Consider the following 112,870-nt stretch of genomic DNA (forward strand, 5'->3'; position numbering starts at 1 on the left):
ACGTACCGGCGGACCGGGCCGACCGTGGCCTCGACCGCGCCGGAGCCGGTGAGCTGGTGACGGGCCATCCCGGCGGGCGGCTTCTCCGTCAGCAGGGTGGCGCGGCGGGGGACCTCGGCGAGCCGGCCGCACCACAGGGCGGCCTCGACCAGGTCGCCGGCCACGCTCACCCACTCGGCCTCGGCTCCGGCCGGGATCAGCGCGTGGTCGAGGCCGGGGGCCACCTTGACCACGGTGTGCGGCACCCGCTCGGCCAGGCCGGTGACGAAGTCCCACGGCGGCGAGTAGGCGTTCGGGTCGAAGATCCGCCGCCCGGTGCCGGCCCTGCGCCGTGCCGGGTCGCAGAAGACCGCGTCGACCCGGTCCACGTCGAACGCCGTGGCGTCGCCGCACTCCACGGTGAACGCGCCGGCCAGCCCGGCGGCCTCGGCGTTCGCGGCGGCCATCTCGGCGGTCACCGGGTCGGCCTCCACCCCGTACACCCGGATGCCGGCGCGGGCGGCGGCGAGCGCGTCGGACCCGAGGCCGCAGCCCAGGTCGGCGAGAGTGCGCACCCCGGCTGCGCGCAGCCGGTCGGCCCGCCGGTCGGCGACCACCCGGCGGGTGGCCTGCTCCAGCCCGGGGCGGGTGAGGAACATGCCGGCGGCCTCCGGCCCGAATTTGCCGACCGCCCGGCGGCGCAGCTCCGCCTGGGTCAGCGCCGCCGCCGCGAGCCCGGCCGGGATTCCGGCCGAGCGGAGCGCGCCCGCCGCGGCCAGCGGGTCGCCGCCGGCCCGCTCGGTCGCCGCGTCGAGCGCGGCCGACCCCTCGGGGGTACGCAGGGCGGCGAACTGGTCGAGATCCACCCGACCATTGTCCCGGCCCCGGCCGGGCTGTGCGGTTGCGGGCCGGCAAGGGTCCGCCCGGCGGCCGGACGGTGGTGTCAGCGGGCGGGAGCGGCGGCGACGAAGGCCCGCCAGTTTCGCCGGGGTGCAGGTGAGCACCGGCCCGGCCGGGCCCTCGCTGTCCTGGACGGCGACCACCCCGGCCCGGTTGTCGGCGGCCTCCGGGGCCGGTTGTCCGGGACCCTCGGTCTCCCCTTTCGGTGGCCTCCGATGGAGGCCACCGACGGTAGGGAGCCGAACACGGTGTGGCGAGGTGTCGTCGGCGTGTCGCGGTTACGAGTGGCGGAACTGTGGCGACACGACGGGTGGCGCGCTGGCACTCTCCTTGACGGAGTGCTAGCCACGGCCTAACCTGCGATTAGCACTCTCCCATCGAGGGTGCCAGCTTCCGGGCCCGTGCCCGGGCGCTGAACGCCAGGCGGACCGGCACCCGCGACGACGGCCCCGCCCGGTGGCATGTGGCAGATTGACGCTGGTCGGCCCCGTCGGCCAGCAACGAAACCAATACCCCAGGAGGGTATGCCCGTGACTACCGCGACCAAGGTTGCGATCAAGCCGCTCGAGGACCGGATCCTGGTCCAGGCGAACGAGGCTGAGACCACCACGGCGTCGGGCATCGTGATCCCCGACACCGCCAAGGAGAAGCCGCAGGAGGGCACTGTCCTCGCTGTCGGCCCGGGCCGGATCGACGACAAGGGCAACCGGATCCCGGTTGACGTCGCCGTCGGCGACACCGTCATCTACTCGAAGTACGGCGGCACCGAGATCAAGTACGCCGGCGAGGAGTACCTGGTGCTCTCCGCCCGCGACGTTCTCGCGGTCATCGAGAAGTAGGCAACCGATCAGTGTCACTGCCCCGGTCCGGTTCGCCGGGCCGGGGCAGTGACGCCTCGAAGGGACATTAATGGCGAAGATCCTTAGCTTCTCGGATGACGCCCGACACCTGTTGGAACACGGTGTCAACGCCCTCGCGGACGTGGTCAAGGTCACTCTCGGCCCGCGCGGGCGCAACGTCGTCCTGGACAAGAAGTTCGGTGTGCCCACGATCACCAACGATGGCGTGACCATCGCCAAGGAGATCGAGCTCACCAACCCGTACGAGAACCTCGGCGCGCAGTTGGTCAAGGAGGTGGCGACCAAGACCAACGACGTCGCCGGCGACGGGACCACCACCGCGACCGTGCTGGCCCAGGCGATGGTCCGCGAGGGCCTGCGCAACGTGACCGCCGGCACCAACCCGGCCGGCCTCAAGCGCGGCATCGACGTGGCCGCCAACAGGGTCTCCGAGGCCCTGCTCGAACGGGCCGTCGAGGTCGCCAGCAAGGAGTCGATCGCGCACGTGGCGACGATCTCCGCGCAGGACGCCACGATCGGCGAGCTGATCGCCGAGGCGATGGAGCGGGTCGGCCGCGACGGTGTCATCACCGTCGAGGAGGGTTCCACCCTCGCCACCGAGCTGGACGTGACCGAGGGTCTCCAGTTCGACAAGGGCTTCATCTCGCCGAACTTCGTCACCGACGTGGAGGGGCAGGAGGCGGTCCTCGAGGACCCGTACATCCTGATCACCACGCAGAAGATCTCGGCGATCGAGGAGCTGCTGCCGCTGCTGGAGAAGGTCCTCCAGAACAGCAAGCCGCTGCTGATCATCGCCGAGGACGTCGAGGGCCAGGCCCTGTCCACCCTGGTGGTCAACTCGATCCGCAAGACCCTCAAGGTCTGCGCGGTGAAGGCCCCCGGCTTCGGCGACCGCCGCAAGGCGATGCTCCAGGACATGGCGATCCTCACCGGCGCCGAGCTGGTCGCCCCGGAGCTGGGCTACAAGCTGGACCAGGTCGGCCTGGAGGTGCTCGGCACCGCCCGGCGCGTCGTGGTCGACAAGGAGAACACCACCGTCGTCGACGGTGGCGGGCAGTCCAGCGAGGTCGCCGACCGGGTCGCCCAGATCCGCAAGGAGATCGAGGCCTCGGACTCCGAGTGGGACCGGGAGAAGCTGGCGGAGCGGCTGGCGAAGCTCTCCGGCGGCATCGCGGTCATCAAGGTGGGCGCGGCGACCGAGGTCGAGATGAAGGAGCGCAAGCACCGCATCGAGGACGCCATCGCCGCGACCAAGGCCGCCGTCGAGGAGGGCACGGTGCCCGGTGGTGGCGCCGCCCTGACGCAGATCCGCTCGGTGCTCGACGACGACCTCGGCCTGACCGGCGACGAGAAGGTCGGCGTCTCGATCGTGCGCAAGGCGCTGGTCGAGCCGCTGCGCTGGATCGCGCAGAACGCCGGCCACGACGGCTACGTCGTGGTGCAGAAGGTCGCCGACCAGGAGTGGGGCACCGGCCTCAACGCCGCCACCGGCGAGTACGTCGACATGGTGAAGGCCGGCATCATCGACCCGGTGAAGGTGACCCGCAGCGCGGTCTCCAACGCCGCTTCGATCGCCGGCCTGCTGCTCACCACCGAGAGCCTGGTGGTGGAGAAGCCGGAGAAGGCCGAGCCGGCCGCCGGGGGCCACGGCCACTCGCACGGCCACGGCCACCAGCACGGCCCGGGTTTCTGACCGACGCCGTACGACACCGCGCAGGGCACGCCTTCACCCCGACGGCGTGCCCTGCCGCCCTTCCTGCCCCCTGACCGTGGCGGGCGCGCGCCGGGAGGCCCGTCACCCGATGGTGGGCGTGTCGAAGGGCGGCGGCGGGCCGAGGTAAGCGACCTCCGGCGCCAGCAGCACCGCCCACGCGGGCCGGAACGCCGGTGCCCGGCGGTCCAGCTCCGGCTGGAGGTGGCTGCGCCAGGGCCCGTGCCTGTCGTCGGTCAGCCAACCGGGCCACGAGTCGTAGCGCCGTTCGAGGGTGAAGCCGCCGGCGGTCGTCTCCAGCCGTAGGAAGATCCACTGCCCGTGCGCCGGGTCGGCCTCGGCCACCCGGAGCCGGCGGACCAGGTCGCCAGCCTGGCGGAAGGCCGCCCACCCGTCCTCGCCCGGGCGGTTGGCCGGGGGAGCCTCGCCCGGGTGCTGGCTGAGCGCGGTGTCGGTGACCTGCATGAACAGCGAGCAGCGGCCGTCGCCGGCCGGGGCCCGGCCGCGTGCCCAGTCGACGAGCTCGGTCAGCTCGGGGGTGGGTGCCGGGGCCGGGCGGGGCGCCTCCGTGGCCCGCCGCATCGCCGTCCAGACCAGCCGGTCGTGCTGGTCGTCGCTGAACACCCGGACCCGCCGGGGCGGGGGTCCGGCCCCCGCCACCACCGCGGGTGGTCGCCCGCCCGGGGTCAGCCCGGCCCGGGCCGCCATCGCCAGGCCGGCGGGCACGTCGACCGGGCCGGGCCGGAGCCGGCCGAGCAGACCGTCCAGCGCGCCCGCGTCGAGGGCTCGGTCGGCAGCGGCGGCGAGCAGCCGACCGGCGGCCTCCGCCACCTCCGCTTCCTCGGCCCGCTCCGCCGCCTCGTCCGCCGGCTGGTACCCGCCCCACTCGAAGACCACCTCGCCCAGCTCCCGCCGGGCCCGGTCGTCGTCGAGCACCGCCCCGGCGGTGGCCCGCAGCCCGTCGGGCAGCAGCGGCTCCGGGTACGGCACCCGGGACCAGCCGCCGTCGTACCAGTAGGCGTAGCCGAGCTGGTCGGCCTCGGCATGCCGGATCAGCTCCGGCCAGGGCAGCCAGGCGGGGGCCCCGGCGAGCAGGTCGAGCGGCGGGCTGACGCCGACGGTGTCGCTGTACTCGTGGTCGTAGCCGAAGAGCACCGCCCGGCCGCCCTCGACACGCACCAGCCGCGCCCAGTTGCCCCCGTGGTCGTCGTGGTGGGCACCGTCCGCGTCGTACCAGTAGACGTCGTCGTGGCCGAGGGTGGCGAGCGCCGAGGCCAGCGCGCCCCACCGCGCCCAGAGCGTGTCCGGATCCGCGATGTCGATCAGCATCCGAGGATCCTGGCAGAACGGTGGGACATCCGCCTGGCCGGGACGTGACACGACGCCGCGCCCCGGGCGGCCGGGGCGCGGCGTCGGCGTGCGGTGGGCGCGGTCGTCAGGCGACGCTGCGCTGGGTAGACATCGCGGACTTGTGCGGGCGGCCGAGGCGGGACTCCAGGCGGGCCACGTCGACGCGGCTGTGCCGGCGGTCGGCCAGGTCCTCCCAGCCGACCGCGAGCAGCCGCAGCCGCTCCGCCTCGCTGAAGCCGCCCCAGACGCCGTACGGCTCACGGACGGACAGCGCGTGGGCGGCGCACTCGGCGCGTACGGGGCAGGCCCGGCAGACCGCCTTGGCGCCGGACTCGCGGCGCAGGCGGGAGGAGCCGCGCTCCCCGTCCGGGTGGAAGAACTGGGCGCTGTCGCGGCCCCGGCAGGCACCGAGCCGCTGCCAGTCCCAGAGGTCGACGATGGGTCCGGGCAGCCTGCGTACGTTCGACATCAGCACCCCTCCTCCCGCGGCACCGCGGAGACTCTCAGTTGACCGGATGTCCGGGCGGCGGCCGCGCTGGCGCACCGATTTCCGGCTCGGGCTTCCGGTACCCCGGCTCGCGCGGGCTCACACTTCTGTGATCGAAAACCTCGGACATTGCGCGGCTTATGCCCCATCTGTCGGAAAAGTTCGGAGGATTGCTGGGAACACCCACCCGACCACACCCCGCCGTGGTCTGCTTCGGGTCGGAGAGGAGACCACAGTGCGTACTGTTCTCGTGTGCGTTCGGACACCGCTCGCCGCGCAGCAACTGAACTCCGCGGCGGCCCGGCTCGGACTGTCCGCCGCCGTCCGTACCGCCGTCTCTGATCCCGAGGTGATGCTGCGGCTGGCGGAGGGCCCGCCCGACGTGGTGCTCGCCGACACGGCGCTCACCCGGCCGGACAGCGCCGGCTTCGTGCGTCGGGTGCTGGCCCGCGCCCCGCAGGCCGCGGTGCTGCTGCTCGGGGCCGAGGAGTCCGACGCGGCCGCGGCCAGCATCGGCGCCGGGGCCCGGGGGTTGATCCAGGGCACCGACCACGACCTGACCAGCGCGGTGGCCAAGGCCCTGCTGCTGCTCTCCGCGCCGGGCCGGGCGACCCGGCACCGGGTGGCCGACCCGGCCCGGGACGCCGCGGCCGTCGGCGGCCAGAAGCGCCCCACCCCGGCCGGTCGTGCCCCGAACAATCCCGGCCCGGCCTGGCCGGCGTCCCAGGAGGGGCCGGGCGGCGTGCCGTCGATGGTGCCCGTGCAGCGGGGCGACGACGAGCCGGAGCCGACCGGCGGCGAGACCGAGGAGCAGGCGAACCCCCGGCGGGCCGCCCCGGCCCGGGGGAGCCGGGGGGCGGTCGGCCTGACCGAGCGGGAGCTCCAGGTGCTGCTCGGGATGGCCGAGGGCAAGAGCAACGCGGAGATCGGCCGGGAGTTGTTCGTCTCGGAGGACACCGTCAAGACGCACGCCCGCCGGCTGTTCCGCAAGCTCGGCGCCCGCGACCGCGCGCACGCGGTGGCCGCCGGCTTCCGCGCCGGCCTGGTCGCCTGAGCGCGCCGTCGGACCCGCTGCCCGGCCGGGTCCGGTCTCGCAGGTCACGCCCGGTGCGACGCCGTGCTGTCCGGACAAGCGCCGGGAGCCTCTACCCGTACGTCAGCGACGCGCAGGACCCGCGGGGCAGCTCAGTTGCCCGGCTCGGTGTCGTCCTCGGTGCCCTCGGTCAGGGTGTCGTGCACACCGTCGGCGTAGCCGCGCGCGTAGTCCCAGGTGACGTAGTGGTCCGGGTCCGGGTCGTAGGCCGGCTCGTGCACCCGGGGCCGGCCGGAGCTGAGCAGGTGACGCAGGTTGCCCCGGAGCAGGTCCCAGTCGAAGTAGTGCGGCTCCCGGCAGTCCTCGCACTCGATCACCAGCCCGCGCACCCCGACGGGGGCCAGCAGGGCCTGGTAGATCTCCAGGTCGGCGAGGTCCTCGAGCACGTCCTGCCGCTCGACCTCGGTCAGCGGGTCGAGTGCGGCGTCGCCGTCCGGGTCGTGCAGTTCCGCCGCCGGATCGGCCGGGTCGCCGTTGAACGGGTCGATGGGCTCGTCGTGCACCCCCTCACCGTAGCCCCCGCGACCACGTGCCGCCCGCCCCCGTCCGCCTGGTCACCCGGCGTCGGGGCGGACGGGGGCGGCCGTCACGCAGCGTCGACGACCGGGCCGGCTCCGGCGGGGTCGGCCCGGGCCGATGGGTACGATGGCACCGACGCGTCATCACCCGGCGTGCGCCGGATGCCCGCGCGCGCCGCCTCGCTGAAGCCCCGCCCGACCAGCTCAGGAGAGCCTTTCGTGGACAATTCGCCCAGCATCGATCTTCCGGCCGGCGCCGACCGTGGCGAGCTGGGCGGCCACCTGCCGGAGTTGCCCGCCGGCTCGGCCCGCGTGGTCCCGCTCGGCCTCACCTTCGACGACGTGCTGCTCCAGCCCGGCGAGTCGGACGTGGTACCCAGCCGGGTCAACACCCGCACCCGGCTGACCCGCAACGTCGAGCTGGCCATCCCGCTGCTGTCCAGCGCGATGGACACGGTCACCGAGGCGCGGATGGCGATCGCGATGGCCCGCCAGGGCGGCATCGGCGTGCTGCACCGCAACCTCTCCCTGGAGGACCAGGCGCTCCAGGTCGACCTGGTCAAGCGCTCCGAGTCCGGCATGATCACCAACCCCGTGACGGCCAGCCCGCAGGACACCCTGCGCGACGTCGACGCGCTCTGCGGCCGGTACCGGATCTCCGGGGTGCCCGTGGTCGACGGCGACGGCCAGCTCGTCGGCATCGTCACCAACCGGGACATGCGCTTCGTCTCCGAGCCGGCCACCCCGGTCCACGAGATCATGACCCGGACACCGCTGGTCACCGCGCCTGTCGGGGTACGCAAGGACGAAGCGCTGGCACTGCTGCGTCAGCACAAGGTCGAGAAGCTGCCGATCGTCGACGACTCGGGCCGGCTGCGCGGGCTGATCACCGTCAAGGACTTCACCAAGAGCGAGCAGTACCCGAACGCCACCAAGGACGACGCCGGCCGGCTCCGGGTGGCCGCCGCCGTCGGGGTGGGCGAGGACTCGTACAAGCGGGCCCGGGCCCTGGTCGACGCGGGCGTGGACGTGATCATCGTGGACACCGCGCACGGTCACCAGCGGGCGGTGCTGGACATGGTGCGCCAGCTCAAGAAGGACGTCAAGATCGACATCGTCGGCGGAAACGTGGCCACGTACGCCGGGGCGAAGGCCCTGGTCGACGCCGGCGCCGACGGCGTGAAGGTCGGGGTGGGCCCGGGCGCGATCTGCACTACCCGGATCGTCGCCGGGGTGGGCGTCCCGCAGATCACCGCGATCATGGAGGCGGCCCGGGCCGCCCGCCCGGCCGGCGTCCCGGTGATCGGCGACGGCGGCATCCAGTACTCCGGCGACATCGCCAAGGCGCTGGTGGCCGGCGCCGACACGGTGATGCTCGGCAGCCTGCTGGCCGGCTGCGAGGAGAGCCCCGGCGAGTTGATCTTCATCAACGGCAAGCAGTACAAGGCGTACCGGGGGATGGGCTCGCTCGGCGCGATGCAGTCCCGGGGCCAGGCCAAGTCCTACAGCAAGGACCGCTACTTCCAGCAGGACGTGCTCGCCGAGGACAAACTGGTCCCGGAAGGCGTGGAGGGTCAGGTGCCCTACCGGGGCCTGCTCTCCGCCGTCGCCCACCAGCTCACCGGCGGGCTGCGCGCCGCAATGGGGTACGTCGGCGCGGAGAGCATCCCCGAGCTGCACCGGCGCGGCCAGCTCATCCGGATCACCGCGGCCGGGCTCAAGGAGAGCCACCCGCACGACATCCAGATGACCGTCGAGGCACCGAACTACCACTCCCGCTGACCCCATCCCCTCAAGACACCTGGAGCCCCCATGCGTGATGTGGTCGAGATCGGCCAGGGGAAGACCGCGCAGCGCGGTTACCACCTGGACGACATCGCCATCGTGCCGAGCCGCCGCACCCGGGACGTCGACGACGTCTCCACGGCCTGGCAGCTCGACGCGTACCCGTTCGGCATCCCGTGCGTGGGGCACCCCTCCGACGCGACGATGAGCCCGCAGTCGGCCGTGCGGCTCGGCCAGCTCGGCGGGCTCGGCGTGCTCAACGTCGAGGGCCTGTGGACCCGGTACGAGAACCCGACCAAGATCCTGGAGGAGCTGGCCGCGCTGGGCGAGGACGCCCGCGCCACCAAGCGGCTCCAGGAGGTGTACGCCGAGCCGATCCGCCCGGACCTGATCGCCGAGCGGGTCCGCGAGCTGCGGGCCGGCGGCGGCACCGTGGCGGTCCGGGTCTCCCCGCAGCACACCCTGGCGCTGGCCCCGGTGATCCTCGACGCGGGCGTGGACATCCTGGTGATCCAGGGGACCATCGTGTCGGCCGAGCACGTCTCCACCACCGACGAGCCGTTGAACCTCAAGGAGTTCATCGCCGACCTCGACCTCCCGGTCATCGTCGGCGGTTGCACCGACTACAAGACCGCGCTGCACCTCATGCGCACCGGCGCGGCCGGCGTGATCGTCGGCATCGGCGGCGACGACTGGTCGACCACCGAGTCGGTGCTCGGCATCCGGGTGCCGATGGCCACCGCGATCGCCGACGCCGCCGCGGCCCGCCGCGACTACCTGGACGAGACCGGCGGCCGGTACGTGCACCTGATCGCCGACGGCGACATCCAGACCTCCGGCGACATCGCCAAGGCGCTGGGCTGCGGCGCGGACGCGGTGATGCTCGGCGAGCCACTGACGCTGTGCGAGGAGGCCCCGGCCGGCGGCGCGTGGTGGCACTCGGCGGCGAGCCACCCGTCGCTGCCGCGCGGGGCGTTCGAGGTGGCCGGCGAGCCGCTCGGCGAGATGGAGCGACTGCTGTTCGGCCCGGCCGACGAACCGGACGGCCAGCTCAACCTGTTCGGCGGCCTACGCCGGGCGATGGCCAAGTGCGGCTACCGCGACCTCAAGGAATTCCAAAAGGTAGGCCTAGTCCTAGACCGCTGACCCCCCACCCCCGCCCCACCCACCCCAGCCCCACCCGCTCGCACTTTCACGGAAAGAGTGGTCATTCCGCCCGGGATGGCCACTCTTTCCGTGAAAGTGCACGGGGTGGGGGTGCGGTGGGGTGGGGTGGGGGTGAGGGTGTTTTGGAGCAGGGCGAGGTGAGGGGTGTTCCGGACGGGGAGGTGGGCGGGGCGGGGGCTGTGGGCCGGGTGTCTCGCCGTGGCAGCCCTCGTCGGCTGCAGCGGGGCGCCCCCGGATCCCGATCGCCCCCGTCCCGGCCCGGTCGACGTCGGCGACCCGTACGTCCCCGGCCACGGCAACGGCGGCTACGACGTGGCCGCGTACCGGCTGCGGGTCCGCTACGACCCGGCCGACGACCGGCTCACCGGCCACGCCACGGTCACCGCCACGGCAACCACCGCCCTGTCCCGGTTCGACCTGGACCTCGCCGGCCTGACCGTCACCGCGGTCCGCGTCGACGGGACTCCCGCCCGGCACGCCCGGGACGGGCGCGAGCTGGTGGTCACCCCGGCGCGCGGCCTGGCGAGGGGCGCCCGGTTCGCCGTCGACGTGGAGTACGCCGGGGTGCCCACGCCGGTCGAGAGCGAGCTGGGCGTCGGCGGCCTCCTGGCCACCCCGGACGGCGCGGTGGCCCTCGGCCAGCCCGATTCGGCGGCCACCTGGTTCCCGGTCAACGACCACCCGTCCGACAAGGCGACCTACGACGTCGAGGTGACCGTGCCGGACGGGCTCGCCGCGCTGAGCAACGGGGCGCCGGTGGGGCGGCACAGCAGCGGCGGCTGGACCACCTGGCGCTGGGCCGAGCGGGCGCCGATGGCCAGCTACCTGTGCACGCTGGTGATCGGCGACTACCGGGTGACCACGAGCACCCACGCCGGCAAGCCGATGGTCACCGCCGTCGCGGCGGGCCTGCCGGCGGACGGTCCGGCCGCCGCCTCGATCGCCCGCACCGGGGAGATCGCCGACTTCCTGGCCGACCGCTTCGGGCCGTACCCGTTCGACTCGTACGGCGGGATCGCGCTCGCCGACGGGCGGATCTCGTACGCGCTGGAGACCCAGTCCCGCCCGGTCTACGGGCCGGGGTTCTTCCTCGCCGGCGGCCCGAACACCGAGGTGGTCGCACACGAGCTGGCCCACCAGTGGTTCGGCGACAGCGTCTCGCTGGACCGGTGGGGCGACATCTGGCTCAACGAGGGCTTCGCGACGTACGCCGAGTGGCTCTGGACGGAGCACGGCGGCGGCCGGACCGCGCAGCGCGCCTTCGAGCTGCGTCACGCCGCGACCGACTGGTCGCGGCCGTCGGTGGACCCGGGCCGGGCGGACATGTTCGGCGCCGCCGTCTACCAGCGGGGCGCGCTCGCGGTGCACGCGCTGCGGCGTACCGTCGGCGACGAGGTGTTCTTCCGGACCCTGCGCACCTGGACCGCCGAGCGGCGCGGCGGCAACGCCACCACCGCGGACTTCGTCGCCCTCGCCGAGCGGGTCTCCGGCCGACGGCTCGGCGCGTTCTTCGACGCCTGGCTCGTCGGCGGCACCGCTCCCGCCCTGCCCTGATCCCACCCCCCTGCCCTGATCCCACCCGGCGTGACCGCACCGTGGCCGGTGGTCGGTAGGCTGCCGCGGGCGGAGCGGCCGGCCGGGGCCGGACGGTCCGGGGACCTCCGCCGGGAGGGACGACCTGATGACGCTGACCCTGCGGGGCCTGCGCCCCGGCACCGGGCTGCTGCTGGCCGTTGCGCTCGGGCTGGCCGCCTGCTCCTCGACGCCGACCGAGCCGTCCGCGCCGGAGGCCGCCGCGTCGGCGACCTCGGCCCGGCAGTTCAGGCCCGGCGCGGCCGGGGTGGGCGACGACTACTTCCCCCGGTACGGCAACGCCGGGTACGACGTGACCCGGTACACCGTGCGGGTCCGCTACGACCCGGCGAAGGACCGGTTGACCGGCACCACCGTCGTGCAGGCCACGGCCACCGCCGACCTGTCCTCGTTCAACCTGGACCTGGCCGGGCTGACCGTGCGGAAGGTGACCGTGGACGGCGTCCCCGCCCGGCACGCCCGCACCGGCGACGAGCTGGTGGTCACCCCCGCCGTCGGGCTGACCTCCGGCAACGGCTTCACCGCCGAGATCGGCTACGACGGCGAGCCGAAGCTGCTGCGCAACGAGGCCCTCGGCGAGGGCGGGTTCCGGGCCACCTCCGACGGCGCGGTGGCCCTCGGCCAGCCCGAGTCGGCGAGCACCTGGTACCCGGTCAACGACCACCCCTTGGACAAGGCCGCGTACGACTTCGAGATCACCGTGCCGGACGGGCTGACCGCGGTCAGCAACGGGGTGCCGCTGGGGAAGACCACCCGGGCCGGCTGGACCACCTGGAAGTGGGCAGAGCGCTCGCCCATGGCCAGCTACCTGAGCACCCTGGCGATCGGCGAGTTCCGGGTGACCCGCACCGAGCACAAGGGCCGGCCGGTGTTCAGCGCCGTCACCACGAAGCTGCCGAAGGGGGCAGCGGACGCGTCGATCGCCCGCACCGTCGAGGTGGCCGACTACCTGGAGGGCGTCTTCGGGCCGTACCCGTTCGGCGCGTACGGCGGGGTGGTCGTCTCGGAGCCGGGCATCGGGTACGCGCTGGAGACGCAGAGCCGGCCGGTCTACTCGGCCAACTTCTTCCGCGGGGGCGAGAACACCGGGGTGGTCGCGCACGAGCTGGCCCACCAGTGGTTCGGCAACAGTGTGGCGCTGGCCAGGTGGCAGGACATCTGGCTCAACGAGGGGCTCGCCACGTACGCGGAGTGGCTGTGGGAGGAGCACCGCGGCGGGCGGACGGCGCGGCAGTCGTTCGACACGGCGTACCTCGGCGCGTCCGGTCAGGTCTGGCGGACCCCGCCGGGGAAGCCGGGGGCGGCGAACCTGTTCAGCGAGTCGGTGTACCAGCGCGGGGGGATGACCGTGCACGCGCTGCGCGTCGCCGTCGGGGACCGGGCGTTCTTCGCGCTGCTGAAGACCTGGGCGGCGGACAAGCGCGACGGCAACGCCACCACCGCGGAGTTCGTCGCCCTCGCCGAGCAGGTCTCCGGCAAGCAGCTCGACACGCTCTTCGACGCGTGGCTCTACGGAACGGAGCGGCCGGCGCGACCCACGGCCCGCTGACCCGGCCCGCCCGCGCGGCGGGCCGGTGGACCGGTCGCCCCGGCGCCGGTTACTTCTTCACCACCAGCTCGGGGTGGGCGGCCAGGTACTGCTCGGCGCGGCCCGCCTTCAGCTCGGTGAGGAACTTCCGGCCGACCGGCTTGAGCTGCTCGCCGCGGTAGGCGCTGCCCTTGCCCACCCCCTCGCCGGGCAGGCTGACCAGGACGAGGCGGTCGGCGGGCAGCCCGCCGAGGGCGTACGCGAGGTCGACGATCCTCGGCCCGCCCGCGTAGATCAGGGTGTCGCCGAGCGCGCCGACGACCTGTTCGACCCGGTCCGGCTGCCGGGCCAGGCCCTCGCCCTGGATCTTCGTCACCAGCGCCCGGATCAGCTGCTGCTGGTGGCGCTGCCGGGCGTAGTCCCCGCCGTCCAAACCGTAGCGCTGCCGGGAGTAGTCCAGCGCCTGCCAGCCGTTCAGGTGCCGTTCGCCCTTCTCGTAGACCATCTGCGGGCCGACGTAGCCGCCGCCGCCCGGCGCCGGCTCGCGGTGCCGGCCGTCGGGCCGCCGGTGCAGCGAGACGGTGCGCTGGTCGATGTAGACGTCGATGCCGCCGACGGCGTTCACCAGCTTCTCGAAGCCCTGGAAGGTGACCACCGCCCCGGCGTCGAAGCGCAGCCCGGTGTACCCGCTGACGGTGCTGCGCAGCAGCTCGTATCCCTGGGTCGCGCTCGGCTCCTTCGGCTTGCCGGGCACCCGGCTGCCGTAGCTCATCGCGTGGGTGAGCTTGGTCTTTCCACCCTTGTATCCGGCCTTCGGGAAGGCGGGGATGTCGACCAGCAGGTCGCGGGGGAGCGAGAAGACGTACGCCCGGTCCAGCTCCTTCGTCACGTGCGCCACCAGCACGGCGTCGCCGTGCGGCTCCCAGCCGGGCACACTGACCCGGGTGTCAACGCCGACCATGAGCAGGTTCAGCGGCCCGGTCACGTCGGCCCCCGGCGGCGGGGTGGGGCTCGGCGCGGCCTCCGACGGCGTGGGCGCGGCGGTGACCCGACCCGCCCCGCGCTCGGGCTGCCGGTCCGAGATCAGCCGGACGGCCACCGTCGCGCCGCCAACCACCAGGACCAGGACCGCGAGGACCGCCAGACCCACCCGCCACCGCCGGCGTCCGGTTCCCGCCTCTCCGGCCATGTCACACCCCCGTCCGTACAACGCTCCGACCGAGTCGCCGGGTTGCGGCCGCTGAGCGACGGATCGCTGGCGGCGGGGTGCATGATGCCGCGAAAACGGGCCCTGGCGCGATAGCTACCCGTCGGTAATGATGCCTCCATGCGGTACGACGTGCTCGTCATCGGGTCCGGCTTCGGCGGCAGCGTCACCGCGCTCCGGCTGGCCGAGAAGGGTTACTCGGTCGGCGTGCTGGAGGCCGGGCGGCGCTTCGCCGACGACGAGTTCCCGGAGACCTCGTGGCGGCTGCGCCGGTTCCTCTGGGCCCCGCGCCTCGGCTGCTACGGGCTGCAACGGATCACCCTGCTCCGGTCCGCCGGACGTGGAACCGGTGGCGGGGTGCTGGTGCTGTCCGGGGCCGGGGTGGGCGGCGGCTCGCTGGTCTACGCGAACACCCTCTACGAGCCGCTCGACGCGTTCTACGCCGACCCGCAGTGGCGGGACGTCACCGACTGGCGTGCCGAGCTGGCCCGCCACTACGACCAGGCGAAGCGGATGCTCGGCGTCACCACGTACCCGGTACAGACCCGGGCGGACCGGGCGATGCGGGCGGTGGCCGACCGGATGGGTGTCGGCCACACCTACCACTCCACCCCGGTCGGGGTGCACATCGGCCGGCCGGGGGAGCGGGTCACCGACCCGTACTTCGGCGGGGCCGGCCCGGAGCGCACCGGCTGCACGCACTGCGGGGCGTGCATGACCGGCTGCCGGCACGGGGCGAAGAACACCCTGGTCAAGAACTACCTGTGGCTGGCCGAACGGCTCGGCGCGCGGGTGCACCCGCTGACCACGGTCACCGCCGTCCGCCCGGCCGACGGCGGCGGCTACCGGGTGGAGACCGTCCGCACCGGGGCCTGGCTGCGCCGGCGCCGCCAGGTGTTCCACGCCGACCAGGTGGTCCTCGCCGCCGGGTCGCTCGGCACCCAGCGGTTGCTGCACGAGATGAAGGCCACCGGGGCGCTGCCCGCCCTGTCGCCCCGCCTCGGCGAGCTGACCCGGACGAACTCCGAGGCGATCCTCGGCGCGTCGGTGCCCCCCGGGCGGGCCCGCGCCGAGGGGCTGGACTTCACCGAGGGGGTGGCGATCACCAGCTCGTTCCACCCCGACCCGCAGACCCACATCGAGCCGGTCCGCTACGGGCGCGGCTCGAACGCGATGGGGCTGCTCCAGTCGCTGCTGGTCGACGGCGGCCCGCACCGGGTCCGGCGCTGGGTGGCCACCCTGCTGCGCCAGCCCGGGACCGCCGCGCGGATGCTCACCGTCCGCAACTGGTCGGAGCGGACCGTCATCGCGTTGGTCATGCAGTCCGCCGACAACTCGCTGACCACCCGCTGGCGGCGCGGCCTGTTCGGCCGGCGGCTGGCCGCCGTCGCGGGCCACGGCGAGCCCAGCCCGACCTGGATCCCGGCCGGCAACGCCGCCGCCCGGCTGCTGGCCGAGGAGATCGGCGGCACGCCCGGCGGGGCGCTCACCGAGCCGTTCAACATCCCGATGACCGCGCACATCCTCGGCGGGGCGGTGATCGGCGTCACCCCGGCCGACGGGGTGATCGACCCGTACCACCGGGTGCACGGCCATCCCGGGCTGCACGTGGTGGACGGCGCTGCCGTCTCGGCGAATCTCGGGGTGAACCCCTCGCTGACCATCACCGCCCAGGCGGAACGGGCGATGTCCCTCTGGCCCAACAGGGGCGAGGTCGACCCTCGCCCGCCGCTCGGGGAGCCGTACCGGCGCCTCGACCCGGTGCCGCCGGCCCACCCGGCCGTCCCGGCGGACGCCCCGGGCGCCCTGCGGGCGTGAGCGGAAGGACACCTTTCGACGCCCCCGGCAGCGAATGGCTCCCCGGTCGCCGGAACATCCGTGCGGGAAGGGCCGCCCGCGCACCGGAGCGGGTGTGACTGTCGGTAGGCTTCCTGCACATGAGCACGCCTCGTCCCGTCCTCGTGGTGGACTTCGGAGCCCAGTACGCCCAGCTCATCGCGCGCCGGGTGCGTGAGGCGCGGGTCTATTCCGAGATCGTGCCGCACTCGATGCCGGTGGCCGAGATGCTGGCGAAGAATCCGGCCGCGATCATCCTGTCCGGCGGCCCGGCCAGCGTCTACGCCCCCGACGCCCCGCAGATCGACGCCGGGATGTTCGACGCCGGCGTCCCGGTGTTCGGCATCTGCTACGGCTTCCAGGCGATGGCCCAGGCGCTCGGCGGCACCGTGGCGCGCACCGGCAACCGGGAGTACGGCGGCACCCCGCTGCGCCCCCGCCTCCTCGAACCCGGGGTGTTGCTCCGCGACCTGCCGGCCGACCTGCCGGTCTGGATGAGCCACGGCGACTGCGTCACCGAGGCCCCGGCCGGCTTCACGGTCACCGCCGAGTCGGAGGGGGCACCGGTCGCCGCGTTCGAGGACCTGGCCGGCCGCCGGGCCGGGGTGCAGTTCCACCCGGAGGTCGGGCACACCGCGCACGGCCAGGAGATGCTCACCCGGTTCCTGTACGACATCGCCGGCATCGAGCCCACCTGGACCCCCGCGAACATCATCGACGAGCAGGTGGCCCGGATCCGCGCGCAGGTGGGCGACAAGGAGGTCATCTGCGGCCTGTCCGGCGGGGTGGACTCGGCGGTCGCCGCCGCGCTGGTGCACAAGGCCGTCGGTGACCAGCTCACCTGCGTCTTCGTCGACCACGGCCTGCTGCGGGCCGGCGAGGCCGAGCAGGTGGAGAAGGACTACGTCGCCGCCACCGGCATCAAACTCAAGGTGGTCGACGCGCAGGAGAGGTTCCTCGGCGCGCTGGCCGGGGTGATCGACCCGGAGCAGAAGCGGAAGATCATCGGCCGGGAGTTCATCCGGGTCTTCGAGGCCGCCGCCAGGGAGGTCGCCTCGCACGGCGACGTCGAGTTCCTGGTCCAGGGCACCCTCTACCCGGACGTGGTGGAGTCCGGCGGCGGCACCGGCACCGCCAACATCAAGAGCCACCACAACGTCGGCGGTCTCCCGGAGGACCTGAAGTTCGCCCTGGTCGAGCCGCTGCGCACGCTGTTCAAGGACGAGGTCCGGGCGCTCGGCCTGGCGCTGGGCCTGCCCGAGGCGATGATCTGGCGGCACCCGTTCCCGGGTCCCGGCCTGGCCATCCGGATCATCGGCGCGGTCGACCGGGAGCGGCTCGAACTGCTGCGCCAGGCCGACCTGATCGCCCGCGAGGAACTGACCGCCGCCGGCCTGGACCGGGGCGTCTGGCAGTTCCCGGTGGTGCTGCTGGCCGACGTGCGCAGCGTCGGCGTGCAGGGCGACGGGCGCAGCTACGGGCATCCCGTGGTGCTGCGCCCGGTCTCCAGCGAGGACGCGATGACCGCCGACTGGTCCCGGCTGCCCTACGAGGTGGTCGCCAGGATCTCCACCCGGATCACCAACGAGGTGGCCGAGGTGAACCGGGTGGTCCTGGACGTCACAAGCAAGCCGCCGGGCACCATCGAGTGGGAGTGACGCCGGCTCAGCCGGCCGTCGGCGGCACCGGCCCGTCCGGCGCCCCGTCCGCCCCGGGCGCGGTCGCCGGGGCCGGCGGCCAGGTCGGCTGCGGGCCGTACCCCGGGGTGGGCGACGGGCCGGGCGTCGCGGGGCCCGCCGGGTGCGGCCAGGCCGGGGCGCCGGCCGGCTCCTCCGGCATCAGGAACCACATGATCGGGTACGCCAGCGCGGCGAGCCCGCCGGTGAGCACGGTCGCGACGGCGAACGCCACCCGGACGAGGGTGGGGTCGACGGCGAAGTAGCGGCCGACGCCGCTGGCCACCCCGGCCACCATCCGGTCGGTGGTGGGGCGGCGGAGCTGCTTGTACGGGGCCTGGTGCGGGGGTGTCGAGGTCATGCCCCCACGGTCCGCGCCGGGCGGCGTGGCGACCTCGGTGAGGGCCCGGATCGCTACCCTGACCGATCCCTGATGATCCAGTCATTAGTCAGGAATCTGACTCTTTTCGATCCAGGTAACGCCGGCCGAGGAGAATTCCCCCCCGTGACCACCATGCTGGAGCCGCTCCGCAGGATCGCGGCATACGCAGTTTGTGCTGATTCAGTCGGCCGATTGTTGCTGGTCCGCGCATCGAAGCGCTCCGGCACCCCCGGAACGTGGTCCCTCCCCGGCGGGGCGGTCGACCACGGGGAGGACCCGAACCACACCGTCGTCCGGGAGACCGCCGCCGAGACCGGGCTCTCGGTCGCCGTCGCCGGGCTGGACGACGTGCTCGCGGACATGCGGGCCCTGCCCGAGCGGGGCATCACCATCCACACCGACCGGCTCATCTACCAGGTCTCGGTGCGGGGCGGCACGCTGGCCGACCGGGTCGACCGGCCCACCGACCTGGCCCGCTGGTTCACCCGCACCGAGGCCCGCGAGCTGCCGCTGCGCGCGTTCACCGCGCGCGCCCTCGGCCTGCCCGCCTCCTCGGCCGACGTGGTGCCCGACGAGCCGCCGGAGTTCCCCTCCTTCTACGCGGTCCCGGGCCCGGACGGGCTGCACCGGGCCCAGCGCTTCGCCGCGTACGCGGTGGCGACCGATCCCGAGGGCCGGGTGCTGCTCACCAGGGTCTCCGACGGGTACCCGGGCGCCGGCTGCTGGCACCTGCCCGGCGGCGGCACCGACTACGGCGAGCAGCCGGGCGCGGCGCTGATCCGGGAGCTGGTCGAGGAGACCGGCCAGCGGGGCCGCCTCGTCGAGCTGCTCGGCGTGGCCAGCCACCGCGACGCCGCCTCGCTCGGCCCCGAGGGCTACCCGATCGACTGGCACGGCGTGCGTGCCTTCTACCGGGTGGCGGTCGACCAGCCAGCCCCGCCCACCGTGACCGACGTCGGCGGCTCCACCTGCGAGGCCCGCTGGTTCGCCCGCGAGGAGCTCGGCGCCCTGCCCACCGACCGGCTCACCGAGGTCACGGCCGAGGCGGTCCAGGCCGCCCGGCTCACCTGAGCGTCCCCTCCGCCCGTCCCCGCCCGCGCGGGCCCGGTCCGTCTGCCGCGCGCCCGCTGACGGAGGTCAGCCGCCGGGCCGCGCCCGCGCGGGCCGGTCGCTCGTCGGGTTGTCGCCGCGCCGCGCCGTCGCGGTAGGCGATAGCTTCATGATCGACCGGGTACGCGGTCCGGGGCGGACGGGGAGGCGCATGGAGCAGCGGCGGCGGGTCGGGGCGTACGGGGTCTGTCGGGACCGGGCCGGGCGGGTGCTGCTCGTGCGGGGGTCCGACCGGGCCGACTTCCCGGGGGTGTGGCAGCTCCCCGGGGGCGGCCTGGAGCACGGGGAACACCCCGAGGTCGGCGCGCTGCGGGAGTTCGCCGAGGAGACCGGACTCGCCGTCGAGGTGACCGGCCTGCTCGCCGCTGTCGCGGACGTCACACCGCTACCCGGCGCGGGCGTCGAGCTGCACACCGACCGGATCGTCTTCGCCGTGCGGGCGAGCGGCGGTGCGCTCCGGGGCGAGGCCGACGGCACCACCGACCTGGTGCGCTGGTCGAGCATCGAGGAGGCGGCCGGGCTGCCGCTGATGCCGTTCACCGCCGAGGCGCTCGGCCTGCCGGTCACCCCGCTGCGGCGGCCCGCGCCCGGCACCGCGCCGTACCCCCCGCCGGCGGCCGACCGGCACCAGCGCTTCGCGGCGTACGGCCTGGTCACCGACCCGGCCGGCCGGGTGCTGCTCACCATGATCGCGGACGGTTACCCGGGCGCCGGCTGGTGGCACCTGCCGGGCGGCGGCACGGACCACGGCGAGCAGCCGGCCGGCGGGCTGCTCCGCGAGTTGGTCGAGGAGGCCGGCCAGCTCGGCCGGGTGGTGGAGCTGCTGATGGTGCACAACCTGCACAATCCCGCCGCGCTGGGGCCGGAGGGTCGGCCGCTGGACTGGCACGGGGTGCGGGTGGTCTACCGGGTGCAGGTCGAGAATCCGACCGAGGCGCGGGTCACCGAGCTGGCCGGGGGATCGACGGCCGCAGCGGCCTGGTTCCCGCCCGACCGGCTCGAAGGGCTGCCCATGACCGAGGTCGCGGGCCTGGCAACCGGACATCACGCCGTATAGCGCCCGCCCGCTCAGCCGACATCGAATGGCTCCGGTAGTCTGTGAAGCAGGGTTGATGGAGGAACGGGCGATGAAGCCCGAGACAGGAATAACAAGGCGTTTCGCGCGGTTTGACCGAGGTGCAAGTACCGCCGGCAGCTATCGCCAAGCCCCACTCCCCTGTGCAATGGTGTACTCCGCTTGAACGGCTGCCGGGCCAGAAGCGGTCCGGCACGAGACAGCCGGACGCCCGCCCCCGTGGCGGCCAGTCGATCCGGTGATGGAGGAAAACGTGCCGAGAGCCCCATGGCGCCGGCGTCGTACGACTGATAGTCCGCGCCCCGCAGGGCGTCGCTGGGCGGGCCCGTTGCGCCGCAGCAGCACGTTCGCCCGCCAAGTGCTGCTGGTCCGGGTGGGTCGCCGCGACGGCGTCGCCGCCGCAGGCACCGACCTGGCATCCCCCGAGCACCGCTACCTCGACCGGCAGCGCCGCCGGTACGGCCTCGACCGGTACGAGCGCACCGAGGTCCAGGCGATCGTGCCGGTGAGCCCGGCCCTCGGCCCCAGCACCCCGGTCGACGATGAGTCGTCGATGTCGATCCCGCTGCTGCCCGGCGACCGGACGGCGGCCCGCAGGGCCAAGTTCGCGCTGGTCAACGCCTGCACCCTGGCCAGCCTGGTGCTCGGGATCAACGCCATCTTCCTGGCCATGCAGGGTGAGGTGCGCATCGCCGCGCTCCTCCTCATCGCCTGCGTCGTGTTCGACGGGCTCGACGGCGCGCTCGCCCGCAAGTTCGGGGTGGCCAGTCCGTTCGGCGCCCAGATGGACTCGCTGGCCGACATGTGCTCGTTCGGCCTCGCCGCCCCGGTGGTGGTCTACGCCTCGCTGGCCGGCGAGGCCCCGCCCGCCGCCGCCGCGGTGGCCGCAGCGCTCGTCGCCGCCTGCGCGGCGATCCGGCTCGCCCGGTTCAACGTCTCGCCGAAGGACGGCCGCTTCTTCTGCGGCGTGCCGACCACGATGGCCGCGGCCGTGCTCGCCCTGACCGTCGCCATCGGGCTGCCGCTGCCCGGCCTGGTGCAGATCGCGGGGGTCGCGCTGTTGGCCGTCGCGATGGTCTCCAGTTTCCCCTACGCGAAGCTGGCCCGGCTGGTCAAGCTGCCGCCGTGGCTCTGGCTGGCCCCGGTGATCGGCGGGCTCGTCGACGTCCGGCTGACCTTCGCCCTGGTCGTGATGGGCTACCTGGTCAGCGGTCCACTGCTCTGGCTGCACCAGCGCCGCACCGCCTGACCGACGATCTACCCGAAAGGGGCGCCGCGAACAGCGGCGCCCCTTTCGTCGTCCTAGAGGTCAGCGCCAGCGGGCGATGACCGTGGACCCGCCGATGACCTTGTCGCCCGGCCCGACGAGCGGGTCGGCCGCGTCGGCCGGCAGGTAGACGTCGGTCCGCGAGCCGAACCGGATCAGGCCGAACCGCTCGCCCCTGGCCAGCAGCGACCCGATCGGTGCGCGCTGCACGATCCGCCGGGCGATCAGCCCGGTGCGCTGCGCGACGACCACCGTGCCGTGCTCGGTGTCCAGCACCGTGTACGCCGCCACGTTGTGCTCGGCGTCCGGCTTCATCGCGTTGACGAAGCCGCCGTCGGCGACGAAGTAGTCGACCACCTTGCCGGCCACCGGGGACCGGTTGACGTGCACGTCCAGCACCGAGAGGAAGACCGCGACCCGCAGCCACTCGCCGTCGCCGAAGCGCTCGTCGTGCAGCCGCTGTACCGAGAGCACCTGCCCGTCGGCGGCCGCGACGACGGCCGACGGGCCCTCGGGGACGTCCCGCTCCGGGTCCCGGAAGAACGCGGCCACCGGGACGGCGGCCAGCGCCGGCAGCAGCCACAGCTTCGACTTCGGCCGGACGGCCCGGGTCAGCGCGGCGAGCCCGAGGGCGATCCCGGCCGCGGCCACGCCGTTGGAGTCGATGTGCATGCCCCTGGTCAGCGGGACGCTGGACGGCCGGTGGGCCGGGGCGAGCCGGGCCGCGACGGCCGTACCGGCCGGGGTGAAGCGGAGCCGGTGCACCCGTACCGGCGGGGAGTTGCGCAGCACCAGGTCCGCCCCGACGCCGTACAGCGCGCCCTGCCGCTCGATCTCGGCGGCGGCGCCGGCGGTGCGCCCCGGGGCTGCGGGCGCGGCGAGGCTGAGCACCGCGCCGTCGGCGAGGTACTTGGTCAGGTCGTCGATGGTCGAGCGGGCCTCCTCGGCGGTGCCGGTGAGCGGCTCGGCGGCGATCACCACCTCGGCGGCGTCGGCCTCGGCGAGGGAGTCGGCCACCCGAACCCGGTCGGCGACCCAACGGCCCTGGGCCGTCACGTGCTCGCGCAGCGCGGCGGGCGTGGCCGTCGCGGACGGCACCACGGTGAGGGAGTCGCCGGGCAACAGGGCGTCGATCGCCGCGGCCAGCACCGCGGACTTCGGGGTCGCGCCGACCAGCAGGGCGCCCTTCGGGTCGTTGCGCCGGGCGAGCTCGGTGACGAGGGTACGGGCGGCGCGCTCGCCGATGCGGACCGGACCAGGCTGGCCGGAGGTTCGCACGGCGGGGGACTGGGTCATGTCGGACGGGCTCCTGACGGGGTAGAGACGGAATCGCGGCGGGACCGCCACGGCGACCCGGTCGGGTCGGCCGCAGAACGGGCCGGCGACCTGCCGAAGCGGCCGTGGGCGCGGCCCGTGCCGGCCGGCGGAGGCGAGCTCTCCACCGGCCAGCATATGCGCCCGGCGCGGGCGACCGCACCGCCGTGGTCAGCCGTCCGCCCCCTGCGACCCGCGGCGCGGCGCGTCCGGGCCGGCCGGGTCGGACGTCGGCCCCACGACGGTCGGATCGGCCGTCAACCGGGGCAGCGGCTCGGTGACCCGCTCGGCGGCCGGGCCGGGCGGTGGCCCGCCGGCGGGGTCGGCGTCCAGCGGGTCCGCCGGCGACCAGCGGGCCGGCCCGCCGTCGCTGACCGGCCGGTCCTCGACCGCCCCCGGCCGTTCGTCGGTGACCGCCGCGGTGGGCCACTCGTCGGCCGAGGGCGACCCGGCCTCGGTGAATGCCCGTTCGGAGCCCGGCCGGTCGCCGAAGCCGGCGTCCACGGCGTCCGCCGGTGCCGGCCGTTCGGCGTCGCGCCGGTCGCCCCGGCCGGAGCGCAGCGCGCCGACCAGGCCCAGCGCGCCGATCAGGATCAGCCCGCCGGCCAGGAACCAGCCGACCGGCGGGAGGTCCAGGCCGAGCAGCTGGGCGAGCAGCCACCACCCGGCCAGGGCGACGAAGACCAGGCCGAAGCCCAGCGACACGACATCGGTGCGGTGGGCCTTCACCGGGTCACCTCCAGGTTGCCGGCGTTGATGTGGACGTACAGGCGCAGCTTCCCGCCCCCGGCGCCGTCCGCGCCGAGGTCGGTGCTCTCCCGGAGCCGGCCGTCCAGCCCTCCGGAGCGTTTGCCGAAGATCTTGGCGTCCCCGGCGTTGACCTCGGCGATCGTCGTGACGTCGACGTTCGCCGGCACCACCACGGTCGCCGTCCCGAATTTGATATCGACGGTGATCTGGGTGTCCTGCTTGTCGAAGTCGATTCCGCGCAGGTCGAGCACGGCGTCGCCGAAGTTGTTCTCGTACCGGTCGGCCAGGTCACGACGGTCGGTGGGGGCCCAGGTGACGTTCCCGTCGATGCCCCGGATCCGGTCGTAGGACTCGGCGACGGTCGCGATGCCGAGCGCCGCCGCGGTGACCAGCCCGAGGGCGATCAGCCAGCGGGCGCGGCCGAACCAGGCGCCGACGAGCAGACCGAGCCCGACCGTCGCCAGGGCCGCCGCGAAGTACGCCGACGCGCCCACGTGGACAACGTCCAGCAGGTCGAGCACGGCGACCACCCCGAGCGCCAGGAAGACCAGCGAGAAGGTCACGGCGCCCAGCGGGGAACGTTCCCGGGGCGGCTTCGGGGGCTTGGCCGGGCGGGGCGGTGGGGGAGCCGGCTGCGGGCCCCTGGCGTACGGGCCGTGTGGGGCGAACGGCGGCCGGTAGCCGGCCGGCGGCTGGGGCGCGGCGACCGGCGGGTAGCCGGTCGCGGGCACGCCGACCGGGGGGAGGGAGCCGGTCGACGTGCCCGCCGGCGGCCAGGCGGGGAGCCCGACGGCCGGCCCGGCCGGGGCGGCCGTCCAAGCGGCGGCGGGCTGCTCGGGCGCCGACGTCCCGGACCGCTGCCCGGCGAACGGCGTCCAGGAGGGCTGACCGGGGACCAAAGGCCCGACCGGCGGCAGTCCGGGGCCGGCGGACGGGGCGAAGAGGCCGGGCGCGGGCCACGCGACCGGCGGCACCGGGCCCGGCGGGGTGGCGGCCGGTGCGCCGGGCACCGGACCCGGGCCGCCCCGGTCGAACGTACCGCGCTCGCGGTTGAGCAGCAGCGCGCCGCCGACCAGGATGGCCGCGCCCAGCAGCACCGCCCGGAACGCGTCGGTGACGATGTACCCGAAACTCACCGCCACCAGGATGCTCAGCACGATCACGGTGAGCGGGGACATGCTGGACCGGCCCCGGCCCAGCATGGACTCGACCGGGGAGGCGCTGTCGCCCTCGCCCGGGATGATCAGCCAGGCCGTGACGTACACCAGGATGCCGATGCCGCCGAAGAAGCCGAGCACGGCCAGCAGCACCCGCCACAGCACCGGGTCGGTGTTGGTGGCCCGGCCGATCGCCGCGCAGACGCCGGCCAGGTAGCGGCCCTCGCTGGGCCGGACCAGCCCGTACCGGGAGGTGAAGCTGGCACCCTCGGGCGGCGGGGGCGGCCCCGCGTACCCCCCGGGGGGTGGTGGTGGCGGGCCGCCCGGTCCCGGGCCGTGTGGCCCGGGGGCCTCCCCGGCCGGCGGCGACCAGGCCGGGTCGCCCCCGGCGGTCGGCGGCGGCCAGCCGCCCGGCGCGGACGCCCTCGGGTCGGCGGTGCCGGGAGTGCCCGGTCCCGCCGGGGTTCCGGCCGCGGCGGCACCCGGTGTCGCGGGGGAGCCGGTCGCACCCGGCCCCGGCCCGGCGGGTCTCGCCGGACCGAAGACGGTCGGTGCGGTCCAGCTGGCGGGCGTGGTGGGCGCCGGATCCGCCGGTGGCGGCCCGTCCGGCCAGGCCGCCCCGGGACGGGGCGGCGGGGCAGCTTCCTCGGTCATGCCTCGATCCTGCTGCCCCGACCGGCCGGGTGGCCTCAGGACCCGACCCTGACCCCACCCTGAGATCCGGGCGGCCGGGATGTCGGGGGCGTCCCCGTGGTCGGTTGGGGTCCCCGCGTGTGACGATCGAGACCGGCACGCCGGTCCGGCGCCCGCCCCGTCGCACCTGAACAGGGAGTATCCGATCAGCACCGTGATCCAGCCGCCCCGGCTCTACCGGGTGCCCGAGCACCGGATGGCCGCCGGTGTCGCCGCCGGCATCGCCGACCACCTGGGCATCTCGGTGGTGCGGGTACGGATCGCCTTCACGGTGCTGCTCGGCCTCAGCGGGCTCGGGATGCTGCTCTACGCCGCCTTCTGGGCGGTCGTCCCGCTTCGACCGGGCGACACCGCCGTCCCGCCCCGGCGGGACATCGGGCAGTTGCTGCCGTTCGTGGCGATCGGGCTCGGGGTGCTGCTGGTGCAGGTGATGGTCTTCGACTCGGTCGGCGCGGCGGGCACCGCCGGCTGGCTGGTCGCGATCATCGCGGTGGGCGCCGGGGTGATCTGGCACCAGGCCGCGCCGGAGCGCCGCCGGCAGTGGGGCGAGTCGATGCCGGTGCCCTGGCTGGGCGCGGTGGTGGAGGAGAGCGACCGGCGGGCCTTCGTGCTGCGGTTCATCGGCGGCGGGGTGCTGGTCGCGGTGGGCATCATCGGCGTCGTGGCGGTCTACTCGCCGGTGCAGAACTTCGACGTGGTGCTCAACGGCGTCATCTTCGCGCTGGTCGGGCTGGCCGGCGTGGGGGTGGTGGCGGCACCGGTGCTCTGGCGGACGTACAACCAGCTCCGCTCGGAGCGCGAGGGGCGCATCCGCGAGCAGGAACGGGCGGAGCTGGCCGCCATGGTGCACGACCAGGTGCTGCACACCCTCGCGCTGATCCAGCGCAACGCCGCCGACGTGACGACCGTGCAACGGCTGGCGCGTGGCCAGGAGCGTTCGCTGCGCAACTGGCTCTACAAGCCGGCCGCCTCGCCAACGGAACGGTTCGCGGCGGCCCTGGAGCAGGCCGCGGCCGAGGTCGAGGACACCTTCGGGATCACCGTGGAAACGGTGGTGGTGGGCGACCGGGACACCGACGAGCGGATCGGCGCGCTGGTCGCGGCGGCCCGGGAGGCGCTGGTGAACGCGGCCCGGCACGCCGGGGTGCGGACCGTCTCGCTGTACGCGGAGGTGGAGCCGGACCAGGTGAGCGCCTTCGTCCGGGACCGAGGCAAGGGCTTCGACCCGGATACCGTGGGAGACCACCGGCACGGGGTCCGGGGGTCGATCATCGGACGGATGAGGCGGCACGGCGGCCGGGCGGAGATCCGCTCCGAGCCGGGTGAGGGGACCGAGGTCCGGTTGATCCTGCCGATCTCCCGTGACCAGTCCACGACGGAGAGGGAGAGATGACCATGGCCGAGCACGGGCCGGTCGAGGGGGCACAGGGCCGCCCCGAGCGGCTGCGCGTCTTCCTCGTCGACGACCACGCCATGTTCCGCGCGGGGGTCCGCGCCGAGTTGGGCGCCCATGTCGAGGTGGTGGGCGAGGCCAGCACGGTGGCCGAGGCGGTCGCTCGGATCGCCGCCACGGGTCCCGACGTCGTGCTGCTGGACGTGCACATGCCCGACGGCGGCGGCCGGGCGGTGCTGGAGGCGATGCGTCGGACCCACCCGCAGGTGCGGTTCCTGGCGCTGAGCGTCTCCGACGCGGCGGAGGACGTGATCGGCCTCATCCGGGCCGGTGCCCGGGGCTACGTGACCAAGACCATCTCCCCGGACGATCTGGCCGCGGCGGTGCGCCGGGTGGCCGACGGGGACGCCGTGTTCAGCCCTCGGCTGGCCGGGTTCGTGCTGGACGCCTTCGCCGCCCGACCGGACGCCCCGGTGGCCGACCCGGAGCTGGACCTGCTCACCAACCGGGAGCGCGAGGTGCTCCGGTTGCTCGCCCGGGGGTACGCGTACAAGGAGATCGCCAAGGAGCTCTACATCTCGATCAAGACGGTCGAGACACACGTGTCGAACGTGCTGCGCAAGCTCCAGATGTCCAACCGGTACGAGCTGTCCCGCTGGGCGGCGGACCGCCGCCTGGTCTGACGCCGGCCGGGTCGGCCCGGTCACTCCGTCCGCAGCACGGTGAACGCCTCCGCCAGCCGGCCCGGCGGCAGCCCGGCGTTGTCGGCGACCGTGGTGAGCCGGTCCCGGACCCAGGTCTCCACGTCCAGGTGGGCGGTCTGCGAGCGGTGCGCGCGCATCGCGGCGACCTTGCGGTCGTACCGGTCGGTGACGTCGACCACGTGGTCCGGGCCGGGGCCGCCGGCGTACCAGACCTCGCGGACCACCCACGGCGCCAGCCCGGCGGCCAGCAGCTCGGGGTGTGCGAACCGGTTGCGCGCGTCCGGGTAGATCGCGCAGGTGGTGGCCTCGCCGACGGCCAGGTGGTCGGGGTGGCTCGGGCCGGCCAGTTGCTCCCAGCGGCGCAGCGGGGAACTGGTCAGCACCCGGTCGGGTCGGAACCGGCGGATCACCGCGGTGATGTCCCGGCGCAGCGCGGTCGTCGGGGCGAGGGCGCCGTCGACGTACCCGTCGAGGAACTCGACCCGGCGCACCCCGACGGCCGCGGCGGCGGCGTGTTGCTCCTCCTCGCGCAGCCGGGGCACCTCCGCGCGGGGCATGTCGTCGAACCCGCCGGCGTCACCCCGGGTGACAATGAGGTAGGCCACTTCCGTCCCCTCGTCCACCCAGCCGGCTATGGTGCCCGCACAGCCGAAGTCGACATCGTCCGGATGGGCAAATACGGCCAGCGCACGGTGGATGCCGGCGAGCGCCGGGGCGGAGGCGGGGAAGCTCACAGAGCCGAGCCTACGCGCCGACCTGGGCGAGGGGAGCCGACCACGTTTTGCCTGGTCAGGGCGATGCTGTCGGGTCGTATCATGATCTTTTTTCAAGTATCGGCAACGCTGCGACCAACTAACGGCTTGATAACGGCACCTTCACGTAACGGGCCGGTAGGTGTCACAGTTGCAGCACCTCACCCCCGGCGTGAGGCACCCACGCATGGTCCCGCGACCACGGAAGCCGCTGAGCAGTCACGGTTCGTGGCCGCCCGGCCCTGCGCGGAGCCGAGCCCGGTGCGGTGTGGTGGCCCGGCGGATCGGTGCATCAGGGGTGTCCCGATTTTTCTGCGTTAAACCGGCGGTGAGCGGTTGCGGTCGCCGGCGGTGTCACCCCCATACGTGCGTGAGAACTCACGACGGAACCAGGCTAGAAAGAGGAGGCCCCTCGGAATGAGAGTCTCGAAGCGGGCGAGTGGCGCGATCGCGTTGGGTGCGGCTTTCGCGCTCGTCGTGACCGGCTGCTCCAGCAGCGACGACGGCGGCGACGCCGGCAATAGCGCGGACGGTGTTATCACGATCGACGGCGGCGAGCCGGAGAACCCGCTGGTCCCGTCGAACACCACCGAGACCAACGGTGGCAAGCTCATCGACTGGTTGTGGACCGGTCTGGTCGAGTACCCCAACGACGGTGGCGCCCCGCGGAACGCCCTCGCCGAGTCGATCGAGACGACCGACTCGAAGGTCTACAAGATCAAGATCAAGCAGGACACGAAGTTCCACGACGGCACCGCCGTCAAGGCCAAGAACTTCGTGGACGCCTGGAACTGGGGCGCCTACTCGCCGAACGGCGCGCAGAACTCCAGCTTCTTTGCTGACATCCAGGGCTTCGACGAGGTCAACACCGCCGACCCCGATGGCGCGGACGGCCCGCAGAAGGCCCCGGAGCCGAAGGCCAAGGAGATGTCCGGCCTGAAGGTCGTCGACGACTGGAACTTCGAGGTCACCCTCGCCGCGCCGACCGCCGTGTTCCCGACCAAGCTCGGCTACAGCACCTTCATGCCGCTGCCGGACGCGTTCTTCGCGGGCACCGCGGAGGACTTCGGCAAGAAGCCGATCGGCAACGGCCCGGTCAAGTTCGTGTCGTGGGAGAACAACGTCCTCATCAAGCTCACGCGGTTCGACGACTACCAGCTGCGCGACAAGATGAAGATCAAGGACGTCAACGTCAAGCTCTCGCAGAACGACGACGCCGTCTACAGCGAGCTGGTCTCCAACAACATCGACTTCCAGCAGCAGGTTCCGGTCTCCTCCCTCGCGGGTGACAAGTGGAAGACCGACCTTGGCGAGCGGGCCATCTCGTCGGTTGCCCCGGTCACCGGCATCATCGCCTTCCCGATCTACGACAAGCGCTTCGCCGACCCGAAGCTGCGTCGCGCCGTCTCCCTGTCGATCAACCGGCAGGAGGTCACCGACAAGATCTTCTTCGGTAACCGCAAGCCGGCCGACAGCTGGGCCAACCCGTTGGCCCCGGGTGCGGCGCCGGGCAACTGCACCGCCTGCCAGTTCAACGTCGACGAGGCCAAGAAGCTCCTCGCCGAGGCCGGTGGCTTCAGCGGCGAGATGGTCTTCTACTACAACGCGGACGCCAGCCACAAGGAGTGGATGGAGGCCGTCGCGCAGCAGGTCAAGACCAACCTCGGCATCAACGCCCGCGCCGAGGGCGTGCCGACCTTCGCGGTGTTCCGGCAGAACATCAACGCCCACAAGATGAAGGGCCCGTACCGCGCCGGCTGGCAGCAGGACTACCCGGACGTCGAGAACTGGGTCAACCCGCTCTACGTGACCGGTGGCTCCTCGAACGACGGCCTGTACAGCAACAAGCAGGTCGACGCCCTGGCCAAGGAGGCCAGCGCCGCGCCGAGCCTGGACGCCTCGCACGCCAAGTTCGCCGAGGCCGTCAAGCTGATCGACGCTGACGCCCCGTCGATCCCGGTCTACTTCAGCGGCCAGCAGTCCGGCCGCTCGGACAAGATCAAGAAGATGGAGCTGACCAACGTCGGCGAGCTCGACATCACCTCGGTCGAGCTCTGATCCGTACGGTCTGACCCCGGGTCGGGCTCACCTACCGGTGGGTCCGGCCCGGGGCCGTCTCGCGAGGGGTGTACAACATCCCTCGCCACGTTGACGCCATCCGTGTCGGCCCCCTCGCCCGACGCGCCCCCTGTCAGGAGGACCACCCCATGGGCCGTTATTTGTTGAGACGGCTACTGCAACTCGTCCCGGTCTTCATCGGTACGACATTCCTGATCTACTGGCTCGTCTGGTCCGTGCCGGGCGACCCGTTCGCCGGCAAGTGCGGCGACCGCCGGTGTCCGGATACGTACATCAACTTCATGACCGAGAAGTACCAGCTCGACGAGTCGATCTGGGTGCAGTACGCCACCTACATGAAGAACCTGTTCCAGGGGGACTTCGGCGTCACGTACAACAACATCGCTGTCGGCGACATCATCGCCGCCGCGTACCCGAACACGCTGAAGCTCGCGGTGGTGGCCCTGGCGATCGAGGCGATCATCGGCCTGTCCGCCGGTGTCCTGACCGGCCTGCGGCGCAACGGCTTCCTCGACAATCTGGTCCTCGTCTCCACCCTGTTCCTGATCGCGCTGCCGGTGTTCGTCGTCGGCTTCATCCTGCAGTGGCTGCTCGGCGTGAAGTGGGGCATCGTCAACCCGACCGTCTCCAGCGAGATGCGGCTGTCGGAGCTGCTCATGCCGGGCTTCGTCCTGGGCAGCGCGTCCATGGCGTACGTCGCCCGGGTAGCGCGGACGAGCATCGCGGAGAACCGCCGGGCCGACTACGTCCGGACCGCGATCGCCAAGGGCCTGCCGATGCGCCGCGTCGTCGGCGTGCACCTGTTGCGCAACTCGCTGATCCCGGTGGTCACCCTGCTCGGGACCGACCTCGGCGCGCTGATGGGCGGTGCCATCGTCACCGAGGGCATCTTCAGCATCAACGGCATCGGCCGCTCCGTCCTCCGGGCGATCGTCACCAAGGAGAGCGCTACCGTTGTCTCCATCGTGGTGGTCCTCGTGCTCGTCTACCTCCTGATGAACCTGGTGGTGGACCTGCTCTACGCCGCCCTGGACCCAAGGATCCGCTATGAGTGAGCAGCGTGGCGAACGAATTCTGAACGCAGCGTGCCGTGACCACCGTCGCGGCACCCAGCGGAGCGAGGTGGCGGCATGAGTGACCCCAGTACCGCATCGATCGTCTCGACCCCGTCAGCGACCACGTCCACCGAGGCCGAGCCCGGCGCCCCCGTCGGCGCCGGCCTGCCGGAGAACGTTCGCAGGGAGAAGCCCCGCGGCCTGCTCGGCGACGCCTGGCGTGACCTGCGCCGCAAGCCGCTGTTCTGGATCTCGGCGACGTTCATCCTGATCTTCATCCTGATGGCGGCCTTCCCGTCGCTGTTCACCAACGGCGACGCGGTCAACGGCGCGCTGGCGAACAGCCGGGTCGAGCCGTCGGGCGACGCCTGGTTCGGGTACGACGTGCAGGGCCGGGACGTCTTCGCCCGGGTCATCTACGGCGCCCGCGCCTCGATCATCGTGGCTCTGGTCTCCACCATCGGCACGCTGCTGATCGGCGGTACGATCGGCATGATCGCCGGCTACCGCGGCGGCTGGGTGGACTCCCTGCTCTCCCGCTTCGGCGACATCTTCTTCGGCCTGCCCTTCGTGCTCGGCGCGATCGTCATCCTGACCACCTTCAACGGGGCGGGGTCGAGCAACAACGAGTGGTACATCATGGGTCTGGTCATCATGTCCCTGGTCGTGCTGAGCTGGCCGGTCGTGATGCGCCTGATGCGCTCCTCGGTGCTGGCCACCAGGGAGGCCGACTACATCGTGGCGGCCCGGGCGCTGGGAGCCGGCACCGGCCGGATCATCATCAAGCACCTGCTGCCGAACTGCCTGGCCCCGCTGCTGGTCTACGGCACCATCCTGGTCGGGTCGTTCATCGGCGCGGAGGCGACGCTGTCCTTCCTGGGCATCGGCCTGAAGAGCCCGGTGGTCTCGTGGGGCATCATGATCAGCGAGGCGCAGAACTACATTCGGGTCTCGCCCTTCCTGCTCTTCTTCCCCTCCGCGTTCCTCGTCACCGCCGTGCTCAGCTTCGTGATGCTCGGTGAGGCGGTCCGCGAGGCCCTCGATCCGAAACTGCGCTAGGGGAGATTGAGTTGTCCGACATTCTCGTGACCGAGCAGTCCCAGCCGGGCGCCGACGGATCCGGCCGCCCCTCAGGCCGCCTCCTGGAGGTCGAGGACCTGCGGGTGGAGTTCCGTACCCGGGACGGCGTCGCCAAGGTCATCAACGGGGTCACCTACCACGTCGACGCGGGGGAGACCCTCGCCGTGCTCGGCGAGTCCGGCTCCGGCAAGAGCGTCACCGCTCAGGCAGTCATGGGCATCCTCGACACGCCGCCCGGGTTCGTCACCGGGGGCCAGGTCCGCTTCCACGGCAAGGACATGCTCGCCATGTCCTCCGAGGAGCGCCGCCGCATCCGCGGCGAGGGCATCGCGATGATCTTCCAGGACGCGCTCTCCGCGCTGAACCCGGTCTTCACCATCGGGTTCCAGATCGCCGAGCAGTTCCGGATCCGGCGGGGCATCGGCCGCGCCGAGGCCAAGAAGCGTGCCATCGAGATGCTCGACCAGGTCAAGATCCCGAACGCCAAGGGCCGGTTCAGCAACTATCCGCACCAGTTCTCCGGCGGCATGCGACAGCGCGCGATGATCGCGATGTCGCTGGCGCTCGACCCGGAGGTGCTGATCGCGGACGAGCCGACCACCGCGCTCGACGTGACCGTGCAGGCCCAGATCATGGACCTGCTCGCCGAGCTTCAGCGCGAGCGGCAGATGGGCCTGATCCTGATCACCCACGACCTCGGCGTGGTCGCCGACGTCGCGGACCGGATCGCCGTCATGTACGCCGGGCGGATCGTCGAGGAAGCCGACGTCTTCGAGCTGTACGGCAAGCCGGCGCACCCGTACACCATCGGCCTGATCGACTCGATCCCGCGGATGGACGAGCGGGGGCAGCAGCTCCGCACCATCAAGGGTCTGCCGCCGAACCTGATGAACATCCCGCCGGGCTGCCCGTTCAACCCGCGCTGCCCCATGGCGCAGCCGGTCTGCCGGGAGAAGGTGCCGCCGCTGCTGCAGATCGGCAGCAACCGGGCCAGCGCCTGCCACTTCGCCGAGGAGCTGGTTAACCGTGACTGAGAACATCCTCGAGGTCCGTGACCTGGTCAAGCACTACCCCGTCACCCAGGGCATCGTCTTCAAGAAGACCATCGGCCAGGTCAAGGCCGTCGACGGGGTCTCGTTCGAGCTGAAGTCCGGCGAGACGCTCGGCCTGGTCGGCGAGTCCGGCTGCGGCAAGTCGACGCTGGCCCGGGTCCTGATGAACCTGGAGCGGCCGACCGCCGGCAGCGTGCTCTACAAGGGGCAGGACATCTCCAAGCTGTCCGGCGGCGCGCTGCGCCGGCTGCGCCGGCAGATCCAGCTGGTCATGCAGGACCCGTACACCTCGCTGAACCCGCGGATGACGGTCGGCGACCTGATCGGCGAGCCGTTCGAGATCCACCCCGAGGTGGCCCCGAAGGGCAGCCGGCGGCAGAAGGTCAAGGAACTGCTCGACCTGGTCGGGTTGAACCCGGAGCACATCCACCGGTACCCGCACCAGTTCTCCGGGGGCCAGCGCCAGCGCATCGGCATCGCCCGGGCGCTCGCCCTGCGCCCGGAGATCATCGTCTGCGACGAGCCGGTGTCGGCCCTGGACGTCTCCATCCAGGCGCAGGTGATGAACCTGCTGGAGAAGCTCCAGAACGAGTTCGGCCTGTCGTACGTCTTCATCGCCCACGACCTGTCGGTGGTCCGGCACCTGTCGGACCGAGTCGCGGTGATGTACCTCGGCAAGATCGTCGAGGTCGGCACCGAGGACGAGATCTACGAGCGGCCGACCCACCCGTACACCCAGGCGCTGCTGTCGGCGGTGCCGGTGCCGGACCCGACCCTGCGCGACCAGAAGGCGATCATCCGGCTCACCGGTGACGTCCCCTCGCCGGTCAGCCCGCCCTCGGGCTGCCGGTTCCGCACCCGGTGCTGGAAGGCGCAGGACGTCTGCGCCGAGCAGGTCCCGCTGCTGGAGATCCGTTCCGGCTCGGACCACGCGAGCGCCTGCCACTTCGCGGAGAAGCGCGAGATCCTCGCCACCCACGAGGCCTGAGCCTCCCGGGCTGACTGACCGCGACCCCGACCGCCTGCCGGCGTCCACCCGACGCCGGCAGGCGGTTCGGCGTTCCCGCCCTGCCCCGCCGCCCGCCCACCCGCCTCGATCGCGCTAATACACGGAATTAGTTGGCTCGCACGCCTCCGAGGCCACTAATTCCGTGTATCAGCGCGGCCTTGCGGGCCCACGGGCCGCGGGTGGCCCGGTGGGGGCGGGACGGTGGGGGGGTGGGGGGAGGGGGAGGGTTACAGCGGGCCGCGGCCGGCGCGGAGCAGCAGCAGGGCCAGCTGGGTGCCGTCGGCACCGAGGGTTTGGCGGAACCGCTCAAGGATCTCCCGTTCCCGGCTGAGCACCAACCGGGTGCCGCCGGAGGCCATCCGGGTCACCCCGACCTCCTGGGACAGGGCGGCCCGCTCCTGCCACAGCTCGATCAGGGTGCGGTCGATTTCGTCGATCCGCTCCCGGATGGCGACGATCCGCGCCGCGGCCACCGAGTCGTCGGTCCCGGTCCGGGGCGTCGCGCCGGCCGCCGACGCGGGCTCCGCCCTGCCATCGCCGGCCGACCCGCCGGCCTCGTGCTCGTCGTCCGGCCGGGACTGTGCCACGCTGCCGCTCTGCTCCACCACGTCTGCCATCATCGCCGTACCCCTCGGACGTCGGGCCCGGTGCCCGGATCCCGGGACGGAAAAGCCCCGGGCTCTCCAGAGCCCGGGGCTTTTCGTAGGTCTGATCTGATCAGGCGCGACCCACGGCTGCCGGACTCCCGGTGCCGTAGTAAAAGTAGAAGCGCTGACCGAACACGTCGTCGAGTATGCCCACCCGCCGACCCGATCCGCAAGGATTCGCGCCGGGTCCACGGGGATCCGCGGTGCGGGGACCCCTCCTCCAAGCCGGCGTCAGGCGGGGAGAAGGGGCCCTGCGCGCACCTCAGCCGAGGCGGGTGATCCGATCGGCGGGGCCCGGTGCCACCGGGGCGCCCGCGCCCACGTACGACACCAGGGCGTCGACGTCGAAGCCGGGGGCGGTGGTCCGGCCGGCGCCGCCCGCCAGCTCGGTGAAGCCGTCGCCGCCGTTGGCCAGGAAGTCGTTCGTGGTGACCCGGTAGCTGGCCGCCGGGTCGACCGGGGTCCCGTTCAGCGCCAGGGCGCTCACCCGGGAGCCCGCCGGGGCGGTGCTGTCGTACGAGTAGGTCAGCCCGGCCGAGACCTGGAGGATCCGCTGGGCGGTCTGCCCGTTGAAGCCGGGGAACTGCTGCTCCAGCACGTTTTTGAGCTGGGCCCCGGTGAACGTCTGGGTGACCACCAGGTTGTTGAACGGCTGCACGCTGAACGCCTCGCCGTAGGTCACCTCACCTGGTGCCTCGCCGCCGGCCGACGCCCCGTACGACAGGGAGGCCCGAACGCCGCCCGGGTTCATCAGGGCGATCTGCGCCCCGTCGCCGGCCGTGTACGCGAGCTGCGCGTCGGCGATCACGTCGCCGAGCGGGCTCTCGCCGTTGGGCCGGACGTCCCGGACGATGTCCGCGCTGATCCTCCCGACCACCCGGTTGGCGATCGGGGCGACCGCCGTGCGGTACTTGTCGGACAGCGCCTTCGCGCGCGCGTCGACCAGCGCGGGGTTGCGGGCGAACACGCCGGGTGCGCTCTGCTGCCAGGTGCCGTCGGCGTTGCGGACGCCGTTCTCGACGACCACGTTGCGGGCGGAGATCCCGGTGAACCGGCCGGAGCGGCGGTCCAGCGAGTAGTCCACGTCGGTGATCAGCTGGCCGTTGGTGCCGGCGCTGGTGACGACGCTCTGCTGGCCGGCCGAGTTCGGCAGCGAGCAGGAGTAGAAGCGGTGGGTGTGGCCGGAGACGACCAGGCCGAACTCCGGCCGCAGGCCGCGCACGATGTCCACGATCGGGCCGGAGAAGTTGGCGCAGTCGGAGACGCCCGGGGTGCTCGGCGGCGGGGACTGCGCGCCGCCCTCGTGCACCAGCAGCACCATCGCCTTGACGCCGAAGAGCTTGAGCAGCCCGCCCCACTTGTTGGCGGTCTCCACCTCGTCCTTGAACGTGACCGAGGTGATGCCGGCGGGGTTGACGATGCCCGGGGTGCCCTCCAGGGTGACCCCGACGAAGCCGACCGGCACGCCGTTGACGAACTTGACGTCGACCGGGGGCAGGATCGGCAGGCCGGTCTTCTTGCTGACCGTGTTGGCCGCGAGGTAGGTGAACTTCGCGCCGGCGAAGCCGTCGCCGTCCTGGCAGCCGTCGACCGGGTGGCAGCCGCCCTTGTTGAGCCGGATCAGCTCGTTGACACCCTCGTCGAACTCGTGGTTGCCGACCGAGCTGACCTGGAGGCCGATCTCGTCCATCAGCTCGATCGTCGGCTCGTCGTGGAACGCGGCGCTGACCAGCGGCGAGGCGCCGATCAGGTCGCCGGCGCCGACGGTGGTGCTGGTCCGCCCCTCGGCCTTCGCCTCGGCGCGGAGCTTCTTCAGCCAGGTGGCGAGGAACTCCACGCCACCGGCCGGGGTGCCGTTGACGGTGGCGCCGCTGCCCGCGGGTGGGTCGATGGCGCCGTGGAAGTCGTTGTAGCTGAGGAAGTTGCCCTTGACCTCGCCGCCGAGCGGCTTGGCGTAGGAGACCGAGACCGGGGCGAGAGCCGCCCAGGGGTCGGCGGCCGGGGCCGGCGCGGGCCGCGTGGCGGCCGGCAGGGTGGCGACGACGGCCAGTGCGAGGGCCGGCGCGGCGAGGTGACGCAGCACCGCCCGACCGCGCGAGCGCGGTTGACTCATGGTTTTTCTCCCAAATCGTGTACGGGGGAGGGATCCGGGGTTTCCCGGTCATCGTCGTGGATCGGGGACGGAGACGCCAGAGCCGGTCGGGTGACGGGTTGGTCTCTTCGGGCCGCGCGCCGGGCCACGGGGGCGGCGGCGGGCGGGGCGGTGAGTCGGGAAGTGTCCGGCGGGCGGCATAGACTCGCCCTGCGATGCAGCCTCTCTTCGACATCCCCGCGTCCCCGTCCGAGCCCGAGCCCGCGTCGGCCCCGCCGCGCCGCGCCGGCCCGCCGGTCCGGCTCGACCCACAGCAGCTGGTGGAGGGCCTGAACGGGCCCCAGCGTGACGCCGTCACCCACGCCGGCTCGCCGTTGCTGATCGTGGCCGGCGCCGGCTCGGGCAAGACCCGGGTGCTCACCCACCGGATCGCGTACCTGCTCGCCGCCCGGGACGTGCACCCCGGCGAGATCATCGCGATCACCTTCACCAACAAGGCCGCCGGTGAGATGAAGGAGCGGGTGACCCACCTGGTCGGCCCGCGCGCCCGGCTGATGTGGGTGTCGACGTTCCACTCGGCCTGCGTGCGGATCCTGCGGGCCGAGCACGAGCACGCCGGCCTGAAGTCGACCTTCTCGATCTACGACGCCGACGACTCCCGCCGGCTGATGCAGATGGTCGCCCGCGAGCTGGACCTCGACCCGAAGCGCTACCCGGCGCGCGGGCTGGCCGCCCAGGTCTCCAACCTGAAGAACGAGCTGGTCGACCCGGAGGAGTTCGCCGGGCGGGCCAAGGGCCCCAACGAGCGGGCGCTCGCCGAGGCGTACACGCTCTACCAGCGGCGGCTGCGCGAGGCGCACGCGCTGGACTTCGACGACCTGATCATGACCACGGTGCACCTGTTCCAGTCGCACCCGCACGTCGCGGAGAGCTACCGCCGTCGGTTCCGGCACGTCCTGGTCGACGAGTACCAGGACACCAACCACGCCCAGTACACCCTGATCAAGGAGCTGGTCTCCGGCACCGAGGGGATCGAGCCGGCCGAGTTGTGCGTGGTCGGCGACGCCGACCAGTCGATCTACGCGTTCCGGGGCGCGACGATCCGCAACATCCTGGAGTTCGAGCGGGACTTCACCGACGCCCGGACGATCCTGCTGGAGCAGAACTACCGCTCCACCCAGACCATCCTGAACGCCGCCAACGCGGTGATCGACCGGAACACCTCCCGCAAGCCCAAGCGGCTGTGGAGCGACGCGGGGGCGGGTGAGCAGATCGTCGGGTACGTCGCCGACACCGAGCACGCCGAGGCGGACTGGGTGAGCCGGGAGGTCGACCGGCTGGTCGACGACGGGGCCGCCCGCCCCGGCGACGTGGCGGTCTTCTACCGCACCAACGCCCAGTCCCGGGTCTTCGAGGAGGTGTTCATCCGGATCGGCCTGCCCTACAAGGTGGTCGGCGGGGTGCGCTTCTACGAACGCAAGGAGGTCCGTGACGCGCTGGCCTACCTGCGCGCGGTGGTCAACGACGACGACACGGTCAGCCTGCGCCGCGTCCTGAACACCCCCCGCCGGGGCATCGGCGACCGCGCGGAGGCATGCGTCGAGGCGCTCTCCGGCCGGGACCGGGTCTCCTTCGGCGCGGCGCTGCGCCGGGCCAAGGACGCCCCGGGCATCTCCACCCGGGCCGCCAACGGCATCGGCGACTTCATCGCGCTGCTCGACGGGGCGCGCAAGCTGGCCGAGACCGGCACCCCGGAGGAGGTGCTGGAGGCGCTGCTCACCCGCTCGGGTTACCTCACCGAGCTGGAGGAGAGCCTCGACCCGCAGGACGCCGGCCGGGTGGACAACCTCCAGGAACTGGTCAGTGTCGCCCGGGAGTACACCGAGCGGATCGAGGCGCTGGGCGCCGAGGGCGAGCGGGCCACCGTGGCCGGCTTCCTGGAGCAGGTCGCGCTGGTCGCGGACGCGGACCAGATCCCCTCCGACGACCCGGACCACCAGGGCGTGGTCACCCTGATGACCCTGCACACCGCCAAGGGACTGGAGTTCCCGGTGGTGTTCCTCACCGGGCTGGAGGACGGCGTCTTCCCGCACCTGCGCTCACTGGGCGACACCCGGGAGCTGGAGGAGGAGCGTCGGCTGGCGTACGTGGGCATCACCCGGGCCCGCCAGCGGCTCTACCTGTCCCGCTCGGTGACCCGCTCGGCGTGGGGGCAGCCGGCCTACAACCCGCCGTCGCGGTTCCTGGAGGAGCTGCCGCCGGAGCTGGTCCGTTGGGAGCGCACCGAGGGGACGTACACCTCGTGGGCCGGGGGTGGCGGCGGCGTCGGGGGTCGCGCGGACCGCCCCGGCGGCTTCGCCGGAGGGACGCCCAAGGCGGCCCAACTGGCCAAGCGGCTCGGCGTGGACGGCAGCCGGCTGACCACGGCCAGCGAGTTGCCCCAGGGGCCCAAGGTGGCGGCCGGGGACCGGGTCAACCACCAGCGGTACGGCCTGGGCCGGGTGCTCGCCGTCGAGGGGCACGGCCCCGGGGCGCGGGCGCAGATCGACTTCGGCGACCAGACGATGTGGCTGGTGCTGCGGCACGCCCCGGTCGACAAGCTCTGACCGCCGGCCCGCCCGGCCGGCGTGCTGCCGGACCGGGCCGGGCTGGCGGGCGGCTTGCGGGGTCGGCTTGCGCTGTCGGGCTGGCGGGGTCGGCTTGCGCTGTCGGGCTGGGCCGGGCGCCCGGGCGCGGGCGCACCCGGGCGGCGGGCTGTCAGCAGGCCACGTCGATGCCCCGGGCCCGCAGGAACGGCGCGGGGTCGATCTGGTTCCACATCGCGCCCTGGTGCACCTCGAAGTGCAGGTGCGGGCCGGTGGAGTCGCCGGTGGAGCCCTCGTAGCCGATGACCTGTCCCGCCTTGACCTTCGCGCCGACGCCGACGGCGGTGCGGCTCTGGTGGGCGTAGTGGGTCAGGTAGCCGTTGCCGTGGTCGACGAAGACGGAGATGCCGTACCCGTCGCCGACGTCACCGGCCTTGACCACGGTGCCTGCGGCGGCGGCGTGGATCGGGGTGCCCGCGGGCAGGGCGAAGTCGATGCCGGCGTGCAGGGCGCCCCACCGTTGGCCGTAGCAGGAGGTGATCTGGGCGCCCGCCATCGGGATGACCCAGGCCGACGCGGGCTTGTTGGTCTTCTTCGGCGTGGGCTTCGGCTTCGGCTTTGGCTTCGTGGTGACCTGCTTCGTCGGGCTGGCGCTGGCGCTGGCGCTCGACGGGCTCGGCGACGGGGTCGTGGGGCTGGCGGACGGGGTGACCGGGGCGACCGACTCGCGGACGGACCGGTCGGCGCGCTCGGCGGCCTCGGCGCGGGCCTGGGCGTCGATCGCCACGGCGGCCGGGGTCGGCTCGTCCCCGCCGCCCGTGGTGGCGACGGCGACGCCGGCGAGGCCGAGCCCGACCAGGGCCGCCGCGCCGATCACCAGGGCCCGTCCGCCGCGCCGGGGGCGCAGTCGGCGGCGGATCGGCGCGTCGGGGGTGCTCTCGTTGCGGATGTTCTCTTCCTGCACGGCGGGGACCTTCATGTCTTCGAGGGGCAGGGACCTCGAAATCTTGGTGTTTGCGCTGGTGGCCGGCGGGTGGGGGCGGGGTTCCGTCGGCCGACCGCAGCCGGCTCCCGCCCGTTCCCTCCCGTCTAGCGGGGCTTCGTCCCGATAAGTGATCATGGCCGACGTGTCGCCGGTCACATCTGCCGGTGTGGCCTAGTAGACATTCGGCCCGCCGGACGACGAAAAAACCGCCCGGATCGACTGATCCGGGCGGTCAACGGGCGATGCTCAGGGTCAGGGCGTGGTCACGTCGCTGTAAAGCGCCTCGATTTGCATCCTGATGTCCACTTCGCGGCTCTGGAGCCACGGCACCGGGTCCCGTGGCTCCCCGTTGACATGGATCTCCAGATGCAGGTGCGCGCCGTAGGAGTGGCCGGTGTTGCCGACCAGGCCGAGCTGTTCCCCGGCCTTGACCTGCTGGCCCTCCTTGACGGTCACCGCTGAGGAGTGGCCGTAGATGGCCTCGCTGCCGTCGGTGTGCTTGACGATGACCGCGTAGCCGTAGCCACCGAACCAGCCGGCCTTGGTGACGGTGCCGCTGTGGATGGCGACGTAGGGGGTGCCCTCCGGGGCGACCAGGTCGACGCCGGTGTGCAGCTTGCCCCAGCGCATGCCGTAGGGCGTGTTGAAGTCGTAGTCCTGCAGGGGCAGGAGCCAGACGTCCTGCTCGGAGGCGGCCTTCGTCTCCGAGCGGCTGTCCCGGGAGGCCGGCTCGTCGGAGTCGGCGCGGGCCGCGACATCCTGGCTGGTGATGGACGCCTGCTTGAGCTCGTCGAGGACCGACGGGCTGACGCTCTTGGCGTCCGGCAGCGCGGCCGCGCCGAGCGCGACCATGCCCGCACCGACGAACGCGGTGGTGACGACGGCTGCGTAGCGGCTGCGCGGGGGGGCGGGTACGCGGCGGCGGCCGCGATATCGATCGGGCTCAGACGACAGGCGCTGGCGCACGCACACCCTCCGTTGTCGGGGTTCCGAAGCGGTCGGCCGGCGCACCGTGAAGCGGTGGTGAACGTCGGCTGGCCGCGTCGTCACCCGTCGGTGGACCTGATGACAACCGTGGTCACGTTAGCCAACCACCACGCCGGTCACAAGCCAGACGGGGCAATTGGCGTGTCGATCCGTCCGTTTGTGTCCGTTATTGTCATGTCTCGTCACGGTCGCCGATGCCCTCGTAGCTGCCCGTTCGTCGCGCAGGGTGACGTCGCCCACCGGATGTCCGAACCTGGCCCTCACCTCTACGCTTCTCCTGGTTCGGACGCCCGGATTCCCCGGTCCCGGCCCGTCGGGTTACCGTTCGTTCAGGTGACAGTCGTAGCGCCTCGAAAGGTGTCCGCTGATGAGCTCTCGTATCCGGGTCGTCGTCGCGAAGCCGGGCCTCGACGGCCACGACCGCGGGGCCAAGGTGGTCGCCCGTGCCCTGCGGGACGCCGGTATGGAGGTCATCTACACCGGCCTGCACCAGACCCCAGAGCAGATCGTGGAGACCGCCATCCAGGAGGACGCCGACGCCGTCGGGCTCTCCGTGCTGTCCGGGGCGCACATGACGCTGTTCCGGCGGGTCATCGAGCTGCTCGGTGAGCGGGACGCGCGCGACATCGTCGTCTTCGGCGGCGGCATCATCCCGGACGCCGACCTCCCCGAGTTGGAGCGGCTCGGCGTAGCGAAGGTCTTCACCCCGGGCGCGACCACCCGGTCGATCGTGGAGTGGGTCCGGGCCAACGTCGCCCAGCCGGTCGCCTGACCCGGCGGTCGCCACCCTCCCCCAGACACGGGGGAGGGGCCGGACGCACCCCTCACACGTCCGGCCCCTCTATGCACGATGCCCCGCCGCCACCCCTCGACCGACAGGGCATCGGCCGTCTCCCGCCGTCGCGCTGACCAGCAGCGCTCCGACATCTGACTCAACGAGGCCCTGGCCAGGGGGTTACGCGGCCCGCCGAACATCGTCGACAGGAATCCCACAGCCGGCCCCACCCGCCCGACGAAACGGCCCGGCCGCCCGACGAAACGACCCGGCCGCCCGCGCGGGGCTGCCCGGATCCGGGGCGCACGGGGGAGCGCCGGGCTGGTTGTGGATTAGGGCACACCGTGCACCCGCTCGGTTGCCGGCCGTGCCGACCTCGCTAGGCTGCGCCCAATGGCCTGTTTCAACTGATGACAGGCATCAAACTGTTTTCACACGCTGGTGGCGGCGCGACGGCGCGCCGCGGAGACGGGACGGGACGCGCAATCGTGGACCTGTACGAGTACCAGGGGCGGGACCTGTTCGAGCGGCACGGCTTGCCCGTGCTCGCCGGCGGCGTCGCCAACACCCCGGAGGAGGCCCGCGCGATCGCCGAACGCCTCGGCGGTCGCGTGGTCGTCAAGGCACAGGTGAAGGTCGGCGGCCGAGGAAAGGCCGGCGGCGTCAAGCTGGCCGAGGGCGAGGATGAGACGGTGGCCCGCGCCACCGACATCCTCGGCATGGACATCAAGGGTCACACGGTCCACAAGGTCATGATCACGGTGACCGCGGACGTGGCCGAGGAGTACTACTTCTCGTACCTGCTCGACCGGGCGAACCGCACCTTCCTCTGCATCGCCAGCGTCGCCGGCGGCATGGACATCGAGCAGGTCGCCACCGAGACCCCGGGCAAGGTCGTCAAGGCCCCGATCGACGCCGTCAAGGGCGTCGACGAGGCGAAGGCGCGCGAGATCGTCACCGCCGCCAACTTCCCCGCCGGGGTCGCCGACCAGGTCGTCGACGTCGCCGTCCGGCTGTGGCAGGCGTTCGTCGCCGAGGACGCCACGCTGGTCGAGGTGAACCCGCTGGCGACGACGAGCGACGGCAAGCTGCTGCTGCTCGACGCCAAGGTGACCCTGGACGAGAACGCCGGGTTCCGGCACCCCGACCACGAGGCCCTGATCGACCAGGCCGCGGTGGACCCGCTGGAGCAGGCCGCCAAGGAGAAGGACCTCAACTACGTCAAGCTCGACGGCGAGGTCGGGATCATCGGCAACGGCGCGGGTCTGGTCATGTCGACCCTCGACGTGGTCGCGTACGCGGGCGAGCGGCACGGCGGCGTCAAGCCGGCCAACTTCCTCGACATCGGCGGCGGCGCCAGCGCCGCGGTGATGGCGAACGGGCTGGAGATCGTCCTGTCCGACCCGTCGGTGCGCAGCGTGTTCGTCAACGTCTTCGGCGGCATCACCGCCTGCGACGAGGTCGCCAACGGCATCGTGCAGGCGCTCGCCCTGTTGGAACAGCGCGGCGAGAAGGTCACCAAGCCGCTCGTGGTCCGCCTCGACGGCAACAACGCCGAGGCCGGTCGGGCGATCCTCGACGGCGCGAACAACCCGCTGGTACAGCGGGTCGACACCATGGATGGCGCGGCCGAGCGGGCCGCCGAGCTGGCGGCTGCGGGGGTCTGATCATGGCTATCTGGCTGACCAAGGACTCGAAGGTCATCGTGCAGGGGATGACCGGTTCCGAGGGTTCCAAGCACACCCGGCGGATGCTTGCCGCCGGCACCAACGTCGTCGGCGGCACCAACCCGCGCAAGGCGGGCCAGACCGTGGACTTCGACGGCACCGCGCTGCCGGTCTTCGCGACCGTCGCCGAGGCCATGGCCCAGACCGGTGCCGACGTCACGGTGATCTTCGTCCCGCCGCAGTTCACCAAGGCCGCCGTGATCGAGGCCATCGACGCGGAGATCCCGCTGGCCGTGGTGATCACCGAGGGCGTCCCGGTGCACGACACCGCCGCGTTCTGGGCGTACAACGTGGCCAAGGGGGAGCGGACCCGGATCATCGGGCCGAACTGCCCGGGCATCGCCTCGCCGGGCGCCTCCAACGCCGGCATCATCCCGGCAGACATCACCGGCACCGGTCGGATCGGCCTGGTCAGCAAGAGCGGCACGCTGACGTACCAGATGATGTACGAGCTGCGCGACATCGGCTTCTCGACCTGCGTCGGCATCGGCGGCGACCCGATCATCGGGACCACCCACATCGACGCCCTGGCCGCGTTCGAGGCCGACCCGGAGACCGACGCCATCGTGATGATCGGCGAGATCGGCGGCGACGCCGAGGAGCGGGCCGCCGACTTCATCAAGGCGAACGTCACCAAGCCGGTGGTCGGCTACATCGCCGGCTTCACCGCCCCGCCCGGCAAGACCATGGGCCACGCCGGCGCGATCATCTCCGGCTCGGCGGGCACCGCCGAGGCGAAGAAGGAAGCGTTGGAGGCCGTCGGCGTGAAGGTCGGCAAGACCCCGACCGAGACCGCCAAGCTGATGCGGGAGATCATGTCCGCCGGCTGAGCCGCTTGAGACGCCGAGGGGGTCCGACCGGGCGGTCGGCCCCCTCGCGTCATGTAGATCAGTCGTTGTTCCAGAACGGGTAGTTGCCGCTCGCCCGCAGGATCAGACTGCCGATGATGTTGATCACGCCGAACGCGATGGCGAGGTAGCCCAGCACCGGCGACTGGCCGTACCGTTTGGCGTCCCGGACAGACAGGTACCCGAAGACGATGCCGAGGACGCCGCAGCAGATCAGGCCCAGGACGATGCCGAGCACGCCCCACAGCGTGGTGCGGTCCCGGCCGGCGGCCGGTGGCGGCGGTGGATACGGAGCGTTCACGGCTACCTCCGAGCGGTCTGCGTCGGCCTGCTCCAGCCGGCCGACGCTGGCCGGCACCCGGAAGAGGCCGCGACAGGAAAAGTTCGTGTCCTGGGCCGAGGCTAGACCGGAACACGGGCGACAAGTCGGTGGATCACGAACTTGCGGCCGATCGGGCGCGGTATCGGACTGCCCCCGACGGCGCGGCGTGCCAGAGTAGACGCGATGTCCTCCGTCACCCCTGATCAGCCCCGCCGTCCGGCCACCGGGGTGGGCGCCGACGATTGGCTCGCCGGCCGCCCACCGGGTCCCCGGGTGCCCGCGCCCCGGGCCGGGGAGGCCCGCCGCAGCCGGGCCCCGCTCGCGGTCGCCGCGGGGGTCGCCGCCACCTGGGCTGCGCTCACGTCGTACCTACCGGTCGCGCTGGTGCTCGGGCTCGCCCAGCTCAGCGAGGACGCCGGCTCCGTCGCCGGGGCGCTGCGCGCCGGGCTGGGCGGCTGGCTGCTCGGCCACGGGGTCCCGCTGACCACCGACGCCGGCCCGGTCGGACTGGCCCCGGTGGCGCTCACGGTGCTGGCGGTCTGGCGGCTGTTCCGGGCCGGCGTGCACACCAGCCGGGCGATCGGGGCCCGGGGCGGGCGCTCGCCGCGCCAGGCGCTCACCGCCGCAGGCGCGGTCGGCGTCGGGTACGCGTTGCTCGGCACCCTCGCCGCGGTGCTGGCCGGCGTCGGCGGGCCGGCGGTGTCCCCGATCCGCGCCGGCGGGACCTTCGCGGTCTTCGGCGCGTTCGCGGCCCTGGCCGGGGCGGCCCGCACCACCGGCGTGGCCGGCCTGCTCGTCGAGCGGGCGCCCGCCCCGGTGCGGGACGGGGTGCGTACCGGCCTGGTCGCCGGGTTGCTGCTGCTCGGGGCGGGGGCGGGAGTAGCCGGGCTGGCGATCGCCACCGGCGGCGGGGACGCCGCGGACATGATCGGGGCGTACCGCACGGGGGTGGCCGGGCAGGCCGGGATCACCCTGGTCAGCCTCGCCTACGCACCGAACGCCACGGTCTGGTCCACCAGCTATCTGCTCGGTCCCGGGTTCGCCGTCGGCACCGACACCGCCGTACGCACCGGCGAGGTCTCGCTCGGCGCGCTGCCGGCCGTACCGTTGCTGGCCGGCCTGCCCAGCGGGCCGGTGGACGACTTCGGGGCGGCCCTGCTCGCGATTCCGGTCCTGGCCGGCATGGCTGCCGGCTGCCTGCTCGCCCGGCGGCTGCTGCGGCGGGCCGCCGAGGATCGGACGGAGGTGGCCTGGCGGGCCCTGCTGGTCCCGGCGGCCCTCGCCGGCCCGGTCGCCGGGCTGCTGCTCGGGGTGCTCGCGGGGGCCTCCGGCGGGCCGCTCGGCGGGGGGCGGCTGGCCGAGATCGGCCCGGTCCCGTGGCAGGTGGCCGGGACGGCCACGGCGGTGCTCGCGGCCGGTGCCCTGCTCGGCGCCGCCGCCACCCGCTCTTTGTCGAAGGGCCGGAAGCCTTCCTGACGCCGAGGGCGCCCCGGAAACTGCCCGGAGCGCCCTCGGTGGTGCTGTCGACTCAGGTGGTCGGCAGGTTGACGTTCGCCACGATGCCGAGGATGAACAGCACGATGCCGAGCCCGGCACCCACCGCACCGCAGATCAGACCGGTCTTGGCCTGGCTGTCGTTGCTGGCCAGGCCCTGGTTCGCCTTCTGCCGCCCGAGGTAGCCGGTGACGATCGCCGCGATGCCGACCGGGACGCCCAGGTACAGGCAGCAGACCAGCGGGATCGACGCGATGCCGAGGATCATCGACACCAGGCCGAGGGTGTTCTGCTGGCCCTGCGCCTGCGGGTAGCCGGCGTTCGGGTAGCCCGGCGCGGCTCCGTAGGGCTGCTGGGCGTACGGGTCCTGCCCGTAGGGCTGGCCCGAGGCGGGCTGGCCGTAGGGCTGACCCGACGTCGGCTGACCGTACGGCTGACCCGACGTCGGCTGACCGTACGGCTGACCGGCGGCAGGCTGCTGGCCGTACGGTGCCTGCGGCTGCTGGCCGTACGGGTCCTGCCCGTACGGCTGCCCCGATGTGGGCTGCTGCCCGTAGGGCGCCTGCGGGGGCTGGGCGTGCGGGTCGTGGTACGGCGGCTGGTTCGGGTCGTTGGGCTGCTGGCCGTACGGGTCGTGACCGGGCTGCATTCGCTGGTGCTCCTTGCCTGAGGCTGCTGTCAGTAGCTGGTGGTGCTGGTATCCGCACCCATGATCGCCCCAATGCCGCCCAGCGCGCAGCACACGATGGCGATCACGTACCAGGCGATGCCGACGATCAGGGCCCACTTGGACCACTTCTTCGACTCGGCGGCCGCCGCCTGGGCCCCCGCGTAGTCACCCTGCTGGATGAGCGGGTTGACCTTCGACGCGTTGATGATCGCCGGGATGGCCAGCGGCCAGAAAAGGAAGATGGCCACGATGGACATCGTCATGTTGTTATTGATCTGTTGCGGTTGGGGGGACTTGTAGTCGGGCTGCATCGCGGCCTACTCCTCTAATTCATCGACACAACGCGCATGTCGGGTCACTGACGGGTGCGGAGCCAGGCTTGTGCCGGGCACCGAGCGACCGGCAGAGTACAGGGTGGGGGCGACAACGGCGGTCACCAATTCGTCGTTGTCCGGATCCTGATTGCCCACGCGGACGGCCGGTCCGGCCTGCCCGCCCACACGAGGGCGGCCCCGACCTGCCCGATAGGGTGGCGGCGTGACCGAGCCCGCGCCCGTCGCCCGCATCGTCGTCCTCGTCTCCGGATCCGGCAGCAACCTCCAGGCGTTGCTCGACGCCACCGCCGACCCGGCGTACGGGGCGAGGGTGGTCGCCGTCGGCGCGGACCGGGACGGCATCGCCGGCCTGGACCGGGCCGCCGCCGCCGGGGTGCCGACCTTCGTCGAGCGGGTCTCCGACCACCCGACCCGGGCGGACTGGGACGCCGCGCTCACCGCGCAGGTCGCCGCGCACCGCCCCGACCTGGTGGTCTCCGCCGGCTTCCTCAAGCTGGTCGGCCCCGACTTCCTCGCCGCGTTCGGCGACCGCTACCTCAACACGCACAACACCCTGCTGCCGGCGTTCCCCGGCATCCACGGCCCCCGGGACGCCCTCGCCTACGGCGTGAAGATCACCGGGGCCACCCTCTTCTTCGTCGACGCCGGGATGGACACCGGCCCGATCGTCGCCCAGGTCGCCGTGCCGGTGCTCGACGACGACGACGAGGACGCGCTCACCGAGCGCATCAAGTCCGCCGAGCGGCGCCAGCTCGTCGAGCAGGTCGGTCGGCTGGTCCGCGAAGGTTGGACGATCACCGGACGAAAGGTCACCTTTCCGTGAGTGCCACTGAGGCCGAGCGCCGCCCGATCCGGCGGGCGCTGGTCAGCGTCTACGACAAGAGCGGCCTGGTCGAGCTGGCCCGGGCCCTGCACGCGGCCGGCGTGGAGCTCGTCTCGACCGGCAGCACCGCGTCGACGATCGCCGACGCCGGGGTGCCGGTGACCCCGGTCGAGTCGGTGACCGGCTTCCCCGAGATCCTCGACGGCCGGGTGAAGACCCTGCACCCGGCGATCCACGGCGGCCTCCTGGCCGACCTGCGCAAGGACTCGCACGCCGCCCAGCTCGACGAGCACGGCATCGCCGGGATCGACCTGCTGGTGTCCAACCTCTACCCGTTCCAGGCCACGGCCGCCTCGGGCGCCGGCGTCGAGGAGTGCGTGGAGCAGATCGACATCGGCGGCCCGGCGATGGTCCGCGCCGCCGCCAAGAACCACGCCTCGGTGGCCGTGGTCACCGACCCGGCCGGGTACCCGGCCGTGCTGGCGGCCCTCGGCGAGGGCGGGTTCACCCTGGCCCAGCGCCGGGTGCTGGCGGCCCGCGCGTTCGCCGCCATCGCCGAGTACGACGTGGCCGTGGCCGAGTGGTGCGCCGTCACCCTGGCCCCGGACGCCGGGGGGTGGCCGGAGTTCGCCGGGCTGGCGCTGCGCCGCGGGCCGGTGCTGCGCTACGGCGAGAACCCGCACCAGGCCGCCGCGCTCTACGCCGACCCGAGCAGCCCGGCAGGGCTGGCCCAGGCCGAGCAGCTGCACGGCAAGGAGATGTCGTACAACAACTACGTCGACGCGGACGCCGCGTGGCGGGCGGCGAACGACTTCGCCGACCAGCCGGCCGTGGCGATCATCAAGCACGCCAACCCGTGCGGGATCGCGGTCGGCGGCGACGTGGCCGAGGCGCACCGCCGGGCGCACGCCTGCGACCCGGTGTCGGCGTACGGCGGGGTGATCGCGGTCAACCGGCCCGTCTCCGTGGAGCTGGCCCGGCAGGTCGCCGACATCTTCACCGAGGTGCTGGTCGCGCCGGAGTTCGAGCCCGGCGCGGTGGAGGTTCTCCAGGGCAAGAAGAACATCCGGCTGCTGCGCGCCCCGGCGTACGCCCCGCTGCCGGCGGAGTGGCGGCAGGTCACCGGCGGCATCCTGGTCCAGCTGGCCGACCGGATCGACGCCGACGGCGACGACCCGGCCAACTGGCGGCTGGCCACCGGCGAGGCGGCCGACGCGGCGACGCTGCGCGACCTGGCGTTCGCCTGGCGGGCGGTGCGCGCCGTGAAGAGCAACGCGATCCTGCTGGCCAAGGACGGCGCGACCGTCGGGGTCGGCATGGGTCAGGTCAACCGGGTCGACTCGGCGCAGCTCGCGGTCACCCGGGCCGGCGCCGAGCGGGCCGGGGGCTCGGTCGCCGCCTCGGACGCGTTCTTCCCGTTCGCCGACGGCCCGAAGATCCTCATCGACGCGGGTGTGAAGGCGATCGTCCAGCCGGGCGGCTCGATCCGCGACGAGGAGGTGATCGCCGCCTGCAAGGAGGCCGGGATCACCATGTACCTGACGGCCACCCGCCACTTCTTCCACTGACCAGCCCGCCCGCCGCCGCCCGCAGCCGGGCGGCGGCGGGTCAGGTGGTGGTGGGGCGGAGCTCGGCGAAGTGGCAGGCCGACGGGTGGGGGTCGGCCGCCCGGGGGACCGTATGGGGTTCCTCGCGGGCGCAGACCTCCTGGGCCTTCCAGCAGCGGGTGCGGAAGTGGCAGCCGCTCGGCGGATCCGCCGGGCTGGGCACGTCGCCGACGAGCCGGATCATGGTCCGGTCGTCGCGGGCGTCCGGGTCGGGCACCGGCACCGCCGACAGCAACGCCTGGGTGTACGGGTGGGTGGCCCGCTCGTAGATCTCGTCCTCGGTGCCGACCTCGACGATCTTGCCGAGGTACATCACGGCGACCCGGTCGGAGATGTGCCGCACCACGGACAGGTCGTGGGCGATGAAGATGTAGGAGAGGCCGAACTCGTCCTGGAGTTGTTCCAGCAGGTTGATGACCTGGGCCTGGATGGAGACGTCCAGGGCCGACACCGGCTCGTCGCAGACGATGATCTCCGGGCGCAGGGCGAGCGCGCGGGCGATGCCGATGCGCTGACGCTGCCCCCCGGAGAACTGGTGCGGGTACCGGTTGACGTGCTCCGGGTTCAACCCGACCACGTCCAGCAGCTCCTGCACCCGCTTGCGCTTGCTGCCCTTCGGCGCGGCGTCCGGGTGGATGTCGAACGGCTCCCCGATGATGTCGCCGACCGTCATCCGCGGGTTCAGCGAGGTGTACGGGTCCTGCATCACCATCTGCATGTTGCGGCGCAGCCGGCGCAGCTCCGCCCCGGACGCCCTGAACAGGTCATTCCCCTCCAGCGTGGCCCGGCCGGAGGTGGGCGTCTCCAGCCGCATCAGCAGCCGGGCCAGGGTGGACTTGCCGCAGCCGGACTCGCCGACCACGCCGAGGGTCTCCCCCCGGCGCAGCTCGAAGCTGACCCCGTCGACGGCACGCACCGCGCCGACCTGGCGCTGGAACAGCACCCCCTGGGTGATCGGGAAGTGCTTGACCAGGTTGTCGACGGCGAGGACGGTCTCGCCCCGCACCTTGGCCGGGTTAGCGGGCGCTGTCATCACGGACCTCCTGCGCGAAGTGGCACGCGCTGGTCCGGCCGTCGCCGAGGACCAGGTCGTGCGGCACCACGTCGACGCAGACCTGCTGCACGTACGGGCACCGGGGGTGGAAGGGGCAGCCGGAGGGGATCCGCATCAGGTTCGGCGGCAGCCCTCTGATCGTCGACAGGGCCTGGCCGCGTACGTCCAGGCGCGGGATCGACTCCAGCAACCCCTTCGTGTACGGGTGGGCCGGCGCCCGGTACAGCGAGCGGACGTCGGCGTGCTCGATGATCCGGCCCGCGTACATGACGGCGATCCGGTCCGCGACGCCGGCCACCACGCCGAGGTCGTGGGTGATCAGGATCATCGCCATGTCCAGGTCCCGCCGCAGGTCGGCGAGCAGGTCCATGATCTGGGCCTGCACGGTGACGTCCAGCGCGGTGGTCGGCTCGTCGGCGATCAGCACCTTCGGGTCCAGCGCCAGCGCCATCGCGATCATGACGCGCTGCCGCATGCCGCCGGAGAACTGGTGCGGGTAGTCGCCGAGCCGGCTGGCCGCCGCCGGGATCCGCACCAGGTCCATCAGCTCGACGGTCCGGGCCCTGGCGTCGCCCCGGGACATCCCCTCCCGGTGGCGCAGCGTCTCGCCGATCTGCCAGCCGACCGGGAAGACCGGGTTCAGCGCGGACAGGGCGTCCTGGAAGATCATCGCGATCTCCTTGCCGCGCACCTGGCGACGCTGTTCCTCCGACTGGCCGAGCAGGTCCCGGCCCCGGTAGAGGATCTGCCCGGAGCGGACGTGCGCCGGGGGGGTGTCCAGGATGCCCATGATCGCCTGCGCGGTGACGGACTTGCCGGACCCGGACTCGCCGAGCACGGCCAGGGTCTCGCCGGCGTCCAGGTGGTACGAGACGCCGTTGATCACCCGGGCCACCCCCTCGCTGGTGCGGAACTCGACGTGCAGGTCCCGGACATCCAGGAGGTGGCCGCCCTCGGGCGTCGGAGAGGCCGGCGTCGGCCTGACGGCGGAGTGGCTCATGAGGGGATCACCGCAGCTTCGGGTCGAAGGCGTCACGGATCGCGTCGCCGAGCATGATGAAGGCCAGCACGGTCAGCGCGAGGAAGGTCGAGGGCACCACCAGCGGGGTGGCGGACTCCCGCATGTGCACCCGGCCGGCGTCGATGTCGATGCCCCAGGAGATGGTCGGCGCCTTGAGGCCGATGCCGAGGAAGCTCAGCGTCGCCTCGGCGGAGATGAACGAGCCGAGCGCGATGGTGAGCACCACGATCGCCGGGGCGAGCGCGTTCGGCAGGATGTGCCGCCACATGATCCGGCCGTTGCCGGCACCGAGCATCCGGGCGGCGGCGACGTAGTCCTGCTCCTTGGCGGTGATCACCGAGGAGCGGATCACCCGGGCCGCCGTGGTCCAGCCGAGCACCGCCAGCACGAAGATCACCGCGAACAGCCGGACGTTGTCGCTGCTGGCGCTCACCCGCTTGAGCAGCACGATCGCGGCGAGCAGCAGCGGGATGCCGAGCACGATGTCGATCACCCGGGAGAGCACCGCGTCGACCCACCGGCCGAAGTATCCGGCGAGCATCCCGACGACCACCGCGATCAGCCCGGTGAACAGCGCCGAGAGCGCGCCGACCAGCAGCGACGCGCGGGCCCCGTAGACCGCCCGGGCGTACGTGTCGCAGCCCTGGAAGTCGTACCCGAAGATGGCCCCGCCGGACGGCCCGGCGTGCTGGCGGGAGAGCACGCAGTCGCGCGGGTCGTTGGCCGTGAACAGCGCCGGGACGACCGCCATCGCGGCGATCAGGACGACCAGGAACAGGCTGATCCAGAAGATCGGTTTGCGGCGCAGGTCGCGCCAGGCGTCGCCGGCCAGGCTGCGCGGCTTCCTCGGCACGCCGACCTGGTTGGGCGCCCCGGGCTCGCCCGACGGCCCCCGCCGCGCGGCCTGGTTCTCGGTGGCCGCCACGGTCTCGAAGTCGCTCATGCCGCCACCCCGCTGCGCTCACTCGTGCACGCTGCTTCACTCATAGCGGATCCTCGGATCGAGTACGGCGTACAGGACGTCCACCACCAGGTTGGAGACGAGGTAGACCACGACGAGCACGCTGACGATGCCCACCACCAGCGGGCCGTCCTCGGTGCGGATGCCGCGGAACAGGTTGAACCCGACGCCGGGGATGTTGAACACGCCCTCGGTGATGATCGCGCCGCTCATCAGATTGCCCAGTTCGACGCCGAGGAAGGTGATCACCGGGATGAGCGAGTTGCGCAGCACGTGCACGCCCACGATCCGCCGCTTGACCAGGCCCTTCGACCGGGCGGTGCGGACGTAGTCGGCGCGCAGGTTTTCCGCGACCGAGGTCCGGGTCAGCCGCAGCGCGGTGGCCAGCGACAGCGAACCGAGCACGATGCCGGGCAGCAGCAGCGCGTACAGGTCGGGATCGGCGCCGGCGGTGGCCGGGAAGAGCTGCCACTTGACGCCGAGGAGGTACTGGGCGAGCGGGGCCAGCACGATCGTGGGGATGCCGAGCACCAGCAGGGTGAGCACCAGCGTCGCGTTGTCGAAGACGCTGCCCCGCCGGATGCCGGCGATCACCCCGGCGGTGACCCCGAAGACGATCGTCACCGCCATGGCGATCAGGGCGAGCTTGACGGTGACCGGCCAGGCGGCGGCGAGGATGTCGCCGATCTGCCGGCCGGTCAGCGACTGTCCCAGGTCGCCCTGGAGCAGGTTCTTCAGGTAGTCGAAGTAGCGGTAGAAGAAGCCGCCGACACCGGTCTGGTCGAGGTGGAACTTCTCCGTCAGGTATGCCCGCTGGGCGGCGGTGACCGGGCGTTCCCCCGCGAGCGCCTGGATGGGGTCGCCCTGACCGGCGAACATCAGCGCGTAGACGATCAGCGTGGTCCCGAAGAAGGCGAGGACCATCTGGAGCAGTCGCCGCAGAATGAAGCGGAGCATACTGAGCAGTCTTCCTGAAAAGGGGCAAAGCGGTGGCGGGTCGGGTCACCTCGCGGTGACCCGACCCGTCTTCCCGGGGGAGCTACTTGATGGCTTCGATCTTCAGCAGGTCGATGCGGTCGAAGAGGTCCATCTCCACGTTCATGACCTTGTTCGAGTGGCCGAAGTTGTTCTGGCCGTACCGGAGCGGGATCACTGGCATGTCCTCGGCCAGCAGGTCCTCCGCGGCCTGGTACTTCTTGACCGCCTCCTCCTCGTTCGCGGCCTTGGCGCCCTCGGCGAGCAGCTTGTCGAACTCGGGGTTGCTGTAGCCGTAGTAGTTCGACGAACCGTTGGTGCTGTACAGCGGGCCCAGGTAGTTCTCCATCGACGGGTAGTCCATGACCCAGCCCATCCGGAACAGGCCGACCGGCTGCTTGGCCTTGACCTTGGTCAGCAGATCCGCGAACTTCGGCTCGGCGTTGCCCACGCAATCCACGCCCAGGTTGGCCTTGAGCTGGTTGCAGGTCGCGTCGATCCAGTCCTTGTGGCCGCCGTCGCCGTTGTACGACAGCTCGATCTTCTTCGGGCCGCCCGCGGCCTCGTACGCCGCCTTGGCCTTGGCCGGGTCGAACTCGCCGGCGGCGCCGATGGTGTTCTCCCGGTAGCCCGCGACGACCGGCGAGACGAACGAGCGGGCCGGCTGCTGCGAGTCCTTGAAGATCGACCTGGTGATCTCGTCCCGGTCGATCGCCATCGAGATCGCCTTGCGCACCTCGGGCTTGCTGAACTCCTCCTGGAAGGTCGGGAAGGCCAGCACCTGGAGCGACGAGGCGGGGCTCTGCTTGAACCGGTCGCCGAGGTCGGTGCCGGCGGTCGACAGGTTCTCGGTCGGGATCGTCTTGATCACGTCGAGGTTGTCCGACAGCACGTCCGCGTACGCGGCGGTCGGCTGCTGGTAGATCCGGAACTCGACGCCGGCCACCTTCGGCTGCTGGCCGGGGAAGGCGTCGTACTTCTCCACCTCGACCTTGGCGTCGTGCTGCCACGAGCCCTTCATCCGGAACGGGCCCTGGCCGATCGGGGCCTGCTCGTACCCCTCGGCGAGCACGCCGGGGGCGGAGAACGCCGCCTTCGGCAGCGGGTAGAACGCCGTGTAGCCGAGCATGGTCCGGAACTCGCTGTACGGCTGGGCCAGCGTCACGGTGAAGGTCAGGTCGTCGACCTTCTCCAGGCCGGTCAGCGTCTTCGCCTTCGGCTGCTCGCCCTGGAGGTCGTCGTAGCCGGCGATCTTCTCGAAGAAGTAGCTGGAGTTCTGCCCGTTGGGGGCGTACGCGCCGTGGTTCCAGGCGTCGATGTAGTTCTCGGCCGTGACCTTCTCGCCGTTGTGGAAGGTGTAGCCGTCCTTGAGCTTGACCGTCCAGACCTTGTTGTCCGACGACGTCACGGACTCGGCGGCCACCTCGTACGGCTTGTTCGCCTCGTCGTAGTCGACGAGCGGGCTGAACAGGGCGCTGAGCACCTGCGAGCCGCTGGTCTCGTTGGTGTTGGTCGGCACCAGGTGCTGCGGCTCGGCGATCTCGATCCGCACGGCCGCACTGGGGTCGCTCTCGCCGGATCCGCCGTCGCCGCCCGAGCCGCAGGCCACCAGGCCCAGGGTCACCGCGAGCGGGAGGGCGGTCCAGGCGGCAAGCCTACGAACACGCATTCGGTCTCCTCATCTCCATTACGCTGCGCGGTCAGGCCCGGCGCTGGGTAACGCTGCGCAACGATCGGTAACGGTAGGTCGCGGGAGCGGCGATCGGCAACGGGGCCGTGGTGAACCCGTAACGGAGCGGGGTCTCCGGCCTTGCCCGCAGCCGCCCGCCCTGCTACGTCCTGTCGGAGAAATGGGCTTTCAGCAGCCCTCGGGGGCGCGGATCGAGCCGGGATGGCAGCAATACGCGACACGCGTCCCGTCGACCGCCAAGAGTCCGGTTTACGGCCCCGACGGGCCGAGCGCCCGGACCGGCCGGTGACGTGGTCCACAGATTGTCACAATCAGTGACAATGCCCACGTGGGCTCATCGTCACGGACTGTGGTGGGCCGGCCCCCGGCCCCGGTCGGGCCGGGCTGCCCGTCGCGGCGGACGCGGGTCCCCGGATCGACGTGCCCGGGGCGTGAGACGATCTGGACGTGACGGCGACGATCCTGGACGGCAAGGCGACCGCGGCGGAGATCAAGGACGAGCTGCGGACGCGGGTCAAGGCACTGGCGGAACGCGGCATCACCCCGGGACTGGGCACCGTCCTGGTCGGGGCGGACCCCGGTTCCCAGGCGTACGTCAACGGCAAGCACCGCGACTGCGCCGAGGTGGGCGTCGCCTCGCTTCGTCGCGAGTTGCCCGCCGACGCCACCCAGCAGCAGGTCGACGACGCGCTGGCCGAGCTGAACGCCGACCCGGCCTGCCACGGGTACATCGTCCAGCTCCCGCTGCCGGGTCACCTCGACACCCAGCGCGCGCTGGAGATGATCGACCCGGACAAGGACGCCGACGGGCTGCATCCGGTCAACCTCGGTCGGCTGGTCCTCGGCTACCCCGGCCCGCTGCCCTGCACCCCGCGCGGCATCGTCGAGCTGCTCCGCCGGCACGACGTGGCGCTGCGCGGCGCCAATGTCGCCGTCGTCGGCCGGGGCAACACCGTGGGTCGCCCGCTCGGCCTGCTGCTCACCCGGCGCAGCGAGAACGCCACGGTGACCCTGTGCCACACCGGCACCCTCGACCTGGCCTCGCACACCCGGGCGGCGGACGTCGTCATCGTCGCGGCCGGGGTGCCGGGGCTGCTCACCGCGGACCTGGTCACCCCCGGCGCGACGGTGGTCGACGTGGGCATCACCCGGGTGATCGGCGAGGACGGCAAGGGCCGCTACACCGGCGATGTCGCCCCCGAGGTGGCCGAGGTGGCCGGGAAGCTGGTTCCGATGCCCGGCGGCGTCGGCCCGATGACCCGCGCCATGCTGCTCACCAACGTCGTCGAGCGCGCCGAGGGCAACTGAGTCACCGTCCGGTCCGTGGCTGCCGTCTCCGTGGCTGCCGTCCGGGGCCGGCGGCGGGGCCTCGGCCCATCCTGTCGAAAGGTCGCCGGTTATGCCCCGATCGGTGCCAGGATGACTGATACGGGCCGGTAATCCGCCGGGTATCAGGGAGTGGGACGACCATGGGTAAGAAGGTCACTGTCGTCGGGGCCGGCTTCTACGGCTCCACCACCGCGCAGCGCCTGGCCGAGTACGACGTCTTCGACACCGTGGTGATCACCGACATCGTGGAGGGCAAGCCGGCCGGCCTCGCCCTGGACCTCAACCAGTCGCGCCCCGTCGAGGGCTTCGAGACCACGGTCGTCGGCGTCACCACCGGCCCGGACGGCGAGGGGTACGAGGCCATCGCGGGCTCGGACGTCGTGGTGGTCACCGCGGGCCTGCCGCGCAAGCCGGGCATGAGCCGGATGGACCTGCTGGAGACCAACGCCAAGATCGTCCGCCAGGTCGCCGAGAACGTGGCCCGGCACGCCCCGGACGCCGTGGTCATCGTCGTGTCCAACCCGCTGGACGAGATGACCGCGCTGGCCCAGCTCGCCACCGGGTTCCCGAGGAACCGGGTGCTCGGCCAGGCCGGCATGCTCGACTCCGCCCGGTTCACCAACTTCGTCGCCGAGGCCCTGGCCGTGCCGGTGCGGTCGGTGAAGACCCTGACCCTCGGCTCGCACGGCGACACCATGGTGCCGGTCCCGTCGAGGAGCACCGTCGACGGCAGGCCGCTGCGCGAGGCGATGCCGGCCGAGCAGATCGAGGAGTTGGTCGTCAAGACCCGCAACGGCGGTGCCGAGGTGGTCGCGCTGTTGAAGACCGGCTCGGCGTACTACGCCCCGTCGGCCGCCGCCGCCCGGATGGCCAGGGCCGTCGCGGAGGACTCCGGGGAGGTGATGCCCGTCTGCGCCTGGGTCGACGGCGAGTACGGCATCTCCGGCGTCTACCTCGGCGTCGAGGCCGAGATCGGCGCGGGGGGCGTCCGGCGAATCATCGAGACCGACCTGGACCCCGACGAACTGGCCAGCCTCAAGTCCGCCGCCGAAGCCGTCCGCACCAAACAGTCCGACATAACCGACATGTAACCCAACCCGCGCCACCTTTCCCCGTTGATCAAGAAGTTCGCGTCACACCAAGCCCGGAAACTTCCTGATCAACGCTGCCGGTGGGGCAGCGCCAGGAAGGGCTCGCCCAGGTGTGGGGTGGCCAGGGTGGTCGGGGGGTGCGCGAGCAGGGTGCGCAGCAGGGCCGTGCGGCTGTCGCGGGCCGTGGCCGGCTGCTCGTCGTGGGCGTACGCCAGGGCGGGGTCGACGAGCTGGACCGTGTGCACCAGCAGGTCGCCGGTGACCAGTAGCCGCTCGTCGCCCGCGTCCACCAGCACCGACTGGTGACCGGGGGTGTGCCCCGGCGTGCTCAGCACGCGTACCCCCGGGGTCAGCGGGGTGTCGCCGTCGAGGACCCGGAGCTGGCCGGCGGCGCGCAACGGCGCGATCAGCCCGGCGGCCAGCCCCGGATTGACCGACCCCAGGGCGTCCAGCTCGGCGCGTTGCACCAGGTAGTCGGCGTTGCCGAACCAAGGTGTGCCGGCCGTGCCGGTGACCGCCCAGCCGACGTGGTCGGTGTGCAGGTGGGTCAGCACCACCGTGCGGACGTCGGCGGGGTCGATGCCTGCGGCGGCCAGCTCGGCCGGTAGCCGTCCCGGTACCGGGGCCCAGCTCGCGGCGGGGGAGCCGGCCGGGCCGATGCCGGCGTCGACCAGGGTGACCGGGCCGTCCCCGGCGCGCAGGGCGAAGCAGCGGAACTGCAGCCACCACCGCCCGTCGTCGGTGACCGCGGCCGGGTCCCGCTCGTCGGCCGCGCGCCAGTGCTCGGCCGTGGCGCTCGGGAACGCCTCCTCGCGGGGCTGGAAGAACGGGCCCTCCCCGTCGGTCAGCGCGGTGACCGTGATAGACCCGAGGGTGCGGCGCGGCGGCATCCGGTGATGGTGCCAGCGATCTCCCGTGCCGTGCACCCCGTTTTCGGCGGCCCACCGAGCCCGGCTGGGGACTGCCGGCCAGTTTCCAGTACGCTCGTACTGCTTGAGCATGTGTCCCCCGAGAGGAGCGCCGGTCGATGGCGAAGATCAAGGTAAACAACCCGGTCGTGGAGATCGACGGCGACGAGATGACCCGGATCATCTGGAAGCAGATCCGGGAGCAGCTGATCCTGCCCTACCTCGACGTCGACCTGCACTACTACGACCTCTCGATCCAGCACCGCGACGAGACCGACGACCAGGTCACGATCGACGCCGCCAACGCCATCAAGGAGCACGGCGTCGGCGTCAAGTGCGCCACCATCACCCCGGACGAGGCCCGGGTGGAGGAGTTCGGTCTGAAGAAGATGTGGCGGTCGCCGAACGGCACCATCCGCAACATCCTCGGCGGCGTCGTCTTCCGCGAGCCGATCATCATGTCCAACGTGCCGCGGCTGGTCCCGGGCTGGACCAAGCCGATCATCATCGGCCGGCACGCCCACGGTGACCAGTACAAGGCCACCGACTTCGTCGTCCCCGGCCCGGGCACGGTGACCATCACCTACACCCCGGCCGACGGCTCCGCGCCGGTGGAGATGGAGGTCGCCAACTTCCCCGGCGGCGGCATCGCCATGGGCATGTACAACTACGACGAGTCGATCCGGGACTTCGCCCGCGCCTCGTTCCGGTACGGCCTGGACCGCAACTACCCGGTGTACCTGTCGACCAAGAACACCATCCTCAAGGCGTACGACGGCCGCTTCAAGGACCTCTTCGCCGAGGTGTTCGAGAACGAGTTCAAGTCGGAGTTCGCCGCCGCCGGCATCACCTACGAGCACCGGCTGATCGACGACATGGTCGCCGCCGCCCTCAAGTGGGAGGGCGGTTACGTCTGGGCCTGCAAGAACTACGACGGTGACGTGCAGTCCGACACCGTCGCGCAGGGCTTCGGCTCGCTCGGCCTGATGACCTCGGTGCTGCTCTCCCCGGACGGCCGCACCGTCGAGGCGGAGGCCGCGCACGGCACCGTCACCCGGCACTACCGGCAGTACCAGAAGGGCGAGAAGACCTCGACCAACCCGATCGCCTCCATCTACGCCTGGACCCGGGGCCTGGCCCACCGGGGCAAGCTGGACGGCACCCCGGCGGTCACCGAGTTCGCCAACACCCTGGAGCAGGTCATCGTCGACACCGTCGAGGGCGGCCAGATGACCAAGGACCTCTCGCTGCTCATCTCGCGGGACGCCCCGTGGCTGACCACCGACGAGTTCATGAACGCGCTGGACGAGAACCTGGCGCGGCGGCTCGCCGCCTGACCGTCCGTCCGTCCCCCGCGCGGGGATGCGTCACCGACCGAGCCCGCCGGCCCCGTGCCGGCGGGCTCCGTCGTGTCCGGGCTCGACCGTGTCCGGGCGGTGACCTTCCCTGTACGCCTGCCGTCACCGTGCGTGAGATTGCTCGTTGAGCCCGGTGGACGTGGTGCCAGTCGCGTCCAGGAAGGTTGACCGCGGGTCGCCTCGCGGCGCGAGTGCCGACAAGCCAGCCTTCCCGGCTGTCGCACACAGCCAGCCGTCCCTTCCCTGCGGGGGGCCCGTTCCGGGCCCCCCGCGCCCGGTATCCCTGCCGAATCTCCGGTCAGGCGGCGCGGAGCAGCTCGGCGGCGCGTTCCGGGGCGATGTCGTTGATGAACACCCCCATGCCCGACTCCGAGCCGGCCAGGTACTTCAGCTTGTCCATGGCACGCCGGATGCTGAACAGCTCAAGGTGCAGGTGCCCCAGCTCACGGTCGATCCGTACCGGGGCCTGGTGCCAGGCGGCGATGTAGGGCATCGGCAGGTCGAACAGCCCGTCGAAGCGGCGCAGCAGGTCCAGGTGGAGCGGGCCGAGGGCGTCCCGCTCCTCGTCGGTCAGGGCGGGGATGTCCGGCACCGGCCGGTGCGGGGCGACGTGCACCTCGAACGGCCATCGGGCCGCCGCCGGCACGTACGCCGTCCAGTGCTCGTTGCTCGTGACCACGCGCGTCCCGGCGGCGCGCTCGGCGGCGAGGACGTCGGCGTAGAGGTTGCCGCCACCGGTGCGCCCGGCGTGCCGACGGGCCGCGCCGAGCATCGCCCGGGTGCGTGGCGTGACGAACGGGTACGCGTAGATCTGGCCGTGCGGGTGGTGCAGGGTCACCCCGATCTCCACGCCCCGGTTCTCGAAGCAGAACACCTGCTCCACCCCGGGCAGCTCGGCCAGCGCCGCCGTGCGGTCGGCGAGGGCGTCCAGCACGGTGCGGACCCGGTGCGGCGGGAGGCCGGCGAACGACGCGTTGTGGTCGTCGGTGAAGCACACCACCTCGCACCGCCCCTGGCCGGGCCGGACCGGGGTGAACGGGGTGATCTCCGCAGGTTCCTCGGCGATCCGCTGGCTCAGCGACGGGAACCGGTTCTCGAACACGGCGACGTCGTAGTCCGGCGCCGGGATCTCGCTGAGCCGGTCGCCCCGGGACGGGCAGAGCGGGCACTGGTCGGCCGGGGGCAGGAAGGTGCGGGTCTGCCGGTGCACGGCGACGGTCACCCACTCGTCGGTCAGCGGGTCGTACCGGAGCTGGGACGCGGGCGGGGGCGGCGGCAGCTCCCGCCGGTCCGGCTGGTCGCGGACCGCGTCGTCCCGCTCGTCGAAGTAGATCAGCTCCCGACCGTCGGCCAGCTCGATCGTCGTACGCTTCACTCCGCCGCTTCCTCCTCTCGTCGGCGCGGCCGGCGTCAGGTGGACTGCAGGCGGGGCTCCACCCACCCGGTCTCGGTCAGGTGATGCATCACCGCGTGCACCGCCTCGTCGATCGACAGGTCGGTGGTGTCGACCACCACGTCGGCGTCCGCCGGCACCTCGTACGGGTCGTCGATGCCGGTCATCCCGGTGAGCAGGCCGGCTCGGGCCCGGGCGTACAGGCCCTTGCGGTCGCGCTGTTCGCAGACCTCGATCGGGGTCGCCACGTGCACCAGCACGAAACCCGCCCCGGCCGCGTGGGCCATCTCCCGGGCGGTCGCCCGCGCCGCCGCGTACGGGGCGATCGGGCAGCAGACGCCGACGCCACGGTGCCGGGCGATCTCGGCGGCCACCCAGCCGATCCGCCGGATGTTGAGATCCCGGTCCGCCTTGCTGAAGGTCAGCCCGGCGGAGAGTTCCCGACGCACCACGTCGCCGTCGAGCAGGGTCACCGTCCGGTCCCCGCCCTCGCGCAGCACGTCCGTCAGGCCCCGGGCGATGGTCGACTTGCCGGAGCCGGAGAAGCCGGTCAGGAACACCACGAGCCCCCGGTGCCGCCGGGCCGGGCGGGCCCGGGCGAGTTCCTTGGCCACCGCCGGGGGGGTGTGCCACTCCGGCAGCGGGAAACCCCGGTCGAGCAGGTCATCGAGCTCCGCCTGGCTGAGCGCCAGCCGCCGGTTGCGCGGCGGGATGTCCTCCCGCCAGCGCCACTGCCCGTCCCGGTTGTCGTAGGCCAGATCGCGGGGGACCAGCACCCGCAGGCCGGCGCCGGAGAGCATCTCGCCGGTGGAGAGCAGGTGGGTCACCCCGTACGCGGCGGACACCCGGGCCTGGAGCAGCGCGTCGCTGATCTCGTCGCGGCGGCGGGACAGCGGCACCGCGACCAGGGTCGCCGGGGGCATCCGGTCCCGGGCGGCGAAGACCGCCCGGACCAGCGCCTCGGAGGGCAGCCCGTTGGTCGTTCCCTCGCCCACCGGAATCATCACCAGCAGGTGCGCCCCCAGAGTGCGGACCGCGTGGGCGATCTGGGCGAGCTGCGGGCGGTGCAGGGGCCGGTCGGCGAGGACGCCGAGCACCCGGCCCGGGGGCAGCAGCGCCCGGATCTCCTCCGGGCTGCGGCGCAGCCGCTGGAACGGGCCGTGGCCGCCGTCGCCGAGCCGCCGGACCGGGCCGCCGATTCCGGCGACGCCGTCCCGGGCCGGCCAGACGTCGGTGACCTCCAGCGCGGCGATCGGGGCGCCCTCGCCGTCGGTCAGCACCAGCGCCCGGCGCTGCGGGTCGGCCGGGTCCAAGCCGTCGGCGAGCGCCGCGGGCACCTGGAGGGTCACCGGCACCTGCCAGGGCGTGCCGTCGGCGAGCCGACCCCGCCGGCCGACGCCGACCAGGTCAGCCCTGGTCATGAAGCCGGCGAGCGGCGCGTACGCCCCGGTCAGCAGCAACTCCAGATCGGCCAGTTCCCCGGGCCGCGGCGTGTACGCCGGAGCGTCCCGCAGCACCTCTTCGGGCAGCACCCACCCGTTACTCATCGCACCCCCCACTACTGGCCGGCACACAGTTTCTCAGTCGACCGGCGATCGGTCGAGAGCGCCATTCCCCCTACCCGGGGTGGAGTTGCCGGTACCGGTCGGCCGGCGGCCCCGGCGAAGCGCCGAGGTGTCGTCGGCCACGGACGGCAAGGCGGGCGGGGCGGCGTTTCTCCGCTGCCGTTCACCTGCGGTCCAAAGCTCATCCACAGCTTGTTCATACGCCGTTTCCATGACCGTTCGCTTTCCTTGGCCTCCAGCCGTTCCGTCACCCGAGGAACCCGACCGGAGGAAGCGTGTCCATGCGTCTACGGTTCAACCGCCGAGCCCGTCCCCCAGACCCGGCTGCTGACCACCGAGGCGACCCGGCACCGGATCCCGGCCCCTCGACCGCCGGCCCGGACCACGCGGGTCACGCCCTGCGGGCGCCGAGCAAACTGCACGCGTTCAACCGGTACGAGATCAAGTACCTGGTCGCGACGACGAAGGTGGCGGCGCTCCGGCGTGAACTGGCCGGCCGGCTCGCCCCGGACAGCCACGGCGGCGACGGCGGGTACGGCGTGTGGAGCGTCTACTACGACACCACCGACCTGCGGTTCTACTGGGAGAAGATCGAGGGGCTGCGGTTCCGCCGCAAGCTGCGGGTACGCCACTACGGCGACCGCTCCACCGTCGACGACGACACCACCGTGTACGTCGAGATCAAGCAGCGGGTCAACCGGGTCACCCAGAAGCGCCGGATCTCCCTGCCGTACCGGCTGGCCCGGCGGCTCTGCGACGAGCGGGTGGCGGTCGAGCACGACCCCGCCCAGCGGGCGTTCGTCGAGGAGGTGCTCGAACTCGTCGCCGGCCTCGATCTGCGCCCGGTGGCGATGACCGGCTACCAGCGCGAGGCGTTCGTCGGCCAGGACGCCGACCTCGGGCTGCGGGTCACCCTCGACCACCGGATCCGGGGCCGGGACCGCGACTTCCACCTCGGGGCCGACGCCGAGAACCGGCTCATCGTCCCGGCCGGGCTGTCGATCGTCGAGATCAAGGCCAACGAGCGGGTCCCGTACTGGCTCACCGACCTCGCCGCCCGCGCCGAGCTTCAGGTGGTGCGGGTCTCCAAGTACTGCCAGAGCGTCGAGGCGTTCGGTCGGGCGCCGCGTTCGGTCTTCCACGTCCAGGACGACGACCCCGCCGCCGGCCTGGCGGCGGTCACCCCCACGAGAAGTGAGGCCTGAGCACCGATGGACATCACCTTCCAGGACCTGTCCGGCACGTTCAGCGTCGGCGACATCGCCCTCGTGTTGTCGCTGTCCTTCCTGCTGAGCGCCATGATCGGCTGGGTCTACCGGGCCACCCACCGCAACGTGTCGTACAGCCAGTCGTACGTGCAGACGTTGATCATCCTCGGCATGCTGATCTCGCTGATCATGCTGGTGGTGGGCTCCAACATCGCGCGGGCGTTCGCCCTGGTCGGGGCGCTGTCGGTGGTGCGGTTCCGCAACGCGATCAAGGAGACCCGGGACGTCGGGTTCATCTTCCTGGTGATGGGCGTCGGGATGGCCTGCGGCACCCGGTTCTACACCCTGGCCATCGCCGCCGCCGTCGCGATCAGCCTGATCATCGTGGTGATGTACCGGTTCAACTGGTTCGCCCTGAACGTGCAGCGCCAGGTGGTCAAGGTCCAGGTCCCGGCCGGCGGTGACCACACCGCCGACATCCAGGACGTGCTGGTCCGCTACACCACGGAGTTCGAGCTGGTCAGCCTGGAGACGATCCGGGCCGGCGCGCTCACCGAGCTGATGTACACGGTCCGGCTCAAGAAGGGCAGCGAGCCGGGCGAACTGATCTCGGCGCTCGGCGAGCGGACCTCCGGCCAGCGGGTGACGGTGCTGACCGGCTACGACCAGACGGACCTGTGATGTCCGGGCCGCTGCGCACCCGGTCCCTGCTGCCCCGCGCCCTGCGGCGACGCCTACCGGTGCGGGTGCGGCAGAACTGGAAGCTGCTGACCACCTGCGTGGCGTTCGTCGCCGTCCTCACCCTGGTGCTGGGCACGGCGCGGATCCACCCGTACGTCACCAGCGCCAGCGACACCGGGGCGAACGCGGTGACCGTGGACATCGCCGGCACGACGGACCTCTTCGACGCGACCGCCGCCCACTCGATCCGGCTCACCTTCCGCGACGCCGACTACGAGCGGATGCTCGACACCTACTGGAAGGAGGGGGAGAAGGAGTACGTCGAGGCGGACCTGACCGTCGACGGCACCACGGTCCCCAGCGTCGGCATCCGGCTCAAGGGCAACTCGACGCTGATCGGGCTGACCTGGAAGGGCGAGAGCAAGCCGCGACAGGGCGGCGGCGACTTCCCCGGCGGGGGTGCCGCCCCCGGCGGGGGTGCCGCCCCCGGCGGGGGTGCCGCCCCCGGCGGCGGACGCCCCGCCCCGGGCGCCGGCCAGCAGCAGGGCCAGGGTCAGCAGCCGGGCCGGGGTGGGTTTCCCGGCGGGGGGATGGCCCGGACCTCCCTGAAGGCCGAGGAGCCGGAGACGTTGCCCTGGCTGATCAGCTTCGACGAGTTCGTCGACGGCCGCCGGTACCAGGGGCACCAAGAGGTGGCCGTCCGGGTTTCCGGCATGGGCGGCGGCTCCACCGTGCTGAACGAGGCGCTGTCGCTGTCCCTGCTCGCCGGCGTCGGCGAGGCGGCCCAGCGGTACGCGTACTCCTCGTTCACGGTGAACGGCCGGCCGACCACGGCCCGGCTGCTGGTCGAGCACCCCGACGAGCACTTCGCCGACCAGATGGACGGCGCCGGGGTGCTCTACAAGTCCCTGGCCAGCAGCAGCTTCACCGACCAGGGTGACGACCAGACCGACTACCAGGACGACTTCAAGCAGATCACCATGCAGGGCAGCCAGGACCTGCAACCCGTGATCAACCTGATCAGGTGGGTGAACTCGGCGAGCGACGAGGAGTTCGACGCGCAGCTCGCCGACCGGGTCGACGTGGAGTCGTTCGCCCGCTACGTCGCGCTCCAGAACCTGCTGCTCAACTTCGACGACATGTCCGGACCGGGGAAGAACTACTACCTCTGGTACGACCTGGAGACGAAGAAGTTCAGCGTGATCAGTTGGGACCACAACCTCACCTTCAGTGGCAACGCCGCCCAGGGGCCGCACGACAGCGGCGGCCTCGGCATGCCGGGCGGGATGCGGCCCACCGAGGGCGCGCAGCCTCCTGAGGGGGCCGGGTCGCCCGGCGGGGCGGGGCTCCCCGGTGACGCCCAGCCGCCGGGCGGCGCAGACGCCGGGCGGGAGGGCGGAACCGCCGAGCGCGGCCGGCCGGGCGGCATGATGTCGGGCCACAAGCTCAAGGAACGCTTCCTGGCCAGCGACGCCTTCAAGGGCGTCTACGAGGACGCGTACCGCGCGCTCTACCAGCAGGTGTACGCCGACGGGCGGGCGACCGGGTCGCTCGACGCGATCACCACGGTCCTCAAGACGGTGGACGGGGCCGACGCGACGGCCGTGGACGCCGACGCGGACCGGCTGCGCACCCTCGTGAAGCAGCGGACGGAGAGCCTCCGCAACAACGAGGTGATCACCCGCGGCTGAACCCGGCGGGGCGGGTCCGGCGGGCAGCACGCCGGCCCCGCCCCTCGTCGCACCCGCGCCGTCCGGGCCCCGCCCGCGAACAGGCATTCCCCGAGGCGGCCGGAATGGTAGGACTGGTCGGAATGGTAGGGCTGGCCGGATGGACCCGGTTGGGCCCGCTACGGCAGGCTGGGGGCCATGGTGGCGGACACAGGCCGGGCGACGCCCCGACGGTCGTACCCGAAGAGCACCCGGCACTGGGCGACGAGCCTGGCGATCGCCGGAACAGCCGCGGCGGCGACCACCACGGTGGCCCAGTCGGTCGGCGACTACCACTGGTGGGCCGGCTTCGTCCTGGTCCCCGGGGCGCTGACCGCCGCGGGCGGCGGGGTGCTGCTGGCCCGCGGCGGCGGGCGGGCGTTCGTCGGGTACGTCGTGGCCTGCGTCGGCCTGCTGATCTTCACGGTCGGGGCGCTGCTGATGACCGGCACGACCGGCCGGGGCTGGCCGGCCCTGGTCACGCTGCCCTGCCTGGCGGTCGCCGGCACCTACCTGTGGCGGTCCGCCGACCCGCTGGCCCGAGGGCTGCACCGGACGGTCGCCCTGCTCGCCCTGGCCGGCGCCCTGGTCGGGGTGACCCTGTTCCTCATCCGCGCCCGGCTGGTGGACCCGGGGCAGACCCACTGGTGGGGCGGGTATGTGCTGCTCGCCGGGGTGGTGGTCTGCGGCAACGCCGTCGAGCTGGCCCGGCACCGGATGCCGTACCGGCTCCAGGCGGTCACCCTGCTGGTGGGGCCCGCCGTGGTCGCCGCCCTGCTCGGCGTCCGCATGCTGCGCGGCTGGTGATGCCCGCCGTGGCTCAGTAGGCGCAGGCGACAGCTCAGAAGGCGCAGGCGATCACCAGCTCCGGGGTGCGGCCCGGCAGCAGGTCGAGCTTGTCGATCCGACCGGCGGCCCGCAGGTCGTCGGCGACCAGCGTCAGCCGGTCGAGCAGGGCGGCCGGGCCGAGCGCCTCGGCCAGCGGCACCTCCGCCCGCATCGACAGCTTCCGCTCGGACTTGGCCCGGCGCACCTGGCTCAGGGCGTTCCCGGCCAGCCGCAGCAGCTCCGGGTCGCCGTCGCCCTGGATCGCCCGACCGACCTCGTGCGTCGTCGGCCAGGTGGCGCGGTGCACCGACCCGTACCGCCACCAGGACCAGACCTCCTCGGTGGCGAACGGCAGCACCGGCGCGAACAGCCGCAACTGCGCCGACAGGGCGGTCGCCAGCGCCGCGCGGGCCGAGTCGGCCCCCGGCCCGGTGCCGTAGGCGCGCTCCTTCACCAGCTCGATGTAGTCGTCGCAGAACCGCCAGAAGAACGCCTCCGCCGCCTGTAGGGCGGCCGTGTGGTCGTACCCGTCGAAGGCGGCCGTCGCGGCGGCGACCACGCCGGACAGCTCGGCGAGCATGGCGGTGTCCAGCGGCTCGGTCGCCGGGGCGCGCAGCGCGTCGGCCGCGCCCAGCCCGAGGGCGAACCTCGACGCGTTGAGCAGCTTGGTGGCCAGCCGCCGGCCCACCTTGATCTGCGCCGGGTCGAAGGCCAGGTCCATGCCGGGCCGGCCGCTGGCCGCCCAGTACCGGACCGCGTCGGAGCCGTACTGCTCCAGCAGCGCCATCGGGGTGACCACGTTCCCCTTGGACTTGGCCATCTTCTTCCGGTCCGGGTCGAGGATCCAGCCGGAGAGCACCGTGTCCCGCCAGGGCAGCGCGCCGTGCTCCAGGTGCGAACGGACGATCGTGGCGAACAGCCAGGTGCGGATGATCTCCTGCCCCTGCGGGCGCAGGTCCATCGGGAAGACCTGCCGGAACAGCTCCGGGTCGGTCTCCCAGCCGCCCACGATCTGCGGGGTCAGTGACGAGGTGGCCCAGGTGTCCAGCACGTCCGGGTCGCCGGCGAAACCACCGGGCCGGCCGCGCCGGGACTCGTCGTACCCGGGCGGCGGCTCGCTGGACGGGTCGACCGGCAGCATCGACTCGTCGGGTGTGAGAGGGTGGGAAAGGTCCGGCTCGCCAGTGTCGTCGAGCCGGTACCACACCGGCACCGGCACGCCGAAGAAGCGCTGCCGGCTGACCAGCCAGTCACCGGTCAGGCCGCCCACCCAGTGGTCGTAGCGGCGCTTCATGTGCTCCGGCACCCAGCGCAGCTGCCCGCCCCGGGCCAGCAGTTCCGCGCGCAGGCCGGTGTCCCGCCCGCCGTTGCGCAGGTACCACTGCCGGGTGGAGACGATCTCCAACGGCCGGTCGCCCCGCTCGTAGAACTTCACCGGGTGCGTGATCGGGCGCGGCTCGCCGACCAGGTCGCCCGCGTCGGCCAGCAGCCCCACCAGCGTCCGCCGGGCGCCGTTCACGGTCTGCCCGGCCAGCGCCGCGTACGGCTCCGCCGGCACGCCGGCCGGTGGCTCCGGCAGCAGCCGCCCGTCCCGGCCCACCACCACCCGGGTGCCGAGCGCCAGCTCCCGCCACCAGGTCACGTCGGTCAGGTCGCCGAACGTGCAGACCATCGCGATGCCGGTGCCCTTCACCGGGTCCGCCAGCGGGTGTGCGCGCACCGGCACCTCGACCCCGAAGACGGGGGTACGCACCGACGAGCCCACCAGGTCCCGGTACCGCTCGTCGTCGGGCTGGCAGACCAGCGCCACGCAGGCCGGCAGCAGCTCCGGCCGGGTGGTGTCGATCAGCACCTCCCGCCCGCCCGGCCCGGCGAACCGCAGCCGGTGGTACGCCCCCGGCCGCTCCCGGTCCTCCAGCTCCGCCTGCGCCACGGCGGTGGCGAACCCGACGTCCCACAGCGTCGGCGCCTCAGCCTGGTACGCCTCGCCCCGGGCCAGGTTGCGCAGGAACGCCCGCTGCGACGTCGCCCGGGCCGCCCGCCCGATCGTGGTGTACGTCAGCGACCAGTCCACCGACAGCCCGAGCCGCCGCCACAGCGCCTCGAAGATCTTCTCGTCGTCGGCGGTCAGCGTCCCGCACAGCTCGACGAAGTTGCGCCGGGAGATCGGCGTCGGGTCCTTGCGGGCCGCCTCGTCGACCGGGGCGGTCGGCGGCTGCCAGTCCGGGTCGTACGGCAGCGTCGGGTCGCAGCGCACCCCGTACACGTTCTGCACCCGGCGCTCGGTGGGCAGGCCGTTGTCGTCCCAGCCCATCGGGTAGAACACCGTCCGGCCGCGCATCCGCTGGAAGCGGGCCACCGTGTCGGTGTGCGTGTACGAGAAGACGTGCCCCATGTGCAGCTCGCCCGATACGGTCGGCGGCGGGGTGTCGATGGAGAACACGTCCGCCCTACGACCATTCCGGTTCGGCGCGTCCGACGCCGCGCCGCGATCCGGAACAGCCGCCTCGGGACGGTCGAACGCGTACGTGCCGTCCTCCTGCCAGCGGCGGGCCCAGGTCTCCTCGAGCCCGTCCAACGTGGGCCGCTCGGGGACGCCGGCGCGGGCCGTCCTCGCCGTATCAGTCATCCGTCGATCCTAGGCAGCACCGATCGGGCCGGCCACGGCTTATCCGCCTTCGGCTCCGGCCGCCTGTCACCGGCGGGACAGCGGCCGGACGGGACGTGTGACAGCATCGCCGCGTCCGGAACGGCGGGGGAGGCCATCCATGGGCGAGGTGACGGGAACGCGTCCGGTCGGGCGCGACTGGACGACGCTGGTCGACGCGGCGGCGGCGCTCGCCGTCGGGGCGGTCTTCGCGGCGCGGGAGCTGCCGCTGGTCGCCCAGTCCGGCTTCACCGAGCTGGTCCGGGACGGTCAGCCGTTGCGCCCCGCCGCGTTCGCCTGCGTGGCGGTGGCCGTGGCGTTGGCCCTGGCGGCGCTGCTGCCGGCGCTGCCCGCCTGGCCGGTCGCCGCCGGCGGGCTGGCGCTGACCTTCCTGACCGATCTGGCGGTCGAGGGCGGCGTGCAGCTGCTGCCCACCTCGACGCCGTCGCCGGGGCTGGTGCTGGCCGCCCTCGTCGGCGCCGCAGGGACGGGGCTGGCGCTGGGGGCCGCCCTGCTGGCCGTCGGGCAGGCGTCCCGTCCGGGCCGTCGACTCGTCGCCGCCGGCCTGGCCGCGGGCCTGGTGCTGCACCCGGTGGGCAGCGCGCTGTCGTACGCCGTGCTGCCCACCACCGAGTCCGACAGGGTCCGGCCGGACGCGCAGCTCTGGCTCCCCATCGCGCTCACCGTCGTAGCCGCGGCGGTCGCCTGGCGGCGGCCTCGGCCGGGCCGACCCGCGTGGGCCGGCCGATTCCGTCCCGGCCCGCTGCTGGTCGTCGGGGCCGCCGCGGCGCTCACCCTGGTCGGGTTGACCCTGCGCTGGTGGATCGTGCGGCAGTTCCAGCTCAGCCCCGACGGGCTGGCCGGGCCACGCCGGGAGCGGGCCGTCGAGACGTTCAGCCACGCCTCCACCGTCGTGCTCGCCGTCCTCGTCGCGCTGATCCTGCTCTGGTACGCGTACCGGGTCGGCCGGGCGGTCGGGGCGCGGTGGGTGGTGCTCTGCGCCGCCGCCGGGCCGATCGCCCTGTACGGGTTTCCACTGAGCTTCACCGCCGCGCCGGGACGGGCGCTCCTGGTCACGGCGGTTGGCGTCGCGGCGCTGGCGGCCGGCGCGGCGCTGGCCCGGCACGCGGCCCGGCTGCTGCCGTGGGACGCGCTCGGCCTGTTGGTGGCCGCCGTCGCGTTGCCGCTGGCGGCCCCGGTGGTGCGCTCCGAGCTGCCCTCGGTGGACACCGTCCGGCCGCTGCTGACCGTCCTCGGGCTCGGCCTCGCGCTCGGTTTCGGCCTCGCCTTCGCCGCCACCGCGTCCACCGGCTCCGCCCCGGCCGGGGCTGTCCCGCCCGCCCCTGGTCTCGATCCGGCCGCGCCTGCCCCGGCCGCTTCCACCCCGCCCGCCCCTGGTCTCGACCCGGTCGAGCCTGCCCCGGCTGCTTCCACCCCGCCCGCCGCGCCGGCGGTCGCCCGGCCGGACATCGGAGGGCGGGTCGCGCTGCTGGTGCTGGGGCCCGCCGCGCTGGTGCTCTCCGCGCAGGCCCTCGCGCCGGTCGTGGCGCGGGCCCAGTTCGATGGCCCCTACCAGGCCCCCTCGCTCACCGTCCCGGTCTTCGCCGGGGTGGCCGCCCTGCTGCTGGCGCTGCTGTTCGGTTTCGGCCGCGCGGTGGACCGGCTCCGCCAGGACCTGCGCGCCGATGCGGCGTCCCCCGGCCGGCCCTGACGGGCAACCCTCGACGCTTCCCTCGCGCGGGCCGGCCGGCGATGACCCGGTCGAGGATGGGCGTGATCTTGCGGTGCCGAGTCGTGCCGTCAGACCAGGGAGTCGCGCCACTGTCGGTGCAGCGCCGCGTACCGGCCGTCGGTGCCGGCCAGCCGGTCCGGCGGGCCGTCCTCCACGATCCGGCCGCCGTCGAGGACCAGCACCCGGTCGGCGGTCTCCACGGTGGACAGCCGGTGCGCGATCACCAGCGCCGTCCGGTCCCGCAGCACGGTGGCGAGCGCCCGCTGCACCAACCGCTCCGTGGGCACGTCGAGCGATGACGTCGCCTCGTCCAGGACCAGCACCCGGGGGTCGGCGAGGAACGCCCGGGCGAACGCCACGAGCTGGCGTTGCCCGGCCGAGAGCCGGCCGCCGCGCCGGCGCACCTGCGTGTCGTACCCGTCGGGCAGGGCGGCGATGAAGTCGTGCGCGCCGATCGCCCGGGCCGCGGCCCGCACCGCCGCGTCGTCCGCGCCCGGCCGGCCGAACCGGATGTTCTCCGCCACCGAGCCGCTGAACAGGTGGTTCTCCTGGGTGACCAGCACGACCGCCCGGCGCAGCTCGGCATCGGCCAGGTCCCGCAGGTCGACCCCGTCCAGGTGGACCGTGCCGGCGTCCGGGTCGTGGAAGCGGGCCAACAGCTTGGCGACCGTCGACTTGCCCGCGCCCGTCGGGCCGACCAGCGCGATGGTCTGTCCGGCCGGCACCGCCAGGTCCAGGCCGGTCAGGATCGGCGCGTCGGCCCGGTACCCGAACGAGACCGACCGGAACTCCACCGCCCCCCGCCCCGGGCCGTCGGGCAGCGGCGTCGGGCGGGTCGGCTCGGCCACCGCCGGCCGCTCGTCGAGCACCCCGGCCAGCTTCTCCAGCGCCGCCGTCGCCGACTGGAGCGAGTTGTAGAACTGGCTGAGCTCCTGCATCGGCTCGAAGAACCGGCGCAGGTACAGCAGGAACGCGGCGAGCACCCCCACCTCCATCCCGCCGCCGAGCACCCGGGTCCCGCCGTAGCCGAGCACCACCGCCACGGTCACGTTGCCGATGACCTTGATCCCCGGCGAGTACGTGGCGATCAGCCGGAACGCGTGCAGGCTGGTCCGCCGGTAGTCGTCGTTGACGGCGGCGAAGATCCGTTGGTTGCGTGGCTCCCGCCGGTACGCCTGCACCGCGCGGATGCCGCGCAACGACTCCACGAAGTGGACGATCAGCAGCGCCACCGCCTCCCGGGTCCGCCGGTACGCCCCGGCCGACGCGCGGGCGAACCAGCGGGACAGCCAGAACAGGAACGGGAACGCCAGCAGGGTCACCGCGGCCAGCGGCGGGTCCAGCCAGAGCAGGATGCCGGCCACGGAGAGGATGGACAGGGCGGCGAGGACGAGGCTGTCCACGCCGCCGTCGACCAGTTCGGCGATGGAGTCCAGGTCGCTCGTGAGCCGGGAGATCATCCGGCCCGAGGTGTAGCGCTCGTGGAAGCCGACGGACAGCCGCAGGAAATGGCCGTACACCCGCTGCCGCAGCTCCAGCAGGACGGCCTGGCCGATCCGGGTGGAGAGGGCGAGGAAGCCGCGCCGGGCCGCGTACTCGGTCAGCGCGGCGGCGGCGAAGGCCCCGGCGATCGCGACGAGCGGCCCGCTGTCCCCGGACCGCAGCGGAACAATCGCCCGGTCGATGCCGAGCATCACCAGGTACGGCCCGGCCATGGCGGCGGCGTTCTGCGCCAGCAGCAGCCCGACGGACGCCCCGAGCCGGCGCCGGTGTGGACGCAGCAGGTCCCGCAGCAGCGCCCGGCTGCGGACGCGCAGCCGGGCGAGCGCCTCGGGCGTGGCCTCCTCCGCCCGGCTGCGGTCGGCCTCCGGGTCGGTGGCCCGCCCCCGCCACCGGTCCAAATCCGGCGCGGCCCGCGCCGGCCGGCCCGCCGCGCCCCGTGTCTGCCGGCCCGCTGCGCCCCGGCCGCCCCGGTCGGTTGCGCCCGGCGGGCCGCCCGGCCCGTCGGCGGGCTCGTCCTCGGGGTGGCGGACCGTGGGGTCGGCGGCGGTCACGACAGCACCAGCCCCCGCTCGTCCGGTCCGGCGGCCGGCCCGGTCGGGCCCGCAGCCGACACCGCCGGGCCGGCGCAGGGCGTGGTCGGGACGGTCGCGGCACTGGAGGGAGTGGTCGGGGCGGCGGAGAGGACCGCCCGGTACGCCGGCACCTCGGCCAGCAGTCGCGAGTGGGTGCCGATCGCCGTGATCCGGCCCCGCTCCAGCAGCGCGACCCGGTCGGCCAGCGCCACGGTCGACGGCCGCTGCACCACGAGCAGGGCGGTGGTGTCCCGCAGCACCCGCCGCAGCGCCGTCTCCACCAGTGCCTCGGTGTGCACGTCGAGGGCGGACAGCGGGTCGTCGAGCACCAGCAGCGGGGGCCGGCCGAGCACCGCCCGGGCCAGTGCCAGCCGCTGCCGCTGCCCGCCGGAGAGGGTGAGCCCCTGCTCACCGACCCGGGTGGCCAACCCCCACGGCAGCTCGTGCACGAAGTCGGCCTGGGCCAGCGCGAGCGCCGCCCGGACGTCGTCCTCGTCGGCGTCCGGGCGGCCCAGGGTGAGGTTCTCCCACACCGACATGGAGAACAGTGTCGGCTCCTCGAAGGCCACCCCGACGAGCCGGCGCAGCGAGGCCAGCCGCAGCTCGCGCAGGTCGTGGCCGTCCAGGGTGATCCGCCCGCCGGTCACCTCGTGCAGCCGGGGGACCAGGGAGAGCAGGGTGCTCTTGCCGGTGCCGGTCGCGCCGACCAGGGCCAGGGTCTCGCCCGGCTCGACGGTCAGGTCGATCTCCCGCAGCACCGGCGTGGGGGTTCCCGCGTAGCGGAACGACACCCGGTCGAAGACCAGCCGGCCGTGGACCGCCGGCCGGGCCAGGGTGACCGCGTCCGGTGCGTCCACGATGGACGGTCGGGTGTCCAGTACCTCCTGGATGCGGTCGGCGGCGGTCGCCGCCTCCTGGCCGTTGGCGATGATCCAGCCGAGCGACTGCACCGGCCAGATCAGCATCAGTTGCAGGCTGACGAAGGCGACCAGCTCGCCGATGGTGAGCGCGCCCCGGGCGGCGGCCATCGCCCCGGCGACCAGCACCATGCCGAGGGTCAGGTTCGGCACCAGGTCGAACAGCGCGGAGGTACGGGCCAGCAGCCGCCCCTTGGCGACCCCGGTGTCGTGCAGCGCCCGGGCACCGGCCGCGAACCGGCTGGCCAGCTCGGGCCCCCGGCCGTACGCCTTCATGGTGCGCAGCCCCTGCGCGGTCTCCTCGACCAGCGTGGCCACGTCGCCCTGCTGGTCCTGCATCCGGCGCGACGTGTCGTGGTAGTACCGCGCGAACCGGCGGCTGATCAGGAACAGCGGTACGGCGCTGGCCGCGACCAGCGCCCCCAGCGCGGGATGCAGCCGGATCAGCAGCACCACCACGGCGGCGTACGTCACCAGGTTGAGCACCAGGAACAGCAGGCCGAAGGAGAGGAACCGGCGGATCACCGACAGGTCGCTGGTGACCCGCGAGAGCAACTGCCCGGTCTGCCACCGGTCGTGGAAGCCGGGCGGCAACCGTTGCAGGTGGGCGTAGACGTCGGCGCGGATCGCCGCCTCCATGCCCACCGACGACGAGGACTGCGTCCACCGGCGGATGAAGATCAGCAGCGCCTCGGCCAGGCCGAGCAGCAGGGCCAGGCCGCCGAGCCGGACCAGGCCGGCCGGGTCGTGCCGGGCGATCGGGCCGTCGACCACCCGCTGCACCACGAGCGGCACGGCGAGGCTCGCGCCGGTGCCGGCCAGCGCCGCCGCCAGCAACCAGCAGAACTGGCCGGCGTACGGGCGCAGGTAGGGGCGGAACCGCCAGAGGTTGCGCAGCGGGCGAGCGCGGTCGGCCGGTTGGGCCGGGTCGCCGTCGCTCTCGGCAGGCACTTCCCGACGGTAGCGTCAAACGGGACTGTCGCCGCTGTCAACTTTCAGCACGTCCTTCGGCACGTCTGAACCCTGCCCGCCCTCGGCCCCGGCCGGTTCGGCCGCGCCCGGCGCGTTCAGCGTCCGGCGGGTGCCTCGTGGGCGAGCAGCCACCGCTTCACGTCCAGCCCCCAGCGGTAGCCGCCGAGGCCGCCGTCGGTGCGCAGCACCCGGTGACACGGGACGAACAGGGCGGCGGCGTTGCGCGCGCAGGCAGCCGCCGCGGCACGGACCGCCGCCGGCCGGCCGGCCAGCCCGGCGTACCCGGTGTAGGTGACCGGCCGGCCGGGACCGACCTCGCGCAGCACCCGCCACGCGTGCGCCATGAACACGCCGCCCGTGTGCTGCTCCACCGGCACCGTGTCGATCGCGGTCAGCTCCCCGTCCAGGTACGCGGCGACCGCCGCGGTGACCGGGCCGAGCTCCGTCCGCCGCCGGACCGGCCCGCGCAGGCCGGAGTGCACCAGCGGCAGCAGCGTCTCCGGTTCGGGGGTGAAACCGGCGGCCCGGACCGCGCCGTCGGGGCCGGTCAGGATGCTCAGCGGGCCGGCGGGGGTGTCCGTGACCGTGCCGTCGAGGGTGACGTTCATGCTGCTCTCCATAGTCTGATCACCGCGTACGAGCGCCAGGGGCGCCAGCGTTCCGCGTACGCGTCGAGGGTCAACGGGTCGTCGGGAAGGCCGAGCGCGGCGGCACCGCGCCGCACGGCCAGGTCGGTGTGGAGCTGGACGTCAGGGTCACCGAGGGCGCGCATGGCCACGTAGCCGGCCGTCCACGCGCCGATCCCGGGGACGGCGAGCAGCCGTCGAACGGTCTCCTCCCGGTCCCCGCCGGGGTCGAGGTCCAACCCCCCGTCGACGACGGCCCGCGCCGCCGCCCGGATCGTCTCCCGCCGCCCCACCGGCATCCGGAACCCGCCGTCGGCGATCCCCAACACCTCCTCCGCCGTAGGAAACCCCCGCCCCACCCAACCGGTCCCCCCACCCGCCTCCCCGCATTGATCAAGAAGTTTGTGTCCTGGAACCTCTTGATCGACCGACATGGGGATCGGGGTGAGGGGGAGGAGCCGGGTCAGGGTGGTTCGGGCTGAGGTGACCGAGACCTGTTGGCCGACGATCGCGCGGACGAGCATCTCGAAGCCGTCGACGGCGCGCGGGACGCGGATCCCGGGCTCCGCCGCCACCAGCGGGGCGAGGGCGGGGTCGGCGGCGAGTGTGCCGTCCACGGCGGCCGGGTCGGCGTCGAGGTCGAGCAGCCGGCGGCAGCGGGCCACCGCCGGGGCCAGGTCGCGCATGTCGGCCAGCCGCAGCGTGGCCGCCACGTGCCCGGCCACCGGGGTCAGCGCCACCTCCGCGCCGCCGTGCGGCAGCCGCAACCCCCGGCGGTACGTCCCGTCGCGCACCTCCTCCACCCCGGGCAGGGCCCGCAGCGCGAGGAAGTCCAGCAGCGCCGCCGCGTGCAACGGCGGCCGGTACGCCAACCGCAGCGCGATCGTGCCCGGCCCACCGGCCACCGGTGCCCGTCCCCGGGCATCGCGCAGCTCCGACGGGGCGGCGGCATAGACCTCGCGGACCGTGTCGTTGAACTGCCGGACGCTGCCGAACCCGGCCGCGAACGCGACCTCGGCCATCCCGAGTCCGGTCGTCTCGATCAGGATCCGGGCGGTCTGCGCACGCTGCGCCCGGGCGAGTGCCAGGGGCCCGGCACCCAGCTCGGCGCGCAGCATCCGGTGCAGGTGACGTTCGGTGTAGCCGAGCCGGGCGGCCAGCCCGGGCACGCCGTCCCGGTCGACCACCCCGTCGGCGATCAGCCGCATGGCCCGCCCCACCACGTCCGCCCGGACGTCCCACTGGGGCGAGCCCGGGGCGGCGTCCGGCCGGCAGCGGCGGCAGGCCCGCAGCCCGGCTCCCTGCGCGGCGGCGGCCGACGGGAAGAACCGGACGTTGCGCCGCTTGGGCGTCATCGCCGGGCAGGACGGCCGGCAGTAGATCCCGGTCGACGTCACGCCCGTGTAGAACCAGCCGTCGAATCGCTGGTCACGGCTGTCGACCGCCCGGTAGCACCGCTCGAAGTCCAATTCCACGACACCGATACTGCCCCGCCGCCCGACCCTCCGGCTCGCGGAAATCGGACCTGGCCGTGGGGGTGGGCTGGGGCCCTCGCGGCATCGCTCCACCTCAGCCGGCCCGTCCCGGCCGGGAACGGATATCCAGGCCGAAAGTGTCGGTAGGTGCCGGTACGGTCCCCGCCACCAACTCAAGAAGGGTGCGGCGATGGCGAGCGTGGCCGGGCGAGGTGTCCGCTGATGCGGTCGGGGCGGGCGCGGCTCGACCGCACGGTGGTTCAGGGCTTCTACGACCGGATGCGGGCGGTCGCCCCGGCGGCGTACGGCGCGATGGAGCGGGATCGGGCCGGTGACCCGGGGCGGGCGTTCCGGGACACGGCCTGCGGCCGGCTCGCCGCGTCGCTCGACGCCGCGGGCCTGCGCGCCCTCGGCATGTGGGCGCACCACTGGTGCATGCGCTTCTACGACGACGACACGCGGGTGGGGCTGCGCCTGGTCCGGGAGATCGCCGGCCGCTCCGGGCTGGGCTGGACGGTCGACGAGGTGCGTTGGATGTTCGGCGAGTCCGCGGCGGCCGGCCCGCCCGCCGCGTACCGGTTCACGCTGCCGGCGTCGGCGGCCCGCGAGCTGCCGCCGACGGCCCGCGGTGAGTTCACGACCCACGAGCTGTCCGGGGCCACCGGCCGTGAGCTGCCCACCGGGGAGCGGCCCGGGACCGCGCGGGGCTCGGCCGGGTCCGGGCGGGGGGCCGTCGGGCCGGGCGCCGGGGAGCGGCGCCTGCTGGCCGGCTGACCCGGCACGGCCCACCGCGAGCGGGCCGGCGAGCGGCGTCGGGTGTCGCGCTCCGGGGCGGGGCTGACGGCTGAGCCGAGCGAACCGCGCCGGTGCGAGGTGGGGCACAATGCCGGGGTAGCACCCCGAGGAGAGGACCGCCGTGCCCGCCAGCGAGCCGACCATCGTCGCCACCAGCATGGGCTTCTTCAGCCGCCGTCGCGGCCCGAACGACCTGCGCCCCGGGCCGGTGTTCGAGCTGGCCGCCGAGCTGGCCCAGGCCGGCCCCGAGCCGCGGCTGTGCTACCTCGGCCAGGCCGTCGGCGACCGGGACGCCTCGATCGCCGCCGTCTACGCGGCGTTCGCCGGCACCCGGTTCCGGGCGTCGCACCTGGCGCTGTTCCCCATGCCGAACGTCGACGACGTCCGGGCCCACCTGCTCGCCCAGGACGTGATCTGGGTCGGCGGCGGCAGCGTGGCCAACCTGTGCGCGGTGTGGCGGGTGCACGGCCTCGACGAGATCCTGCACGAGTGCTGGCAGGCCGGGGTGGTGCTGGCCGGGGTCTCCGCCGGCTCGATCTGCTGGCACCTCGGCGGCGCCACCGACAGCTTCGGCCCCCGGCTGCGCGGGTTCACCGACGGCCTGGGCTGGCTGCCGTACGGCAACGGGGTGCACTACGACAGCGAGGACCAGCGGCGACCGCTGATGCACGGGCTGGTCGCCGACGGCACGCTCCCGACCAGCCACTGCACCGACGACGGGGTCGGGCTGGTCTACCGGGGCACCCGGCTGGTCGAGGCGGTCGCCGACCGCGAGGGCGTCGCGGCGTACGAGGTTGCCCGGTCCGGGGACGGCGGGGTCCGGGAGACCCGGATCGAGCCGCGTCTGCTGAGCTGACCGCAGACGGCCGATGCCGGCCGCGTAGACTGGCCGCCCGTGAGCCTCACCATCGGGATCGTCGGCCTGCCCAACGTCGGCAAGAGCACCCTGTTCAACGCGCTGACCAAGAACGACGTGCTCGCGGCGAACTACCCGTTCGCCACGATCGAGCCCAACGTCGGCGTCGTCGGGCTGCCGGACGAGCGGCTGAACAAGCTGGCCGAGATCTTCTCCTCGCAGAAGGTGCTGCCGGCGCCGGTGTCGTTCGTCGACATCGCCGGCCTGGTCCGGGGCGCCTCGAAGGGGCAGGGCCGAGGCAACGCGTTCCTGGCGAACATCCGCGACGCGTCCGCGATCTGCCAGGTGGTGCGGGCCTTCTCCGACCCGAACGTGGTGCACGTCGACGGCAAGGTCTCCCCAGCCGACGACATCGAGACGATCAACACCGAGCTGATCCTGGCCGACCTCCAGACCCTGGAGAAGGCGCTGCCCCGGCTGGAGAAGGAGGCCAAGCTCCGCAAGGACCGGGCCGCCGCCGTGGCCGCGGCGCAGCAGGCGGTCCAGGTCCTCGACGGCGGCACCACGCTGTACGCGGGCGCCGCCGCCGCGAAGATCGAGCTGGAGCACCTGCGCGAGCTGCACCTGCTCACCACCAAGCCCTTCCTGTACGTCTTCAACGTCGACGAGGCCGAGCTGGCCAACGCCGAGTTCCTCGACGAGCTGCGTGCGCTGGTCGCCCCGGCCGAGGCCATCTTCATGGACGCCAAGATCGAGTCCGAGCTGGTGGACCTGCCCGAGGAGGAGGCCCGCGAGCTGCTGGAGTCGATCGGTCAGGCCGAGCCCGGCCTCAACCAGCTCGTCCGGGTCGGCTTCCGCACGCTCGGGCTCCAGACGTACCTGACGGCGGGGCCCAAGGAGGCGCGGGCCTGGACCGTCCCGGTCGGCGCGACCGCCCCGGAGGCCGCGGGGGCCATCCACTCCGACTTCCAGCGCGGTTTCATCAAGGCCGAGGTGGTCTCCTACGGCGACCTGGTCGCGGCCGGATCGATGGCGGCGGCGAAGGCGGCCGGCAAGGTCCGCATCGAGGGCAAGGAGTACGTCATGCAGGACGGCGACGTGGTCGAGTTCCGCTTCAACGTGTAGTCCGGTCGCGGTTCAACGTCTGAACCGCCCGCACAACGATCAGCAACCGCTTCAGGCCGAGCCCTCGCGCCGTGCCGAGCATCCGGCCGAGCCTCCAGGTGGCCACGCCCCGTCGCCGTGCGGACGGCCGGATGCCGTACCCGATCTGGCCGGCAGCGGTTCAGCCGCCCGGGCAACGGCTGTCGCCCCCGCTGTGCTCGCGGCATCCGGACACCGGTGCCGGCGGTGGGGGCGGCGGGTCCAGGTCGCGGTAGGTGTACGCGGCCAGCGTCAGCGCCGGGACGCCGACGACGACTGCCAGCACCAGGAAGACGATCGCGGTGCGGGCCAGCCGCATCCCGTACGCCACCGCGGCGATCACCGCCGGCCCGGCCGCCGCCAGCAGGAGCGTGGCCAGCATCGCCTGGGACAGCTGGCGGCCCAGGTACTCCATCTCGCTGCTCGGGGAGGAGTACGAGGCGGCCCACCGTTCCATGCCGATGGCGAACCACCGGGAGAAGAGCGCGAGCAGGCCCCCGACCCAGAGCAGCGTCAGGAGCCCGACGACGGGACCGCCGCGCCGGGCGGTCGGGGCGGAGGTGGAGGACGCCATGGCGCCCAGCCTGCACCGGAACGCCCCCAAGGGCATGAGTCGGCGTACTCAGCGGACGAGCCCGGGCTTCGGCGTCGTCGGGGCCGCCGGCCCGGTCCGCTTCGATGTCCGGCCTCGACCGATACGCATTCGTTGATCGACAGGTCAGCGAACTCGCTGCATGATGACCTGATGCGAACTCGGCTGCTCTTCGTCCGACACGGTGAGTCGGTACACCAGGTCGAGGGGGTGGTGGGCGGCCCGCACGGCTGCCGGGGACTGACCGAGGTGGGCCACCAGCAGGCGCAAAGGCTGGCCGGGCGGCTCGCCGACGAACTCGCGGTCTCCGGCCCCGTGGCCGTCTACTCCTCCGTGCTGCGCCGGGCGGTCGAGACCGCCTGGCCCATCGCCTCGGCGCTGGGCGTCAGCCCGGTGGCGGACTGCGGGCTGTGCGCCTGGCACACGCCGCCGTACGCCGACGGGCTGTCGACGACCCGGTTCCAGACCGACCACGCGACGGCGGGCGGTGGGGTGTTCCGGCCGTTCGAGGAGGGCAACGAGACCTGGGCGGAGCTGACCGTAAGGGTCAGCCGCGCCATCATGGACATCGCGCACCGGCATCGGGGCGGCACGGTCGTGCTGGTCGGGCACACCGAGACGGTCGAGGGCTCCTTCCATGCCCTCGCCGCCCAGCCGATGTTCAGGGCGTTCGACGTGGCGGTGGCTCCGGCCTCGACCACTGAGTGGACCACCGACGACGACCCCACCGGCTGGCCGCCGGCCCGGTGGACCCTGCGCCGCTTCAGCGACGTCTCCTGACGCCCCCACCCACCCACCCGCCCAGTCGCGATGTTGGACAGTTGTCGTCGCGTGGCGACGGTAACCGTCCAAGGTCTCCGACGGGGCGGCGGGAGGCGGTGGGGCGGCGGGGGCGACAGGGGCGGCGGGGGGCGGCGGGGCGTGGTTGGGTGTCGGCGTGGAGCTTGAGTTCGACGGTGGCGGGGTGCGGTTGGCGGGCACGCTGGACCTGCCGTTCGGCCCGGTCCGGGGCGGGATCGTGGTGCTGCACGCCGCCGAGGCCGGGCACCGGTCGTACTTCTGCTACGAGCACCTGGCCCGACTGCTGCCCGGTGCGGGGATCGCGGTGCTGCGCTTCGACCGCCGGCCCCGGGTGGACGGCCACGACGTTCCCCTGGCCGACCAGGCCGCCGACGCGGCAGCGGCCATCGGTGTCCTGCGCCGGCAGGTCGGCGACGTGCCGGTCGGGGTGTGGGGGCTGAGCCAGGGCGCGTGGTCGGCGCCGCTGACCGCCGCGCTCCATCCGGACCTGGTCGCCTTCCTCGTGCTCGTCTCCTCCAGCGGGGTCAGCCCCGCCGCCCAGATGCGCTACGGCACCGCCGAGCAGCTCCGCCTGCGCGGCTACGGCGACGTCGACCTGACTGAGCTGGGCCGGGTGCGGGCCACCATGGAGGCGTACCTGCGGGGCGACCTCGACCGCGCGACCGCGCAGGGGGTCATCGACCGGGCCGCCGAACGTCCCTGGTTCCCGCTGGCCTACCTGCCGCGCGAGCTGCCCGACGAGCCGGGCACCTGGCGGGACATGGACTTCGACCCGGTTCCGGTGTTCGCCCGGGTGACCTGCCCGGTGCTGCTCTTCTACGGTACGACTGACGCGTGGGTCCCGATCGACGCCAGCGTCGCCGCCTGGCGGCGGGCCACCGCCGGAGCCGCCACCCCGCCCACCGTCTGCCGGCTCGACGGCTGCGACCACTATCCCACCCTGCACGAGGGCGAGGACCTCGACAGCATCAGCCCGCAGTACGCCGCCACGATGCTGAGCTGGCTCGACGCCCTGCTGCCCGCCGGTCAGCGGCCGGGGTCAGGCGCTGCGTAACGCGTCCTCGACGCCGGTCTCCCGGCTGCCGAGGTGGGCCGGGTCGCGGCCCGACATCAGGTCCACGGCGGCCTTCACACATGCGCCGTACTCGCGGGTGGAGCTGATCCGCCACGTCCGGTCGTACTCGCGGGCGGTCTCGTCGCCCACGCCGCTGGCGTCGACGCCGAGCCGCCGGCACACCGCCACGGCGCGGGGCAGGTGGAAGGACTGGGTCACCACCGTCGCCCGCTCCACCCCGAAGATCCGCTTCGCGCGGGCGCACGAGTCGTACGTGTCGAAGCCGGCGTAGTCCAGCACCACCCTCTCCGCCGGCACGCCGTGGTCGAGCAGCCAGCGCCGCATCGCGGTCGGCTCGTTGTAGTCCGGGTTCATGTTGTCGCCGGAGAGCAGGACGGCGCGTACCTTGCCGGCGGCGAGCAGCCGCCGCGCGATCTCCAGGCGGGCGGTGAGGAACGGCGAGGGGGTCCCGTCGGGGTGGACCTTGGTGCCCAGCACCAGGGCGACCGGCGCGTCGGGGACGTCCTGCTCGGCGAAGATGTGCCCCTCCGCGTCGCCGCGGATCCACTGCACGCTGGCCACGGTGCCACCGGTCAGGAGCGCTGCGCCGACGAGGGCCGCGACGACGGCGCGGCGCAGCCAGCGCGTACGCCTGCCGTCGGCCGGGCGCAGCCAACGGATCAGAGTGGAGAGTCGGACGCGCATGGGGCAAGTATCCCAGGGCCGCCCGACAACTGATCTCTCCTGCCGATCGTGCCCGGCCGCCGCCGACCCGCGCCCGCCAGTTTGCCGCAGAGCGTCACCATGACCAGGTGGATCAGGGCGCGCGGTTCCAGCGGAAGACCGCCGCGCTGCGCAATATCTGTCTGGCGTGGGGCGTGTTCGGGGTGGCGGTCTGGGCGGCGGCGCAGGCCGAAGAGTCCAGTTCCGGCCACCATTGGCCCGACACGGTCTCGTTCTACGAGATGCTGGCGTACCTCATGGTGCTGCTCGCCGGGGCGGCGTGGGTGTCGCTGCTGTGGCCGTTCCGGCTCGACGTCGACGCGGACGGCCTGACCGTCCTCGCGAGGGGATCGACCACCGTCCTGCCGTGGGCGTCGATCGAGTCGATCACCGTCGTCGAGGTCGGGCAGGGGTGGGAGAATCCGCCTCTGATGATCCGGCTGGCTCCTGGGACGCGGCTGGGGGGCCGCCGGGCCATCAGGAAGAGCGGCCGTCGCGTCTACACCCTGCTGGACATGGGCGACTTCACGGTCCCGCCGGAGGAGGTGCTCGCCGTGCTCCAGCGGTACGGGGGAAGCCGGGTCGAGGCGGAGGACTATCTCCGCCACCGCCACGGCAAGCGGATGGTCGCCGCGTGGCTCGCCGACCCGTCCGTGTTCGACCGCTACCGGCCCTCGGGCTCCGACGAGGGCGATCGCTGATCTACGCCGTGGCGGCGGTGCCGCCGGCGGGTCAGGACGGTGGGCGGGTCAGCTCGACCTCGTCGCCGGGCAGGACCTCCACGTCGCCTTCCGGGCCGCGCACCTCAAGGACCGGCACGCCCTCGTCGAGCTGCATGGCCCGGCGCTCATTCACGCTGGGCACCCGCGCGATCACGGAAGCTCCCGGCGGCAACTCCACCCGCCGCCGCTCAGGTGCCTCCCGGACGACGGTGCCCCTGCTGCGATTGGTGGTGACGAGTCCCTCGGAGCGAAGGACCGAGATCGCCATGCGGACGGCGTCACGGCCGATGCCGTACTCCTGCGTCAGCCGGGTTTCGCTGCCGACGGCCGAACCCGCCGGCAGGGCACCGGATTCGATCCGCTCCCGCAGCAGGTCGGCGAGCTGCACGTAGACGGGCGTGTGAGAACGCGGATCGATGGTCATGGCATCAGCGTGGTGGCCTCGTGGCCAGGGTGGCTTGTGGCTATGTGGCTATAAGCCCTTGATGCCTTAAGGGCATCACGCTTATAGTTCCAGTTGCATTCGGTGTCTGGGCGGAAACGCTGAGGTGCGCCGAGTTCGACCGAATGAGGCTGGTCCGATGCGGGGAGGGGTGGTCGGTGGTGCGAGGTTTCTTCAGGTGGCCCGGCGGGCCGGGGCGGGCGTCGTGGAGGCGCGGGGCGTCGCCCTGCCCGCGCTCCTCGGTATCCGTGTCGCTGCTGCCCTGGCAGGTGCGGACGCAGCGGTTCCGGTCGGCCCGGTTCGGCCGACGTGGCCTGGACCCGGGGGAGGTGCAGGTGTTCATGGACCGGCTGGCCACCGAGTTGGCCGTCCACTACGACGCGCTGCGGGCGTCCCGGTTGGAGACGGCACGGCTCGGCTCCGAGTTGCGGCGGCTGCGGGCCGAGCTGGCTCGCCGACCCAACGCGGGCCGGCACTGATGGCGGCCCGGGGGCGGTTCGTCATCCACCTGCCGGTCCTCGCCCCGGACCTGGCCGGCGCGGTGCGGCTCGCCCGGGTGGTGGCCCGCTGGGCGGGCGTGCTCTCCTCGGCGGACCCGGGGGAGACCACCGTGTCGGCCGAGGACGAGCAGGGCGTACGGCATCGGGTCTTCTGCGACCTGCGCCTGTCGGGTGGTCGGCGCTGCCTGCTCAGGGCCGACCACGACGGCCCCTGCACCCGCCGCCCGAGCCGCTGACCATCGGCGGACGGTCGCGCCGGCAGCGCGCAGCCAGGCGGGCAATAGCCAACCAGGCGGGCGACCGGCGGCGGGTCGGGCCGCGCCCGGTCAGCCCTGGGAGTTCTGCCCCCGCTGCCACACCTCGCCCTGAGCGCCGTGCCGCTCGGCCGCGTACCTCTCCTGGGTGCTGGCCGCCTCGCGGGCTGCCGCCGAGTCCTCCGGGGTGGACTGCCGCCGCCGGTCCCGCCAGGCGACCACGACGAACGCGGCCACGGCCAGCGCCAGGGCCGATCCGAAGATAACCATCACTGTCGTCATGTCCCCGACGGTAGGGCCCTCGGGCGAGGGCCGCCGACCCGTGCGCGGCCTGGCGGTGGCCGGGGCGTAGCGCTCGGTAGCGGTGGGGAATGGTGGGGCGTAGTGTCATCGACACCTTTCGCAGCCGAGGTTAGGACGCGCGATGCCAGTTCCGCAGCGGACGGGCAGGGTCCGACGGACCCTCTGCCGGCTCAGGCTGCACATCCCGTCCGAGTTCACCGACTCCGACGACCCGTGCCGCTACGAGCGGCGGTGCCGGCACTGCGGGCAGTTCTTCTCCGCCAAGGTGGTACACACGTACGGCCGAGCCCGCAGTGCGACGGATCCCTGCGAGCGGCTTTCCGACTGCGTCCGGTGCGGGCACGAGTCGAGGTGGCGCCAGCACAACCGGACCCGCTCCGTGCTGGTGGCTGATCTGCCCGCACCCCAGCGACGGTTTCATGCTCCCGAGCCCTGCGACTACGCCCAGGTCTGCGAGGTCTGTGACGAGGTGACCCAGGTTCGGACCGAGCACGACTGGGACCGGGACGAGTGGGGCGGCAGGTGTCGCGTATGCCGGGAACTGTGGCTCGACGACGAGGCATAGACCGGCCGTCGACAGGAATCGCCTGAGGTGGCGTTGCCTACCGGGCTCTCAGACCGCATCCCCCCGACGGGGGTTTCCCTCTCCGGCCTCAGTGTGAGGGCCCAGGCCGCGGGTTCTCCGTCCGCGCCGAAGGTCCCATCCGAGTGCCTCCCTGGTCCGAGGCAGCAGAGCTGAGCGGGAGGCCGTCGGGGACCAGCCAGGTGGCGTAGGCGTGCCGCAGGTCGTGGAACGCCTCCCGCCAGCGGCCCCTGGCCGCCACGCAGGCGACGGCCTCCCGCTCCGTGGTGAACTTCGGTGTCGGTGCCCGACGGCGATGGCGCCGACCGTCGCTACCAGTTGGTGGAGCCCGTCACCTGTGGCCAGGCCACCCCGGTCGGCTTGATGAGGTAGACGATGCCGCCGGAGCCGCTGCTTGTGCCGCCGTTGGCCGTGGTCCGCTTGGTCCGCAGCCAGATCTGCTCGAACTGGGTCCGGGAGTAGACGTGCCGTACCGCGTCGTTGCGGGGTGAGGCCGGGTCGTTGACGATCACATCACCGGTGGGTGTGAAGCCGACCACCACCATCAGGTGCCCGGCGGTGCCGTAGCCCGCCCCGGTCAGCTCGCTGGCGAGGAAGGACTGACTGACCACTACAGGCATGCCTGCGGCGATGAAGTGCTCGATCTCGTCGAGCGAGTGCAGCCGGGTCACCTTCGTTTCCAGCCCGGGAAAACGGGCTGCGTACGCGGTGTTGAACGGCCAGTTGCCGGTGCCCTTGTACTGGTAGTCGTAGGTCATCCGGGCGGCGTGGTCAACCGTCGGGTCCGCGTGGCTGGGGTCCACCCAGGACGTGTCGGCGGCGGAGGGCTTCCGGCCCCAGTACTCGACGACCATTTCGACGGAGGTCGGCGAGCACCAGGCCTCGCCGCCGCCGCCGTACTGCGTGTAATGGCCGGTGTGGACGTTTTGCGAGTAGCGGGGGACCGCCAGCTCGGTGCCCCAGGCGATGTGGCCGGCGCTGGGGGTGACGGTGAACCGGTCGGGCACGTTCGAGCTCATCGCGCCGACCGAGCGGACCAGCGGGGAGGCGGTCTGCGCCGGGTCGCGGTAGAGGGTCAGCCGGAGCTGGTACGCCCGCAGCAGCACCCCGGCGCTCGCGTTGTTGATGGTGAAGGTGTCGGCCAAGATGCTGGACGTCCTGTCGCCCTGCCTGTCGACGCTGGTCCGCTTGATGTCGCCGTCGCCGGAGGCCCAGCGCCCCAGCACGTACCACGGCGTGCGGGTGCCGGTGGTGTAGGTGCCCTGGAGTTCGACCTGGAGCCAGGTACCGGCCGGGGTGTCGGCGTTCCAAGAGGCGACCAGCTCGCTGGCGCCGAAGCCGACCTCGGTCAGCGGGGAGGTCCAGGTGCCGTACGCCCAGGTCCGCTTGATGCTGGTGTGCGGGTCCCTGTAGACGGTGGTGCCGGCCGGGGTGCCGAGGGTGAGCCCGGCGGCGGTGACGGTAGTGCCGGCGGTGGCGCCGGCTGACAGGGTGGCGCCGGACCAGCCCTGCCAGGTGATCTGCTCGTCGTGGGTGACCATGCTGGCTCCGGCAACCGGCCTGGTAGCCCCTGCAGGGGCGGTGGTGCCGAGGAGGGCGAGCGCGGTGGCACCCGCGAGGGTGACGGCGCGCAGCGGTGTCATGGCCATGGCAGCTCCACAGGGTGAGGCATCGTTATCGTTCACTGTCCTGCATGGAGGGAAGCTTCACCATAGGTTTGTGTATGGAAAATTATTGCCGGCGCAAGCATCGGCCAGCATGAATCGAGGGTCGACCTGCTCGGGGTGCATCCCTCGGGCTCGGCCTGCTGCCAGTACGCCCCCGGCGCCCCAGCGTCCGTTTCCCGCTACCCCTTCGCCCTGGTGAAGGCGCTTCCCGCCGGGCGTCGCGCTCACGGCGAAGGGGGTGCCACCTGAGCGGCGCCCCCTCGTTTCATCGTCAGGGCAGCGGTCGGCTTCGGTAATGGCGCACGCGCTCGCCTGCCGCCGAAGACGTGGCCCTTCGTCTCCCGCCGGGCCTAGGGCGACCGTCGACAGGGATCGCCTGAGGCAGCGGGTGAACCCGTGAGGGTCAGGAGATGTAGTGCAGGATCACGTTGTGCACGTGGTGGCTCTTCTCCGCGCCCCGGAACTCGACCTCGTACGTGTGGGTGCCGACGTGGATCGCGATCGCGCCGGTGGAGAAGAACGACCCACCCCACGACTTGTTGCTCACCACGCTCACGCTGGTGATCTTCGAGTACGGGATGCTGGTGATCGCGTACCGCTTGCCGACGAAGGACCGGTCCTGGATGATCACGCGCCGGTCGGTGAGGCCGATGAACCCGGTGCCGGTGCCCACGGCGTCGTAGACGGAGATGATCTGCTCACCGTCGAGGAGTCCGCTCTGGATCTGCTGGAACTGCTCCTTGCGGTCGTACGTCGCGTTGGCCATGCGTCCCACGGTAGGCAGGTCGCGCCAGCCGCCCCGCCGCCGTCAGTCGCCCCCGCCCTCCACCGCCTTCTGCGCCGGGCCCGCCGCCCCGGCCAACCCATTTCGACCCCGGTCGGCCCCGCCGTGCCTACGTCCGGGCGACGACGACCAGTTCCCCGTCGCCCTCGCCCACGGCCTGCCCGTCCCAGCCGCCGTGGACCCGCTCGACGGTGAAGCCGGCGTCACGCAGGGACCCGCGCAACTCCGCCTCGCTGCGGAAGCGCAGGGTCGCCGAGCTGAGCCGCTCCTCGCCGCCCGGGAACACGTAGTGCTGGGTGAAGCTGACCGTCCGGTCGCGTACCCCGGTCACCTCCGTCCAGGCCCGCACCGTCCGGCCGCCCGGCAGGCGGACCGGCAGGCGGACCGGCCGGGACGAGTCGGTCGGGTTCCAGCGCTCCCACCGCCGCGCCGCCGGGTCGCGGGAGTCGAACGCCAGCCGGCCGCCGGGCGCGAGCGCCCGCGCCAGGTCGGCGAGGGTACGGTCCCACTCCTCGTCGGTCACGAACACCTGCGCCACGTGGCTGGTCATGACGGCCACGTCGTAGGCCCCGGCGGGCAGTCCGACGGACGTCCCCTCGACCCAGGCGACCCGGTCCGCGCCGGGCCTGAGCCGCGCCGCCGCGAGGGCGGGGCCGGCCGGGTCCACGCCGGTGACGGTGTGCCCGGCGGCGGCCAGGGCGACGGTGAGCCGGCCGGTGCCGCAGCCCAGGTCGAGCACGCGGGCGGCCGGGGTATCGCCCACCAGCGACAGGAAGAAGTCGTCGTCGGGGCCCCAGACGCACTCGGCGTCGTAGACCGGCACCAGCAGAGGATCGAGGAACTCGCCGTGCCGCATCCGGGGATGGTAGTGGCGGGACGCGGACGCGACGGAGCCCCGCCGGGCATCGTCGATGCGATCGGCGGGGCTCCGTGACGAATGCGCTTACCGGTTGGTGCGCGGGTCGTTGTCGTGGGTGCGGCTGCCGGACTTCGCCAGGCCCCGGCTGATCAGGTAACCGATGGTCAGCAGGGTGATGTACCACCAGGCCTTGTCGGCCGCGAAGTAGTCCGCGCCGTTGTTGGCCGCGCCGTCACCGACGGTCTGCGAGGCGATCAGCACGCCGATGACCGCCAGCAGGTAGACGGCCAGCTCGGTGGTCTTCCACGACGGCTTTGTCTCGTCGCCGTGCCGGGCGACGTGGTGCACGTCGTGGCCCGGGCGGTGGTCGGCGTGGTCGGTCACGTGCTTGTTGCTGGTGGTCGGCGCGGTCATGTCAGCTCCCAAAAAAATGCGATTCGTCAGGTTGATCCTTTGCGGGAAAGTTTGTCTCGTCCCGCACCGATTCATTACCCGCGCACCCTTCGGGCAAAACAAAGATTCTCAGGAAGCTCTCAGGCGCTGGTGACGGCCCGGTACACGTCCTCGATGCGGGCGGCCAGCAGGACCTCGCCCTCGGTGAGCGGCTCGCCGTCGCCGTGCCCGACCCGGATCTGGGTCTGGTCGCCCCGGCGGCTGATCTCGGGGCGCAGGTGCAGGGCGTCGGCGACCACCTTCACCCGTTCGGTGAGCGCGGCGTGCTGGGCGTCGTCCATCTCCAGCGTGCGCCGGATTTGTTCACCCTCCCGGGTCCATCCGGTCAACAGGGTCAGTGCGTCGCTCAGGTAGTCGTGCTTCGTCCGTCCCCTGAACAGCACGCGCATCACCGCACCTCCCAGGCGTCGTTGCCGGCTTGTGGCCAAATCGTCGCCGTCCCGTGTCTATGCCGGTGGCTCAAGTCTGTCGTCCGACCGACGGTGTGTCCACGCCCACACTTCCCACTTCTACTGGCCTGGCGGACGGTCACGGTACCCAAACCGCCGATTGATCTGGCACCCTGGACGCCCGTGCAGACCGAACGGGCCAGCGAAGGCGGACAGACCGAACGACAGGAACCGAAGGTGATCGTGGGCGCGGCGATCATCGCGGACGGGCGGGTGCTCGCCTGCGCCCGGTCCGCCCCGCCCGAGGTCGCCGGAATGTGGGAGTTCCCGGGCGGCAAGGTGGAGCCGGGGGAGAGCGAGACCGCCGCGCTGGTCCGCGAATGCGCCGAGGAACTGGCCGTACGCGTGGCGGTCGGCGACCGGGTCGGCCGCAACGTGCGGATGGCCCACGGCCGCTCGGTGCTCAAGGTGTACGCCGCCAGCCTGCTGCACGGCGACCAGCCGCAGGCCCTGGAGCACTCCGCCCTGCGCTGGCTGGCCGCCCACGAACTCGACTCGGTCACCTGGCTTCCCGCCGACGCCCCGATCGTCGCCGCCCTGCGCCCGCTGCTCACCGCCGACTGACCGGCGGAAGCGGGGCGTACGGGCGAAATGCGGACGGGGGCCGCCGGCGTGTGCCGTGGCCCCCGTCCGTGTCGCCGTGCTCAGTGCTTGTCCTGCTCCGGGTGGGCGAAGTTCAGGTGCTCCGGGGGCAGTGGGAACGTCACGTCGTCGCCGAACGGCGACGGCGCGGCGGCCCGGTCGAAGGTGAGCTCCGTCAGCGGGAGCCTGCCGTTGTCGTCAACGGCCGGGGCGGTCGGCCTCGGCACCTCGCGGTGCCAGTTGACGCCGGCCTGGGCCTGGGCCTCGGCTGCCGGGTCGTGCGAGTCGCCCGCGTGCGAGTGCACCCCGCCGTGCGCGGCGTGGGAGTGCACCGCGTCGCCGTGCTTCGCGCTGGTCACGAAGGTCTGAGGCACCTGACCCCTCCGAAAGATCTTGTTACCGAGCCACACAAGGGGATCGTACCTGCGGTCGACGACCCGCTCCTTCATGGGGATGATCCCGTTGTCCGTGATCTTGATGTGCTCTGGGCAGACCTCGGTGCAGCACTTGGTGATGTTGCAGAAGCCGAGCCCCTGCTCCGCCTGCGTGTACTCCCTGCGGTCGGTCCGCGCGTCGAGCGGGTGCATGTCCAGCTCGGCGGCCCGGATGAAGTACCGGGGGCCGGCGAAGGCGTGCTTGTTCTCGTCGTGGTCCCGGATCACGTGGCAGGTGTTCTGGCACAGGAAGCACTCGATGCACTTGCGGAACTCCTGCGAGCGCTCGACGTCCACCTGCTGCATCCGGTAGTCGCCCGGGGCCACCCCGGCCGGCGGTGCGAACGCCGGGGTCTCCCGCGCCTTCTCGTAGTTGAACGAGACGTCGGTGACCAGGTCCCGGATGATCGGGAAGGTGCGCAGCGGGGTGACCGTGACGGTCTCGGTCTCCTCGAAGGTCGACATCCGGGTCATGCAGCCCAGCTTGGGCATCCCGTTGATCTCCATGGAGCAGGAGCCGCACTTGCCGGCCTTGCAGTTCCACCGGCAGGCAAGGTCCGGCGCGTCGGTGGCCTGGAGCCGGTGGATGATGTCGAGAACCACCTCGCCCTCGTTGACCTCGACCTGGTAGTCCTGAAGGTCGCCGCCGCTCTCGTCGCCGCGCCAGACCCTGAAGTGACGCTTGGTGCCCATCAGTTCCCCGCCTCCTCGGCGTCGGCGTCCGAGACGAGGGCGTCGAAGTCTGCCAGCTCCTCGTCGGTCAGGTACTTGGCCAGTTCCGCGCGGTCGAAGAGGCCGATCAGCTCCGACCGCATCTTCGGCAGCGGCTTGTGGGTCAGCCGCACGGCGTCGCCGTTCAACGAGCAGACCAGGTTCACCCGCCGCCACATCGGGTCCATCGCGGGGAAGTCCTCCCGGGTGTGCCCGCCGCGCGACTCCTGCCGCTCCAGCGCCGCCTTCGCGGTGCACTCCGAGACCACCAGCATGTTGCGCAGGTCCAGCGCCAGGTGCCAGCCCGGGTTGTACCGCCGGCCGCCCACCGCGCTGACCTTCGCCACCCGCTCGCGCAGCTCGGCCAGCCGGCCCAGCGCGTCGGCCAGCTCGCCCTCACGCCGGATGATGCCGACCAGGTCGCCCATCACCGCCTGGAGGTCCTGCTGGAGGTGGTAGGGGCTCTCCCCGGTGTCGCGCTGCAACGGCGCGAGCGCCGTCTCCACCGCGGCCTCCACCGCGCTGATCGCCACCTTCGGGCGCGCGGTGAGCTGATCGGTGTACGACGCGGCGTGGCCACCCGCCCGCTTGCCGAAGACCAGCAGGTCGGACAGCGAGTTGCCGCCGAGGCGGTTCGACCCGTGCATGCCGCCGGAGACCTCACCCGCGGCGAACAGCCCGCGCACGCTGCCGAACGCGGCCCCGGAGTCCGGGTCCACCTCGACGCCGCCCATCACGTAGTGACAGGTCGGGCCGACCTCCATCGGCTCCTTGGTGATGTCGACGTCGGCCAGCTCCTTGAACTGGTGGTACATCGACGGCAGGCGACGGCGGATCTCCTCGGCCGAGCGCCGGGAGGCGATGTCCAGGTAGACGCCGCCGGCCGGCGTACCCCGACCGGCCTTGACCTCGCTGTTGATCGCCCGGGCGACCTCGTCGCGGGGCAGCAGCTCCGGCGGGCGCCGGTTGTTGTCCGGGTCGGTGTACCAGCGGTCCGCCTCCTCCTCGGTCTCCGCGTACTGCTTGCGGAAGACGTCGGGGACGTAGTCGAACATGAACCGCTTGCCGTCGGAGTTCTTCAGCACGCCGCCGTCGCCGCGCACCGACTCGGTGACCAGGATGCCCTTCACCGAGGGCGGCCAGACCATGCCGGTCGGGTGGAACTGGAGGAACTCCATGTTGATCAGCGTCGCCCCGGCGCGCAGCGCCAGCGCGTGCCCGTCCCCGGTGTACTCCCAGGAGTTCGAGGTGACCTTGTACGACCGGCCGACGCCGCCGGTGGCCAGCACCACCGCCGGGGCCTCGAGCAGGATGAACTCGCCGGACTCCCGGTAGTAGCCGAACGCCCCGGCGACCTTCTCGCCGTCGAGGAGCAGCTCGGTGATGGTGGTCTCGTCGAACACCTTGATCCGGGCGTCGTACGAGCCCAGTTCCGCCTTGTCCTCCTGCTGGAGGGAGACGATCTTCTGCTGGAGGGTGCGGATCAGCTCCAGGCCGGTCCGGTCGCCGACGTGCGCCAGCCGCGGGTACTCGTGGCCGCCGAAGTTGCGCTGGGAGATCTTCCCGTCCTTGGTGCGGTCGAAGAGCGCCCCGTACGTCTCCAGCTCCCAGATCCGCTGCGGCGACTCCTTCGCGTGCAGCTCGGCCATCCGGAAGTTGTTGAGGAACTTGCCGCCGCGCATGGTGTCGCGGAAGTGCACCTGCCAGTTGTCCCGGCTGTTCACGTTGCCCATGGCGGCGGCGGCGCCACCCTCGGCCATCACCGTGTGCGCCTTGCCGAACAGCGACTTCGAGATGATCGCGGTCTTCTTGCCGGCGAGCCGGGCCTCGATCGCCGCGCGCAGGCCGGCGCCGCCGGCCCCGATCACGACGACGTCGTAGTGGTGTCGTTCGATGCGATTCGTGGTGGTCATGTCAGGCCCTCTAGTTGATGAACCGCAGGTCGTTGAACCAGCCGGCCGCGACCGCCATGACGTAGAAGTCGGTCAGCGCCAGGGTGCCGAGGGTGATCCAGGCGAGCTGCATGTGCTTGGCGTTCAGCGTGGAGATGAACGTCCATGCCTTGTACCGCACCGGGTGCTTGGAGAAGTGCTTGAGCCGCCCGCCGATGATGTGCCGGCAGGAGTGGCAGGAGATCGTGTACGCCCACAGCATGATCACGTTGACCAGCAGGACGATGTTGCCCAGCCCGAAGCCGAAGCCCTTCGGCGAGTGGAAGGCCAGGATCGCGTCCCAGGTGTTGATCAGCGAGATGACCGCGGCGGCGTAGAAGAAGTAGCGGTGCAGGTTCTGGCCGAGCAGCGGGAACCGGGTCTCGCCGGAGTAGGTCTTGTGCCCGTCCGGGACCGCGCAGGCCGGCGGCGACAGCCAGAACGACCGGTAGTACGCCTTGCGGTAGTAGTAGCAGGTGAGCCGGAACAGCAGCAGGAACGGCAGGGTCAGCGCCGCGTCCGGGATGACCCACCAGCCGGGCAGGAAGCGCCCGAAGTGCGAGGCGCTCTCGACACACCGCTCGGTGACGCAGGGGGAGTAGAACGGGGTCAGGTAGTGGTACTGCTCCACCCAGTACCACTTGTGCATGAAGACCCGGACCGTCGCGTACGCGATCCAGGCGCTGAGCCCGACGACGGTGATCAGTGGGGCTATCCACCAGCGGTCGGTCCGCAACGTCTTCGCCGCTATGGCGGCGCGTGCTCGCGCGCCCCGCGGCCTCGTTGCCGTTGATGTCATTCGAGTCGTCTCCCTGACGGGGCCCTGACGGGCGGCATCATGTTCCGGCCGGCACGCGGACCGGCGAACCTCGTACCCGCTGCCACGTCACGCGCAAGCCAACGACCGCACCGGTGTGCCGGCGCAGCTAAGTGACACACGTTACGCCGATCTTCGCTGGCCGTCCGCGCAAGGGAGTGTCCCGGGTGTCCGGTCCCCCGAAAAGCCCTCGCAACACGTTGGATTTCCGGGTGTCGAGAACCTCACCGCGCAGGCCGGGCCGGGGACGGCCGGTCGCGCGTGGGGTCAGCCGGAGGCGCCGCCGGTGAAGTTCCAGGCGGCCAGCCGCAGGGCCGGGGCGTCCCACCAGACGCCGTCGACCCGGTCCGGCTGCCGGACCGGGCGACGGCCGATCCCGAGCACCGCGCCGGGCCCCAACGCCCTGGGATACGACTCGGTGAAGCGGAAATCCCGTACCGCCCGGACCGGCACACCGCCCTCCACCAGCCAAACCCCGTTGCGGGTCAGCCCGGTGATCACCAGGCTCTTGGTGTCCAGCACCCGGGTGTACCAGAGGTCGCTGACCAGCAGGCCACGTTCCATCCCGGCGACCAGGGCGGCGGTCTCGGCGTCGAGCACCGGCCCGCCCGGCGTCTCCGCCCCGTCCAGCGGCCCGCCCGGCATCTCCGGCCCACCGCCGGCCGCAGTGAAACCCGCCACAGGGGTGCCCGTTCCCCGGGTGGCACCGGCGGTGGCCACCCCTCCGGTGCCGGTGAGCCGCAGGTTGCCGGGGGTCGGGCCGAAGGTGGTCGCCCCCGGCTCCGCGTGCCCGGTGGAGCCCGCGCCGGCCTGCGCGCCGCTGCGCCGGTCGTGCGCCACGGCGACCGTGGTGCCCGCGTCCACCAGGGTCAGCGCCCGCCGGCCGGTGCCCTCGGCGTCGAACGGCAGCCCGGAGCCGCCGAGCGGGTCGTCGACGAGCGTCACCGCCGGATCGAACTGGGCGACGCCCGGCTCGGCGAACGACTGCCGCTCGGCGAACCGCTTGCCGTTGAAGCCCCACATGGCGAAGTTGTGCAGCAGGTCGGCCACGGCGGCCGGCTCCAGCACCACCTCGTACCGGCCCGGCGGCAGCTCGACCGGGTCCACGGCGGCGCGGGCCTTCGTGGCGGCCCGGAGCCCCAGCGCCGCCCCGTCGAGGTCGGCGAGCCGGTCCGCGCAGAGCCGGGCCACCCCGTCCGCCGCGCCGGCCCGGGCGATGCCGTCCATCGCCGCCTCGGCCGCGCTGCCCTGCGCCGAGTGGCCGGCCGAGTTGGCGAACGCCGCCGCCCGGTACGCGGTGCGGCAGTAACCGGCGGCCTCCAGCCCGCCGACGGCGGCCACGAACGCGCGCACCCGCTCGGCCCGCTCGTCGGGCTCGGCGAACGCGGTGGCCTCGTCCCACGCCGGGACGGCCGGCACCGACACCGGTGGGGTCAGCCCCGGCCAGGCCGGGTCGGGCGGGCAGAGCCGGGCCGCGGTCAGGGTCCGCTCGACCAGGGCGGCCAACCCGTCCGGGGTGACCACGCTGCCGCTGCCGGCGGCCGTACGCCCGTCGGCGTGCAGCCGCAGCCGCACCCCGACGCCCGACTCGGCCACGTTCTGGTGGATGAAGGAGTTGGCGAACCGGGTCAGCGCCAGCTCGGACCGGGTGACCACCACCTCGGCCCCGGCCCCCGGCCCGCCCAGCCGGCGGACCAGGTCGACCACCCGGCCGGCGAGGTCGAGCGCGTGCTGCTCGGCGTCCTGGTTCATACGACCACCGCTGCGCTCGCTCATGCGCGGACCCCCACTCGGACGTTGCGGAATCGGGCCGGCGCGGCCGGGTGGCCGGTGTGGCCGGTCTGGCCGGGCTGGCCCTTGCCGCAGTTCGGCGTGCCCCACGCGACGGTCTCCGAGGAGAGCATGTCCATCGAGCGCCAGAACAGCGGCCCGATGCCGGTGTAGGTGGGGTTGCGCAGCATCCGCCCCCGCCGGCCCCGCTTCACCTCCCAGCCGATCTCGCAGCCGAACTGGAAGTTGAGCCGCTTGTCGTCGATCGACCAGGAGCGGTTGACGTCCATCAGGACGCCGTCGTCGGTGGCCGCGACGATCTCGTCGAGGGTGTGCGGGCCGGGCTCCAGGCCCACATTGGTCATCCGCACCATCGGCAGCCGGGCCCAGCCGTCGGCCCGTACGCTGCCGCCGTGGTCCAGGCCGGCGACGGCGGCCGAGTCCCGGCCGGCGAGCACCCCGACCCACCGGCCCTCGCGCACCGCGTCCCGCCGCACCGCCGGGGAGCCCTCGTCGTCGAAGCCGAAGCTGCCCAGCGCGCCGGGGATGGTCGGGTCGATGGTGACGTTCATCAGGTCCGAGCCGTAGCGCAGCGAGCCGAGCTGGGCCAGGTCCAGCCAGGATGTGCCGGCGAAAGCGGCCTCCCAGCCGAGGATGCGGTCCAGCTCGATGGCGTGCCCGACCGACTCGTGGATCTGCAACGCGAGCTGCTCGCCGCCGAGGATCAGGTCGGTCTCGCCGACCGGGCACTGCGGAGCGGTGAGCAGCGCCCGGCTCTCCTCGGCGATCCGGGCGGCGTGCGCGGCCAGGTCGAGTGAGGTGACCAGCTCCCAACCGGTGGTGCCGTACTGGCCCCGGTAGCTCGGGTACGACCGGCGCTGGGTCTCGCCGTCGCCGATCGAGGTGGCGGAGATGCCGCCGCCGCACTCTCGGATGTGCTGGTCGATGCGGTGGCCCTCGCTGGAGACGAACCACTTCGTGGTGTCCCAGACCTGGTAGAGCCCCTCGGCCACGTCCGCGCCGTGGGCGGCCATCGTCGCGGTCGCGCCGACCAGCAGGTCGCCCTTGTCGGACAGGGCCACCCCGAGCGGGTCCACCTCGCACTGCGAGGACCAGCTAGCGACGGTCGGCTCGGCCGGCACCAGATCGATCGGCGGGCCGGGGACCCGGGCGCTCGCGGCGGCGATCCGCGCGGCCCGCCGGCCGGAGTCGCGGGCCGCCGCGTCGGACAGGTCGGGCACGGCGTGGAAGCCCCAGCTCGACCCGACCAGCGCCCGGACGCCCAGCCCGAGGCTCTCGTCCTGGGTCAGCTCCTCGACGTCGCCGTTGCGGGCCGACATCGACTCGTACCGACGGTGCATCACCCGGGCGTCGGCGTACCGGGCCCCCGCGTTCAGGGCGGCCTGCACGGCCGCGGACGCCGCGTCGAATCCGGTCATGGCCCGACCCTAGGTGACGGGACCGACATCCGTCAGGGGACGAGATCCTCCGGCCGGACCGTCGCCACGACGGGCTCGGTCAGCTCCAGCACCTCGCCCCGTTTGACCGCCGAGTGCTCCACGTAGTGGGCGTGTCGACGGTGGTACAGGCGCAGCGCGCCGGTGTCCTGCTCGATCAGCAGGTACCAGTCGATGCCGGCGGCGGCGTAGTAGTGCATCTTGAGCACCTTGTCGGTGGCCGCGTTGCTCGGCGAGATGATCTCGCAGACCAGCCGGACCCCGTGCGCCTCCACGTTGGGATCGTCGAGGTCGACCGGGTTCGTGACGACGAGGTCGGGAATGGGGACCCGTCCGGGCCTGAGCCGGACGTTCACCGCCTCCAGCAGTTCCAGCCCGACGGCCTCGGCGGCCGGTTCGAGGATGTTGCCCAGCTTGCGTGAGATTCGCTGGTGCCGGGGGGTGGGGGCTGGGGTCACGTGGAGGCTCCCGTCGAAGAGTTCGACCCGCTGGGACGTCTCGCCGAGGGCGAGGTACTCCTCCTCGGTCCACGGGCCGTCGTGGTCGAACATTGCCGCGGTCATGGTCACCTCCACCTCGATCCGGCACGGATCGTCTCCCGGTTGCCGCCACCATGGTCGCACCCGGGGTGCGACCGGGCGGGTACGCATCGCTTCGATGTCCTGGTGGGGGGTGCCGCAGGTAGATGCCGAGTCGTTACGCTGACCCCCGCTGACAGCTCCCGTTTTGTAGCTTATTTTCAGCCTCAGTGAACTGTTGTAGGTTCTCTTCGTCACTGAGGGAGGCGGTCGTGGACAAGCCAGCACCAGCGCCGTCCGGGCAACCGGGCGACCGTCCCGGCGTGCCGGAGCAGCGCGGAGACGGCCCGTACCTGAGGGTGAGCGACCTGCGGGTGCGGTTCGCCACCTCCGACGGCACGGTCCGCGCGGTGGACGGGGTCTCCTTCGCCGTCGAGCGCGGGCGCACCCTCGGCATCGTCGGCGAGTCCGGCTCGGGCAAGAGCGTCACCTCGCTGGCGATCCTCGGCCTGCACGATCCGAAGCGCGCCACCATCACCGGCGGGATCTCCGTCGGCGGCCGGCAGCTCATCGGCCTGCCGGAGGAGGACGTGCGTCAACTGCGCGGTCGGGACATGGCGATGATCTTCCAGGACCCGCTGTCCGCGCTGCACCCGTACTACACCGTGGGGAAGCAGATCGCCGAGGCGTACCGGGTGCACCACCCGGGGGCCGGCAGGCGGGAGGCCCGGCGGCGGGCCGTGGACATGCTCGGCCGGGTCGGCATCCCACAGCCGGCGAAGCGGTACGACCAGTACCCGCACGAGTTCTCCGGCGGCATGAGGCAGCGGGCGATGATCGCCATGGCCCTGGTCAACGACCCGGACCTGCTGATCGCCGACGAGCCGACCACCGCGCTCGACGTCACCGTGCAGGCGCAGATCCTCGACCTGCTCGCCGACCTCCAGGCCGAGTTCCACTCCGCGATCATCCTGATCACCCACGACCTCGGCGTGGTCAGCCAGGTCGCCGACGAGGTGCTGGTGATGTACGGCGGACGGGCCGTCGAGCACGGCGCCGTGGAGCAGGTGCTCCGGCGCCCGCAGCACCCGTACACCTGGGGTCTGCTCTCCAGCGTGCCGTCGCTGCACGGCGACTCGGACGCGGACCTGGTCCCCATCCCGGGCAACCCGCCCAGCCTGGTCAACCTCCCGTCGGGCTGCGCCTTCCACCCCCGCTGCCGGTACGCCGACCGCAACGGCGACCGCTCCCGCACCGAGGTCCCGACGCTGGGCCCGGCCGGCGAGGCGGGTCACCTGGTCGCCTGCCACCTGTCCGCGCGGGAGCGCACCCAGCTGTACCGCGAGGACGTCGCACATGTGGGGGTGGCACGGTGAGCGCGAGGAACGTAGCGGAGCGGAGTCCCGCAGTCGCGAACGAGGGTGCGTGGGTGAGCGCGAGGAACGTAGCGGAGCAGAGTCCCGCAGTCGCGAACGAGGGTGGCTCAAGTGAGTGAGCCGTTGCTGCGGGTCAGCGGGCTGACCAAGCACTTCCCGGTGCGCGACGGGTTCCGGAGCACCGGTCTGGTCCAGGCGGTCGACGGCCTGGACTTCGAGGTGCGCCCCGGCGAGACGCTGGGCCTGGTGGGGGAGTCCGGCTGCGGTAAGACCACCACCGGCCGGATGCTGGTGCGGCTGCTGGAGCCGACCGCCGGGAAGATCGAGTTCGACGGGCGGGACATCACCCACGCCAAGCGGCGCGAGCTGCGCCCGCTGCGGCAGGACCTCCAGATCATCTTCCAGGACCCGTACGCCTCGCTGAACCCCCGGCACACCGTGGGCCGGATCGTGGCGATGCCGTTGCAGGTCAACGGGATCAATCCGCCGGGCGGGGTGCGCAAGCGGGTGCAGGAGTTGCTGGAGCTGGTCGGGCTCAATCCCGAGCACTACAACCGCTACCCGCACGAGTTCTCCGGCGGGCAGCGGCAGCGCATCGGCATCGCCCGGGCACTGGCCCTGCGGCCGAAGCTGATCGTCGCCGACGAGCCGGTCTCCGCCCTGGACGTCTCGATCCAGGCGCAGGTGGTCAACCTGCTGCGGGACCTGCAACGGGACCTCGGTCTGGCGTTCGTCTTCATCGCCCACGACCTGGCCGTGGTGCGGCACTTCTGCCAGCGGGTCGCCGTGATGTACCTGGGCCGGATCGTCGAGATCGGCGACCGGGCGGACATCTACGAGCGCCCGCAGCACCCGTACACCCGGGCCCTGCTGTCGGCGATTCCTGACGTGACGACGCTCGGGCCGGGCGGCCGGATCCGGCTGACCGGCGACGTGCCGACCCCGCTGAACCCGCCGTCGGGCTGCCGGTTCCGCACCCGCTGCTGGAAGGCGCAGGACGTCTGCGCCACCGAGGAGCCGGCCCTGAAGCCCCGGGACGGCGGCGCCCAGTCGACGGCCTGCCACTTCCCGGAGTCCGAGCGGGCCGGCGTGAGTGGTGCGGAGGTGACGAGGTGAGCCTGTCCCCGGTCGAGGGTGTGGCGCTGGCGGAGATCGAGTCCACCGGCGACGGCGACGCGCCGAAAGCGAAGGGCTTCGTCGGCCGGTCGCCCGGCCAGCTCGCCTGGATCCGGCTGCGGCGGGACCGCACGGCCATGATCAGTGCCGCGATGCTGATCTTCTTCGTGTTGCTCGCCCTCGCCGTGCCGCTGATCGAGGCGCTGTACGGGGTGGGCCCGCGCGATCAGTTCCAGGACCGGCTCGACGGCTTCGGCATGCCGCTGGGCTACGCCGGGGGCATCACCGGCGAGCACTGGTTCGGGCTGGAGCCGGGCCTGGGCCGGGACATCTTCATCCGGATGGTGCACGGCCTGCGGACGTCGCTGTTCATCGCGTTCGCCGCCGCCGTGATCACCGCCGCGTTCGGCATCCTGCTGGGAACCCTCGCCGGCTACCTGGGCGGCTGGATCGACGCGGTGATCAACTGGATCACCGACCTGACGCTGGCCATGCCGTTCCTGGTCATCGCGCTGGCCCTGACCCCGACCGTCGCGCTGCGCTTCTACGGCCAGCGCGAGGCGGTTCCGCCCGCGTTCCAGATCGGCGTGCTGATCGCCATCTTCGCCCTGTTCGGCTGGACCAGCACCGCCCGGCTGGTCCGGGGGCAGGTCATCGCGCTGCGCGAGCGGGAGTTCGTGGAGGCGGCCAGGGCCAGCGGGGCCGGGCTGGGACACATGCTCTTCCGCCAGCTCCTGCCGAACATCTGGGCGCCGATCCTGGTGTCGTTCTCCCTCGCGGTGCCCTCGTACATCACCAGCGAGGCGGCGCTGTCGTTCATCGGCGTCGGCCTCACCGACGAGACGCCGAGCTTCGGCCGGATGATCTACCGCAGCCTGGACTACCTCCAGACCGACGCGGCGTACGTCTTCTTTCCCGGCATCACGATCTTCGCGCTGGTGCTCGCCTTCAACCTCTTCGGGGACGCGCTGCGCGACGCGCTCGACCCGAAGTCGTCCCGGTAGGGGTTTACCATGGCGCGATTCCTGGTCAAGCGGCTGCTCTCCGCCGTGGTCACGCTGTTCGCGGTGAGCGTGCTCAGCTTCCTGATGTTCTTCGCCCTGCCCCGGGACCCGGTCACCGGCATGTGCCCGAAGAACTGCAACCCGGAGCGACTGGAGCGGGTCCGTCAGGAGCTGGGCCTGCGCGATCCGTTGATCAGCCAGTACGCCGGCTACATGAAGGGCATCGTGACCGGTCGGGACCTGGGCAGCGCCCAGGGCGGCCGGTGCGACGCCCCCTGCCTGGGCTGGTCGTACGTGAACAACGAGGCGGTCAGCGACACCATCGCCCGGGTGCTGCCGGTGACCCTGAGCATCGTGCTCCCGGCGGCGATCCTCTGGCTGCTGCTCGGGGTCGGCCTCGGCATGATCTCGGCGCTGCGCCGGGGCACCTGGCTGGACCGGGTGGCCATCGGCTTCTCGCTGACCGGCGCGTCGTTGCAGCTCTACTTCGTCGGCGCGGTGCTGCTCCTGGTCTTCGTCTACAACCTGCGGCTGCTACCGGTGCCGAGCTACACATCACTGTTCGACAATCCGGCGAAGTGGGCCAGCGGCCTGGTGCTCGCCTGGGTCGCGCTGGCCTTCCTCTACTCCGCCATCTACGCCAGGTTGTCCCGGGCGCAGATGCTGGAGACGCTGTCCGAGGACTACGTCCGCACCGCGCGGGCCAAGGGCCTGAGCAAACCCAAGGTGTACGGGCGGCACGCGCTGCGCGCGGCGATCACCCCGGTGGTGACCATCGCGGGGCTGGACGTCGGTGGGGCGCTGGGCGGGACCGTCATCACCGAGACCACCTTCGGCATCCAGGGGCTGGGGCGTACCGCGGTGAACGCGGTCAGCGACGGTGACCTGCCCACCATCATGGCGACCGTGCTCATCTCCGCGGTCTTCGTGGTGCTGGCCAACGTCCTGGTGGACCTGCTCTACGCCGTGATCGACCCCCGGGTGCGGCTGCGCTGACCCGCCGACGGGCGGCTTCCCCGACCGGCGACGGAAGTTATCGAAAACCGTTACACAATTCGGAGATTTTCTTCTTTACGATCCTCGGGACGTCGGCGTTTCCGCCCGGCGGCACCGGGTGGAGGGGATAGCAGATGAGACCACGCGCAGCGGTCGCCGCAGGCGGCGCCATCGCACTGGTGGTGACGTTGGGGGCGTGCTCGGAGAACACGGGCGAGGGCACCACGGTGGACAACACCCGGCAGCAGACCGGGGTCATCGCCACGGACCCGAAGGACTCGAAGGGCCCGGCGGCCGAGGTGAGCGGGGCGCAGAAGGGCGGCACCTTCACCATCATCCGGGAGACCCCGATCTCCCACCTGGACCCGCAGCGGACGTACTCGTTCGCGGGCCTGATGGCCAACCCGCTCTTCTCCCGCTACCTGACCACCTGGAAGGACGACGGCAAGGGCGGCCTGGTCCTGGTCGGCGACCTGGCCGAGACCCCGGGCACCAACGTCAACTCCGACTGCAAGGTCTGGGAGTTCAAGATCAAGGACGGGGTGAAGTTCGAGGACGGCAGCCCGATCACCTCCAAGGAGATCGCGTACGGCATCGCCCGGTCCTTCAACCCGGACCTCGCCGGCGGCCCGACCTACGTGCAGGAGTGGCTGGCCGACACCCCGCAGTTCGACACCAAGTGGGACTTCAAGAAGAACCAGACCTCGCTGCCGCCGGGGCTGACCGCCCCGGACCCGAAGACCCTGCGCTTCGAGTTCGCCAAGGCCCGCTGTGACCTGCCGTTCGCGGTGTCGCTGCCGACCAGCGCCCCGCTGAAGGCCGACAAGGACACCGGGGTCAACCTGGACCAGCGGCCGTTCTCCTCCGGCCCGTACAAGGTCGCCAAGAACCAGGCCGGCGTGCAGCTCACCCTGGACCGCAACCCCCACTGGGACGCCAACACCGACCCGGTGCGCCACCAGTACCCGGACCAGTTCGTCTGGAGCTTCGGCCCGACCGCCGACGCCGCGAACAACCGGGTGATCGCCGACAACGGCGCCGACCAGAGCGCGATCGCCTTCAACTACGTGCCGTCCTCGCTGGTCGCCAAGGTGGCCCAGGACCAGGCGCTGAAGTCGCGGACCATCCTCTCCCCGACGCCGAGCTCCAACCAGCTCGTGATCAACAACCAGCGGGTGACGGATCTCAAGATCCGCCAGGCGCTGAACTACGCCATCGACCGCGAGGGCCTGATCAAGGCGGTCGGCGGACAGACCGTGGCCCAGCCGATGACCACGCTGATGCCGTCGTCCACCATCGGCTACGAGGCGTACGACGCGTACCCGGCCGGGGCCAACGGCAACGTCGACAAGGCCAAGGAGCTGCTCGGCGGCAAGACCCCGGAGCTGGTCCTCGGGGTGGCCGACAACACGGGCGAGCAGAAGGTCGCGATCCAGCTCAAGGGCAACCTGGAGCGGGCCGGCTTCAAGATCACCGTCCGGAACATCCCGGACGACGCGAAGCTCGACGAGGTCAAGAAGAAGAACAACCCCTGGGACCTGTACATCGGTAACTGGGCGGCGGACTGGCCCAGCGGCGCGTCCATCCTGCCGGTGCTCTACGACGGCCGGACCATCAAGGCCGAGGGCAACAGCAACAGCGCGTTCTTCAACGACCCGGCGATCAACGCCGAGTTCGACCGGATCCTCGCCCTGGAGCCGACCAAGCAGGGGCCGGAGTGGGCCAAGCTCGACCAGAAGATCATGAAGGAGCACGCGCCGGTGGTGCCGCTCTTCGTCGACGTGGCCTACGCCGTACACGGCTCCAAGGCCGGCGGGGTCTTCATCTCCAGCGTCTTCGGGTACCCGTCCTTCGTGAACGCGCACGTCAAGCCGTGACCCTCGGCTGACCGCCGACGGCCGGGCCCCCTCGCACAGCGCCGTGCGAGGGGGCCCTTCCGTCCGCCGTCACCCGAGATGGGTGCGGAGGAAGTCCAACTCCAGGCGGAGCAGGCGCTCCGACAGGCCGCCCGCGGCCATGTGGGTGGCCCCGGTCAGCGGCAGCACCGAGTGCGGCCGGCCCGCGCCCAGCAGCGCCGCCGACAGCCGCAGCGTGTGCGCGGCCACCACGTTGTCGTCGACCAGGCCGTGCAGCAGCAACATCGGCCGGGCCGGCTCGCCGGACACCGGCCGCTCGGCGGCCAGCTCCAGCAGCGAGTGGTGCGCGTAGACGTCCACCCCGTCCTCCGGCATCCCCAGGTAGCGCTCGCTGTACGCGGTGTCGTACAGCGCCCAGTCGGTGACCGGGGCGCCGACGATCCCGCACCGGAACAGCTCCGGGTGCCGCAGCACCGCCAGCCCGGCCAGCCAGCCGCCGAACGACCAGCCCCGCACGCCGACCCGTCCCAGGTCCAGGTCGGGGTGCTTGCCGGCGAGCGCGGTCAGCGCGTCGATCTGGTCGGTCAGCACCACGTCGGCCACCCGCCGGTGCACCGCCTTCTCGAAGGACGGGGCCACCCCGGGGGTGCCCCGGTTGTCGACCGTCACCACCGCGAAGCCGGAGTCGGCCCACCACTGCCGCTCCAGCCAGGCCGACCGGGCCGCCACCACCTCCTGGTGCCCCGGGCCGCCGTAGACGTCCAGCAGCACCGGCAGCCGGGTGCCCTTGACGTGGTCGGTCGGGTAGAGCACCGCGCTCGGCAGCCGCCGGTCGGTCACCCGCACCATCGTCGGCCGGGGCGCGTACGGCGGGGTCGCGGCCAACGAGCGGAGCTGCGCCACCTCCCGGTCGCCGCGCCACACCGACCAGGTGGTCCCCGGCTGGTCCAGCGAGGCGGTGCCGACCACCAGCGTGTCCCCGCCCACCGCGCCGGTGTGCCAGCCGGGGGTGCCGCTCATCCGACGGGCGTCCACCCCGCCGCCGATCAGCGTCCGGACCCGGTACAGGTGCCGCTGGCTCGGTTCCCCCTCACTCGCCTCGACCAGCAGATCGGCCGGGCCGTTGCCGGCGGGGAGCCGGCCCACCACCCGGCGCACGTACAGCGAGGGTGGGGTGAGCAGGGTGCCGTCGGCGAACAGGCAGCGGGCGTCGTACCCGTCGTGGGCCAGCTCGCCGCCGACCAGCACCCGGCCGTCCGGCAGGTGCGCCGGGGTGCCGGGGATCGGCTCCACCCAGCGCGGGTCGGCCAGCTCCGCGTGCACCTGGGTCTCCCCGGTGCGCGGGTCCACCGCGAGCACCAGGCCGTGCTGCTGGGAGCGGCGCAGCACCGTGATCAGCGGGTTGCCGTCGGACCAGTCGACCGACGTCAGGTACGGGTAGGTCTCCCGGTCCCAGTGCACGTCGACCCAGCCGCCGTCGAGGTCGAGCAGGTGCAGGCTGACCTCGGCGTTCGGCCCGCCGGCCTGCGGGTACGCGATGCTGGTCGCCGGGCTCGCCGGGTCGGCCGCATCGTGCAGGTGCCAGCGGGGCAGCCGGGACTCGTCGACCCGGGCGGCCAGCACGCCACGCCCGTCCGGCGCCCACCAGTAGCCCCGGAACCGGTGGAACTCCTCGGCCGCCACGTGCTCGGCCAGCCCCCAGGTGACCCCGGCGTCCTCGCCGGCCAGCAGGGTGTCGGTGCCGTCGGGCGACACCACCCGCAGCTCGCCCCGGCGTACCCCGTCGGCGGCGTCGGTGACGTATGCCAGGCGTTCGCCGGTCGGGTCCGGCCGCGGGTCGATGACCGGGCCGGCGACGGCCACCTCGACCACGTCCCCGTGCACCAGGTCGGCCCGGAACAGTCGGCCGGCCAGCGCGAACACCGCCACCCGGCCGGCCCCGTCCAGGGCGTACGAGCCGATGCCGGCGGCGCTGAGCCGCAGCCGTTCGCGCAGCGCCCGCTCCCCGGGGGAGAGGGCCGACGGGTCGGCGCCGGCGCCGAGCAGCCTCGCCGGGTCGGCGACCAGCCGCTCCTCTCCGCTGGCCGGATCGAGCAGCCAGAGCGCGTCGGCGGGATCCTCCGGACCGGTCGAGCGCAGGAAGATCACCCGGGCGCCGTCGTCGGCCACGGAGACGGCGCGCGGTGCCCCGTGAGAGAACCGGCGGGTACGGGCGGCCAGCTCCGGAAAGTCCACACGTCGGATCGTAGAGCGGGGCCGGCGATGATGTGGCCGACCTGCGCGGACGCGTCGGGAACGGCGGGGAATCCGCCGCCGGTTAGAGTGACCGTCGTGACGACGCTGCCCGACCACCGCCTCCTGCTGGTCCACGCGCACCCCGACGACGAGTCCATCGGCACCGGCTCGACGATGGCCCACTACGCAGCCACCGGCGCCCACGTCACGCTGGTGACCTGCACCCTCGGCGAGGAGGGCGAGATCCACGTGCCGGAGCTGGCCCGGCTCGCCGCCGCCGAGGCCGACCAGCTCGGCGGGTTCCGGATCGGTGAGTTGGCCGCCGCCTGCGCCGCGCTCGGCGTCGCCGATCACCGCTTCCTCGGCGGCGCGGGTCGCTACCGCGACTCCGGGATGATGGGCCTGGCCACCAACGAGCACCCCCGGGCGTTCTGGCAGGCCGACCTCGACACCGCCGCCGGGTACCTGGTGGAGATCATGCGGGAGGTACGCCCGCAGGTGCTGATCACGTACGACCCGAACGGCTTCTACGGCCACCCCGATCACATTCAGGCGCACCGGGTGGCGATGCGGGCGGTGGAGCTGGCCGCCGCGGAGGGCATCGCCCCGGCCAAGGTCTACTGGACGGCCATGCCGCGCAGCGTGCTGGAGGCCGGCCTGAGCCACTTCACCGAGTCGTCGGACAACCCCTTCGACGGTATCGAGAGCATCGAGGATCTGCCCTTCGGCACCCCCGATCCGGAGATCGCGGCCCGGATCGACGCCACCGAGCAGCACGCCGCCAAGGAAGCGGCGATGCGGGCGCACGCCACCCAGATCCCGGCCACCTCCTGGCTCTACTCGATCGCCGGCAACTTCGGCGCCGAGTTCATGGGGGTGGAGTACTTCACCCTGGCGGTGGGGGAGAAGGGGCCGGGTGCCGGCCCGTACGGCTGGGAGGACGACCTCTTCGCCGGGCTCGGCCTCGACGACGGCGGGTCCGGCCGCGCCCCGGTCTCGGCGGCCGGCGTCCGGTGACCCTGCCCGCCGCGCCGATGTCGGTCGTCCCGCCCCAGGCCCCCGCCCCGACCCCGCCGCGCCGGGCGCGGCGGCTGCTCGACGTCGCCCTGCGGGTCGTCGGCGGCCTGGTGGCCGTGGTCGGCGCGGTGGCGACCGGCCTGCTGGAGCTGATCCTGTCGACCGTCCGGGTCGGCGGGCAGCTGATCGGGGTGTCCGTGCTGGTGGCCGTCGTCGCCAACATCGCGCTGGGCTGGTTCGCGTACGCGGCGGTCGGCCGCCGGTGGGCGGTGGTCCTGCCGGCGACGCCGTGGTTCGTGCTGATGGGCGCGGCGGCCGTCCGGACCAGCGAGGGGGACCTGCTGCTCGCCGGGGACAACTGGGTCGGGCTCGCGATGATCGTGGTGGGGGCGATGACCTTCGCGGTGATGGGGTTCCGGCAGGTCCTGGCTCCGCCGCCGGTCCGCCGGGACGGGTGATGACAGCGCTCAGCTTCCGGTGGTAGATATTCCTGCCAGGAGGCTCGCCGTCGCGGCGGGCGGTGCGGCGAGAGGCGTGCGATGAAGAATCGATGGCTGTCGGTCGGGGTGCTCGCGGCGGCGCTGTTCGTGGTCAACGTGATCGCCCGGGTGGTCATCAAGTTCGGTCTCGACGCCGACGACGCGGCGGCCGACCGGGTCTCGCTGGCGATGTTCCTGGTGATCGGGGCGATCCTCGCGGTGCTGGCGTTCCGCTGGGGGCAGGAGCGCCCGGTGGCCCGCTGGGCCGGCGACATGGCCGCCGCCGTGGGGATCGCGCTGCTGCTGACCGTCCTGGTCGGGCCGCTGCTGGTCGGGCAGAACCCGTTCGACGGCGACGCGGGCACCCTGCTGGCCCAGGCCGGGCTCTACCTGCTGGCCACCGCCGCCGGCGTGCTCGTCGGCTACCTGACCCTCACCACGCTGGGCCGCGACCACCGCTCCCTGATGCTCAAGCGGTACGCCGAGATCAAGGCGGCGAAGCCGCACCGCCCGGTCCGCCGCTGACCACCCACCCCGGCCGCCCCTCGGCCCGCTCCGGTCCGGTCAGGGGGCGACGCGGGTGAGGTAGGTGTGGTGGGTGGTGAAGCCCAGCGAGCGGTAGAGGGCCACCGCCGGGGCGTTGCTCTGCTCCACCTGGAGGAAGGCGTCGGTGGCGCCCAGGGCCGCGCCCCAGTCGGCCAGGGCCCGGATGACCCGGGTGGCCAGGCCCTGCCGGTGGGCGTGCGGGAGGACCTCGATCAGGGTCAGGCCGAGCAGCCGCCGCGCACCGGTGACCGTGCCGCGGCCGACGGCGAGCAGTTCGCCGTCGGCGTACACCCGGGCGAAGCGGACCTGTTCCACGGCGGTGAGCACGTGCCGGGCGGCGTCCGGGAGGCCGCCCTTGCGCCCGGCGGCGACGGTGAGCCAGTCGTCGGACGGCGCGGCGGTCAGCTCGACCGGCGGCAGTCCGGCGTGGTCCGCCCGCAGCGTGGCCAGCGGCACGGTCTGCACCAGCACCGGCGGCCGGGCGCCCCAGCCCCGCGCGTCCAGCTCGGCGCCGACCGGCGCGGCGAGCGGCAGCGGCGTGTTGACCATGGCGGGCTGCCCGAGGCCGGCGTACCAGCGCTCGACGGCGTCCAGTGCGGCCGGCAGCGGCCGGTCCGGGTCGCCGACCGGCAGGGCCGAGTTCGCCCGGCCGGTCCAGCCCTCGGCGCTGCGCAGCAGCCAGTCGCCGAGCCGGCCCCGGGTCGGGGCCGGCCACGCCGCGTCGGCGGCCAGTTCCAGCGCCACCACCGCGGCGGCCGTCGGCCGGCGGGCCGGCGGCACCCGCTTGGCCCGGTGCACCTCGCCCACCGGAACCTGGAGCCGCCCCTGGGCGGTGGTCAGGGTGAGATGGGTCTCGGTCAGCTCGACCAGCTCGCCGAGGGCGTCCGAGAAGAGCGGCCGGCCTTCGCGAATCCCCACAATCCGGCGAACCACGATCCGGTGTCCCACATCCTGCTGTCGGAGCACGATCGACCCCCTCCCCGGCGAGATACTAGGCTCTAACCGTCGCGGGTGATCGCGACGTGTCTTGCGGAGGAGAAGACCGGTGACCTACATCATCGCCGAGCCATGCGTGGATGTGCTCGACAAGGCATGCATCGAGGAATGCCCGGTCGACTGCATCTACGAGGGAAACCGGATGCTCTACATCCACCCCGACGAGTGCGTCGACTGCGGTGCCTGTGAGCCGGTGTGCCCGGTCGAGGCGATCTTCTACGAGGACGACGTCCCGGAGCAGTGGAAGGACTACACCGGGGCGAACTACGAGTTCTTCGAGGACCTGGGCTCGCCCGGTGGCGCCTCGAAGATCGGCAAGGTGGAGAAGGACGCGACCTTCGTCGCGGGCCAGCCGCCGCGTGGAGAAAGCCACTGAACCGGCCCACGCCGGTGTCGTCGCGGCTGCCCGACTACACCTGGGACACCCTGGCCGCCGCCGCCGCCGTGGCGGCGGCGCACCCGGACGGCCTGATCAACCTCTCCATGGGCACCCCGGTCGACCCGGTGCCCCCGGTGATCCGGCAGGCCCTGGCCGACGCGTCCGACGCCCCCGGGTACCCGCTGACCGCCGGCACGCCCGCCCTGCGGGCCGCCATCGCGGCGTGGGTGGCCCGGGCCTGCGGCGCGGGCGTCGACGGCCTCGGGGTGCTGCCCACCATCGGCTCCAAGGAGCTGGTGGCGTGGCTGCCCACCCTGCTCGGCCTCGGCCCCGGTGACGTCGTCGTGGTGCCGTCGGTCTGCTACCCGACGTACGAGGCCGGGGCGCGGCTCGCCGGTGCCACCACCGTGCGCACCGACTCGCTGACCGCGCTTGGCCCCGACCCCCGGGTCCGCCTGGTCTGGGTGAACTCGCCCGGCAACCCGACCGGCCGGGTGCTGCCCGCCAACCACCTGCGCAAGGTGGTCGACTGGGCCCGCGAGCGGGGTGCCCTGGTGGCCAGCGACGAGTGCTACCTGCCGCTGGGCTGGTCAGCCGCCGCCGAACCGGTCTCCGTGCTCGCGCCCGAGGTCTGCGGCGGGTCGTACGACGGGCTGCTGGCGGTGCACTCGCTGTCCAAGCGCTCCAACCTCGCCGGGTACCGGGCGGGCCTCGTCGCCGGCGACCCCGCCCTGGTCGCCGAGCTGCTGAAGGTACGTAAGCACGCCGGCATGATCGTGCCCGCCCCGGTGCAGGCGGCGATGATCGCCGCGCTCGGCGACCAGGAGCACGCCGACGCCCAGCGGGAGCGCTACCGGGCCCGGCGGGAGCAGCTGCTGGCCGCGTTCACCGGTGCCGGGTTCACGGTCGAGCACTCCGAGGCCGGGCTCTACCTGTGGATGACCCGGGGCGAGGACTGCTGGGCGACGGTGGACTGGCTGGCCCGCCGGGGCATCC

At 72.8% G+C, this 112,870-nt stretch carries 99 protein-coding genes and 2 pseudogenes (2 of these 101 only partly in view); 54 read left to right on the plus strand and 47 right to left on the minus strand.

The genetic code is table 11. The annotated features are described in order from the left end of the window. Positions 1–845: the 5' portion of a methyltransferase domain-containing protein gene (locus ACH4T9_RS07890; RefSeq protein WP_396670286.1), read on the minus strand. The gene continues 355 nt to the left of window position 1, outside the view; the window shows 845 of its 1,200 coding nt (coding positions 1–845); its start codon is at positions 843–845; the stop codon falls past the left edge of the window. A 558-nt stretch (positions 846–1,403) separates the two neighbouring features. On the opposite strand from ACH4T9_RS07890, the gene groES reads away from it, so the two are divergent. Both groES and groL read left to right on the plus strand, forming a co-directional pair. Next, a complete protein-coding gene (gene groES / locus ACH4T9_RS07895; protein WP_350881844.1) occupies positions 1,404–1,718 on the plus strand; it encodes a co-chaperone GroES in 315 nt (104 codons plus the stop codon). 70 nt (positions 1,719–1,788) lie between these two features. Continuing rightward, positions 1,789–3,432, plus strand: coding sequence for a chaperonin GroEL (groL, locus tag ACH4T9_RS07900; protein WP_396670285.1), 1,644 nt, complete (start codon positions 1,789–1,791; stop codon positions 3,430–3,432). Positions 3,433–3,534: 102 nt separating this feature from the next. Here the strand turns inward: groL and ACH4T9_RS07905 are convergent, their stop codons facing one another. Together ACH4T9_RS07905 and ACH4T9_RS07910 are read right to left on the minus strand one after the other, a co-directional pair. Continuing rightward, complete coding sequence (locus ACH4T9_RS07905) at positions 3,535–4,779, minus strand: hypothetical protein (RefSeq protein WP_396670284.1); 1,245 nt, start codon at positions 4,777–4,779, stop codon at positions 3,535–3,537. Positions 4,780–4,885: 106 nt separating this feature from the next. Continuing rightward, complete coding sequence (locus tag ACH4T9_RS07910; RefSeq protein ID WP_396670283.1) at positions 4,886–5,269, minus strand: WhiB family transcriptional regulator; 384 nt, start codon at positions 5,267–5,269, stop codon at positions 4,886–4,888. Between the two features lie 253 nt (positions 5,270–5,522). Here ACH4T9_RS07910 and ACH4T9_RS07915 point away from each other — a divergent pair, with 253 nt between their 5' ends. Further along, positions 5,523–6,341 (plus strand): LuxR C-terminal-related transcriptional regulator, encoded by an 819-nt coding sequence (locus ACH4T9_RS07915; protein ID WP_396670282.1) that lies wholly within the window; start codon positions 5,523–5,525, stop codon positions 6,339–6,341. Between the two features lie 131 nt (positions 6,342–6,472). Here ACH4T9_RS07915 and ACH4T9_RS07920 read toward each other — a convergent pair whose 3' ends face one another. After that, positions 6,473–6,883 carry a DUF5319 domain-containing protein gene (locus tag ACH4T9_RS07920; protein ID WP_387015152.1) on the minus strand — a complete coding sequence of 137 codons (411 nt, stop codon included), beginning with the start codon at positions 6,881–6,883 and terminating at the stop codon, positions 6,473–6,475. Positions 6,884–7,117: 234 nt separating this feature from the next. Here ACH4T9_RS07920 and guaB point away from each other — a divergent pair, with 234 nt between their 5' ends. From guaB to ACH4T9_RS07940, 4 genes are all read left to right on the plus strand, one after another. Continuing rightward, positions 7,118–8,680, plus strand: a complete 1,563-nt coding sequence (gene guaB, locus ACH4T9_RS07925; RefSeq protein ID WP_396670281.1) for an IMP dehydrogenase — start codon at positions 7,118–7,120, stop codon at positions 8,678–8,680. 30 nt (positions 8,681–8,710) lie between these two features. Next, positions 8,711–9,829: a GuaB3 family IMP dehydrogenase-related protein gene (locus tag ACH4T9_RS07930; protein ID WP_396670280.1), complete on the plus strand. Its 1,119-nt coding sequence runs from the start codon at positions 8,711–8,713 to the stop codon at positions 9,827–9,829. A gap of 219 nt (positions 9,830–10,048) precedes the next feature. Further along, positions 10,049–11,404 (plus strand): M1 family metallopeptidase, encoded by a 1,356-nt coding sequence (locus tag ACH4T9_RS07935; protein WP_396670279.1) that lies wholly within the window; start codon positions 10,049–10,051, stop codon positions 11,402–11,404. A 127-nt stretch (positions 11,405–11,531) separates the two neighbouring features. Next, on the plus strand, positions 11,532–12,992 hold the full coding sequence (locus ACH4T9_RS07940; protein ID WP_396670278.1) for a M1 family metallopeptidase: 1,461 nt from the start codon (positions 11,532–11,534) through the stop codon (positions 12,990–12,992). Between the two features lie 49 nt (positions 12,993–13,041). Here ACH4T9_RS07940 and ACH4T9_RS07945 read toward each other — a convergent pair whose 3' ends face one another. Beyond that, positions 13,042–14,160, minus strand: a complete 1,119-nt coding sequence (locus ACH4T9_RS07945; RefSeq protein WP_396670277.1) for an LCP family protein — start codon at positions 14,158–14,160, stop codon at positions 13,042–13,044. A 138-nt stretch (positions 14,161–14,298) separates the two neighbouring features. Here ACH4T9_RS07945 and ACH4T9_RS07950 point away from each other — a divergent pair, with 138 nt between their 5' ends. Both ACH4T9_RS07950 and guaA read left to right on the plus strand, forming a co-directional pair. Beyond that, positions 14,299–15,996 carry an FAD-dependent oxidoreductase gene (locus ACH4T9_RS07950; protein ID WP_396670276.1) on the plus strand — a complete coding sequence of 566 codons (1,698 nt, stop codon included), beginning with the start codon at positions 14,299–14,301 and terminating at the stop codon, positions 15,994–15,996. Positions 15,997–16,115: 119 nt separating this feature from the next. Further along, complete coding sequence (guaA, locus tag ACH4T9_RS07955) at positions 16,116–17,672, plus strand: glutamine-hydrolyzing GMP synthase (RefSeq protein WP_396670275.1); 1,557 nt, start codon at positions 16,116–16,118, stop codon at positions 17,670–17,672. 7 nt (positions 17,673–17,679) lie between these two features. On the opposite strand, the gene ACH4T9_RS07960 is transcribed toward guaA, so the two are convergent. Beyond that, positions 17,680–18,051, minus strand: coding sequence for a PspC domain-containing protein (locus ACH4T9_RS07960; protein WP_396670274.1), 372 nt, complete (start codon positions 18,049–18,051; stop codon positions 17,680–17,682). Between the two features lie 144 nt (positions 18,052–18,195). Between ACH4T9_RS07960 and ACH4T9_RS07965 the strand changes: the two genes are divergently transcribed. The 3 genes from ACH4T9_RS07965 to ACH4T9_RS07975 all read left to right on the plus strand — a co-directional run bounded on the left by ACH4T9_RS07965 (position 18,196) and on the right by ACH4T9_RS07975 (position 21,506). After that, positions 18,196–19,143 carry an NUDIX domain-containing protein gene (locus ACH4T9_RS07965; RefSeq protein WP_396670273.1) on the plus strand — a complete coding sequence of 316 codons (948 nt, stop codon included), beginning with the start codon at positions 18,196–18,198 and terminating at the stop codon, positions 19,141–19,143. A 190-nt stretch (positions 19,144–19,333) separates the two neighbouring features. Continuing rightward, positions 19,334–20,239, plus strand: coding sequence for an NUDIX hydrolase (locus ACH4T9_RS07970; RefSeq protein ID WP_396670272.1), 906 nt, complete (start codon positions 19,334–19,336; stop codon positions 20,237–20,239). 346 nt (positions 20,240–20,585) lie between these two features. Further along, positions 20,586–21,506 carry a CDP-alcohol phosphatidyltransferase family protein gene (locus ACH4T9_RS07975; RefSeq protein ID WP_396670271.1) on the plus strand — a complete coding sequence of 307 codons (921 nt, stop codon included), beginning with the start codon at positions 20,586–20,588 and terminating at the stop codon, positions 21,504–21,506. A gap of 60 nt (positions 21,507–21,566) precedes the next feature. Here ACH4T9_RS07975 and ACH4T9_RS07980 read toward each other — a convergent pair whose 3' ends face one another. The 3 genes and pseudogenes from ACH4T9_RS07980 to ACH4T9_RS07990 form a co-directional block, all read right to left on the minus strand. Continuing rightward, positions 21,567–22,820 carry a phosphatidylserine decarboxylase gene (locus ACH4T9_RS07980; RefSeq protein WP_396670270.1) on the minus strand — a complete coding sequence of 418 codons (1,254 nt, stop codon included), beginning with the start codon at positions 22,818–22,820 and terminating at the stop codon, positions 21,567–21,569. A gap of 564 nt (positions 22,821–23,384) precedes the next feature. Further along, positions 23,385–23,567: pseudogene (locus tag ACH4T9_RS07985) on the minus strand (hypothetical protein); the annotation flags it as partial. Beyond that, positions 23,564–25,399 carry a PspC domain-containing protein gene (locus tag ACH4T9_RS07990; protein WP_396670269.1) on the minus strand — a complete coding sequence of 612 codons (1,836 nt, stop codon included), beginning with the start codon at positions 25,397–25,399 and terminating at the stop codon, positions 23,564–23,566. The pseudogene ACH4T9_RS07985 and the gene ACH4T9_RS07990, both read right to left, overlap by 4 nt. 235 nt (positions 25,400–25,634) lie before the next feature. Between ACH4T9_RS07990 and ACH4T9_RS07995 the strand changes: the two genes are divergently transcribed. Beyond that, positions 25,635–26,831, plus strand: a complete 1,197-nt coding sequence (locus ACH4T9_RS07995; protein WP_396670746.1) for a PspC domain-containing protein — start codon at positions 25,635–25,637, stop codon at positions 26,829–26,831. 2 nt (positions 26,832–26,833) lie between these two features. Then, positions 26,834–27,514, plus strand: coding sequence for a response regulator transcription factor (locus tag ACH4T9_RS08000; protein ID WP_350882108.1), 681 nt, complete (start codon positions 26,834–26,836; stop codon positions 27,512–27,514). 20 nt (positions 27,515–27,534) lie between these two features. Here the strand turns inward: ACH4T9_RS08000 and ACH4T9_RS08005 are convergent, their stop codons facing one another. Beyond that, positions 27,535–28,269, minus strand: a complete 735-nt coding sequence (locus tag ACH4T9_RS08005; RefSeq protein ID WP_396670268.1) for a PIG-L deacetylase family protein — start codon at positions 28,267–28,269, stop codon at positions 27,535–27,537. A 435-nt stretch (positions 28,270–28,704) separates the two neighbouring features. On the opposite strand from ACH4T9_RS08005, the gene ACH4T9_RS08010 reads away from it, so the two are divergent. The 5 genes from ACH4T9_RS08010 (at position 28,705) to ACH4T9_RS08030 (ending at position 34,541) form a co-directional block, all read left to right on the plus strand. After that, the gene (locus ACH4T9_RS08010; protein WP_396670267.1) at positions 28,705–30,345 is read left to right on the plus strand and encodes an ABC transporter substrate-binding protein; all 1,641 of its coding nucleotides are present in this window, start codon (positions 28,705–28,707) and stop codon (positions 30,343–30,345) included. A 149-nt stretch (positions 30,346–30,494) separates the two neighbouring features. Beyond that, entirely contained in the window at positions 30,495–31,421 is a 927-nt protein-coding gene (locus ACH4T9_RS08015; protein WP_387015194.1) for an ABC transporter permease, read from the plus strand. Between the two features lie 75 nt (positions 31,422–31,496). After that, entirely contained in the window at positions 31,497–32,480 is a 984-nt protein-coding gene (locus ACH4T9_RS08020) for an ABC transporter permease (protein WP_350881799.1), read from the plus strand. 26 nt (positions 32,481–32,506) lie between these two features. Next, positions 32,507–33,535 (plus strand): ABC transporter ATP-binding protein, encoded by a 1,029-nt coding sequence (locus ACH4T9_RS08025; RefSeq protein ID WP_396670745.1) that lies wholly within the window; start codon positions 32,507–32,509, stop codon positions 33,533–33,535. After that, on the plus strand, positions 33,528–34,541 hold the full coding sequence (locus tag ACH4T9_RS08030; RefSeq protein WP_396670266.1) for an ABC transporter ATP-binding protein: 1,014 nt from the start codon (positions 33,528–33,530) through the stop codon (positions 34,539–34,541). The genes ACH4T9_RS08025 and ACH4T9_RS08030 overlap by 8 nt, the downstream gene beginning before the upstream one ends. Positions 34,542–34,789: 248 nt before the next feature. Here ACH4T9_RS08030 and ACH4T9_RS08035 read toward each other — a convergent pair whose 3' ends face one another. Then, positions 34,790–35,182, minus strand: coding sequence for a chorismate mutase (locus ACH4T9_RS08035; protein ID WP_396670265.1), 393 nt, complete (start codon positions 35,180–35,182; stop codon positions 34,790–34,792). Between the two features lie 289 nt (positions 35,183–35,471). Continuing rightward, positions 35,472–37,322 (minus strand): bifunctional metallophosphatase/5'-nucleotidase, encoded by a 1,851-nt coding sequence (locus ACH4T9_RS08040; RefSeq protein WP_396670264.1) that lies wholly within the window; start codon positions 37,320–37,322, stop codon positions 35,472–35,474. 194 nt (positions 37,323–37,516) lie between these two features. Here ACH4T9_RS08040 and pcrA point away from each other — a divergent pair, with 194 nt between their 5' ends. Beyond that, positions 37,517–39,907 (plus strand): DNA helicase PcrA, encoded by a 2,391-nt coding sequence (gene pcrA / locus ACH4T9_RS08045; protein WP_396670263.1) that lies wholly within the window; start codon positions 37,517–37,519, stop codon positions 39,905–39,907. Positions 39,908–40,058: 151 nt separating this feature from the next. On the opposite strand, the gene ACH4T9_RS08050 is transcribed toward pcrA, so the two are convergent. Then, positions 40,059–40,865 carry a M23 family metallopeptidase gene (locus tag ACH4T9_RS08050; protein ID WP_396670262.1) on the minus strand — a complete coding sequence of 269 codons (807 nt, stop codon included), beginning with the start codon at positions 40,863–40,865 and terminating at the stop codon, positions 40,059–40,061. Positions 40,866–41,123: 258 nt separating this feature from the next. Then, a complete protein-coding gene (locus ACH4T9_RS08055; RefSeq protein WP_396670261.1) occupies positions 41,124–41,837 on the minus strand; it encodes a M23 family metallopeptidase in 714 nt (237 codons plus the stop codon). A gap of 388 nt (positions 41,838–42,225) precedes the next feature. Here ACH4T9_RS08055 and ACH4T9_RS08060 point away from each other — a divergent pair, with 388 nt between their 5' ends. The 3 genes from ACH4T9_RS08060 to sucD all read left to right on the plus strand — a co-directional run bounded on the left by ACH4T9_RS08060 (position 42,226) and on the right by sucD (position 45,190). Next, a complete protein-coding gene (locus ACH4T9_RS08060) occupies positions 42,226–42,630 on the plus strand; it encodes a cobalamin B12-binding domain-containing protein (RefSeq protein ID WP_161685713.1) in 405 nt (134 codons plus the stop codon). A 491-nt stretch (positions 42,631–43,121) separates the two neighbouring features. Beyond that, entirely contained in the window at positions 43,122–44,300 is a 1,179-nt protein-coding gene (sucC, locus tag ACH4T9_RS08065) for an ADP-forming succinate--CoA ligase subunit beta (protein ID WP_396670260.1), read from the plus strand. A gap of 2 nt (positions 44,301–44,302) precedes the next feature. Further along, positions 44,303–45,190: a succinate--CoA ligase subunit alpha gene (gene sucD, locus ACH4T9_RS08070; RefSeq protein WP_396670259.1), complete on the plus strand. Its 888-nt coding sequence runs from the start codon at positions 44,303–44,305 to the stop codon at positions 45,188–45,190. A gap of 58 nt (positions 45,191–45,248) precedes the next feature. Here sucD and ACH4T9_RS08075 read toward each other — a convergent pair whose 3' ends face one another. Further along, positions 45,249–45,509 (minus strand): DUF4190 domain-containing protein, encoded by a 261-nt coding sequence (locus ACH4T9_RS08075; RefSeq protein ID WP_387015218.1) that lies wholly within the window; start codon positions 45,507–45,509, stop codon positions 45,249–45,251. Positions 45,510–45,713: 204 nt separating this feature from the next. Between ACH4T9_RS08075 and ACH4T9_RS08080 the strand changes: the two genes are divergently transcribed. Continuing rightward, complete coding sequence (locus ACH4T9_RS08080) at positions 45,714–47,006, plus strand: DUF6350 family protein (RefSeq protein WP_396670258.1); 1,293 nt, start codon at positions 45,714–45,716, stop codon at positions 47,004–47,006. A gap of 52 nt (positions 47,007–47,058) precedes the next feature. On the opposite strand, the gene ACH4T9_RS08085 is transcribed toward ACH4T9_RS08080, so the two are convergent. Together ACH4T9_RS08085 and ACH4T9_RS08090 are read right to left on the minus strand one after the other, a co-directional pair. Continuing rightward, the gene (locus ACH4T9_RS08085) at positions 47,059–47,673 is read right to left on the minus strand and encodes a hypothetical protein (protein WP_396670257.1); all 615 of its coding nucleotides are present in this window, start codon (positions 47,671–47,673) and stop codon (positions 47,059–47,061) included. 29 nt (positions 47,674–47,702) lie between these two features. Beyond that, on the minus strand, positions 47,703–48,005 hold the full coding sequence (locus tag ACH4T9_RS08090; protein ID WP_396670256.1) for a CD225/dispanin family protein: 303 nt from the start codon (positions 48,003–48,005) through the stop codon (positions 47,703–47,705). 226 nt (positions 48,006–48,231) lie between these two features. Here ACH4T9_RS08090 and purN point away from each other — a divergent pair, with 226 nt between their 5' ends. Together purN and purH are read left to right on the plus strand one after the other, a co-directional pair. After that, positions 48,232–48,852: a phosphoribosylglycinamide formyltransferase gene (purN, locus tag ACH4T9_RS08095; RefSeq protein ID WP_396670255.1), complete on the plus strand. Its 621-nt coding sequence runs from the start codon at positions 48,232–48,234 to the stop codon at positions 48,850–48,852. Continuing rightward, positions 48,849–50,420 (plus strand): bifunctional phosphoribosylaminoimidazolecarboxamide formyltransferase/IMP cyclohydrolase, encoded by a 1,572-nt coding sequence (purH, locus tag ACH4T9_RS08100; protein ID WP_396670254.1) that lies wholly within the window; start codon positions 48,849–48,851, stop codon positions 50,418–50,420. The genes purN and purH overlap by 4 nt, the downstream gene beginning before the upstream one ends. A 40-nt stretch (positions 50,421–50,460) precedes the next feature. Here the strand turns inward: purH and ACH4T9_RS08105 are convergent, their stop codons facing one another. From ACH4T9_RS08105 to ACH4T9_RS08125, 5 genes are all read right to left on the minus strand, one after another. Further along, positions 50,461–51,492, minus strand: a complete 1,032-nt coding sequence (locus ACH4T9_RS08105) for an ABC transporter ATP-binding protein (RefSeq protein ID WP_396670253.1) — start codon at positions 51,490–51,492, stop codon at positions 50,461–50,463. Beyond that, a complete protein-coding gene (locus ACH4T9_RS08110; RefSeq protein WP_396670252.1) occupies positions 51,476–52,513 on the minus strand; it encodes an ABC transporter ATP-binding protein in 1,038 nt (345 codons plus the stop codon). The genes ACH4T9_RS08105 and ACH4T9_RS08110 overlap by 17 nt, the downstream gene beginning before the upstream one ends. Before the next feature lie 7 nt (positions 52,514–52,520). Further along, on the minus strand, positions 52,521–53,477 hold the full coding sequence (locus ACH4T9_RS08115) for an ABC transporter permease (RefSeq protein ID WP_396670251.1): 957 nt from the start codon (positions 53,475–53,477) through the stop codon (positions 52,521–52,523). A 36-nt stretch (positions 53,478–53,513) separates the two neighbouring features. Next, the gene (locus ACH4T9_RS08120; RefSeq protein WP_396670250.1) at positions 53,514–54,452 is read right to left on the minus strand and encodes an ABC transporter permease; all 939 of its coding nucleotides are present in this window, start codon (positions 54,450–54,452) and stop codon (positions 53,514–53,516) included. Positions 54,453–54,534: 82 nt separating this feature from the next. Further along, positions 54,535–56,139 carry an ABC transporter substrate-binding protein gene (locus ACH4T9_RS08125; RefSeq protein WP_396670249.1) on the minus strand — a complete coding sequence of 535 codons (1,605 nt, stop codon included), beginning with the start codon at positions 56,137–56,139 and terminating at the stop codon, positions 54,535–54,537. A 468-nt stretch (positions 56,140–56,607) separates the two neighbouring features. Between ACH4T9_RS08125 and ACH4T9_RS08130 the strand changes: the two genes are divergently transcribed. Next, positions 56,608–57,468 (plus strand): bifunctional methylenetetrahydrofolate dehydrogenase/methenyltetrahydrofolate cyclohydrolase, encoded by an 861-nt coding sequence (locus ACH4T9_RS08130; protein WP_396670248.1) that lies wholly within the window; start codon positions 56,608–56,610, stop codon positions 57,466–57,468. A gap of 161 nt (positions 57,469–57,629) precedes the next feature. Beyond that, entirely contained in the window at positions 57,630–58,580 is a 951-nt protein-coding gene (gene mdh, locus ACH4T9_RS08135) for a malate dehydrogenase (protein ID WP_396670247.1), read from the plus strand. 68 nt (positions 58,581–58,648) lie between these two features. Here mdh and ACH4T9_RS08140 read toward each other — a convergent pair whose 3' ends face one another. Next, complete coding sequence (locus ACH4T9_RS08140) at positions 58,649–59,470, minus strand: MBL fold metallo-hydrolase (RefSeq protein ID WP_396670246.1); 822 nt, start codon at positions 59,468–59,470, stop codon at positions 58,649–58,651. Between the two features lie 137 nt (positions 59,471–59,607). Here ACH4T9_RS08140 and ACH4T9_RS08145 point away from each other — a divergent pair, with 137 nt between their 5' ends. Next, positions 59,608–60,825 (plus strand): NADP-dependent isocitrate dehydrogenase, encoded by a 1,218-nt coding sequence (locus ACH4T9_RS08145; protein WP_396670245.1) that lies wholly within the window; start codon positions 59,608–59,610, stop codon positions 60,823–60,825. 319 nt (positions 60,826–61,144) lie between these two features. Here the strand turns inward: ACH4T9_RS08145 and galT are convergent, their stop codons facing one another. Together galT and cysC are read right to left on the minus strand one after the other, a co-directional pair. Continuing rightward, entirely contained in the window at positions 61,145–62,221 is a 1,077-nt protein-coding gene (gene galT, locus ACH4T9_RS08150; protein WP_396670244.1) for a galactose-1-phosphate uridylyltransferase, read from the minus strand. A gap of 35 nt (positions 62,222–62,256) precedes the next feature. Beyond that, positions 62,257–63,786: an adenylyl-sulfate kinase gene (gene cysC, locus ACH4T9_RS08155; protein ID WP_396670243.1), complete on the minus strand. Its 1,530-nt coding sequence runs from the start codon at positions 63,784–63,786 to the stop codon at positions 62,257–62,259. A 299-nt stretch (positions 63,787–64,085) separates the two neighbouring features. On the opposite strand from cysC, the gene ACH4T9_RS08160 reads away from it, so the two are divergent. The 4 genes from ACH4T9_RS08160 (at position 64,086) to ACH4T9_RS08175 (ending at position 68,209) form a co-directional block, all read left to right on the plus strand. Beyond that, on the plus strand, positions 64,086–65,009 hold the full coding sequence (locus tag ACH4T9_RS08160) for a polyphosphate polymerase domain-containing protein (RefSeq protein WP_396670242.1): 924 nt from the start codon (positions 64,086–64,088) through the stop codon (positions 65,007–65,009). A gap of 6 nt (positions 65,010–65,015) precedes the next feature. Next, complete coding sequence (locus ACH4T9_RS08165; RefSeq protein WP_396670241.1) at positions 65,016–65,693, plus strand: DUF4956 domain-containing protein; 678 nt, start codon at positions 65,016–65,018, stop codon at positions 65,691–65,693. Continuing rightward, positions 65,693–67,384 (plus strand): CotH kinase family protein, encoded by a 1,692-nt coding sequence (locus ACH4T9_RS08170; RefSeq protein ID WP_396670240.1) that lies wholly within the window; start codon positions 65,693–65,695, stop codon positions 67,382–67,384. Before ACH4T9_RS08165 ends, ACH4T9_RS08170 begins: the two co-directional genes overlap by 1 nt. A gap of 177 nt (positions 67,385–67,561) precedes the next feature. After that, complete coding sequence (locus ACH4T9_RS08175) at positions 67,562–68,209, plus strand: hypothetical protein (RefSeq protein ID WP_396670239.1); 648 nt, start codon at positions 67,562–67,564, stop codon at positions 68,207–68,209. Positions 68,210–68,243: 34 nt separating this feature from the next. Here ACH4T9_RS08175 and valS read toward each other — a convergent pair whose 3' ends face one another. Next, positions 68,244–70,859 carry a valine--tRNA ligase gene (valS, locus tag ACH4T9_RS08180; RefSeq protein ID WP_396670238.1) on the minus strand — a complete coding sequence of 872 codons (2,616 nt, stop codon included), beginning with the start codon at positions 70,857–70,859 and terminating at the stop codon, positions 68,244–68,246. A gap of 139 nt (positions 70,860–70,998) precedes the next feature. Here valS and ACH4T9_RS08185 point away from each other — a divergent pair, with 139 nt between their 5' ends. Further along, the gene (locus ACH4T9_RS08185; protein WP_396670237.1) at positions 70,999–72,588 is read left to right on the plus strand and encodes a hypothetical protein; all 1,590 of its coding nucleotides are present in this window, start codon (positions 70,999–71,001) and stop codon (positions 72,586–72,588) included. 89 nt (positions 72,589–72,677) lie between these two features. Here the strand turns inward: ACH4T9_RS08185 and ACH4T9_RS08190 are convergent, their stop codons facing one another. The 4 genes from ACH4T9_RS08190 to ACH4T9_RS08205 form a co-directional block, all read right to left on the minus strand. Continuing rightward, entirely contained in the window at positions 72,678–74,510 is a 1,833-nt protein-coding gene (locus tag ACH4T9_RS08190) for an ABC transporter ATP-binding protein (protein WP_396670744.1), read from the minus strand. Between the two features lie 149 nt (positions 74,511–74,659). Continuing rightward, positions 74,660–76,552, minus strand: coding sequence for an ABC transporter ATP-binding protein (locus ACH4T9_RS08195; RefSeq protein WP_396670236.1), 1,893 nt, complete (start codon positions 76,550–76,552; stop codon positions 74,660–74,662). A 116-nt stretch (positions 76,553–76,668) separates the two neighbouring features. Continuing rightward, entirely contained in the window at positions 76,669–77,181 is a 513-nt protein-coding gene (locus ACH4T9_RS08200) for a methylated-DNA--[protein]-cysteine S-methyltransferase (RefSeq protein WP_396670235.1), read from the minus strand. Then, positions 77,178–78,674, minus strand: coding sequence for a DNA-3-methyladenine glycosylase 2 family protein (locus ACH4T9_RS08205; RefSeq protein WP_396670234.1), 1,497 nt, complete (start codon positions 78,672–78,674; stop codon positions 77,178–77,180). Before ACH4T9_RS08205 ends, ACH4T9_RS08200 begins: the two co-directional genes overlap by 4 nt. Positions 78,675–78,896: 222 nt before the next feature. Between ACH4T9_RS08205 and ACH4T9_RS08210 the strand changes: the two are divergent. The 3 genes and pseudogenes from ACH4T9_RS08210 to ychF form a co-directional block, all read left to right on the plus strand. Further along, positions 78,897–79,307 (plus strand): annotated as a pseudogene (locus ACH4T9_RS08210) (hypothetical protein); the annotation flags it as partial. A 283-nt stretch (positions 79,308–79,590) separates the two neighbouring features. Next, positions 79,591–80,325: a Type 1 glutamine amidotransferase-like domain-containing protein gene (locus ACH4T9_RS08215; RefSeq protein WP_396670233.1), complete on the plus strand. Its 735-nt coding sequence runs from the start codon at positions 79,591–79,593 to the stop codon at positions 80,323–80,325. Between the two features lie 39 nt (positions 80,326–80,364). Continuing rightward, positions 80,365–81,450, plus strand: a complete 1,086-nt coding sequence (gene ychF / locus ACH4T9_RS08220) for a redox-regulated ATPase YchF (protein ID WP_396670232.1) — start codon at positions 80,365–80,367, stop codon at positions 81,448–81,450. Positions 81,451–81,610: 160 nt separating this feature from the next. Here the strand turns inward: ychF and ACH4T9_RS08225 are convergent, their stop codons facing one another. Continuing rightward, positions 81,611–82,042 carry a DUF6234 family protein gene (locus tag ACH4T9_RS08225; RefSeq protein WP_396670231.1) on the minus strand — a complete coding sequence of 144 codons (432 nt, stop codon included), beginning with the start codon at positions 82,040–82,042 and terminating at the stop codon, positions 81,611–81,613. 171 nt (positions 82,043–82,213) lie between these two features. Here ACH4T9_RS08225 and ACH4T9_RS08230 point away from each other — a divergent pair, with 171 nt between their 5' ends. Both ACH4T9_RS08230 and ACH4T9_RS08235 read left to right on the plus strand, forming a co-directional pair. Then, the gene (locus ACH4T9_RS08230; RefSeq protein ID WP_396670230.1) at positions 82,214–82,840 is read left to right on the plus strand and encodes a histidine phosphatase family protein; all 627 of its coding nucleotides are present in this window, start codon (positions 82,214–82,216) and stop codon (positions 82,838–82,840) included. A 157-nt stretch (positions 82,841–82,997) separates the two neighbouring features. Continuing rightward, on the plus strand, positions 82,998–83,915 hold the full coding sequence (locus tag ACH4T9_RS08235) for an alpha/beta hydrolase (RefSeq protein ID WP_396670229.1): 918 nt from the start codon (positions 82,998–83,000) through the stop codon (positions 83,913–83,915). Here the strand turns inward: ACH4T9_RS08235 and ACH4T9_RS08240 are convergent. After that, the gene (locus ACH4T9_RS08240; protein WP_396670228.1) at positions 83,901–84,620 is read right to left on the minus strand and encodes a vancomycin high temperature exclusion protein; all 720 of its coding nucleotides are present in this window, start codon (positions 84,618–84,620) and stop codon (positions 83,901–83,903) included. The genes ACH4T9_RS08235 and ACH4T9_RS08240 overlap by 15 nt on opposite strands. A 107-nt stretch (positions 84,621–84,727) precedes the next feature. On the opposite strand from ACH4T9_RS08240, the gene ACH4T9_RS08245 reads away from it, so the two are divergent. Continuing rightward, a complete protein-coding gene (locus ACH4T9_RS08245) occupies positions 84,728–85,339 on the plus strand; it encodes a hypothetical protein (RefSeq protein WP_396670227.1) in 612 nt (203 codons plus the stop codon). A 31-nt stretch (positions 85,340–85,370) separates the two neighbouring features. Here ACH4T9_RS08245 and ACH4T9_RS08250 read toward each other — a convergent pair whose 3' ends face one another. Beyond that, positions 85,371–85,784 carry a GntR family transcriptional regulator gene (locus tag ACH4T9_RS08250; RefSeq protein WP_396670226.1) on the minus strand — a complete coding sequence of 138 codons (414 nt, stop codon included), beginning with the start codon at positions 85,782–85,784 and terminating at the stop codon, positions 85,371–85,373. Between the two features lie 266 nt (positions 85,785–86,050). On the opposite strand from ACH4T9_RS08250, the gene ACH4T9_RS08255 reads away from it, so the two are divergent. Continuing rightward, a complete protein-coding gene (locus ACH4T9_RS08255; protein WP_396670225.1) occupies positions 86,051–86,281 on the plus strand; it encodes a DivIVA domain-containing protein in 231 nt (76 codons plus the stop codon). Then, positions 86,281–86,538, plus strand: a complete 258-nt coding sequence (locus ACH4T9_RS08260; RefSeq protein ID WP_387016035.1) for a hypothetical protein — start codon at positions 86,281–86,283, stop codon at positions 86,536–86,538. Before ACH4T9_RS08255 ends, ACH4T9_RS08260 begins: the two co-directional genes overlap by 1 nt. A 90-nt stretch (positions 86,539–86,628) precedes the next feature. On the opposite strand, the gene ACH4T9_RS08265 is transcribed toward ACH4T9_RS08260, so the two are convergent. Further along, a complete protein-coding gene (locus ACH4T9_RS08265) occupies positions 86,629–86,838 on the minus strand; it encodes a hypothetical protein (RefSeq protein ID WP_396670224.1) in 210 nt (69 codons plus the stop codon). 142 nt (positions 86,839–86,980) lie between these two features. Here ACH4T9_RS08265 and ACH4T9_RS08270 point away from each other — a divergent pair, with 142 nt between their 5' ends. Beyond that, positions 86,981–87,424 (plus strand): hypothetical protein, encoded by a 444-nt coding sequence (locus tag ACH4T9_RS08270; protein WP_396670223.1) that lies wholly within the window; start codon positions 86,981–86,983, stop codon positions 87,422–87,424. A 329-nt stretch (positions 87,425–87,753) separates the two neighbouring features. Here the strand turns inward: ACH4T9_RS08270 and ACH4T9_RS08275 are convergent, their stop codons facing one another. The 5 genes from ACH4T9_RS08275 to ACH4T9_RS08295 all read right to left on the minus strand — a co-directional run bounded on the left by ACH4T9_RS08275 (position 87,754) and on the right by ACH4T9_RS08295 (position 91,594). Continuing rightward, positions 87,754–89,091: a peptidase C39 family protein gene (locus ACH4T9_RS08275; RefSeq protein ID WP_396670222.1), complete on the minus strand. Its 1,338-nt coding sequence runs from the start codon at positions 89,089–89,091 to the stop codon at positions 87,754–87,756. A gap of 421 nt (positions 89,092–89,512) precedes the next feature. Next, positions 89,513–89,875, minus strand: a complete 363-nt coding sequence (locus ACH4T9_RS08280; protein WP_387015306.1) for a PH domain-containing protein — start codon at positions 89,873–89,875, stop codon at positions 89,513–89,515. A gap of 127 nt (positions 89,876–90,002) precedes the next feature. Then, complete coding sequence (locus ACH4T9_RS08285) at positions 90,003–90,749, minus strand: class I SAM-dependent DNA methyltransferase (RefSeq protein ID WP_396670221.1); 747 nt, start codon at positions 90,747–90,749, stop codon at positions 90,003–90,005. Positions 90,750–90,836: 87 nt separating this feature from the next. Continuing rightward, positions 90,837–91,166, minus strand: a complete 330-nt coding sequence (locus tag ACH4T9_RS08290; protein WP_396670220.1) for a hypothetical protein — start codon at positions 91,164–91,166, stop codon at positions 90,837–90,839. Positions 91,167–91,285: 119 nt separating this feature from the next. Continuing rightward, the gene (locus ACH4T9_RS08295) at positions 91,286–91,594 is read right to left on the minus strand and encodes a 4a-hydroxytetrahydrobiopterin dehydratase (protein WP_396670219.1); all 309 of its coding nucleotides are present in this window, start codon (positions 91,592–91,594) and stop codon (positions 91,286–91,288) included. A gap of 183 nt (positions 91,595–91,777) precedes the next feature. Between ACH4T9_RS08295 and ACH4T9_RS08300 the strand changes: the two genes are divergently transcribed. Continuing rightward, the gene (locus ACH4T9_RS08300) at positions 91,778–92,218 is read left to right on the plus strand and encodes a (deoxy)nucleoside triphosphate pyrophosphohydrolase (protein ID WP_396670218.1); all 441 of its coding nucleotides are present in this window, start codon (positions 91,778–91,780) and stop codon (positions 92,216–92,218) included. A gap of 80 nt (positions 92,219–92,298) precedes the next feature. Here the strand turns inward: ACH4T9_RS08300 and ACH4T9_RS08305 are convergent, their stop codons facing one another. The 6 genes from ACH4T9_RS08305 to ACH4T9_RS08330 all read right to left on the minus strand — a co-directional run bounded on the left by ACH4T9_RS08305 (position 92,299) and on the right by ACH4T9_RS08330 (position 99,919). Then, positions 92,299–93,363 (minus strand): succinate dehydrogenase/fumarate reductase iron-sulfur subunit, encoded by a 1,065-nt coding sequence (locus ACH4T9_RS08305; RefSeq protein WP_396670217.1) that lies wholly within the window; start codon positions 93,361–93,363, stop codon positions 92,299–92,301. Beyond that, on the minus strand, positions 93,363–95,294 hold the full coding sequence (locus ACH4T9_RS08310; RefSeq protein ID WP_396670216.1) for a fumarate reductase/succinate dehydrogenase flavoprotein subunit: 1,932 nt from the start codon (positions 95,292–95,294) through the stop codon (positions 93,363–93,365). The genes ACH4T9_RS08305 and ACH4T9_RS08310 overlap by 1 nt, the downstream gene beginning before the upstream one ends. A gap of 10 nt (positions 95,295–95,304) precedes the next feature. Beyond that, entirely contained in the window at positions 95,305–96,111 is an 807-nt protein-coding gene (locus tag ACH4T9_RS08315; protein ID WP_396670215.1) for a hypothetical protein, read from the minus strand. A gap of 285 nt (positions 96,112–96,396) precedes the next feature. After that, positions 96,397–97,881: a TldD/PmbA family protein gene (locus ACH4T9_RS08320; protein WP_396670743.1), complete on the minus strand. Its 1,485-nt coding sequence runs from the start codon at positions 97,879–97,881 to the stop codon at positions 96,397–96,399. Positions 97,882–97,901: 20 nt separating this feature from the next. Then, entirely contained in the window at positions 97,902–99,338 is a 1,437-nt protein-coding gene (locus ACH4T9_RS08325) for a TldD/PmbA family protein (protein WP_396670214.1), read from the minus strand. Positions 99,339–99,370: 32 nt separating this feature from the next. After that, on the minus strand, positions 99,371–99,919 hold the full coding sequence (locus ACH4T9_RS08330; RefSeq protein ID WP_396670213.1) for a Uma2 family endonuclease: 549 nt from the start codon (positions 99,917–99,919) through the stop codon (positions 99,371–99,373). A 278-nt stretch (positions 99,920–100,197) separates the two neighbouring features. On the opposite strand from ACH4T9_RS08330, the gene ACH4T9_RS08335 reads away from it, so the two are divergent. From ACH4T9_RS08335 to ACH4T9_RS08355, 5 genes are all read left to right on the plus strand, one after another. Then, positions 100,198–101,250: an ABC transporter ATP-binding protein gene (locus ACH4T9_RS08335; RefSeq protein ID WP_396670742.1), complete on the plus strand. Its 1,053-nt coding sequence runs from the start codon at positions 100,198–100,200 to the stop codon at positions 101,248–101,250. Between the two features lie 111 nt (positions 101,251–101,361). Continuing rightward, entirely contained in the window at positions 101,362–102,366 is a 1,005-nt protein-coding gene (locus ACH4T9_RS08340) for an ABC transporter ATP-binding protein (protein ID WP_396670212.1), read from the plus strand. Then, positions 102,363–103,370: an ABC transporter permease gene (locus ACH4T9_RS08345; RefSeq protein ID WP_396670211.1), complete on the plus strand. Its 1,008-nt coding sequence runs from the start codon at positions 102,363–102,365 to the stop codon at positions 103,368–103,370. Before ACH4T9_RS08340 ends, ACH4T9_RS08345 begins: the two co-directional genes overlap by 4 nt. Positions 103,371–103,379: 9 nt before the next feature. Beyond that, a complete protein-coding gene (locus ACH4T9_RS08350) occupies positions 103,380–104,366 on the plus strand; it encodes an ABC transporter permease (protein WP_396670210.1) in 987 nt (328 codons plus the stop codon). Positions 104,367–104,500: 134 nt separating this feature from the next. After that, the gene (locus tag ACH4T9_RS08355) at positions 104,501–106,243 is read left to right on the plus strand and encodes an ABC transporter substrate-binding protein (RefSeq protein WP_396670209.1); all 1,743 of its coding nucleotides are present in this window, start codon (positions 104,501–104,503) and stop codon (positions 106,241–106,243) included. 69 nt (positions 106,244–106,312) lie between these two features. On the opposite strand, the gene ACH4T9_RS08360 is transcribed toward ACH4T9_RS08355, so the two are convergent. Beyond that, on the minus strand, positions 106,313–108,457 hold the full coding sequence (locus tag ACH4T9_RS08360) for a prolyl oligopeptidase family serine peptidase (protein WP_396670208.1): 2,145 nt from the start codon (positions 108,455–108,457) through the stop codon (positions 106,313–106,315). 87 nt (positions 108,458–108,544) lie between these two features. On the opposite strand from ACH4T9_RS08360, the gene mshB reads away from it, so the two are divergent. From mshB to ACH4T9_RS08375, 3 genes are all read left to right on the plus strand, one after another. Beyond that, positions 108,545–109,474, plus strand: coding sequence for an N-acetyl-1-D-myo-inositol-2-amino-2-deoxy-alpha-D-glucopyranoside deacetylase (gene mshB, locus ACH4T9_RS08365; protein ID WP_396670207.1), 930 nt, complete (start codon positions 108,545–108,547; stop codon positions 109,472–109,474). Between the two features lie 17 nt (positions 109,475–109,491). Continuing rightward, a complete protein-coding gene (locus tag ACH4T9_RS08370; RefSeq protein WP_396670206.1) occupies positions 109,492–109,932 on the plus strand; it encodes a hypothetical protein in 441 nt (146 codons plus the stop codon). An 81-nt stretch (positions 109,933–110,013) separates the two neighbouring features. Beyond that, positions 110,014–110,478, plus strand: a complete 465-nt coding sequence (locus ACH4T9_RS08375) for a hypothetical protein (protein ID WP_396670205.1) — start codon at positions 110,014–110,016, stop codon at positions 110,476–110,478. A gap of 39 nt (positions 110,479–110,517) precedes the next feature. Here ACH4T9_RS08375 and ACH4T9_RS08380 read toward each other — a convergent pair whose 3' ends face one another. Further along, positions 110,518–111,465, minus strand: a complete 948-nt coding sequence (locus ACH4T9_RS08380; protein ID WP_396670204.1) for a GNAT family N-acetyltransferase — start codon at positions 111,463–111,465, stop codon at positions 110,518–110,520. A 79-nt stretch (positions 111,466–111,544) separates the two neighbouring features. Between ACH4T9_RS08380 and fdxA the strand changes: the two genes are divergently transcribed. Further along, entirely contained in the window at positions 111,545–111,871 is a 327-nt protein-coding gene (gene fdxA / locus ACH4T9_RS08385; protein WP_396670203.1) for a ferredoxin, read from the plus strand. Next, positions 111,868–112,870, plus strand: the 5' portion of a protein-coding gene (dapC, locus tag ACH4T9_RS08390; RefSeq protein ID WP_396670741.1) for a succinyldiaminopimelate transaminase. Its footprint extends 113 nt past the window's final position; 1,003 of the gene's 1,116 nt are visible here — the first part of the coding sequence; it begins with the start codon at positions 111,868–111,870; its stop codon lies off the right edge, out of view. The genes fdxA and dapC overlap by 4 nt, the downstream gene beginning before the upstream one ends.

Source organism: Micromonospora sp. NPDC020750 (genome assembly GCF_044334565.1).
In the GTDB taxonomy this organism is placed as follows: Bacteria; Actinomycetota; Actinomycetes; order Mycobacteriales; family Micromonosporaceae; genus Micromonospora.

Bases quoted from the DNA above. Each gene is read 5' to 3' on its own strand.
- ACH4T9_RS08275 (WP_396670222.1), bottom strand. From the start codon at position 89,091: ATGGCCATGACACCGCTGCGCGCCGTCACCCTCGCGGGTGCCACCGCG.
- ACH4T9_RS08225 (WP_396670231.1), bottom strand. From the start codon at position 82,042: ATGGCGTCCTCCACCTCCGCCCCGACCGCCCGGCGCGGCGGTCCCGTC.
- ACH4T9_RS08140 (WP_396670246.1), bottom strand. From the start codon at position 59,470: ATGCCGCCGCGCCGCACCCTCGGGTCTATCACGGTCACCGCGCTGACC.
- ACH4T9_RS08270 (WP_396670223.1), top strand. From the start codon at position 86,981: ATGCCAGTTCCGCAGCGGACGGGCAGGGTCCGACGGACCCTCTGCCGG.
- ACH4T9_RS08125 (WP_396670249.1), bottom strand. From the start codon at position 56,139: ATGCGTGTTCGTAGGCTTGCCGCCTGGACCGCCCTCCCGCTCGCGGTG.
- groL (WP_396670285.1), top strand. From the start codon at position 1,789: ATGGCGAAGATCCTTAGCTTCTCGGATGACGCCCGACACCTGTTGGAA.
- ACH4T9_RS08375 (WP_396670205.1), top strand. From the start codon at position 110,014: ATGAAGAATCGATGGCTGTCGGTCGGGGTGCTCGCGGCGGCGCTGTTC.
- valS (WP_396670238.1), bottom strand. From the start codon at position 70,859: ATGACTGATACGGCGAGGACGGCCCGCGCCGGCGTCCCCGAGCGGCCC.
- ACH4T9_RS08115 (WP_396670251.1), bottom strand. From the start codon at position 53,477: ATGAGCGACTTCGAGACCGTGGCGGCCACCGAGAACCAGGCCGCGCGG.
- ACH4T9_RS07930 (WP_396670280.1), top strand. From the start codon at position 8,711: ATGCGTGATGTGGTCGAGATCGGCCAGGGGAAGACCGCGCAGCGCGGT.
- ACH4T9_RS08010 (WP_396670267.1), top strand. From the start codon at position 28,705: ATGAGAGTCTCGAAGCGGGCGAGTGGCGCGATCGCGTTGGGTGCGGCT.
- ACH4T9_RS08355 (WP_396670209.1), top strand. From the start codon at position 104,501: ATGAGACCACGCGCAGCGGTCGCCGCAGGCGGCGCCATCGCACTGGTG.
- ACH4T9_RS08200 (WP_396670235.1), bottom strand. From the start codon at position 77,181: ATGAACGTCACCCTCGACGGCACGGTCACGGACACCCCCGCCGGCCCG.
- ACH4T9_RS08175 (WP_396670239.1), top strand. From the start codon at position 67,562: ATGGTGGCGGACACAGGCCGGGCGACGCCCCGACGGTCGTACCCGAAG.
- ACH4T9_RS07945 (WP_396670277.1), bottom strand. From the start codon at position 14,160: ATGGCCGGAGAGGCGGGAACCGGACGCCGGCGGTGGCGGGTGGGTCTG.
- guaA (WP_396670275.1), top strand. From the start codon at position 16,116: ATGAGCACGCCTCGTCCCGTCCTCGTGGTGGACTTCGGAGCCCAGTAC.
- ACH4T9_RS08350 (WP_396670210.1), top strand. From the start codon at position 103,380: ATGGCGCGATTCCTGGTCAAGCGGCTGCTCTCCGCCGTGGTCACGCTG.
- ACH4T9_RS08110 (WP_396670252.1), bottom strand. From the start codon at position 52,513: ATGAGCCACTCCGCCGTCAGGCCGACGCCGGCCTCTCCGACGCCCGAG.
- ACH4T9_RS08170 (WP_396670240.1), top strand. From the start codon at position 65,693: ATGTCCGGGCCGCTGCGCACCCGGTCCCTGCTGCCCCGCGCCCTGCGG.
- ACH4T9_RS07905 (WP_396670284.1), bottom strand. From the start codon at position 4,779: ATGCTGATCGACATCGCGGATCCGGACACGCTCTGGGCGCGGTGGGGC.
- ACH4T9_RS07910 (WP_396670283.1), bottom strand. From the start codon at position 5,269: ATGTCGAACGTACGCAGGCTGCCCGGACCCATCGTCGACCTCTGGGAC.
- ACH4T9_RS07980 (WP_396670270.1), bottom strand. From the start codon at position 22,820: ATGACCCAGTCCCCCGCCGTGCGAACCTCCGGCCAGCCTGGTCCGGTC.
- ACH4T9_RS08305 (WP_396670217.1), bottom strand. From the start codon at position 93,363: ATGGGCACCAAGCGTCACTTCAGGGTCTGGCGCGGCGACGAGAGCGGC.
- ACH4T9_RS08145 (WP_396670245.1), top strand. From the start codon at position 59,608: ATGGCGAAGATCAAGGTAAACAACCCGGTCGTGGAGATCGACGGCGAC.
- ACH4T9_RS08280 (WP_387015306.1), bottom strand. From the start codon at position 89,875: ATGGCCAACGCGACGTACGACCGCAAGGAGCAGTTCCAGCAGATCCAG.
- ACH4T9_RS08370 (WP_396670206.1), top strand. From the start codon at position 109,492: ATGTCGGTCGTCCCGCCCCAGGCCCCCGCCCCGACCCCGCCGCGCCGG.
- ACH4T9_RS08230 (WP_396670230.1), top strand. From the start codon at position 82,214: ATGCGAACTCGGCTGCTCTTCGTCCGACACGGTGAGTCGGTACACCAG.
- ACH4T9_RS08295 (WP_396670219.1), bottom strand. From the start codon at position 91,594: ATGCGCGTGCTGTTCAGGGGACGGACGAAGCACGACTACCTGAGCGAC.
- ACH4T9_RS08050 (WP_396670262.1), bottom strand. From the start codon at position 40,865: ATGAAGGTCCCCGCCGTGCAGGAAGAGAACATCCGCAACGAGAGCACC.
- ACH4T9_RS08240 (WP_396670228.1), bottom strand. From the start codon at position 84,620: ATGCGCGTCCGACTCTCCACTCTGATCCGTTGGCTGCGCCCGGCCGAC.
- ACH4T9_RS08310 (WP_396670216.1), bottom strand. From the start codon at position 95,294: ATGACCACCACGAATCGCATCGAACGACACCACTACGACGTCGTCGTG.
- ACH4T9_RS08185 (WP_396670237.1), top strand. From the start codon at position 70,999: ATGGGCGAGGTGACGGGAACGCGTCCGGTCGGGCGCGACTGGACGACG.
- ACH4T9_RS08060 (WP_161685713.1), top strand. From the start codon at position 42,226: ATGAGCTCTCGTATCCGGGTCGTCGTCGCGAAGCCGGGCCTCGACGGC.
- ACH4T9_RS07970 (WP_396670272.1), top strand. From the start codon at position 19,334: ATGGAGCAGCGGCGGCGGGTCGGGGCGTACGGGGTCTGTCGGGACCGG.
- ACH4T9_RS08165 (WP_396670241.1), top strand. From the start codon at position 65,016: ATGGACATCACCTTCCAGGACCTGTCCGGCACGTTCAGCGTCGGCGAC.
- cysC (WP_396670243.1), bottom strand. From the start codon at position 63,786: ATGAGTAACGGGTGGGTGCTGCCCGAAGAGGTGCTGCGGGACGCTCCG.
- ACH4T9_RS07950 (WP_396670276.1), top strand. From the start codon at position 14,299: ATGCGGTACGACGTGCTCGTCATCGGGTCCGGCTTCGGCGGCAGCGTC.
- ACH4T9_RS07960 (WP_396670274.1), bottom strand. From the start codon at position 18,051: ATGACCTCGACACCCCCGCACCAGGCCCCGTACAAGCAGCTCCGCCGC.
- ACH4T9_RS08040 (WP_396670264.1), bottom strand. From the start codon at position 37,322: ATGAGTCAACCGCGCTCGCGCGGTCGGGCGGTGCTGCGTCACCTCGCC.
- ACH4T9_RS08330 (WP_396670213.1), bottom strand. From the start codon at position 99,919: ATGACCGCGGCAATGTTCGACCACGACGGCCCGTGGACCGAGGAGGAG.
- ACH4T9_RS08290 (WP_396670220.1), bottom strand. From the start codon at position 91,166: ATGACCGCGCCGACCACCAGCAACAAGCACGTGACCGACCACGCCGAC.
- ACH4T9_RS08265 (WP_396670224.1), bottom strand. From the start codon at position 86,838: ATGACGACAGTGATGGTTATCTTCGGATCGGCCCTGGCGCTGGCCGTG.
- ACH4T9_RS08285 (WP_396670221.1), bottom strand. From the start codon at position 90,749: ATGCGGCACGGCGAGTTCCTCGATCCTCTGCTGGTGCCGGTCTACGAC.
- ACH4T9_RS08000 (WP_350882108.1), top strand. From the start codon at position 26,834: ATGGCCGAGCACGGGCCGGTCGAGGGGGCACAGGGCCGCCCCGAGCGG.
- pcrA (WP_396670263.1), top strand. From the start codon at position 37,517: ATGCAGCCTCTCTTCGACATCCCCGCGTCCCCGTCCGAGCCCGAGCCC.
- ACH4T9_RS08250 (WP_396670226.1), bottom strand. From the start codon at position 85,784: ATGACCATCGATCCGCGTTCTCACACGCCCGTCTACGTGCAGCTCGCC.
- ACH4T9_RS08105 (WP_396670253.1), bottom strand. From the start codon at position 51,492: ATGACAGCGCCCGCTAACCCGGCCAAGGTGCGGGGCGAGACCGTCCTC.
- ACH4T9_RS08315 (WP_396670215.1), bottom strand. From the start codon at position 96,111: ATGACATCAACGGCAACGAGGCCGCGGGGCGCGCGAGCACGCGCCGCC.
- ACH4T9_RS07995 (WP_396670746.1), top strand. From the start codon at position 25,635: ATGGCCGCCGGTGTCGCCGCCGGCATCGCCGACCACCTGGGCATCTCG.
- ACH4T9_RS08090 (WP_396670256.1), bottom strand. From the start codon at position 48,005: ATGCAGCCCGACTACAAGTCCCCCCAACCGCAACAGATCAATAACAAC.
- ACH4T9_RS08120 (WP_396670250.1), bottom strand. From the start codon at position 54,452: ATGCTCCGCTTCATTCTGCGGCGACTGCTCCAGATGGTCCTCGCCTTC.
- ACH4T9_RS08020 (WP_350881799.1), top strand. From the start codon at position 31,497: ATGAGTGACCCCAGTACCGCATCGATCGTCTCGACCCCGTCAGCGACC.
- sucD (WP_396670259.1), top strand. From the start codon at position 44,303: ATGGCTATCTGGCTGACCAAGGACTCGAAGGTCATCGTGCAGGGGATG.
- ACH4T9_RS08080 (WP_396670258.1), top strand. From the start codon at position 45,714: ATGTCCTCCGTCACCCCTGATCAGCCCCGCCGTCCGGCCACCGGGGTG.
- ACH4T9_RS08320 (WP_396670743.1), bottom strand. From the start codon at position 97,881: ATGAACCAGGACGCCGAGCAGCACGCGCTCGACCTCGCCGGCCGGGTG.
- ACH4T9_RS08085 (WP_396670257.1), bottom strand. From the start codon at position 47,673: ATGCAGCCCGGTCACGACCCGTACGGCCAGCAGCCCAACGACCCGAAC.
- ACH4T9_RS08160 (WP_396670242.1), top strand. From the start codon at position 64,086: ATGCGTCTACGGTTCAACCGCCGAGCCCGTCCCCCAGACCCGGCTGCT.
- ACH4T9_RS08260 (WP_387016035.1), top strand. From the start codon at position 86,281: ATGGCGGCCCGGGGGCGGTTCGTCATCCACCTGCCGGTCCTCGCCCCG.
- ACH4T9_RS07990 (WP_396670269.1), bottom strand. From the start codon at position 25,399: ATGACCGAGGAAGCTGCCCCGCCGCCCCGTCCCGGGGCGGCCTGGCCG.
- ACH4T9_RS08035 (WP_396670265.1), bottom strand. From the start codon at position 35,182: ATGATGGCAGACGTGGTGGAGCAGAGCGGCAGCGTGGCACAGTCCCGG.
- groES (WP_350881844.1), top strand. From the start codon at position 1,404: ATGCCCGTGACTACCGCGACCAAGGTTGCGATCAAGCCGCTCGAGGAC.
- mdh (WP_396670247.1), top strand. From the start codon at position 57,630: ATGGGTAAGAAGGTCACTGTCGTCGGGGCCGGCTTCTACGGCTCCACC.
- ACH4T9_RS08325 (WP_396670214.1), bottom strand. From the start codon at position 99,338: ATGACCGGATTCGACGCGGCGTCCGCGGCCGTGCAGGCCGCCCTGAAC.
- ACH4T9_RS07940 (WP_396670278.1), top strand. From the start codon at position 11,532: ATGACGCTGACCCTGCGGGGCCTGCGCCCCGGCACCGGGCTGCTGCTG.
- ACH4T9_RS08015 (WP_387015194.1), top strand. From the start codon at position 30,495: ATGGGCCGTTATTTGTTGAGACGGCTACTGCAACTCGTCCCGGTCTTC.